Annotated in this window: 94 protein-coding genes; 63 read left to right on the top strand and 31 right to left on the bottom strand. The window is 40.3% G+C overall.

The features are described 5' to 3' along the window. Positions 1–206 precede the first annotated feature (206 nt). The 6 genes from AB1K80_RS10350 (at position 207) to AB1K80_RS10325 (ending at position 8,086) form a co-directional block, all read left to right on the top strand. Complete coding sequence (locus AB1K80_RS10350) at positions 207–1,805, top strand: ATP-binding protein (protein ID WP_412856539.1); 1,599 nt, start codon at positions 207–209, stop codon at positions 1,803–1,805. A 3-nt stretch (positions 1,806–1,808) separates the two neighbouring features. After that, entirely contained in the window at positions 1,809–2,501 is a 693-nt protein-coding gene (locus AB1K80_RS10345) for a response regulator (RefSeq protein ID WP_412856533.1), read from the top strand. 3 nt (positions 2,502–2,504) lie between these two features. Continuing rightward, complete coding sequence (locus AB1K80_RS10340) at positions 2,505–3,482, top strand: tripartite tricarboxylate transporter substrate-binding protein (RefSeq protein WP_412856532.1); 978 nt, start codon at positions 2,505–2,507, stop codon at positions 3,480–3,482. Positions 3,483–3,673: 191 nt separating this feature from the next. Next, entirely contained in the window at positions 3,674–4,972 is a 1,299-nt protein-coding gene (locus AB1K80_RS10335) for a citrate:proton symporter (RefSeq protein WP_412856531.1), read from the top strand. A gap of 182 nt (positions 4,973–5,154) precedes the next feature. Continuing rightward, positions 5,155–6,786, top strand: coding sequence for a M14 family metallopeptidase (locus AB1K80_RS10330; RefSeq protein WP_412856530.1), 1,632 nt, complete (start codon positions 5,155–5,157; stop codon positions 6,784–6,786). A gap of 199 nt (positions 6,787–6,985) precedes the next feature. Then, positions 6,986–8,086 (top strand): nitric oxide synthase oxygenase, encoded by a 1,101-nt coding sequence (locus tag AB1K80_RS10325; RefSeq protein ID WP_412856529.1) that lies wholly within the window; start codon positions 6,986–6,988, stop codon positions 8,084–8,086. A 22-nt stretch (positions 8,087–8,108) separates the two neighbouring features. Here the strand turns inward: AB1K80_RS10325 and AB1K80_RS10320 are convergent, their stop codons facing one another. Then, positions 8,109–8,384 carry an acylphosphatase gene (locus tag AB1K80_RS10320; RefSeq protein ID WP_412856528.1) on the bottom strand — a complete coding sequence of 92 codons (276 nt, stop codon included), beginning with the start codon at positions 8,382–8,384 and terminating at the stop codon, positions 8,109–8,111. Between the two features lie 121 nt (positions 8,385–8,505). Between AB1K80_RS10320 and AB1K80_RS10315 the strand changes: the two genes are divergently transcribed. Then, on the top strand, positions 8,506–9,174 hold the full coding sequence (locus tag AB1K80_RS10315; protein WP_412856527.1) for an MOSC domain-containing protein: 669 nt from the start codon (positions 8,506–8,508) through the stop codon (positions 9,172–9,174). A gap of 22 nt (positions 9,175–9,196) precedes the next feature. Here AB1K80_RS10315 and AB1K80_RS10310 read toward each other — a convergent pair whose 3' ends face one another. From AB1K80_RS10310 to map, 3 genes are all read right to left on the bottom strand, one after another. Continuing rightward, positions 9,197–9,334: a YflJ family protein gene (locus AB1K80_RS10310; protein WP_412856526.1), complete on the bottom strand. Its 138-nt coding sequence runs from the start codon at positions 9,332–9,334 to the stop codon at positions 9,197–9,199. 134 nt (positions 9,335–9,468) lie between these two features. Further along, complete coding sequence (locus AB1K80_RS10305; RefSeq protein WP_412856538.1) at positions 9,469–9,630, bottom strand: hypothetical protein; 162 nt, start codon at positions 9,628–9,630, stop codon at positions 9,469–9,471. A gap of 121 nt (positions 9,631–9,751) precedes the next feature. Further along, positions 9,752–10,501, bottom strand: coding sequence for a type I methionyl aminopeptidase (map, locus tag AB1K80_RS10300; RefSeq protein ID WP_412856525.1), 750 nt, complete (start codon positions 10,499–10,501; stop codon positions 9,752–9,754). A gap of 193 nt (positions 10,502–10,694) precedes the next feature. Between map and nagE the strand changes: the two genes are divergently transcribed. Next, positions 10,695–12,056, top strand: coding sequence for an N-acetylglucosamine-specific PTS transporter subunit IIBC (nagE, locus tag AB1K80_RS10295; protein ID WP_412856537.1), 1,362 nt, complete (start codon positions 10,695–10,697; stop codon positions 12,054–12,056). A gap of 207 nt (positions 12,057–12,263) precedes the next feature. Further along, entirely contained in the window at positions 12,264–12,770 is a 507-nt protein-coding gene (locus tag AB1K80_RS10290) for a DoxX family protein (protein WP_412856524.1), read from the top strand. Between the two features lie 47 nt (positions 12,771–12,817). On the opposite strand, the gene AB1K80_RS10285 is transcribed toward AB1K80_RS10290, so the two are convergent. Beyond that, the gene (locus tag AB1K80_RS10285; protein ID WP_412856523.1) at positions 12,818–14,782 is read right to left on the bottom strand and encodes an LTA synthase family protein; all 1,965 of its coding nucleotides are present in this window, start codon (positions 14,780–14,782) and stop codon (positions 12,818–12,820) included. A gap of 564 nt (positions 14,783–15,346) precedes the next feature. Between AB1K80_RS10285 and AB1K80_RS10280 the strand changes: the two genes are divergently transcribed. The 6 genes from AB1K80_RS10280 to AB1K80_RS10255 all read left to right on the top strand — a co-directional run bounded on the left by AB1K80_RS10280 (position 15,347) and on the right by AB1K80_RS10255 (position 23,408). Continuing rightward, positions 15,347–17,005 carry a pyridoxal phosphate-dependent decarboxylase family protein gene (locus AB1K80_RS10280; protein WP_412856522.1) on the top strand — a complete coding sequence of 553 codons (1,659 nt, stop codon included), beginning with the start codon at positions 15,347–15,349 and terminating at the stop codon, positions 17,003–17,005. 31 nt (positions 17,006–17,036) lie between these two features. Next, a complete protein-coding gene (locus tag AB1K80_RS10275) occupies positions 17,037–18,761 on the top strand; it encodes a methyl-accepting chemotaxis protein (protein WP_412856521.1) in 1,725 nt (574 codons plus the stop codon). A gap of 241 nt (positions 18,762–19,002) precedes the next feature. Beyond that, a complete protein-coding gene (gene treP / locus AB1K80_RS10270; RefSeq protein ID WP_412856520.1) occupies positions 19,003–20,427 on the top strand; it encodes a PTS system trehalose-specific EIIBC component in 1,425 nt (474 codons plus the stop codon). A 42-nt stretch (positions 20,428–20,469) separates the two neighbouring features. Continuing rightward, entirely contained in the window at positions 20,470–22,170 is a 1,701-nt protein-coding gene (gene treC, locus AB1K80_RS10265; RefSeq protein WP_412856519.1) for an alpha,alpha-phosphotrehalase, read from the top strand. Positions 22,171–22,189: 19 nt separating this feature from the next. Further along, positions 22,190–22,906: a trehalose operon repressor gene (gene treR / locus AB1K80_RS10260; RefSeq protein ID WP_412856518.1), complete on the top strand. Its 717-nt coding sequence runs from the start codon at positions 22,190–22,192 to the stop codon at positions 22,904–22,906. Between the two features lie 67 nt (positions 22,907–22,973). Further along, a complete protein-coding gene (locus AB1K80_RS10255) occupies positions 22,974–23,408 on the top strand; it encodes a terpene synthase (RefSeq protein WP_412856517.1) in 435 nt (144 codons plus the stop codon). A 63-nt stretch (positions 23,409–23,471) separates the two neighbouring features. Here the strand turns inward: AB1K80_RS10255 and AB1K80_RS10250 are convergent, their stop codons facing one another. Further along, positions 23,472–27,731 (bottom strand): multifunctional 2',3'-cyclic-nucleotide 2'-phosphodiesterase/3'-nucleotidase/5'-nucleotidase, encoded by a 4,260-nt coding sequence (locus AB1K80_RS10250; RefSeq protein WP_412856516.1) that lies wholly within the window; start codon positions 27,729–27,731, stop codon positions 23,472–23,474. Positions 27,732–27,985: 254 nt separating this feature from the next. Here AB1K80_RS10250 and AB1K80_RS10245 point away from each other — a divergent pair, with 254 nt between their 5' ends. Beyond that, positions 27,986–28,504, top strand: coding sequence for a type 1 glutamine amidotransferase domain-containing protein (locus AB1K80_RS10245; protein ID WP_412856515.1), 519 nt, complete (start codon positions 27,986–27,988; stop codon positions 28,502–28,504). Between the two features lie 73 nt (positions 28,505–28,577). Here the strand turns inward: AB1K80_RS10245 and AB1K80_RS10240 are convergent, their stop codons facing one another. Beyond that, entirely contained in the window at positions 28,578–28,793 is a 216-nt protein-coding gene (locus AB1K80_RS10240; RefSeq protein ID WP_412856514.1) for a DUF1128 domain-containing protein, read from the bottom strand. A gap of 75 nt (positions 28,794–28,868) precedes the next feature. Next, positions 28,869–30,224, bottom strand: coding sequence for an alanine/glycine:cation symporter family protein (locus tag AB1K80_RS10235; protein ID WP_412856513.1), 1,356 nt, complete (start codon positions 30,222–30,224; stop codon positions 28,869–28,871). 173 nt (positions 30,225–30,397) lie between these two features. On the opposite strand from AB1K80_RS10235, the gene AB1K80_RS10230 reads away from it, so the two are divergent. Genes AB1K80_RS10230 through AB1K80_RS10220 form a run of 3 tightly spaced genes read left to right on the top strand, consistent with a single transcriptional unit; the run spans position 30,398 to position 32,058 of the window. Continuing rightward, complete coding sequence (locus AB1K80_RS10230; protein WP_412856512.1) at positions 30,398–30,868, top strand: low molecular weight protein-tyrosine-phosphatase; 471 nt, start codon at positions 30,398–30,400, stop codon at positions 30,866–30,868. A gap of 20 nt (positions 30,869–30,888) precedes the next feature. After that, positions 30,889–31,209 carry a hypothetical protein gene (locus AB1K80_RS10225; protein WP_412856511.1) on the top strand — a complete coding sequence of 107 codons (321 nt, stop codon included), beginning with the start codon at positions 30,889–30,891 and terminating at the stop codon, positions 31,207–31,209. A 30-nt stretch (positions 31,210–31,239) separates the two neighbouring features. Next, on the top strand, positions 31,240–32,058 hold the full coding sequence (locus tag AB1K80_RS10220; RefSeq protein WP_412856510.1) for a YhjD/YihY/BrkB family envelope integrity protein: 819 nt from the start codon (positions 31,240–31,242) through the stop codon (positions 32,056–32,058). 218 nt (positions 32,059–32,276) lie between these two features. Here AB1K80_RS10220 and AB1K80_RS10215 read toward each other — a convergent pair whose 3' ends face one another. Then, on the bottom strand, positions 32,277–33,446 hold the full coding sequence (locus AB1K80_RS10215; protein WP_412856509.1) for an MFS transporter: 1,170 nt from the start codon (positions 33,444–33,446) through the stop codon (positions 32,277–32,279). Positions 33,447–33,520: 74 nt separating this feature from the next. Between AB1K80_RS10215 and AB1K80_RS10210 the strand changes: the two genes are divergently transcribed. The 3 genes from AB1K80_RS10210 (at position 33,521) to AB1K80_RS10200 (ending at position 35,877) form a co-directional block, all read left to right on the top strand. Next, positions 33,521–33,898, top strand: a complete 378-nt coding sequence (locus tag AB1K80_RS10210) for an OsmC family protein (RefSeq protein ID WP_412856508.1) — start codon at positions 33,521–33,523, stop codon at positions 33,896–33,898. Positions 33,899–33,962: 64 nt separating this feature from the next. After that, a complete protein-coding gene (cax, locus tag AB1K80_RS10205) occupies positions 33,963–35,027 on the top strand; it encodes a calcium/proton exchanger (protein ID WP_412856507.1) in 1,065 nt (354 codons plus the stop codon). A 67-nt stretch (positions 35,028–35,094) separates the two neighbouring features. Further along, positions 35,095–35,877 carry a YfkD family protein gene (locus AB1K80_RS10200; RefSeq protein WP_412856506.1) on the top strand — a complete coding sequence of 261 codons (783 nt, stop codon included), beginning with the start codon at positions 35,095–35,097 and terminating at the stop codon, positions 35,875–35,877. A 68-nt stretch (positions 35,878–35,945) separates the two neighbouring features. On the opposite strand, the gene AB1K80_RS10195 is transcribed toward AB1K80_RS10200, so the two are convergent. The 4 genes from AB1K80_RS10195 to yfkAB form a co-directional block, all read right to left on the bottom strand. Beyond that, positions 35,946–36,212: a hypothetical protein gene (locus AB1K80_RS10195; RefSeq protein ID WP_412856505.1), complete on the bottom strand. Its 267-nt coding sequence runs from the start codon at positions 36,210–36,212 to the stop codon at positions 35,946–35,948. 205 nt (positions 36,213–36,417) lie between these two features. Further along, positions 36,418–37,137 carry a YebC/PmpR family DNA-binding transcriptional regulator gene (locus AB1K80_RS10190; protein WP_412856504.1) on the bottom strand — a complete coding sequence of 240 codons (720 nt, stop codon included), beginning with the start codon at positions 37,135–37,137 and terminating at the stop codon, positions 36,418–36,420. Positions 37,138–37,309: 172 nt separating this feature from the next. Beyond that, positions 37,310–38,146, bottom strand: a complete 837-nt coding sequence (locus tag AB1K80_RS10185) for a mechanosensitive ion channel family protein (protein WP_412856503.1) — start codon at positions 38,144–38,146, stop codon at positions 37,310–37,312. A 7-nt stretch (positions 38,147–38,153) separates the two neighbouring features. After that, on the bottom strand, positions 38,154–39,275 hold the full coding sequence (gene yfkAB / locus AB1K80_RS10180) for a radical SAM/CxCxxxxC motif protein YfkAB (protein ID WP_412856502.1): 1,122 nt from the start codon (positions 39,273–39,275) through the stop codon (positions 38,154–38,156). Positions 39,276–39,425: 150 nt separating this feature from the next. On the opposite strand from yfkAB, the gene AB1K80_RS10175 reads away from it, so the two are divergent. Then, positions 39,426–39,617: an SE1561 family protein gene (locus tag AB1K80_RS10175; RefSeq protein WP_412856501.1), complete on the top strand. Its 192-nt coding sequence runs from the start codon at positions 39,426–39,428 to the stop codon at positions 39,615–39,617. Positions 39,618–39,718: 101 nt separating this feature from the next. Further along, the gene (gene pdaA, locus AB1K80_RS10170) at positions 39,719–40,510 is read left to right on the top strand and encodes a delta-lactam-biosynthetic de-N-acetylase (RefSeq protein WP_412856500.1); all 792 of its coding nucleotides are present in this window, start codon (positions 39,719–39,721) and stop codon (positions 40,508–40,510) included. 106 nt (positions 40,511–40,616) lie between these two features. On the opposite strand, the gene AB1K80_RS10165 is transcribed toward pdaA, so the two are convergent. Continuing rightward, a complete protein-coding gene (locus AB1K80_RS10165; RefSeq protein WP_412856499.1) occupies positions 40,617–41,123 on the bottom strand; it encodes a stress protein in 507 nt (168 codons plus the stop codon). Between the two features lie 429 nt (positions 41,124–41,552). Between AB1K80_RS10165 and AB1K80_RS10160 the strand changes: the two genes are divergently transcribed. Then, entirely contained in the window at positions 41,553–42,425 is an 873-nt protein-coding gene (locus tag AB1K80_RS10160) for a DNA-3-methyladenine glycosylase family protein (protein ID WP_412856536.1), read from the top strand. A gap of 99 nt (positions 42,426–42,524) precedes the next feature. Continuing rightward, positions 42,525–43,922 carry a 23S rRNA (uracil(1939)-C(5))-methyltransferase RlmD gene (gene rlmD / locus AB1K80_RS10155; protein WP_412856498.1) on the top strand — a complete coding sequence of 466 codons (1,398 nt, stop codon included), beginning with the start codon at positions 42,525–42,527 and terminating at the stop codon, positions 43,920–43,922. A 301-nt stretch (positions 43,923–44,223) separates the two neighbouring features. Here rlmD and AB1K80_RS10150 read toward each other — a convergent pair whose 3' ends face one another. After that, positions 44,224–44,811, bottom strand: coding sequence for a TetR/AcrR family transcriptional regulator (locus AB1K80_RS10150; protein WP_412856497.1), 588 nt, complete (start codon positions 44,809–44,811; stop codon positions 44,224–44,226). A gap of 165 nt (positions 44,812–44,976) precedes the next feature. Between AB1K80_RS10150 and AB1K80_RS10145 the strand changes: the two genes are divergently transcribed. The 9 genes from AB1K80_RS10145 (at position 44,977) to AB1K80_RS10105 (ending at position 52,823) form a co-directional block, all read left to right on the top strand. After that, entirely contained in the window at positions 44,977–45,930 is a 954-nt protein-coding gene (locus AB1K80_RS10145) for a zinc-binding dehydrogenase (RefSeq protein ID WP_412856496.1), read from the top strand. A 957-nt stretch (positions 45,931–46,887) separates the two neighbouring features. Then, complete coding sequence (locus AB1K80_RS10140; protein ID WP_412856540.1) at positions 46,888–47,181, top strand: hypothetical protein; 294 nt, start codon at positions 46,888–46,890, stop codon at positions 47,179–47,181. Further along, on the top strand, positions 47,102–47,341 hold the full coding sequence (locus AB1K80_RS10135; protein ID WP_412856535.1) for a CDP-glycerol glycerophosphotransferase family protein: 240 nt from the start codon (positions 47,102–47,104) through the stop codon (positions 47,339–47,341). Before AB1K80_RS10140 ends, AB1K80_RS10135 begins: the two co-directional genes overlap by 80 nt. A gap of 12 nt (positions 47,342–47,353) precedes the next feature. After that, positions 47,354–48,181, top strand: coding sequence for an acyltransferase (locus AB1K80_RS10130; protein WP_412856495.1), 828 nt, complete (start codon positions 47,354–47,356; stop codon positions 48,179–48,181). 825 nt (positions 48,182–49,006) lie between these two features. Then, entirely contained in the window at positions 49,007–49,441 is a 435-nt protein-coding gene (locus AB1K80_RS10125; protein ID WP_412856494.1) for a hypothetical protein, read from the top strand. Positions 49,442–49,642: 201 nt separating this feature from the next. Further along, positions 49,643–50,053 carry a hypothetical protein gene (locus AB1K80_RS10120; protein WP_412856493.1) on the top strand — a complete coding sequence of 137 codons (411 nt, stop codon included), beginning with the start codon at positions 49,643–49,645 and terminating at the stop codon, positions 50,051–50,053. Positions 50,054–50,283: 230 nt separating this feature from the next. Further along, complete coding sequence (locus AB1K80_RS10115; RefSeq protein ID WP_412856492.1) at positions 50,284–50,850, top strand: hypothetical protein; 567 nt, start codon at positions 50,284–50,286, stop codon at positions 50,848–50,850. 60 nt (positions 50,851–50,910) lie between these two features. After that, positions 50,911–52,164, top strand: a complete 1,254-nt coding sequence (locus AB1K80_RS10110; protein ID WP_412856491.1) for a hypothetical protein — start codon at positions 50,911–50,913, stop codon at positions 52,162–52,164. Positions 52,165–52,541: 377 nt separating this feature from the next. After that, entirely contained in the window at positions 52,542–52,823 is a 282-nt protein-coding gene (locus AB1K80_RS10105) for a hypothetical protein (RefSeq protein ID WP_412856490.1), read from the top strand. Between the two features lie 41 nt (positions 52,824–52,864). Here the strand turns inward: AB1K80_RS10105 and AB1K80_RS10100 are convergent, their stop codons facing one another. The 3 genes from AB1K80_RS10100 to AB1K80_RS10090 form a co-directional block, all read right to left on the bottom strand. Continuing rightward, positions 52,865–53,179 carry a DMT family transporter gene (locus tag AB1K80_RS10100; RefSeq protein ID WP_412856489.1) on the bottom strand — a complete coding sequence of 105 codons (315 nt, stop codon included), beginning with the start codon at positions 53,177–53,179 and terminating at the stop codon, positions 52,865–52,867. A 1-nt stretch (position 53,180) separates the two neighbouring features. Then, the gene (locus AB1K80_RS10095; RefSeq protein WP_412856488.1) at positions 53,181–53,525 is read right to left on the bottom strand and encodes a DMT family transporter; all 345 of its coding nucleotides are present in this window, start codon (positions 53,523–53,525) and stop codon (positions 53,181–53,183) included. Positions 53,526–53,598: 73 nt separating this feature from the next. Then, positions 53,599–54,177 (bottom strand): TetR family transcriptional regulator, encoded by a 579-nt coding sequence (locus tag AB1K80_RS10090; RefSeq protein WP_412856487.1) that lies wholly within the window; start codon positions 54,175–54,177, stop codon positions 53,599–53,601. Between the two features lie 164 nt (positions 54,178–54,341). On the opposite strand from AB1K80_RS10090, the gene AB1K80_RS10085 reads away from it, so the two are divergent. The 4 genes from AB1K80_RS10085 to AB1K80_RS10070 all read left to right on the top strand — a co-directional run bounded on the left by AB1K80_RS10085 (position 54,342) and on the right by AB1K80_RS10070 (position 57,321). Further along, positions 54,342–54,890 (top strand): VanZ family protein, encoded by a 549-nt coding sequence (locus AB1K80_RS10085; protein WP_412856486.1) that lies wholly within the window; start codon positions 54,342–54,344, stop codon positions 54,888–54,890. Next, entirely contained in the window at positions 54,887–55,351 is a 465-nt protein-coding gene (locus tag AB1K80_RS10080) for a DUF6884 domain-containing protein (RefSeq protein ID WP_412856485.1), read from the top strand. Before AB1K80_RS10085 ends, AB1K80_RS10080 begins: the two co-directional genes overlap by 4 nt. 150 nt (positions 55,352–55,501) lie before the next feature. Then, positions 55,502–56,131: a rhamnogalacturonan acetylesterase gene (locus tag AB1K80_RS10075; RefSeq protein WP_412856484.1), complete on the top strand. Its 630-nt coding sequence runs from the start codon at positions 55,502–55,504 to the stop codon at positions 56,129–56,131. Between the two features lie 149 nt (positions 56,132–56,280). Next, complete coding sequence (locus AB1K80_RS10070) at positions 56,281–57,321, top strand: NAD(P)/FAD-dependent oxidoreductase (protein WP_412856483.1); 1,041 nt, start codon at positions 56,281–56,283, stop codon at positions 57,319–57,321. A gap of 61 nt (positions 57,322–57,382) precedes the next feature. Here AB1K80_RS10070 and AB1K80_RS10065 read toward each other — a convergent pair whose 3' ends face one another. Then, entirely contained in the window at positions 57,383–57,712 is a 330-nt protein-coding gene (locus AB1K80_RS10065; protein WP_412856482.1) for a YnfA family protein, read from the bottom strand. A 178-nt stretch (positions 57,713–57,890) separates the two neighbouring features. Between AB1K80_RS10065 and AB1K80_RS10060 the strand changes: the two genes are divergently transcribed. Both AB1K80_RS10060 and AB1K80_RS10055 read left to right on the top strand, forming a co-directional pair. Continuing rightward, positions 57,891–58,400, top strand: coding sequence for a hypothetical protein (locus tag AB1K80_RS10060; RefSeq protein WP_412856481.1), 510 nt, complete (start codon positions 57,891–57,893; stop codon positions 58,398–58,400). A 34-nt stretch (positions 58,401–58,434) separates the two neighbouring features. Beyond that, on the top strand, positions 58,435–58,728 hold the full coding sequence (locus AB1K80_RS10055) for a hypothetical protein (protein ID WP_412856480.1): 294 nt from the start codon (positions 58,435–58,437) through the stop codon (positions 58,726–58,728). A 21-nt stretch (positions 58,729–58,749) separates the two neighbouring features. On the opposite strand, the gene AB1K80_RS10050 is transcribed toward AB1K80_RS10055, so the two are convergent. Further along, on the bottom strand, positions 58,750–59,229 hold the full coding sequence (locus AB1K80_RS10050; RefSeq protein ID WP_412856479.1) for a MarR family transcriptional regulator: 480 nt from the start codon (positions 59,227–59,229) through the stop codon (positions 58,750–58,752). Between the two features lie 254 nt (positions 59,230–59,483). Between AB1K80_RS10050 and AB1K80_RS10045 the strand changes: the two genes are divergently transcribed. Together AB1K80_RS10045 and AB1K80_RS10040 are read left to right on the top strand one after the other, a co-directional pair. After that, complete coding sequence (locus tag AB1K80_RS10045) at positions 59,484–60,032, top strand: thioredoxin family protein (RefSeq protein WP_412856478.1); 549 nt, start codon at positions 59,484–59,486, stop codon at positions 60,030–60,032. A gap of 334 nt (positions 60,033–60,366) precedes the next feature. Continuing rightward, a complete protein-coding gene (locus AB1K80_RS10040) occupies positions 60,367–60,834 on the top strand; it encodes a thiol-disulfide oxidoreductase DCC family protein (RefSeq protein WP_412856477.1) in 468 nt (155 codons plus the stop codon). 36 nt (positions 60,835–60,870) lie between these two features. Here AB1K80_RS10040 and AB1K80_RS10035 read toward each other — a convergent pair whose 3' ends face one another. After that, positions 60,871–62,127: a helix-turn-helix domain-containing protein gene (locus AB1K80_RS10035; protein ID WP_412856476.1), complete on the bottom strand. Its 1,257-nt coding sequence runs from the start codon at positions 62,125–62,127 to the stop codon at positions 60,871–60,873. A gap of 268 nt (positions 62,128–62,395) precedes the next feature. On the opposite strand from AB1K80_RS10035, the gene AB1K80_RS10030 reads away from it, so the two are divergent. Then, positions 62,396–62,974 carry a nitroreductase gene (locus AB1K80_RS10030; protein WP_412856475.1) on the top strand — a complete coding sequence of 193 codons (579 nt, stop codon included), beginning with the start codon at positions 62,396–62,398 and terminating at the stop codon, positions 62,972–62,974. Between the two features lie 39 nt (positions 62,975–63,013). Here the strand turns inward: AB1K80_RS10030 and AB1K80_RS10025 are convergent, their stop codons facing one another. The 3 genes from AB1K80_RS10025 to AB1K80_RS10015 form a co-directional block, all read right to left on the bottom strand. Then, complete coding sequence (locus AB1K80_RS10025; RefSeq protein WP_412856474.1) at positions 63,014–63,172, bottom strand: YfhD family protein; 159 nt, start codon at positions 63,170–63,172, stop codon at positions 63,014–63,016. Between the two features lie 61 nt (positions 63,173–63,233). Further along, the gene (locus AB1K80_RS10020; RefSeq protein WP_412856473.1) at positions 63,234–63,347 is read right to left on the bottom strand and encodes a YfhE family protein; all 114 of its coding nucleotides are present in this window, start codon (positions 63,345–63,347) and stop codon (positions 63,234–63,236) included. Positions 63,348–63,400: 53 nt separating this feature from the next. After that, entirely contained in the window at positions 63,401–64,297 is an 897-nt protein-coding gene (locus AB1K80_RS10015; protein ID WP_412856472.1) for a TIGR01777 family oxidoreductase, read from the bottom strand. 93 nt (positions 64,298–64,390) lie between these two features. On the opposite strand from AB1K80_RS10015, the gene recX reads away from it, so the two are divergent. Both recX and AB1K80_RS10005 read left to right on the top strand, forming a co-directional pair. Beyond that, positions 64,391–65,182, top strand: coding sequence for a recombination regulator RecX (recX, locus tag AB1K80_RS10010; protein ID WP_412856471.1), 792 nt, complete (start codon positions 64,391–64,393; stop codon positions 65,180–65,182). 3 nt (positions 65,183–65,185) lie between these two features. After that, on the top strand, positions 65,186–65,500 hold the full coding sequence (locus AB1K80_RS10005) for a YfhH family protein (protein WP_412856470.1): 315 nt from the start codon (positions 65,186–65,188) through the stop codon (positions 65,498–65,500). Between the two features lie 21 nt (positions 65,501–65,521). Here AB1K80_RS10005 and AB1K80_RS10000 read toward each other — a convergent pair whose 3' ends face one another. Together AB1K80_RS10000 and AB1K80_RS09995 are read right to left on the bottom strand one after the other, a co-directional pair. After that, positions 65,522–65,695, bottom strand: coding sequence for a YpzG family protein (locus AB1K80_RS10000; protein WP_008360604.1), 174 nt, complete (start codon positions 65,693–65,695; stop codon positions 65,522–65,524). 27 nt (positions 65,696–65,722) lie between these two features. Beyond that, the gene (locus tag AB1K80_RS09995) at positions 65,723–65,872 is read right to left on the bottom strand and encodes a small, acid-soluble spore protein K (RefSeq protein WP_412856469.1); all 150 of its coding nucleotides are present in this window, start codon (positions 65,870–65,872) and stop codon (positions 65,723–65,725) included. 116 nt (positions 65,873–65,988) lie between these two features. Here AB1K80_RS09995 and AB1K80_RS09990 point away from each other — a divergent pair, with 116 nt between their 5' ends. From AB1K80_RS09990 to AB1K80_RS09980, 3 genes are all read left to right on the top strand, one after another. After that, on the top strand, positions 65,989–66,261 hold the full coding sequence (locus AB1K80_RS09990; protein WP_412856468.1) for a YfhJ family protein: 273 nt from the start codon (positions 65,989–65,991) through the stop codon (positions 66,259–66,261). 257 nt (positions 66,262–66,518) lie between these two features. Beyond that, positions 66,519–67,502: a glycosyltransferase family 2 protein gene (locus tag AB1K80_RS09985; RefSeq protein ID WP_412856467.1), complete on the top strand. Its 984-nt coding sequence runs from the start codon at positions 66,519–66,521 to the stop codon at positions 67,500–67,502. Between the two features lie 89 nt (positions 67,503–67,591). Then, positions 67,592–70,171, top strand: a complete 2,580-nt coding sequence (locus AB1K80_RS09980; RefSeq protein WP_412856466.1) for a YfhO family protein — start codon at positions 67,592–67,594, stop codon at positions 70,169–70,171. A gap of 71 nt (positions 70,172–70,242) precedes the next feature. Here the strand turns inward: AB1K80_RS09980 and AB1K80_RS09975 are convergent, their stop codons facing one another. Continuing rightward, positions 70,243–71,223, bottom strand: a complete 981-nt coding sequence (locus AB1K80_RS09975; protein WP_412856465.1) for a metal-dependent hydrolase — start codon at positions 71,221–71,223, stop codon at positions 70,243–70,245. A gap of 191 nt (positions 71,224–71,414) precedes the next feature. Between AB1K80_RS09975 and mutY the strand changes: the two genes are divergently transcribed. Next, positions 71,415–72,515: an A/G-specific adenine glycosylase gene (mutY, locus tag AB1K80_RS09970; protein WP_412856464.1), complete on the top strand. Its 1,101-nt coding sequence runs from the start codon at positions 71,415–71,417 to the stop codon at positions 72,513–72,515. Here the strand turns inward: mutY and AB1K80_RS09965 are convergent. Beyond that, positions 72,502–72,726: a hypothetical protein gene (locus tag AB1K80_RS09965; RefSeq protein WP_412856463.1), complete on the bottom strand. Its 225-nt coding sequence runs from the start codon at positions 72,724–72,726 to the stop codon at positions 72,502–72,504. The two genes, mutY and AB1K80_RS09965, sit on opposite strands and share 14 nt — an antisense overlap. Positions 72,727–72,807: 81 nt before the next feature. On the opposite strand from AB1K80_RS09965, the gene fabL reads away from it, so the two are divergent. The 10 genes from fabL (at position 72,808) to AB1K80_RS09915 (ending at position 82,354) form a co-directional block, all read left to right on the top strand. Continuing rightward, positions 72,808–73,560 carry an enoyl-[acyl-carrier-protein] reductase FabL gene (gene fabL / locus AB1K80_RS09960; protein WP_412856462.1) on the top strand — a complete coding sequence of 251 codons (753 nt, stop codon included), beginning with the start codon at positions 72,808–72,810 and terminating at the stop codon, positions 73,558–73,560. 60 nt (positions 73,561–73,620) lie between these two features. Next, on the top strand, positions 73,621–73,782 hold the full coding sequence (locus AB1K80_RS09955) for a gamma-type small acid-soluble spore protein (protein WP_412856461.1): 162 nt from the start codon (positions 73,621–73,623) through the stop codon (positions 73,780–73,782). 173 nt (positions 73,783–73,955) lie between these two features. Then, positions 73,956–74,216 (top strand): YgaB family protein, encoded by a 261-nt coding sequence (locus AB1K80_RS09950; protein WP_412856460.1) that lies wholly within the window; start codon positions 73,956–73,958, stop codon positions 74,214–74,216. 147 nt (positions 74,217–74,363) lie between these two features. Next, a complete protein-coding gene (locus AB1K80_RS09945; protein WP_412856459.1) occupies positions 74,364–74,894 on the top strand; it encodes a DUF402 domain-containing protein in 531 nt (176 codons plus the stop codon). Positions 74,895–74,988: 94 nt separating this feature from the next. Then, complete coding sequence (locus tag AB1K80_RS09940) at positions 74,989–76,731, top strand: ABC transporter ATP-binding protein (protein WP_412856458.1); 1,743 nt, start codon at positions 74,989–74,991, stop codon at positions 76,729–76,731. A 112-nt stretch (positions 76,732–76,843) separates the two neighbouring features. Then, complete coding sequence (locus AB1K80_RS09935) at positions 76,844–77,866, top strand: ABC transporter ATP-binding protein (RefSeq protein ID WP_412856457.1); 1,023 nt, start codon at positions 76,844–76,846, stop codon at positions 77,864–77,866. Next, entirely contained in the window at positions 77,835–78,812 is a 978-nt protein-coding gene (locus AB1K80_RS09930) for an ABC transporter ATP-binding protein (RefSeq protein WP_412856534.1), read from the top strand. Before AB1K80_RS09935 ends, AB1K80_RS09930 begins: the two co-directional genes overlap by 32 nt. Further along, positions 78,787–80,373 carry an ABC transporter substrate-binding protein gene (locus tag AB1K80_RS09925; RefSeq protein WP_412856456.1) on the top strand — a complete coding sequence of 529 codons (1,587 nt, stop codon included), beginning with the start codon at positions 78,787–78,789 and terminating at the stop codon, positions 80,371–80,373. The genes AB1K80_RS09930 and AB1K80_RS09925 overlap by 26 nt, the downstream gene beginning before the upstream one ends. Positions 80,374–80,437: 64 nt before the next feature. Beyond that, entirely contained in the window at positions 80,438–81,439 is a 1,002-nt protein-coding gene (locus AB1K80_RS09920; RefSeq protein WP_412856455.1) for an ABC transporter permease, read from the top strand. Positions 81,440–81,457: 18 nt separating this feature from the next. Next, positions 81,458–82,354, top strand: coding sequence for an ABC transporter permease (locus AB1K80_RS09915; RefSeq protein WP_412856454.1), 897 nt, complete (start codon positions 81,458–81,460; stop codon positions 82,352–82,354). Positions 82,355–82,378: 24 nt separating this feature from the next. Here AB1K80_RS09915 and AB1K80_RS09910 read toward each other — a convergent pair whose 3' ends face one another. Together AB1K80_RS09910 and AB1K80_RS09905 are read right to left on the bottom strand one after the other, a co-directional pair. Further along, positions 82,379–83,452: an aromatic acid exporter family protein gene (locus AB1K80_RS09910; RefSeq protein ID WP_412856453.1), complete on the bottom strand. Its 1,074-nt coding sequence runs from the start codon at positions 83,450–83,452 to the stop codon at positions 82,379–82,381. A 248-nt stretch (positions 83,453–83,700) separates the two neighbouring features. Next, a complete protein-coding gene (locus AB1K80_RS09905; protein ID WP_412856452.1) occupies positions 83,701–84,993 on the bottom strand; it encodes a glutamate-1-semialdehyde 2,1-aminomutase in 1,293 nt (430 codons plus the stop codon). Positions 84,994–85,124: 131 nt separating this feature from the next. Here AB1K80_RS09905 and bcp point away from each other — a divergent pair, with 131 nt between their 5' ends. Continuing rightward, on the top strand, positions 85,125–85,592 hold the full coding sequence (gene bcp / locus AB1K80_RS09900) for a thioredoxin-dependent thiol peroxidase (RefSeq protein WP_412856451.1): 468 nt from the start codon (positions 85,125–85,127) through the stop codon (positions 85,590–85,592). 145 nt (positions 85,593–85,737) lie between these two features. Beyond that, on the top strand, positions 85,738–86,175 hold the full coding sequence (gene perR / locus AB1K80_RS09895; protein WP_012009347.1) for a peroxide-responsive transcriptional repressor PerR: 438 nt from the start codon (positions 85,738–85,740) through the stop codon (positions 86,173–86,175). Between the two features lie 34 nt (positions 86,176–86,209). On the opposite strand, the gene AB1K80_RS09890 is transcribed toward perR, so the two are convergent. Further along, entirely contained in the window at positions 86,210–86,557 is a 348-nt protein-coding gene (locus AB1K80_RS09890; protein ID WP_412856450.1) for a YgzB family protein, read from the bottom strand. A gap of 171 nt (positions 86,558–86,728) precedes the next feature. On the opposite strand from AB1K80_RS09890, the gene AB1K80_RS09885 reads away from it, so the two are divergent. Next, positions 86,729–87,607 carry a nucleotidyltransferase-like protein gene (locus AB1K80_RS09885; RefSeq protein WP_412856449.1) on the top strand — a complete coding sequence of 293 codons (879 nt, stop codon included), beginning with the start codon at positions 86,729–86,731 and terminating at the stop codon, positions 87,605–87,607. Positions 87,608–87,888: the final 281 nt, after the last annotated feature.

Genomic DNA, 87,888 nt, shown 5'->3' with positions numbered 1-87,888 from the left:
TTCGATACATTTCATTCAACATATATACCTTTAAAATAAAAAAGATTGTAGAAAAACATGAGTTTCTCTACAATCTGGGGATGACTCGTTTAGAGTCATCCTTTTTTGATTTCATCAATTTTTCTTCAATTTAGAAAGAAAAAAATGATATGATTTTCTAAAAGCATTTGATTGATCTGCTTGAACTAGGGGTTGTGGCGATGAGAATGGTCAAAAGAAAAGTCACTTTACAAACGAAAATATTGGGGTTAATTATCGGGCTATTGCTTTTTGTTATTGCTTTACTGACGGTTTGTTTTGGCTTTCTCCAAACGTCAGAAAGGCAGGTACAAGCTGAACAACTGGCAGTACAAACTGCTAGAACGATATCATACATGCCGCCGATTAAGACATCGGTCGTGACATCAACAGATTCTCAAAATGAAGAACAGGCTGTGCTAGAGCAAATGAAAGAGCAGGTCAGGGCTCACGCCATCTTGATCACCAATCAAAAAGGAACGGTTCTTTTTCATACGAACCATGCACAGGTTGGAAAAACAATCAGCTTATCTGCAGGAAGAAGTACGTTGCTGTTTGGAGGAACTTCCATATCTACCGGCACTTCTGACGGTGAAACCGTTGTCAGAGGTAGTGCGCCGATTATGGCGGAGAATGGACAGCATGAAGAAATTATTGGAACAGTTACGGTTGAATTTTTGAAAAGAGAAATCGATCAAGCTACAGCGCATCAGCTCTTGCTCATTAGTTACATGGCACTTTTTGTTTTACTCCTTGGTATATTCGGTGCGATTTTTCTAACGAGAAGTATTCGAAAGGATACATTAGGGCTTGAACCGCATGAGATTGCCTCATTATATCGAGAAAGAGAAGCGATGCTACTAGCCATTAAAGAGGGAATCATTGCATTTGACCGTAAAGGGACGATTTCGATGATGAATACATCTGCTGAACAAATGTTGCACGTTACGCCAGAACGCTCCCTTCACATTGACCAAGTACTACCGGAGGCCAAGCTCTTATCCTATCTATCGAAAGACACGATTGAACCGAACGTAGAAACGGTTGTGAAAGATAAAACGTTTGTATTAAATATGAAGAAAGTTGTACAAGACAATCACGTATTCGGTGGGATTGTGAGTTTTCGAGAAAAAACAGAATTGACAAAGTTGCTAGATACATTGACCGAGGTCAGTCAATATTCAGAAGACCTTAGGGCACAAACCCATGAATTCTCAAATAAACTTTATGCCATTTTAGGATTGCTTGAGCTAAAACAATTTGATGAAGCCATTCACTTAATTAAGGAAGAATATACAGTGCAAAATCGGCAGCATGATCTACTGATGAAGCAAATCCGATCACCTAACATACAAGCCATTTTGCTCGGAAAACTTGGAAAAGCATCAGAGAAAAAAATCCATTTTCATATTGACGAAAATAGTTCATTGGATCCACTTCCTTCTCATATGAGTTTATCTCACTTTATCACGATCATTGGCAATCTCGTAGACAATGCCTTTGAAGCCGTCTTAAATCAAGAAAGGCGAGAAGTTGATTTATTCATCACAGATATTGGGTTTGATATTATTATAGAAGTTTCAGATTCAGGTGATGGTGTAGAGGAAGCAAAACTGTCGCGTCTGTTTACAAGGGGTCATTCGTCTAAGGGGAAAGGACGAGGCTACGGATTAGCGAATGTCAAAGAAGTATTGGATGAGCTCGGAGGTTGGATCGAAGTCACGAACCAAAAAGAAGGCGGTGCCATCTTTACTGTTTACATACCGAAAGAAACAAAGGGGGAATAAATCGTGATGAACGTACTCATTGCGGAGGATGATTTTCGCATTGCTGCCATTCATGAATCCTATATCCAAAAGATTCAAGGCTTTCAAGTCGCTGAAAAGGCAAAGAGCGCAAAGGAATTATGGGATGCATTGCAAAGGGGAAAAATCGATCTTATTTTGCTAGATGTCTATATGCCAGACGAACTTGGCACAAACCTGTTGCCACTTCTGAGAGAGCGCTATCCTGAAGTTGATGTGATCATTATCACGGCTGCAACGGAAACAACGCTGCTACGGGAGGCCCTTCAATATGGGGTCGTGCATTATCTAATCAAACCTGTGACAGCACAGAAATTTGCAAAAGTCTTAACTGAATATAAGGAAAAGAAGCATCTGATTGACTCTCAAGAGGAAGTCAATCAAACGATGATTGATCTGTTTTTTGGTCAGATGCAGGAGGAGCAAAAAGTGGATCGGGATTTGCCAACAGGAATCAACTCACTGACTTTAGACAAAGTAAAAACATTGATGGCATCAGAAAAAAGTGGGGTGACAGCCGAAGAACTAGGAGAGAAAATGGGGGTCTCACGTACAACGGCAAGACGTTACGTTGAATATCTTGTCAGCACGGGCGAATGTCGAGCGGAGCTTGCCTACGGAATTATTGGCAGGCCAGAAAGAAGATACTATCCAGCCAAAGATCACGTGGGGTCATAACTAATGAAAAAAGTCATACTCCCTGTACTCATCATCTGTCTGTGTCTTACATTCACCTTAAATGAAAAAAAGACAAAGGAATCATCTCTTGAGCACAGCTCTTTAAATATTGTTGTATCTGGTGTGCCAGATGGTGGATTTGATCAAACGGCGCAGGTGATGAAATCAGTGCTTGAACAAGAGAAACTGGTGAAGCAGCCTGTCAATATTCTTTATCAAAGAGGCGGAACGGTCGAGAGAGGATGGGCTTACATGTTGGAACGAGAGGCCAACTATGTCAGCTTAAATTCCAGTTTGTTATTAAGTCGAAATTTGCTTGGCAGTAGCAACATGACAGTGGATGATGTAACACCACTTGCCATTCTTGCGGAAGAATGGCAAGTCGTTGCAGTGCCTATTCAATCTCCTTACTCAAATGGAAAGCAGCTGTTAAATGCACTGAAAAAGAACCCAGATTCCTTAAAAATAGGGTTTGCTCCTGATTTCGGGAATGATGATCAAATGTCATTTGCACGCGCAGCAGAAATGGCAAATGTTGATCCGTATCGAATTCAATTTCTCAAATTCGATAGTGCAGATGCCTTATTTCAAGCGTTGAGGGATCAGCAAATTGATGCAGCGACCACGACCATCACAGAGGTTCGCCACGATTATGAAAAGAAGAGACTAAACCTAATAGCGACGACAACTGAGCAACGGTTAGAAGGATTTGAGGATATTCCTACTTGGAAGGAACAGGGGATCCCGCTCGTTTTTTCTCATTGGCGCGGCGTGATGGGACCAAAGCAAATGAGTCCGCAGGACATTCGTGAATGGGATCAGCTGCTTCAAAAAATGGTTCAAACATCGGCATGGAAAAAGCAATTAAAACAAAAAGGCTGGACAAGTCGTTACATGAATAGCAAAGAGGCGAAGGTATTTATGGAAGACCAATTAACACAATATGAGCAGTTCATTCAAGGAGAAAAAGCGATCGAGTGAGATCGCTTTTTTTCATGGGGGGAAGAAAAACAATGTTTGAACAAAATGAACAAAATGCGTTTATTGAACGAAAAAAAATTAAAATTCACAATATTTACTTCAAATTCCTTGTCAGATATGATGACAGAAAGGGTTAGAAATGGGATACCAACACACAAATGAAAGCGTATACACGATAAGGGGTGATGATCATGTTAGCGATCTTAGGTTTTCTGATGATGATCGTATTTATGGTATTAATTATGACGAAACGTTTATCTGTTTTAACGGCATTGGTGTTAACACCGATTGCATTTGCTCTTATTGCAGGTTTCCATTTTACTGAAATTTCTGACATGATTGTCAAAGGCGTGCAGCAAGTTGCGCCAACGGCTGTGATGATCATGTTTGCGATTTTGTACTTCGGCATTATGATTGATGCTGGTTTATTTGATCCGATGGTTGCAAAAATCCTGAAAATCGTCAAAGGCGATCCGTTAAAAATTGTGGTTGGAACAGCTGTATTGACGATGCTTGTCGCACTTGATGGTGACGGGACAACAACATATATGATTACCACAACTGCGATGCTACCATTATTTACACTACTTGGCATTCGACCGATTATTTTAGCGGGAATTGCCGGTGTTGGCATGGGAATTATGAATACGATTCCATGGGGCGGCGCAACGCCTAGAGCAGCGAGTGCGCTTGGTGTTGATCCATCACTTTTATTCGGACCGATGATTCCAGTCATTGGTGCCGGGGTTCTGAGTATGGTGATAGTGTCGTACTTTCTTGGAAAAGCCGAAAGAAAACGTCTTGGCGTCATTGAGCTAGATCAGCCCATTCATGCGAATGAAATGGCAGCGGCACTACAAGATGATATCAAGCGACCGAAACTTTGGTGGTTTAACCTAACACTTACTTTGATATTGGTCCTGTTGCTTGTGTCTGGGAAAATCAGCTTGACTGTCTTGTTTGTTCTTGCATTCTGCGTTGCCATCATCGTGAACTATCCGAATTTGGAGCAGCAACGTGAGCGCATTGCGGCTCATTCAACAAACGTTCTAGCGATTGCTTCGATGATTTTTGCAGCGGGTGTGTTTACAGGCATTTTAACAGGGACGAAAATGGTCGATGAAATGGCGATCTCCATTGTCTCTGCCATCCCAGAACAGCTTGGCGGATTTATCCCAGTCATCGTTGCATTAACAAGCGGGATCTTTACGTTCTTTATGCCGAATGATGCATATTTTTATGGTGTACTTCCTATCCTATCAGAAACAGCGGCAGCATATGGTGTTGATAAAATTGAGATCGCTAGAGCGTCTATTATTGGTCAGCCGATTCATATGCTCAGTCCACTTGTTCCATCTACTCATTTACTCGTTGGAATTGTGGGGGTTTCACTGGATCAGCATCAGAAGTTTGGGATGAAATGGGCTGTGCTTGCAGTCGTGGCAATGACCATTATGGCTGTTCTCGTTGGAGCCATTTCGATCTGGTGATCAAAAGAGTGTCCTGCTGTATCGCAGGCACTCTTTTTTTTAGGTCGTTTTGCCGAGCAAGCTTCTTTCATTTGCCCTATGGCATGACATGTGTGTTCCGCCTAAAGATATATTTTTAAAAAATGAGGACACTTTTGCTGTTTTTTTCTTTATAATGCAAATCAACGAAGGGAGAGGATAGCATGGCCAAACGAAAAGGAACGATGCTCTTAGCTGTTAGTTGTTTTATTGCTGGAAGCTTATTGATGGTGCCCCCAGTCTCAGCAAAAACAGACACCCCTTATTACGGAAAGAGTTATGAACAACCTGCATCCGTCAAGAAACTGTACCCTGAGCCAGATGAGACATTCGATACCCCCGCCTTTCAGAAAAAAGGAAAAGCATTTACGACACAAGAAGAGCTCCAAGCATTCATACACCACATTGTCCGCAAAAGTCCTTATGCGACCCAGAAACAGATTGGAACGTCGATTGATGGCCGGTCTATTCCTGCCCTCTACTTTACAAAGGATCATCACATCTCTCCATTGTCAAAAAAACCAACGATATGGCTCCAAGCACAAATTCACGGAAACGAACCAGCGTCTGGTGAATCTGCCCTTGTCATTGCACAACGATTAGCAGGTCCTGAAGGTGAACGTATATTACAACATGTCAATATCATCATCGTTCCAAGAATCAACCCTGATGGTTCGTACGCATTTCAACGCGTGCTTGCAAACGGAATGGATGGGAACCGTGATCATATGAGATTAGAATCTTCGGAATTGATCGCCCTGCATCAAGAGTTTAACCGCTACTCACCAGAGGTTGTCATCGATGCCCATGAATATGATGTCGGTCAAAAACAGTTCGCACATATGGGTTCTTCTGGCACGCTGAAATATCATGATCTGCTCATCTTATCAGGGAAGAATATGAACATTCCTGAAAGCATTCGACTGACATCAAACGAATTATATGTAAATGGCGTTCGGGAAGCGCTCACGCAGCATGGATTTTCTCATGATCTTTATTACACAAGCACAATAGGAAACGACGGGAAAATTGATCTCTACGAAGGTGGAACCGATGCACGAATTGGCCGAAATGCCCTTGGTCTTTCTCCTGCATTGTCATTCCTAGTCGAAAGTAGAGGAATCGGAATTGGGAGAGAGGATTTTGCCCGTCGTGTGGTTGCACAAGTGACGACCCATGAAACCATCATCGATAAAACGATCAAGCATGCCAAACAGATCAAGCAGCAAGTCGTGATGGAGCGGTTAGAACTTGTGAAAAAAGGGCTTCAAACAAATGATCAAGATCAGGTGGTCATTCAGGATGCTTTTCAAGCACCTGTTCAAGATACACTTGAAATGGTGGACATTGAAAAAGGTCAGACAATCAACGTCCCAGTACGATTTCATAGTGCGAGCGAAGCTGTGCCAGTCCTCACAAGGGAAAGACCGACAGCTTACGTCATCCTCCCTGGTCATGAAGGAGTCGAACAGAAGCTGAAAACATTAGGGATAAAAAGTGTGACATTGCCTGCCGGTGTGAAAGTACCGGTAGAAGCCTATCAAGTGACAAAACGAGTAGAAAAAAGCAAAACAGACATTCAACTGGAGACAGCAGTCATCAAGAAGAAAGAGCAGCTGCCAAAGGGAACGAAGATCTATATAACAGCACAACCACAAACGAATTTGTTATCACTTGCCCTCGAACCAGAATCAAAGGATAGCTACATGTCATCAGGTATCATCGCATCGAAGGTTGGCGATGAACTGCCAGTCTATCGTTTCTTGCACAGTCAAAAGACGTTAGGCATCAAATAGAAAAGCGGCACCAAGCGTGCCGCTTTCATGATTTTTGGTTCTTAGACAACGCCAAAAGTCCCCCTAAATGCATCATTTCATCATCCGTTGTCTAAGGACAAATGTCGGAGATTTTGATAAAAAAAGGGTTGAAACAAGTGAATTTATGCATTGAAACAGCTACAATGGATGTATTCGTATTAAAGTGAGGCGAGTATGTTTGGATAACCATCAAGCGTTGTGGAATGAGGCGGAAGCTTTCATTTCCTTATGCTATGAAGAATTAAACAAATCAAATGAAGAAAAAACAGCACGGTTGCATGAAATAAAAAAAGAGATTGAGGCTGAAGGTTTTTATACACATACAACAGAAGAATTAGCCCACGGTGCGAAGATGGCGTGGCGCAATAGCAATCGTTGCATAGGCCGTCTCTTTTGGTCGATGCTGCATGTGCATGATTGCAGACATGTGACAACAGAAGATGAGATAAAGGATGCGCTTTTTCATCATATTGAATATGCGACAAATGACGGAAAAATCAAACCGTCGATCACGATCTTTCCGCCAGAGCAACATGGACGGAAACAAGTCACCATCTACAATCACCAACTTGTTCGTTATGCTGGATACGAAACAGAACAAGGGATGATCGGTGATGAGGCATCACTTGAGTTCACAAGGTTGTGTGAAGCCCATGGATGGACAGGTGAACGGACACATTTTGATATACTGCCACTCATGTTTCAGTTGAACGATCAACCACCAGTTCGTTATGATCTGCCAAAAGAAATCATCAAAGAAGTACATATCACTCATCCTGAATACGATGAATTTCGTGATTTAGGGCTCAAATGGTATGCTGTCCCGATCATTGCGGATATGAAATTAGAGATCGGCGGCATACATTACAATGCCGCACCGTTTAATGGCTGGTACATGGGCACAGAAATAGGTGCACGGAATTTAGCCGATGAAAACCGTTATAATATGTTGAAAAAAGTGGCTTCCATTTTACACTTGGATACGACGAAGAGTGCATCATTATGGAAAGATAAAGCGTTAGTTGAATTGAATGTGGCGGTCCTTCACTCATATCGTGAAGCAGGAGTAACGATTGTCGACCACCATACGGCTGCACATCAGTTTAAACAATTTGAAAAGCAAGAAGAAGCAGCAGGGCGAAGCTTAACAGGGGATTGGACATGGTTAATTCCGCCAGTATCACCTGCCGCCACTCATATTTTCCATCGCAATTATGATCATACAATGGTCAAACCGAATTATTTTTATCAGGATAAGCCGTGGACAAAAAAAGCCTAGCATGAAAGCTAGGTTTTTTTATCTAGTATCCTTGAATCCGAAATGTTGAATAATGAGCGATTTCTGTGAGTGGATTGGTCTGAAAATCTGTGACCTTTGAGAACGGACTCCCTTTTCGAACTGCCTGTAAGAAGTCGTGAATGGCTTGCTCCTCACCTTCTACTTTCAACTCGACATGACCCTCTTCTGTATTTCGTACCCAACCCTTGATCCCTCGATGGGTCGCTTCTGACTGAACAAAATAACGAAAACCAACACCTTGAACTCGTCCTTTGACAATGGCATGATAATGAATCAATGTCATCTCCCCTTTTCCCCATCGTACCATAGCCTATAATGGTTCTTCATGCATTGACTATGATTTGGCTGTTCAACCATGTAAAATAGAAAATAAGAGACAATCGAAGGGGATGGCGATCGTGCAAAAGACGAGCTACGACATTGAAGGAATCCAAGTGGGACAACCTATTCTCACCTATATCAATGGAAAAGAAATCAAAACAGCCATCAACAAAAAGCGCATTCATGAGCCTATCTATTTAAGTAAACAACATTTTGAAGGAGACGGGCAGGGGGATTTGGTTCATCACGGAGGCGATGATAAAGCAGTCTGTGTGTTTCCATATGATCACTATGCACATTTTGAACAATTTTTAGGTGTTCCGTTACAGGAAGCTGCCTTCGGTGAGAATGTGACAGTGCATCAGCTTGTCGAAACAGAGGTGTGCATTGGTGATGTTTATCAACTTGGGGAAGCTTTTGTCGAGGTGAGTCAGCCAAGACAGCCATGTGTGAAACTGTCCTTGAAACACGGCAACATGAAGCTTGTGAAAGAAGTGCAGCAAACAGGATTTACTGGCTTTTACTTGCGTGTGTTAAAAGAAGGCATGGTATCGCCTCAACAACCGCTCATCCTAGTCGAAAAGGCTTCGCATTCTATCACGGTACAAGAGGTCAACGAAGTTACATATCAACAAGTAGATCCAGCGAGAGTGAAAGCTGTTCTTGAAGTGGATGCCCTAGCAGAAACAGTGAAGAAGTCATTATTAAAGCGAATACAGCATATCAAAAAAAGCCGTACATCGTGACATGATGTACGGCTTTCATAATTTATGAGCTTACTTTCTTCAGCTCGAGCAGATTTGCAAGAAAATAGGTTTTAAAGCTTTGAAGCTTTCTTCCTTCATGCTTGGTGACACCAAGCTTCTTTAATTCCTCGACATACCAGCCTTTGCTACCATAATGCATGATAGAAAACTCCTTTCAATAGAAACTGCCTGCATTGTAACATCTCAAAAAAGGACGTGAAAAGTGTACAGGTGTTCAGAAATGAAATCTGATTCTATCTGCCTATGATCCATGTATATGCTGGAAATGATGGATTATGAATTTGGTGGATTGAGGGTGACAACGATCATGCCAATCGTCATAATCATGATGACAACGCCAAGATAAGTCAGCATCGATTGTTTTTTCTTAATACCGATGACTGTCAAGATGATACTTTCTATAAAAAAGATGATACCTATAATGATGAACCACATATGAAATAATGACCCCTTTCGCTTATCTTTGCCTATTTTACCACAGGCATTTTTGTTTAGTCGTGTCAGATTCGTGAAGGACATGAAAAATCCCCTTCAATGAGAGAGGGGATCAAATGATTTAAAGCTTTGTTAAAATGATCGGTTCGTCTTTTGTGATGACAATCGTATGCTCAATCTGTGCGACAAGACTTTTATCCGGTGTTTTAAATGTCCAGCCATCATCTGCTTGGTAAATGGCTTCAGCATTTGTTGAAATAAAAGGTTCAAAAGCGATCACTGTCCCATTCTTAAACAGCGCATTATCAAATGGATCATAATAGTTCAAGATATGATTTGGCGCTTCATGCAGGCTTTTTCCAATGCCGTGGCCAGTCAAGTTTTTAATGACCGTAAAACCTTGTTCTTTTGCTGTATTGTAGACAGCACGACCAATTTGATTTTGTCTTTTCCCGGCTTTGGCATGCTTTAATCCTTCAAGGAACGCATCCTCCGCACACTGACACAATGCTTCAAGTCGGGCATCTCCTTTACCTAACACGAATGAGATCCCTGTGTCAGAATAATATCCGTCAAGTTCTGCGGAGATATCAATATTAATGAGGTCACCCTCTTGTAATATGGTTTTTTCACTTGGGATACCATGTGCAACTTCATCATTCACACTAATACAAGTTGTCCCTGGGAAATCGTATTCCTTTTCAGGTGCAGAATTCGCGCCATGTTCGTCTAGCACCTTTTTCCCGATCAAATCCAATTCTTTCGTGGACATGCCTGGTTTCGCTTGGCTTTTCATTTCTTCTCTTGCCAAAGCGACGATTCGGCCGACTTTTTTTAGGGCTTCTAACTCATGGTCATGTTTGACAATCACTGTTCATTCCCGCTTTCTATAACTAGATTCTTTTCAATTAGCTTACCACATTTTACGTTTAAAGAGTAAATGGGACGTTGCCATTTAGGTGTGGACAAATTGGTATAGATAACTAGATGTGCGTATGATATATTTTTTATGAACATCATGTACGTTTGTTCATGATGATGACAAAGGGGGGAGAAGTCATATGGTGTTTCAGTTTTTTCAAAAGCTAGGAAAATCTTTTATGCTTCCCATCGCTGTGCTTCCAGCAGCAGGAATTATTTTGGCTATTGGGCGGGAGGATGTCTTCAATATCCCATTTATTTATGCAGCAGGAAATGCAATTTTCGCAAATTTGGCACTCATATTTGCGATGGGGGTAGCGATAGGGATTTCAAAAGATGGCAATGGGGCAGCAGCGTTATCAGGAGCCATCTCTTATTTTATTTTGTCAGCTGGAACGACTTCCATTCATTCAACGAACAACATGGGGGTATTAGGTGGTATTTTATGTGGGCTCTTGGCAGGTTTCGTTTATAATCGATTCAAGGATACGAAACTGACGGAATACTTAGGGTTTTTTAGTGGAAGACGGCTTGTACCAATTGTCACAGCACTTTTCACCATTCTAATGGCTGCCATTTTCGGGTATGTGTGGCCACCGATACAAAGTGTCATCAATGATTTGGGAGAATGGATTTTAAGTCTTGGCGCAACGGGTGCGGGCCTTTTTGGGTTTTTTAACCGATTGCTCATTCCACTTGGACTTCATCATGTCCTCAATAACTTATTCTGGTTCCAATTCGGAGAATTCAACGGGGCAACAGGCGATTTGGCTCGGTTTTTTAAGGGGGATCCGAGTGCAGGCGTCTTTATGACAGGCTTTTTCCCAGTGATGATGTTTGGTCTGCCGGCTGCATGTCTTGCGATGGTGGTCACAGCCAAACCTGAAAAGCGGAAAGCAACAGCTGGATTGATGATTGGGATGGCATTGACATCATTGATTACAGGGATTACAGAACCAATAGAATTTTCATTCATGATCTTATCCCCACTGTTATATGGTGTCCATGCTATATTAACAGGTCTATCACTCTATATCGTCAACACCATTGGAATTCATAGTGGTTTTGCTTTTTCAGCAGGTGCAATTGACTATATCTTAAGCTTTGGAATCGCTCAACGACCGATTATGTTACTTGTCGTAGGGGTCGTGTATGGTGCGATATACTTTATCGTTTTCTATTTGCTCATTAAATGGCTGAACTTAAAAACCCCTGGTAGGGAAGATGATGACATAGTAGATGTTCCAGGGAATGAAGCCGCTTCTGCCGGAGCGAGTACGCTATTAGAGGGATTAGGCGGAAGAGACAATATCCATACGATCGATCATTGTGCAACACGGCTTCGTTTAACAGTTGCAGATACGGCATTAATAGATGAAGGAATCATAAAAAAAGCAGGAGCAAAAGGCATACTCACTTCAGGAAAAACATCCGTTCAAATCATCATCGGGACGAATGTGGAGTTTGTTGCAGATGACCTTCGGAAACAAGTAGATCAAGATTGAAGAAAGCGTTCAGCCAGTTTAAATGGGCTGAACGCTTTTTTGTCTATAAAATGTGGAGTAAAAGGAAAAAAATAACTCATTCATCATAATTCATGAACAATTTGTGAATATATATGTGAAAAGAATCACAAATGAAAAAATGCGTAGTATAATGTGATCATAAAGAAAATGTGAAATACTTCACATAATTTAAAGGGAGGCATCATCATGTTTACAAAATTCTTACAAACGAATATATGGGCAGCCGTTATCCTTTTGGTAGCAAGACTTTATATCGGATGGACTTGGCTCACATCTGGTTTTGGAAAATTAACAGGCGGGTTTGACGCATCAGGGTATTTGCAATTTGCCATAGCTGAACCTGTAGTGAAAGATGGAAACCTTGTGTACCCATTCTATGTCTGGTTTTTAGAGAACGTCGCTTTGGCGAATGCAGGTTTATTTAGTACATTGGTCATGTGGGGAGAACTCTTAGTTGGTTTAGGATTAATCGTAGGATTATTCACAAGAACGGCAGCCTTTTTCGGTAGCTTGATGAATGTCTCTTTCTTACTTGCTGGCACAGTGTCAGTCAACCCACTCCTTCTTATTATTGCAATCATCATTATGGTATCTAAAGGCAATGCAGGGAAATTTGGTTTAGACTATGTGGCAGGTCCAGTTGTCAAAAGAACCATGAAAAGAAAACCGCATTTAGAAGTCGCGTCTTCATAAATAAAAGCACCCTCAGCTTAGGCGAAGGGTGCTTTTTTGAATGAAAACTACTTTGAAGAAGAGTGAGCTTCGTCTTTTTCATCCTGTACTTTTTTTGTATAGTCATAGTCATTACGGTCAATAGGTGTAAATCCTTTAGGCTGGTAGTAACGGAGTAAGTCTTCTGTGACGATCTTATCAGAAGTCTCAAGTCTCTTTTTCACCGTTTCATTTTCTTGAACCGCTTTGTCAGTTGGCTCGATTTGCTCGCCTGTTTGATTGCTGTAATAGTGATTGCCTACTTTCGTGTAGTCTTTCGACACGAAATCCCCATTTCTAAATGGGACAAGCTCTTTAAATTGTTCAGATAAAATATCAGAACCAGACATGAGGTAGTTCTTCGTTTCCTCACCAAGCAGGTGCAGAAGAGTCGGGGCAACGTCGACTTCCCCAGCGTACTTATGAATCTGTCCGCCTTTCACCCCTGGTACATGAATAAAGAGCGGCACACGCATCAGCTGGGCATTCTCATAGTCTCCGATTTCTTCACCAATCACTTTTTCCATCGCTTCATTATGGTTTTCTGAAATGCCATAATGATCTCCATACATGATAATGACAGTGTTGTCATATAAACCTGACTTTTTCAAGTCTTGGAAGAATTGTTCGATGGCTTCATCTAAATAATGAGCGGATTGAAAGTATTGATCTACAACAGGATCTCCGAAATCACCAGGCTCAAAGTCCGTATCACCTTCATCCATACCAAATGGGAAATGGTTTGATAAGGTGACGAATTTTGAATAAAACGGCTGCTGCATGTTTTCTAGTATTGGCATTGATTCTTTGAAGAATGGCTTGTCTTTCAAACCGTAATTCTTTGTATTTTGTTCGTTCATATCGTAATACTCAGAATCATAAAACCTGTCATATCCAAAAGACTTAAACATTTCATTACGGTTCCAGAACGTTTTGGTATTCCCGTGGAACTCTGCGGACATGTAATCATCTTTCTTTAAAATGCCAGGCAGTGCTTGATACGTATTTTGTGCTTTGTTAATAAAAACAGAGCCTTGTGATAATGGAAACAACCCTGTATCTATCATAAATTCAGCATCAGACGTTTTTCCTTGTCCGGTTTGATGGAAGAAGTTATCAAAGTAAAACGTTTGGTTGTCATGTGCCAAAGAATTTAAGAATGGGGTTACTTCTTGTCCATTCACTTTATAATCAATGACAAAGTTTTGGAGAGATTCAAGAGAAATGGTGATCACGTTCATGCCTTTTGCTTTCCCGAAATAGGCAGGGGTAGGATCAGCATTGTTCGCTTTTAAATAATTCTCTACATCAATCACATCTGTTGAATTTGCTAGTGCACGCTGGCTGTTTGATTTCACATTTTGAATCGCATCAAACACTGTAAAGTTATACGTACCTAAATATTTCACAAGATAATTGCGGTCAAATGATCGTGATAAAAGCTCTGGTCGATCAATCTCTGCAGCAATTAAGTTTAATACAAAGATGATGATAGAGGACGCCATCACAAGTCGAAATGACTTTGGCTTCTGTACAGAAATGGTTCCTGTACTGTTTTGTTGCTTTCTTTTCATGCGTACGGCAAGGACAATCAATAGGATGGTATCGAGAAAATAAAACACATCCGTCCAACGCATGAGTGATAATGCACTATCTCCTAATTGTCCGCCATTCGTTCCTGCCTGCATCACGACAGGCAAGGTGATAAAGTCATTGAAGAAGCGATAGTACACGATGTTTGCGTATAGTAAAAAAGACATGAAAAAATGAATCACAATGATAGCGGCAGGCTGCCATGTTTTCTTGAACAATAAAGCAAAGCCAAGAAAGAACAAGCTGGAGCTAATAGGATTCACAAAAAGCAAAATATGCTGTAATACATTTGATATACCAAGTTTAAATTCAATTAAATAAGCCGAATATGTTTTGAGCCAAAGGAAGACGGCTGCAATGAAAAAGAAGCCGAGGGCTCTCTTTTGAATAAATGTTTTCATCATAACACTCCTTTTCTCCGATTACGGAAGAGGAACGAAAGAAAACGAACCATTAGAATATACCACGAAACAGAGAATTAGAAAAGTATAACCCATGTACACCTGTCCCAAATAAATACAGACGAAGCTGGAACATATCAGATGTTCGCGCACATTTTATGAAATTCAGCTGATATATTAACAGAAAATTCAGTCCCTTTTTCTGTTGTTATATCAATAAAATAGGTGAAAAGACACAAGTCTAAAGAATTAATTTTATTTCTACAGTGCGATTTTGAATGGATGATAGAGGTTTTCCTAATGTCTATGCCAGTTATGTCAGAAAAATGAACCAAAGCATAGAAAGTCAAGATGGATAAAAATTCCTAGTATATAATATATCAGTATACTTTAATGTAATCTAAATTCATTGTTTGCAATTTAATTTGTAAGGGTTTTATTCATTTTTCTAAATAAACAAATTATCTAAATATACTTAAGTGTATATTTACAGACTATAAACTTTTGAATTGAAGTCGATATAGAGATTGACAGGAAATCTTCCATTGAAAGGATTGATAGTATATGACTGTAAAAACAGAGAACCTCGTTCAAAACTGGTTTCCGAGTGAGGACGGAAATGCAGGGGAGCGTAAAGAACTCGTTAAATTAATGGAACAGATTATTTCAGGGGTCGATGACCTGAAAGATCCAAACCGTGCACACCTAAAGGGTGAAAAGAATCGAGGAGAGGACTTTTATCAACAGCTGACGGAAACAAGTCAAATTCCGGTAAATAGCCAAAAGACAGAGCATGTGAATGAAGAATTACTCAAGCTTTTACATAACCATCCATACCATACAAAGTATTTCTTCACGAACATCTTACCAATGGCAAGTACGCCAGGAATTTTAGGCATGTTGACGGCTATGCTCGTAAATGGAAACAACTTATGGGATGTTTATGGGCCAGCAGGTGCTGAAGCTGAAGTTAGAGTCGTCTCGATGATGTCTAAGCTCATTGGATATGATCCGAATAAGAGCGGAGGATACACTACTTGGGGTGGACAAGGGGCTATTTTCTCTGGACTTCGTTTAGCGATTGCAAAAGTCGCACCGAAGTCATCAAGAAAAGGTGTTCCGCAAAATCTATATGCGTTTTGTTCTGATGCAGCCCATTACAGCTTGTTTAAGTCAATGGAAGCAACAGGAATCGGCACAGACAATCTCATCAGAATTAAAACGAATAAGGACCATTCAATGGATGTGGAAGATTTACGTTGTCAAATGGAGCGCGTTGCACAAGATGGCGGGATTCCCGTTTATATTGTGGCAACAACAGGTACAACAGATGCCATTGCGATTGATGATGTGAAAAAGGTACGTGAAACGGCAGAAGAAATTGCTGAGAAGTTTGGACTGAAAGTGCCACATATTCATGCAGATTCAGCACTGGGCGGATTTTTTGCTTTCTTTAATGAATACAATCTATCTGAAAACCCGCTGCAATTCTCAGCAGGTGTTCTTCGTATGTTAAAAGAAATAAAAGAGAAATTCCAACATCTTTCTCTTGCAGACACCATGTGCTTTGATTTTCAAAAGCTCGGTCAAACACCTTACACCTCCAGTTTATTCTTAGTGAAAAACGCGGCTGATTTAAAGCGTTTGGATCTCGAAGAACAAGAAACGCCGTATGTTGGGCATAGAGGTTATGGTGAATACCATACGGGTTATACACTCGAATGCTCAAGAATGGGAAGCTCTATCAGCATGCTAAGCGTGTTGTTAACGTTTGGAATTGAAGGCTATCAGCGCTTACTCGGTCAATTTTTAGAGGTAAACCTTGCATTTAGAGAAGCATTACGTAAGGAAATTCCGCAAGCAGAAGTCGTCAATGATGACAACGTCGGAATGGCTACCTTATTTAGAATCTATCTAGATGACTCTCCGCGATTTAAACAAGAGATTTCTGGAGAGGCGACAGCCATTGAAATTGAGCGGAACAATGAATTGAACAAAATGTTGTTCGAAAAGCTTGGAGAGAAAAGAGACGAGATGTTCTTTGGAGACACAACGAAGTTTTTACTTGTGAATTCCACAGAAGGTCAAGAATTCTATCTAAGTGTAAGTAAGTTTTTTGTCATCTCACCATATACGTTACCGGAGCATATCCCTCATATCGTATCTTATTTAAAAGATGTGATTGCATCTGTTTGTGGCCAATTTGAAAGTGTACATGCTTAAATCAAATCTGAGAGTGGAGATGTAGAAAAAAATGGCGAAACAAAAGAAATTTGGAGGATTAACGATTTCCTCCAAAATCATGTCAGTCGTTGTCGGAATATTATTCGTAACCGTTGCATTATTCGTTTTAACATTTTATCTAGTCAGCCAGGATTTATCATCCCAATTATTAAAACAATTTGATCATCGCTTAACAACAGATATTGATACAGCTAAAAATGTAGTCGATGATGTTGAAGGAAATGTCCTTAGCATTACCGGGAAAGACGATCCCCTTTATATTGAGTTAAAAAAGAATTTCACTGAGCTTCAAGAAAATCATTCACTTGAGAACTTATACTTGTTATCAAACAAGGGCGGGAAAGAAAGAATCATTGTGTTAACTAATGAAGACAATGATTTTGATCAGGATTATCCATTTTCAGATGAGATGAAACAGGCTCTATCCCAAGATCAAGTGATTAAAAGTGATATTTACCATGACTCATTTGGAACGCATAAATCAGTCTTTTTACCACTGAAAGATGCAGATGGTGAAATCACTGGTATTCTAGGAATTGATTTAGATGCGTCGGTCGTACCAGAAACGACGAAGAAACTGACCATCTATATTAGTGTTGCATCAGCTATTGTCCTAATTGGTGGATTATTATTCTCATTTATCATGGGAAGAAGAATTGCAAAGCCAGCACGCTCGCTGATGGCAACTGCGAACCAAATTGCAGATGGAGACTTAACGGGAACAGTAGAGATACAAAGCAAAGACGAGATTGGTCAATTAGCGGTGTCCTTCCAGAAGATGCAGGAACGGATCAAAGACCTGATTGGCAAAATTTCGAATTCATCGCATGAAGTGTCTAAAATGTCTTCACAGCTTCGCACTGTGACAACTGAATCGAGTCAAAGTGCACAGCAAGTGTCTGAAGCAATGGTCAATATGAGTGAAGGCATCAATGACTCTGTGTCGAATATCTCGGAATGTACAACCTCTGTTGCTGAGATCGATACACAAATCGAAGGCGTCACAAGAGAAGTAGATGAAATGAAATCTGTTTCAACGAATGTACAAGAGCAGTCAGAATCAGGTCAAAAATTGGTGCAGCAAGTGCTTGAGCATTTGAATATCTTACACGATATGATGAGCAGCTCAAAACATGCAGCAGTCGAATTACAATCACATTCAACAAAAATTGAAGATGTGATCTCGATTATTACAGACATCTCTGCACAAACGAATTTACTCGCACTGAATGCTTCTATTGAAGCGGCACGTGTTGGTGAAGCAGGAAAAGGGTTTGCGGTTGTCGCAGATGAAGTTCGGAAACTAGCTGAGCAATCGGCTGATGCGGCGAAGACGGTGTCAGACTTAGTCATTGGCACACAAGAAAACAGTCAACGTGTCCTTGAAAGCGTAGAAGAAAGCAGTCGAGCAGTAGAAGAAGGACGTATGCAAATGCAAGGAACGTCTCAGAACTTCGCTGGGATTCACGACGGAGTATCTCAATTCGCTAAGAGAACGAACAACTTGCTTGAATCCATTCAACAAGTCGAACGCGCATATCAAACGATTTCAACATCGATTGAACAAATTTCTGTTGTGTCAGAAGAACATGCAGCAAGCTCTCAAGAGGTAGCAGCAGCAACTGAACAGCAAAGTGCTGGAATCCAGCAAATTTCAAGTGCCATTGAACAGCTCTCTGTCATGTCAGAGGATCTCGCTCAAATGGTATCAACATTCAAAATCGATAAGCAATAACTGAAAAAGCTGACCCCTGTGAGAGAGGGTCAGCTTTTTTGCTATGCTAATGGACCAAATAGGCAATCGGTAATGGGAAATTTGCTGGTGAAGAAACCACTACCTCTAAACACATCGAGTCATTTTTTGTGAAAGCGCTATATTTTTATATTGACTACATGTATATACAAGTATAAAATATGATGTAAACATGTATATACAAGTTTGATTATTTTCTGAATACGATCTCGGAGGGGATAGCATGGCTGATTATCAGGCAACAGCAGATCAGATTGTGAAAGCCGTAGGCGGTAAGGAAAACATTGATCAAGCCACACATTGTGTCACAAGACTTCGTTTTGTGCTGAAGGATGAAGGGGTAGTAGATGAAAAAGCGCTTGAACAAATTGACGAGGTGAAAGGATCGTTCTCAGCAAATGGACAATATCAAGTGGTGATCGGTCAAGGAACCGTCAATCGTGTCTATGCGGAAATGGTTCGGCAAACGGGGATAGGGGAAGCAACGAAAGAGGATGTCAAACGTGCCTCTGATCAAAAATTGAATCCATTGCAACGTGCTGTGAAAACGCTTGCGGACATCTTTATTCCAATTCTCCCTGCCATTGTTACAGCTGGTTTATTGATGGGGATTTATAATATCTTAACTGCTCCTGACATTTTCTTTCATCAACAGTCCATTGTGGATGTGTATCCAGTATGGGCTGATTTAGCAAATATGATCAATTTAATTGCAGGCACAGCTTTTACGTTCTTGCCGGCATTAATTGGTTGGTCGGCTGTGAAACGGTTTGGTGGTAATCCACTTTTAGGAATGGTACTAGGACTGATGCTTGTGCATCCAGACTTATTAAATGCTTGGGGCTATGGAGCGGCTGAAAAGTCTGGTGACATTCCAGTCTGGCATTTATTTGGGCTTGACGTGCAGAAGGTGGGGTACCAAGGGCAGGTTCTCCCAATCCTTGTCGCATCCTATTTGCTTGCAAAGCTAGAATTATTTATTACAAAACGCACGCCTGAAAGCATTCAGCTGTTAGTCGTTGCTCCAATCACGTTGTTATCCATTGGCTTTTTATCTTTTATCGTCATTGGACCGGTCACATTTGCCATCGGAAACGTGCTGACATCTGGACTCGTGACAGTATTCCAACAATTCGCGGCACTTGGCGGTCTTTTATACGGGGGGCTTTATGCAGCGCTAGTCATTACAGGAATGCACCATACGTTCCTCGCGGTCGATATTCAATTAATCAACTCAACACTGCACGGCACGTTCCTATGGCCAATGCTCGCCTTATCCAATATTGCACAAGGATCTGCTGCACTTGCGATGATGTTTGTATTAAAGGAGGAAAAACAGAAAGGGCTATCGCTGACATCAAGTATTTCTGCTTATTTAGGGATTACTGAACCGGCGATGTTTGGAGTGAACCTCCGCTATCGATATCCATTTGTCTTTGCGCTCATCAGTTCAGGAATCGCAGGCATGTTTATCGCCTCTCAAGGCGTACTTGCAAGCTCAGTTGGCGTTGGGGGGATTCCAGGCATCTTCTCTATCATTCCGACATATTGGGGCGCATTTGCGATTGGAATGGTCATCGTTCTCATTGTTCCATTCATCGGGACTCTATTATATGCAAAATGGAAGAAAACAAGGGATGAGAAGTAATTCTGACTAATAAAAGAACATAACTAGTGGTGGTGAAGGAAGTTGAATCAAAAAATGAATGAACCATGGTGGAAACGAGCAATCGTCTATCAAATCTATCCAAAGAGTTTCTTAGATACAACTGGCTCTGGTACAGGTGATATCAATGGTGTGACCAAAAAGCTCGACTATATCCGAGAGCTTGGGGCGGATTGTATTTGGCTTACTCCTATGTATGAATCGCCACAGTACGATAATGGCTATGACATTAGTGATTATCAAAAAATACACGAGATGTACGGTACCATGAGCGATTTTGAGCACATGCTCCAAGAAGCGCATCAACGAGGCATTCGTGTCATTATGGATCTTGCGGTGAATCATACGTCCATTTTCCATGAATGGTTCCAAGCTTCACGTCAATCAAAAGAAAATCCTTATCGAGACTATTATATTTGGAAAGAGCCAAAACCAGACGGTTCTCCACCGAATGATTGGCAATCAAAATTTGGTGGTCCAGCTTGGGAGCGAGATGAAGCAACAGGAGATTACTATCTTCATTTATATGATGTGACCCAAGCAGATGTAAATTGGGAAAATGAAGAGGTACGCAAGCAAGTATATGACATTATGCATTTTTGGTTTGAAAAAGGAATTGATGGCTTTAGGCTAGATGTCATTAATAATATTTCAAAGGATCAACGCTTTTTAGATGATGCGGGTCAGTCTGTGCAAGGAGATGGGCGCAAGTACTATACGGATGGTCCGAGAATTCATGAGTTTCTGCAAGAGATGAACCAAGAAGTTTTTTCAAAATACGATAGTATGACGGTCGGAGAGATGTCTTCAACAAATATTGTCGATTGCATTCGATACACAAGACCTGACCGAAAAGAGCTTGATATGACCTTTAACTTTCATCATTTAAAAGTGGATTATCCAAATGGTGAAAAGTGGGCTGTTGCCCCATTTGACTTTCTTGCATTGAAGTCAATTCTGTCTGAATGGCAGGTGAAAATGCATGAAGGTGGTGGCTGGAATGCACTATTCTGGTGCAACCATGATCAGCCACGGATCGTCTCTAGGTACGGCGATGATGACACATATCATCAGCAATCAGCAAAAATGCTGGCGACAACCATTCATCTGATGCAAGGGACACCCTATATTTATCAAGGTGAGGAAATCGGCATGAAAAATCCTCGGTTTGAGGACATTTCTTCCTATCGAGATGTCGAATCACTGAATATGTATGAAGTGATGCTTCAAAAGGGAAGGTCAAAAGAAGAAGCACTGGAGATTTTACAAGTCAAATCAAGAGATAATGCCCGGACACCGATGCAATGGACATCGGGGGAAAACGCAGGATTCTCAACAGGGACGCCTTGGATTGCGCCTGCAAAGAACAAAATTTCAGTGGAATCATCCTTAAAAGACCCAACATCCATTTTTTATCATTATCAAGCCCTTTGCAGACTCCGTAAAGAGTACGATGTGATCACATATGGCAGCTTCACTTTGATCATGCCAGACGATCCAAAGATCTTTGCTTATGTCAGAGAAGGAAAAGATGAGAAAATCCTCGTCATTAACCACTTTTATGGTGGAGAGGCGGATTTTTCACTTCCGGATGATTGGTTAGAGGAAATAGATGAGATGAATAGCCAAGTGCTGTTATCCAATTATGAAGATGTGCCAAAAGAGATAAAGGGCTTTACGTTGCGTCCATACGAGTCAATCGTTTATCATTTAACCAAACGCTAGAAAATGGGGCGGACGGAAAATGAAAGAAAATAAGTTTCGAGCGATTTATGAACAACTTGCTAGACGGATTGAACAAGGTGAATGGCAGGAGAAAGGCATTCTCCCATCAGAGCACGAACTATCGATCATGTATGACACGTCGCGGGAAACCGTAAGAAAGGCGCTCAACATCCTTGTCCAAAATGGATATATCCAAAAGATTCGCGGAAAAGGATCGGTTCTGCTCAATCGGGAGAAAATGCAGTTTCCCGTATCAGGTCTTGTTAGCTTTAAAGAGCTTTCCCAGACGCTTGGCCGAAAGACGGTCACAACTGTACATGAATTCGGATTAAAGAAACCGGAGCCTTATATTCAGTCTCAACTGAAAATCAATGAACAGGAAGATGTCTGGGAAGTCATTCGTTCTCGTAATATTAGTGGAGAAGAGGTCATTTTAGACAAAGATTACTTTTTGCAAAAACATGTGCCTTCACTGACGAAGGACATTTGTGAAGGATCGATCTACGAGTATATCGAAGGAGAGCTCGGTGTATCCATTAGTTATGCACAAAAGGAATTTGTGGTTGAACCATGTACAGAAAAGGATGCCAAATATCTGGATTTAAAGGGGTTTGACCATGTGGTTGTCGTGAAGAATTATGTGTTCCTAGAGGATACGAGTCTTTTCCAATACACAGAAAGTCGTCACCGGTTAGATCGTTTCAGGTTTGTTGACTTTGCAAGGAGAGAGAAGTAGACAGAGCGTAGGCTCTGTCTATTTCAGGTTAGGTATAGAGATAACGAAATACTTCTCAGGAGGAAAGATGATTAGTCTGAATAGAGTTTTAAATTGTCGTGATTTAGAAATTTTTCGTGTGTTGAAACATCATCAAACTTTATGTTATGTCATCATTGAAGATACACGAAAACCATTTACGGAAGAAGACAGGAAACTAGACCCGTTATGTCATATGGACGAAGAAGATATTCGTGCGATTTTGAATGTGCTCCATATTTCAATTCTGAATGATGAACCATTAAGTGAAGAGGATTCCACTCTAGTCAAATCGTACTTTGCTGATTTTGTGAATCATACAAACTTAACGAATTTTATGACGAGAGAATATGTGTTTAAGGATTTATACGATGCCGATGATGAAGAAGAGATGACTTTCTTTAATCGAATGTTACGTCATATAGGCTCAGATGATGTGAAAGAATTTGACGATGAAAATTGGATTTATTTATCTCAAGATTGATGTTGCCTTTTGAAGGATTTCTTTCATGAAAAATGGACAGAGCGTAGGCTCTGTCCATTTGTATTAAGAAGACACATCTTTTCTAGTTCGTTTGCGTTGGTAGTAATACAGAATACCACCTAAGGTCACCATAAGTAAGCCAATGAATACAGCTGTATACATCATTGTTGCTGTATTTGGCAGTGTACCGCCTGGCAGATTCGATCCGTTTTGATTTGGATCTGTTCCGCCTTCTCCTGGTTGATTTGGTACAGTGCCACCTGCTTCATTTTCATTGAGCACAGTATACTCACTAAAGTGGGTGGTTTCACCTGTCACGACCCCGTTTTGAAAAGATCCGTTTTTCGTTTGAGTGAAACGGTTTTTCTCTCGATCAACGTAATACACAGCTGGCTTTTTCGCCTGCTCCGGCGCATCAAGTGTAAAGGAGAGTGTAACAGGGTCTTTAAAGGTCGAGATGTTTTTCTGATCTTGTTTGATTTGGAAATCAAATGTATTTGTCAGCGCGTTTTTCACTTTGTTTGTTTCTTTCATCCATATAGCTGCTTGTTTCTCGTCTAGGTTGGAAAGCGGTAATTCTAGTCCTACTTTGTCATGATAGATGCTGACATTAGGGTCTTGTTCTCTTTTCTTCAGTTCAGCTACTTGCGCTTTGGATAGCGACAATTGGACATTTTTCTCTTTGCTTGCATTGTCTAGATAGAGCAGTGCTTTATTTGAATGCTGTACATAACTTTTGAAACTTTCGTCATCTTGAATGTCATAGGCTCCTTTTCCTTTTGCATGAGGAAGGAACACTTCTCTTACTCGATGATCAATGACAGGAGAAATATGGCCGTCCGCTTTTTCAATTTGTTCTTTGAATATTTCATAATCGACATAGCCTAAGTCTTCTCCATAAGAGGCTTCTGTAAAGACACTATAGCCGTCACCACCTGTGCCAACAAATGCGTTTGTCGCCACTCGGTATGTTTTTTGGTCATCAATGTCAGACAGGTTGCCATCTTGATCTTTGAGTTTGACATCAATCAGCCGATTGCCTGCCGGTTTATTGAGTGTAAACGTATATTCTATGCCAGCCACATGAGGAAACGCGCCTCCGCCTTCCTCGATACCTGACAATCCTTGTTCGAGCGCTTTTTTAATTTGGCTCCCTTTTAAATCTGCGACATATAACGTGTTTCCGAATGGCATGACCGTTAAAATATCCCCTAATGTCACATCGCCTTTTTCAATGCTTCCTCGGATACCACCGCCATTTGTGATCGCAAGGTCCGCACCAGCAGATTCTCGCGCTTTCTGTAGCATTCCATCGGCAATAAAGTTCCCAAGATTGGTTTCCTTTGAACGGACGTGTTCACGTTGTCCATCAAGCAGGACATCGGTGTAACCGACCTTTTCTGTTTTTAAATCTTGGATATCTGCTTTGTATTGATCAAGGATTGCTTTTGCCTCGGCATCTTCTTTTACAGAGTCATCAATGGTGATGAGGTCAAAAGCAGATTCTTTTGGTTGTACGACACCTTTTTGATTAAAAGCGACGTCTACTTTTCCTAAAAATTGTCCATGATCTTTCACTTGTGCCACAATGGTCGGCTCTTTTTTATTGATGACCTTTAATTTTTCTACAAGGGTATGGGTGTGACCACCAACAATTAAATCAATGCCATCTACTTGTTTGGCAAGCTCAAGGTCTCGGTTGTAGCCAATGTGTGTGAGCGCAATGATTTTATTGACTTTTTCTTCAGATTGAATGGTGTTGACTGTTTCTTTTGCTTTCTTGTAAGCATCTTGAAATTGAATATTTGGCCCACTGCTTGATGTAATGGCGGTGTCTTCAGTTGTTAAACCGAACACGGCTACTTTTTCACCATTGACATCAAGTAGGATGTAAGGGTAAATCCCGGCTTCTTTTTTCTTGCCAGCTTTCAAGGTCGTCGGTTTCTTCACTAAATCGTTTAGCTGCTTCTCCTTTGAGACATCCACATTCGAGGAGACGACTGGAAAGTTAGGCTTTTCAAAGTGATGACGGTTGTTGGCATCTACGTTTGAAGCATCTCCTGTGAGGAATTGACGAAGAACGGTTGGTCCTTTATCAAATTCATGATTACCAAATGTCATCGCATCATACTTCATCAAATTCATCAATTTCAGATCAGCGAGTCCATGCCATTTCGTGAAGTATAGGTTACCAGAGAAAACATCCCCAGCATCTAATAAAATGTTGTTTTCATGTTGTGCGCGAACTTCTTTGATCTTCGTGGCACGTCTTGCGGCATCATCAAGGTGTGCATGCGTATCGTTCGTATGCATGACAGTTAAATTCCAGTGGTCTGATGTAGGTGGTTCTGTTGTCCCATCATCATTGAAGGATAACTTGTACACACCCAGTCCATCTGTACTTGCATCACGCACAAAATTCACGTTCTTCGATGTGTCAGCAAACGGTTTGGCGAGCAAGGAAGATTCAAAGGTTAAAGTAGCGCCCTTGACTGGTGCGATCGACCAGTTTTGATCCGCACTAGGGTTGATGGTTTTTTGTTCAATAATATAATCCATCAGTACTTGACGGTTTTCATCTGCGGATGCAAAGACGACTTTATCTTGGGTCAAATGCGGGAAACCTCCACCGCCTGATGCTCGATAGTTGTTCGTTACGACTAAAAATTCTTGATTGAGAGAGACAGGTTTTCCGTTATATGACAGGTTCTTGATGCGGTTCGCATTGGCATTTACCAGTGTACCTGTCGTACTGTATTTAGCAGGTTGTGTCACATCTATTTGATACGTCACACCATCAATGACATCAAAGTTATACGAGCGATATTCTTCGTTTAGAATAGGTTGTTCAGACGCTTTGTTTGGTTTGATTTGGTTGAATTGTCCGGCAGTCATCTCTAACCAATCTTTTACTTCACTGCCTTTGAGTTTTACGATTTGCACGGTGTTATCGTAAAGGTAAAGATCACCGATATGTTTAATCGCTAAATTTCCTTTTGCGATATTTGTATAATAATTCACACCATTTCGGCCACCCGCTTTGAATGGTGCACCCGCAGATAGAATGGGCAAGTTTTTGTATGCGGTATCCTTCATTTTATCTTGTGCATACCATTTTTGTGCATCTGTCACGATTTGAATCGAAGGGTCATCCATCACTTGGGCAAAAAAGCTGTTAATGTTTGCTTCTGTTTTTCCAACAGGCTTTCTGACGTAATCTAGCGTGTGTTGGTGGGTCGTTTGGATGGAATCTTTCACTGTACTGTTTTGGGATGTCACCCCGGCAATAGATTCAATTTTGCCTGTTCCGTTTGTGACCTTCCAGTTGCTGCCGTCTGGCTCTAATGTTAAATCAATGACTCCGAGGTAGCTTCCCCAGTTTTTTGACATGACGACTGGAATGCCATTGATCGTCCCTTTTGACACATCAAATTTGTCTACACCGCTGTATTCAGCGCTCGGGAATGAGCCATGCTGGTGGCCAGACACGATCGCATCAATGCCTTTTGTTTTCGTGGCAAGGTCAAAGATCATATTTTCTGATCCTTTAGGTGAAGCGGTCTTTTCAATTCCTGTATGGGCAAGAGCGATGATGATATCCGCACCTTTCTTCTTCATTTCAGGAATCGTTTCATTGGCAGACTCGACAATATCTTGCACCTTGACTTGTCCATCTAAATGTTTCTTATCCCACGTCATAATTTGAGGAGGGACAAATCCTATGTAACCAACTTTTACAGTTTGAGATTGTCCATTTGTATCTTTGAAGGTTTTATCTTTGATGACATAAGGAGTAAAACGATGTTCTCCGTTTAACTTTTTGACGTTCGCATTTACAATCGGGAAGTTTGCTCCAGCGATGGTCCCGTCTAGGAAAGATAATCCGTAGTTAAATTCATGATTGCCAAGTGTTCCGGCATCGTATTTTAGTTGATTCAGTGTGTGAATAATGGGATGAATTTTTGTTTGATTTGTGATGCTCTCTTGATCATGTTTGTAAACGTATTCACCGAGAGGGTTTCCTTGAATCAAATCTCCATTGTCAACAAGGAGAGTGTTTGGATTTTGGGAACGGTGTTTTTCGATCAGCTCAGCCGTTTTCGCCAGCCCAAATTCATTTGTTTCTTTGTCACTGTAGTAATCGTAATTCATCATATTGGCATGGATATCTGTTGTCGCTAAGATACTTACTTGAACGGCACTGCCGCTTTTTGTTTCTGCATGAACGGGTATTGCTGGGAGAATGAGACTAATCATCATCATGGAAGTGAGCAGAATAGACAGGTTTTTCTTTTGGTTAAAACGATGTACTTGCTTCTTCACCTGATCTCCGCCTTTCTAATTATTTTGGCCACAATACCTATTGTAGGAATGTTTCGTGAACTTTTGTAGTGATTTTTTGAATAATATTGTAAAGATGACATAAATCATACAAATGACCTTAATGAGGGAATTCAAATGAGTCTAATTGCTTATTTTTGTTGTAAGCGGTTTTCAGATAGGGTAGGCATGTTTGTTTTCAATCCGTAAGGGTATAGTGTGTAATGTAAATAAACATGATGCAGGAGGGTTTTTACATGGGTAAGAAAATTGCCGTTGTACTAACAGATTACTTTGAGGATGTAGAATTCACTGAGCCTGCGAAAGCCTTTCAAGAAGCAGGACATGAAATCACAGTCATTGAAAATGAAAAAGGAAAAACGGTGAAAGGGAAGCAAGGAGAGGCAGAAGTCAAAGTTGATGCGTCTATTGATCAGGTGAAGCCAGAAGACTTCGATGCACTTCTCATCCCTGGCGGATTTTCCCCAGACATATTGCGTGCTGATGATCGTTATGTCCAATTTGCAAAAGCATTTATGGATGAGAAAAAACCAGTCTTCGCTATTTGTCACGGTCCGCAATTGCTCATTACAGCTAAGACGCTAGAGGGTAGAGGTGCTACCGGTTATACCTCTATTCAAGTGGATATGGAAAATGCAGGGGCGAAGTTCAAAGATGAAGAAGTTGTTGTGTGTCAGGATCAGCTCGTGACAAGCCGTACACCAGACGACATCCCAGCATTTAACCGTGAATCATTAAAATTACTTGCGAAATAAGCAACACCAATAGTAGAAAAAAGCCAGCCCTTGATCAGGTGCTGGCTTTTTAATGTGACATCGATGTAAGAAGTTATTTTCTTAACTGTTTCAGTTCACTTGCGATGGCTTGCATTTCACTAGGGCTGAAGGAAGATTTTTTCATCACCATTTGGTGAAGGAATTCAATATCTTCGAACTTGTCTGGACTGAAGTCCTCGGCTCTGATGACTCCAATGTTCAGCATGTTTAACTTCTGTGAAATCTCTTCAATTAGCTGATTGACTTCAGCCGCTTTTTGCTCTGACAAGGGCGGCACGTCCTTTCCTGCATGTATCGAATAATATGTCTATTCTAACAGAATTGCGAAAGAATAAAAGGGCTATTAAGACGAGATCGAAATGTTTTTCTCTTTTTTCTCTTGCTTCATCTTTTCAAGAATCCGTTTCGTTTCAAACACAACGACTCCAGATAAACCAATGAGCCCAATTAAGTTAGGGATCGCCATAAGGCCATTCAGCATATCCGCGACACCCCAGACAAAGTCATTTTTAAACACTGCCCCGAAAAAGACAGCAATGACAAACAAAATGCGGTAGATCATGACGTACGAATCTTTGGCCAAATAGGTAAAGCATTTTTCCCCATAATATGACCAGCCAATAATGGTTGAATAGGCGAACAAGAGTAAACCGATGGCGACAATCGTAGAACCGATCGGACCAAGGAAGTAAGCAAAAGATAATGAGGTGAGGGCATCACTTTTCTCACTGACATACATATCAGCCATCACGATGGTAATGCCAGTGATTGAACAAACAATGATGGTATCAATAAATACTTGCGTCATAGATACGAGTGCTTGTCTAGCAGGCATATCCGTTTTGGCAGCAGCTGCGGCGATGGGAGCTGAACCAAGTCCAGCTTCATTTGAAAATACGCCACGCGCTACGCCCCAGCGAATGACCGTTCCGATGGCACCCCCTGCGACGGCTTGACCAGTAAATGCATCCGAGAAAATAAGCCCAAGTGCGCCCGGCACAAGGTGGGCATTCATCACAAGAATGATTAGGCCACAAATGACGTAGAATAAAGCCATGACTGGTACAAAGATAGACGTCACCCGTCCGATGCTTTTAATGCCACCTAAAATGACGAGTGCTGTAAAGGCTGTAATGACGATGCCTGTGATCCAGGTCGGAATATGGAAGGTTGACTGCATGACACCAGAGATGGAATTAGATTGTACAAGGTTTCCAATCCCGAAGGCGGCACAGGCTCCAAAAATCGCAAACAGCACCCCTAGCCATTTTTGCTTTAAGCCATGCTCTAAATAATACATAGGCCCGCCAGACATTTCTCCTTTTTCATTTTTGATCCGGTATTTGACAGCAAGAACGGCTTCAGCAAATTTAGTCGCCATTCCAAAAAATGCAGCAAACCACATCCAAAATACAGCACCAGGACCGCCGGCGATGACTGCTGAAGCAACACCAACAATATTACCTGTCCCAACAGTTGCGGCAAGAGCCGTCATTAATGCTTGAAAATGAGAGATATCGCCTTCTGACGTTTTGTCTTGTTTGGAAAATGCAAGCTTTAAAGAATAAGGAAGTAGTCTGATTTGAATGAAGAGAATGCGGAAGGTGAGATAGATTCCAGTACCAACAATTAATAACAACAGGGGAGGCCCCCACAAAACATTGTTCATATGCGTGACAAATTGTTCAATAACTCCCATCTAATATCCCCCTTTTTTGTGTGATTCTCCTAAAGTTTCCCCTTTTATCAAGTCATTTGTCAATATGCTTGGTGACAATTTTTAAAACGTTTCCAAAAAGAAAAAAGACTTGATATGATAGAGATTATGTTTTTGAAAAGGATTCTTAGGGAAAAGATAGGAGGAGATGAAACATGATACATGTATTATTCGTGTGTCTTGGGAATATTTGTAGATCGCCAATGGCAGAGGCAATGTTTAGAAAGCGAGTAGCAGAGGATGGGCTGAGTGAACACTTTTCTATTGATTCAGCAGGCATTGGTGGCTGGCATCATGGCAGTCCTCCGCATGAAGGAACAAGAAAGCTGCTAGATGAAAAAGGCATTGGCTATGAGGGAATGACTGCAAGACAAATCAAGGATGACGATATCACCTCATATGACTATATTCTGGCAATGGATGCTGAAAATGTCGGAGCACTTCGTCGTCTAGCCGGTTATGGAAAACATCACTTTATTGGTCGCCTCCTCGATTTTGTAGAAGACGATGATCGAGATGATGTACCAGATCCTTATTACACGGGGAACTTTGAAGAAGTCCATGATTTAATTGAAACAGGAATTGACCGCTTTTTGACGTATGTAAAGAAAGAGCAAAACCTTTAACAGAAAGGAGATCAGATAAGATGGAAGAGAAACATCCAATCATGCTGCAAGGAGCTGTCATTGGAGCAGCCTGCGGTCTATTGCTGACCTTATTTCATCGACCAACAAGAAGGGCATTACAAGAGAAGTGGAATAACTGCCAACAAAAGCTGAATGATTACCGCCACGAGCCAGGTAAGGTGTCCGCTTGCGTGAAAGAAAAAATGGAAGAAACGAAGCAGCTGATGCGAACGGTCTCAGATGATTTGTCATTTTTAAATGAACAGGTCAATCAGTTAAAGGAAACAACCCCAAAAGTCATCGAGATTATTGAAGAAACGAAGGATCATTTTCGAACGTAACAGACAGATTGATCATTGGAGCTGAGGCGTATGAGTTTTATGAAAGCGTTGATTAAACGCTTCTTACTTCATGAAGGACCGGCAAAATCTGCAGAGCTTGCGTATTTCTTTTTGCTATCATTATTTCCGTTTCTCATCTTCGTGTTGACGCTGGTTGGTTATTTACCGCTCACATCAAATGATGTACTGAGCGTGATTTCAAGTTATGCGCCGGAGGGAGCACTCGCGATGATCGAATCCATTGCGGACGAGACACTGAATAATCGTAATGGTGGATTATTGTCATTCGGGATTATTGCCGCTCTTTGGTCGGCTTCGAACGGAATTAATGCAGTCGTTAGAGCGTTTAATCATGCTTACGAAGTTGAAGAAAATCGATCCTTCATACTTGTACGTTTAACATCCATCATCTTAACCATTGCAATGGTTCTAACGATTATCTTTGCCTTGATGCTACCTGTCTTTGGAAAAGAGATTGGCTTATTTGTGGCTGATTTAGTCGGACAATCTGATGCCTTTCTCACAATGTGGGCGGCCATTAGATGGATCATCAGCCCCCTGATTTTATTGATTGTGTTTACAGCCTTATATTATTTTGCACCAAACGTTCGGCAAAAATTGACATTTGTTCTACCAGGGGCGATTTTTGCGTCTATTGGATGGATTCTAGTCAGCATGCTGTTTTCATTTTACGTCGGTGAGTTTGCCAACTATAGTGCGATGTACGGGAGTATCGGGGGGATCATTATTTTGATGATTTGGTTTTATTTAACCGGCATCATGATCATTCTCGGTGGTGAGCTCAATGCGCTTTTACATAAACGTAAAATCGTACCAGGTAAGCTGTAAAGAAAACGGGGCATCCTAAAGAAGAACAACAACTTGTTCAATCTAATGGATGGGGGAATCACATATGTCCAAACAGTCGAAAAAAGGCGGAAGCAACAATAAACAAAACAAAGGCCATCAGCCAAAGCAAAAAACAAGCGGAAGTGCAAACGGTCAAAATGGCTATCACTAGATAAAAAAACTCCTCTGCCAAACGTGCAGAGGAGTTTTTTTCATGTTTACACACGTGTACTTTCCGGTACAGCCGCCGTCCGGCCAAACCGAACGCAACAAAATACGAAGAAAACCATCATGCTAACGAGATAGAGTAAATTCACGTCCTTAAACGTTTGGACAAAAAATCCTCCTAGAACTGGTCCGAGAATACTCCCCGCGCTAAACGCCATCCCGCACATCAAATTCCCTGCAGGGAGAAGGTGTTTAGGCAACAGATCTGTCATATAACTAATGCCAAGTGAAAACGTAGAGCCGACAGCCATTCCTGCCAAGAAGAAGCAAGTCGCAACGGCAATGACAGAATGAATGAAGATCCCCGCCAATAAGAAAAAGAAGGACCCAGCAAGTGTGACACATAAAATGAGCCGGCGTCTGCCAAAGCGGTCGCTAAGCATGCCAAGAGGAAGTTGAAATACAATACTTCCAATCGCAAATGCAGGTAAAATAAACGCAACAGCATCTACCGTCACTCCGCTTCTGAGTGCATATACAGGGAAGTTACTATTGAGCGTCGTTTCGAGGAAGCCGTAGCAAAAAGGCATCATAAATGCGACCCATCCAAATTGGCTTGCTTTCTTAAAGCGTTTCAAGCTGTTCGTGTGCTCTGTCGTCTGTACATCGTCTGACTCTGGATACGTATTTTTCAAAGCGAAGACAAGGAGCCAAATACATAAACTAACAGCACCTGAAACAATAAAAGGTAAAGATGGATTGATTTTAATTAACGGTGTTAAAAATGGGCCAGCTGCAAAACCGAGTCCAAAGGACAACCCATACAATGAAATATTCCGCCCACGATTTTTAGAAGACGACGCATACGTCACCCACGTCTGTGTCGAAAAATGTAACATATGATCACCAATGCCGATGATCAGTCGTAGGAAGAACCAAACGATATAAGATTCAAAAAACACAAAGCTGAATAAGCTGCAAAAAACCGCTGCGCCCCCAATGACAATTAAAGGCTTAAAACCGAAACGACGAAGCGGCGCTTCCATAAATGGTGACGCAAGCAGGACGCCGAGATATAAGCCTGTCGCATGTAAACCGTTTAACGTAGGAGACGTGCCCGCTTGTTCAAAAATAATCGAAATCACGGGAAGTAATGCCCCCTGTGAAAAACCAGAGACGGATACAAGTAAAATTAACAACATAAAATGAATTCTCGTCATAAGAAGCTCCTTACAAGTTCATGCTTTCATCGTACAATGGAACAATCAAGCATTCAATAGAAAGGTGGGAAACAATGAAACTGACATACGAAAATGATCGTTGGACGGTAGATGCCGAATTTGGTCAATTCCAACTATCAAAAGATGAACAAGCGGGTTATAGACCCTATGAATTGTTTGTATCAGCGATTGCTGGATGTTTAGGGGAGATGCTTGTTCATGTACTTCAAAAAAAGCGAATAAGTTTAGAAGGATTCACGATAACACCCAAAGTCACAAGAGAAGGGATGGCGAACCGAATCACGCGCATCCATCTACATATGATGTTCGAAAGAATCGACGTGTCAGATGACAAAATGGATCACGTCATAAAGCTTGCGATGAAGCATTGTTCGATGGTGCAATCTGTGAAAGACAGTATCGACATCACTTGTTCACACGAACGAATCTAAATGTATATGATAACGGCACTCACGACAGAATAACAGTCAGATCTGTGTAAAGGAGTAGGACTGTATGAACCGTTTGTTTCTTGTGATTGTCGCAATTGGTGTTCCTCTTTCTATAGCAGGAAGCTACCTTCACTTCCCGCAGGCCATCATGTTTGCGATTTATTGTGTCGCCATTATTGGTCTAGCTAGTTTTATGGGAAGAGCAACAGAAAGCCTCTCTATCATTGCAGGCCCAAGAATCGGTGGGCTTTTAAACGCCACATTTGGAAATGCAGTAGAATTCATTATTTCAATCTTTGCATTAAAACAAGGGCTGACTGCGATCGTACTGGCTTCGTTAACAGGATCAGTGATTGGGAATTTGCTATTAGTAGCAGGTCTTTCTTTTTTTGTTGGCGGGTTAAAGTATAAACGTCAAACGTTTAATGTCCATGACGCAAGGCACAATTCTGGATTACTCATGTTCGCTATCATTGTGGCGTTTGTTATTCCAGAAGTCTTTTCTATGGAAATGGCAGAAGACCGACAATTTGTATTAAGTATGGGCATTAGTATTGTGATGATTTTGCTTTATGTCGCCGCCTTATATTTCAAACTGGTCAGTCACCGAGGTGTCTATGTAGCGAATCAGGAGAGGGGAAATGAGAAGCCAGAAGAGGATGAAACGCCAGAATGGTCCGGCAAATGGGCCACTGTAATTTTGCTACTGGCGACTCTGGCAGTTGCGTATATTTCAGAGCGACTTGTACATACATTTGACACCGTAGGAGAACAGTTTGGCTGGAGTGAGTTGTTTATTGGGGTCATTATTGTAGCCATCGTCGGCAATGCAGCAGAACATGCCTCTGCTGTCATCATGGCGTATAAAAATAAAATGGATGTGGCAGTCGAGATCGCCTTCGGCTCCACGCTGCAAGTCGCCATGATGGTGGCACCAATTCTTGTCATCAGCTCTCTTTTTTTCGACAAGCAGATGGCGCTCGTTTTCTCTTTGCCAGAACTGATTGCCATGGCATCTTCCGTCTTACTGACAGTCATTTTATCAAATGATGGTGATACGAACTGGTTTGAGGGTGCCACATTACTGGCTGCTTACTTTATTATGGCTATTGGTTTTTTCCTTTTATAATCTTTTGTGGATAAGGGACGTCTTTAGGGAAAATACTATGGAAAAATGAATGAGAAAGAGTGATGATATGAAAAAGATGCCTCGCATCATGGTTGTTGTTCTTTTATCCATTAGTTTTCTATACAGCCTTCCAGCACAGGCGGCAAAGCCATTTAAAGTGCCATCTTCTGTCGCTAGTATATCGAAGGAAAATACGTATCCGAATGCCTCGCAAGATCAGCCACTTCTCCAGCCGAGCGAGCTGACAACCGAATTATTTAAAACAACCAATGTCCCAATTGAAAATACGCATCTGATTAAAATGCTAAATGAATCGAGTATTTCAGGGACTCCGCTAGCGGTCGGGTACCGAGCTACCATTTTTCTCGGCAGATGGGCACTGAGCTACGATTCAAATGAAACAGTCGCCAACTGGGAATATAAAAAAGTAAATACGAATCACATTGACAACAGAGGCGGCAACAAAACCGCTGTAGGAAAATATGTACAGAAACAGCAGGTGAAAGTAAGCGGAGGGCTCACAGCAAAAGTACCTAACCCAGATGACGTCAAAACATTGATGATGCAAAAAGCCATCCAAAAAACAAAATTGCCGCTTGCCTTTGACACGGTGATTGGTGCAGGGACAAAACGTGATCAGTCCTACAACGTACCCCCGAAAAAATCAGCATCTCTTCATGCTTATGCTCCTGCGATTAATGAAAAAGGGAAGGTCACATACGGTGAAGTATACCTTGTTCTAAAAGGGAACAAACGCAAATTGATTGTGAAAAACGTGACATCTCAAGGAATCGGCGCATGGATCCCTGTTCAGGATCATTTAACGTTTGGATTTCAAGGGATGAACTAAAATAAGAAAAGACCTCTTTCAACTTGAAAGAGGCTTTTGTATTTTCCCAATGGAATGATCAATTTCTTTTATTTATCTTTATCTAATGGGGAGTCTTTTTCCCAATTTACCGGGCCTTCGTTACTATCAAAAAACTTTTTCCAGTATTCCCCTGTATCCTTGTCAAATAAAATCACATTACTTCCGGTTGTTATTAATTCATATCTATATTCGTTGTTTGTATTGACCTCATTTGATGAATCCTTACCAAACGTAAACATTAGAAATAAACCTAATATTGCGACACTTATTATCATTGCAAAACCAATAATCAATGAAGAACTATTACTTTTCATTTTTTCACCTCCATTTCCAAATTAGTATGCTTCATTATATAACTTTTCTCAAATTATTCAATTACTTCTAAAACAACAAACCTTATGAAACCAGCTTGTAAAATAATCGATATGATGTACCTGATTCATCATTCAATATACATTCATTCCTTTTTTTATTTAATGCAAAAAAAACAGACCTTCATTAGGCCTGTTTAAAATTATATTACTCCCCTAAATCCACATTATGATAAACCTGTTGCACGTCTTCAAGATCTTCTAAGACATCAATTAATTTCTCGAATTGTGCTTGAGATTCTTCATCTAATGACACTTCATTTTGCGGGAGCATGGTAATTTCTGCGACTGTGAATTCTTCAACACCGGCTTGTTTAAATGCCTCTTGCACTTGATGGAATTGATCAGGTTCGGCATAGACAATGACCGCTTGATCTTCTTCCATGATGTCACGTACATCAATGTCTGCTTCCATTAAAAGCTCAAGGGTTTCTTCTTCGCTTTTCCCTTCGACACCGATGACAGCGATTTGATCAAACATGTAAGCAACTGACCCGCTGACCCCCATGTTTCCGCCGTTTTTCCCAAATGCCGCGCGCACATCTGAAGCGGTACGATTCACGTTATTGGTCAGGGCATCCACAATGACCATCGAGCCATTAGGGCCAAATCCTTCATACCGCAGTTCATCGAAGTTTTCCTCTGAACCACCTTTGGCTTTTTCAATGGCACGGTCCACAATGTGTTTTGGGACACTATATGTTTTGGCACGTTCTAATACAAAGCGTAGTGCTTGGTTGGATTCTGGGTTTGGCTCTCCTTGTTTGGCTGCCACATAGATTTCACGCCCGAATTTTGCGTAAATACGACTTGTATTTGCGTCTTTTGATGCTTTCTTTTCCTTAATGTTATTCCATTTACGACCCATCTTATTCACTCTCTTTCACTTAGTAAATACACAGTATGAGGGTCCCCATGCTGCAATGAAATCAATCCGTTTTCTATTATACATGAATCAGTCAAGAGGGGAGAAGCACGAGGTTCAAAAAAGTGGTCGGTTGCTGTCTAAAGTAAAAAATAACCTCACACGATAGGTGAGGTTATTTGCTTGTTTGTGGATAAACAAAATCTTCAAGTAACTGGACGTTATGAAGATAAAGATGTTTCATCATTTCTTTACGAACAGCGAGGGCTGCGTCGAAATAGAATTCATCAGCGACCATTCCCTTTACGGTGATTTCAATCCCGCGATTCATCTTGTTCAGTCCCATAATCCCGTGAACTTGAAAGGGTTCTATCGCATGTTGAAATTCATCTTTTTTTAGGAAATCATGATGATGTTGATTCAACTGTTCACAAGCTGCTTCGAGTGCCCGAAATGCAATGTCGGGATCTTGATTGCTGCGAATTAACACAGACTCCGTCACACGCATAAATTGCATGTTGTAGTTTTGAATTTGGCGGATGTCTCCATTCGAAATGGTTAACAATTTACCGCTCCATTCTCTGATTTGTAAAGAGCGGAGGCCAATCTCTTCAATGGTTCCATTAAAGAGATTATTGACCGTCACATAGTCGCCTTTATGTATCTGCCGTTCATAGATCAAAAAGATGCCTGCTAAAATATCTCGAATGAGCGTTTGGGCACCAAAACCGATCACAATCCCTGCTACACCAGCACCAGCAAGAATTTTCCCAAAGTCATGAAAGAAGAGGGAAATGACATATAGCACAAAGCAGATCGTGGCCGTGTACTTTGTGACAGATCTCACCAAACTCTCAATTGTTTTCTTCTTCTTCTCTTCCATAAACTCGGTGCGTTTAAAGAAAATTTGAAGCGCTTTGTTGATCAAAAAGACGGCAAGCCAAAGGACAAATCCTACAAGTAAAATTTCAATGTATTTGTTTTTGACCACTGTCAAAAATGTTTCTTCCATCTATAGGTTACCCCCTGGCGATACGAGAAGTGAAATCAACATCTTGATAATAGCTGTTTTTCACGAGAACATTGGGTCCAAGACACTGGACACTTGGACAATGACAATTGAGTTCTTTTGCTAATTTGGTGTTCATCCAGCGAGTATAGGCGGATTGCAGGGTATCCGTTTCAATATTCCCAAGCGGCGGTGTGTCACCAAAGTCTGTGACTATAATGTTCCCATCAAAAATATTCACATTCAACCTTGAACGGCCATCAGGATCATTTCGGACAGTCACATTTTTCGCTTGACGCAATCGATCAAGAAGCTGCTGGTCTTTTTCGTCATTGTTACATGAGTAAAATGGCAAGGTACCAAATAGCATCCATGTGTCCTCATCCCGAATATCGAGTAGCTGATGAATGGCATCGCGCATTTCTGAAAGCGACAACGATTCAAGCGCACTGGCGAAGTCACTTGGGTACATCGGGTGAATTTCATGACGCTGGCATTTCATTTCATCCACAATTTGACGATGGATGTGTTCAATATATGGGAGTGTGCGTTTGTTCAGCATCGTTTCGGCTGATACTGTGACTCCAGCTTTCACGAGTGCCTGACTATTTTCAATCATGCGATCAAAATATTTTACGCGCTGTTCAAAGGTTGGTTTTCTGTCCATCATTGCAAAGCCAACTGTCGCAAATTCTTCAATCGTACCCCAGTTGTGCGAAATATGAAGAACATCCAAGTATGGAATGATCTCCTCATAACGCGCCAAATCAAGTGTTAAATTTGAATTGATTTGTGTACGGACACCGCGTTCATGGGCATACTTTAATAAAGGAACAACATATTCCCGCACAGATTTGAGGGAAAGCATTGGTTCTCCGCCTGTTATGCTCAAAGAGCGAAGGAGTGGAACTTCATCCAAACGGCGAATTAGCAAATCAAGTGGCAGGGCATTCGGATCTTTTGGCTGTAATGTATAGCCAACTGCACAGTGCTCACATCTCATGTTGCATAAATGAGTCGTTGTAAATTCAATATTTGTCAGCTTCATCTCGCCGTAATCCTGCACATCGAGATAGGCCTCCCAAGGGTCATATGCAGGTGTAATCGGACGAAGGGCTGTTTTTTGATTCATGGTATCTATCTCCTTTTCATTCGGGTAAACATAGACCCGCCAACAGTTAATTTTAAGCCCCTTGATCGTTATACGCAAGGGGGGAGACAGAATTGAATTTGAACGTAAGAAACGATAAGCTATGAACAAAAGCAAAAAGGGAGTGTAGCGATGGGCAAGGCAGCAGGAAGTAAAGAACAGCAAGTTGACTATTTAAAGAATCGGTTAGATATGTTTATGAATGTGATTGATTCATTAGATCCGGAATCAACAGACGTTGAGGATATAGACAGACTGATTCAGATGATTGATGATTTAGAAGCGAAATACGAACGCTTCAAAAGTGATTGGCAAGAAGACTAGCTCGCTTATGGCGGGCTTTTTTCTTAAAATTGGCATATGAATGCATGTATGAGTCCAGGTTCAATTCTGCACAATAGAAGTAAAACCAGGAAGTGACAACGATGAAAAAATATATGCTGATTTGTTTATGTGCCCTGTTTCTGATGATGCCTCTTTCAGAAGCAACAGCCGTGTCCAACAAGTCCATTCACTGGGGATTTGCAAAAAGTAAGCAGCACAAACCAGCAGATGCGGGAAAAGAACTGACGACGCTCCTTCAACAATACGGTGCATTCTACTTAGGAAATACGAAAAAGAAAGAGATTTACTTTACGTTCGACAACGGTTACGAAAATGGGTACACACCACAGATTTTAGATGTATTGAAAAAACATCAAGTACCAGGAACATTTTTTGTAACGGGTCATTTCGTAAAGGATCAGCCGCAGCTTGTGAAACGCATGGCAGAGGAAGGGCATATCATTGGTAACCATTCGTACCATCATCCAGATTTAACGAAGAAGAATATGAAGGAAATCAAAGAAGAACTAGACCGTGTAAATGAAGCGGTATACAAGATAACAGGAAAACAAGACAATCTGTATCTTCGTCCGCCACGTGGTGTTTTTAGTGAAAGGGTATTGAAAGAAACAAAACAGCTTGGCTACCAAACGGTTTTCTGGTCAGCTGCTTTCGTGGATTGGCACATCCACCATCAAAAAGGAAAACAATATGCGTACGATCAAATCATGAAACAATCACATCCAGGCGCCATTTATTTACTACACACTGTGTCCAAAGATAATGCCGAGGCACTAGATGATGCCATCATTGCTTTAAAAAAGGAGGGGTATTCCTTTAAAAGTTTAGATGATCTTATGCTCGAAAAAGTATGGCACCTCCCCCAGCTCTAGTCAAAAGGCTTGCAGAAACCCTGCAAGCCTTTTGTCTTGAATCAAAAAAGCCGATCTCATGACTGAGATCGGTCAAATGTGCGTGTATGATTGATAAAATAAAGAATTAAGGACGACGGAAGTTGACGTAACCACCGTTACGGTCGAACCATCCTCTGAATGCCCAGTTGATGTAGCCACCGTCACCTTTGTTTGTGAAAGATCCATTTTCAAATACCCAAACTCCGTAAGTAATACTTCCGTATTTTACAGTAGCAAACGTTTTGACACCATTGAAACGAGTCTCATAGCCTTGGCTTAAGTTAAATACCATGACATTGTATCTTGCGCCAGCAGCATAGAAAGCAGACTCCATTAAACCTTTTACAAAGCCTTCACGGTTTGTGTTTGCATTCGCAGCATTAATCAATGCGTTTGCGATACCAAGAACGTCAAAGTTGATGTTTACATTCGTTGCATTTGTAGATGCTTTACCTTCAACTGCTTTGTTTAAAACAGTTTGTTGTAAAGCTGTTGAAACTGGAGCAGATTTTTGCTCAGCAGCATCAGCAAATACTGGTAGTGTCGAAGAAACAGCAGTGGCAAGGGCGATAGAAAGAATTGTTTTTTTCATTGGTCGGATCTCCTTTGTTTTTAAAATTTTGGGTCTTCTTGTAAAACGTGAAACTAGGTGAAGCCGGTAATCAATGAGGTAAATAAGTTCCTGCAAGATAAAACGAACGATTGCCTAATCCGCTAATTCCTTTGCTCACCTCCTTGATATGTCATAATTATACAAAAATTTTGTAAATGGAAGATATCACCCAGATGTTCTATTTCTAATTTAAGGAAAATGAGCCTAGGATATTGAGGAATCGTGTCGAATTTTAGTTGTATTTGCTCAAAACTTTTGTCAATGAAACAGGAGATTCCTCAAAAATAAGGAAGATATAACTGATAAATTCTTGTACTGTTTCTATTTAAAAGTATTCAATATACAGAATGATTCACATGGAATGAACAAAATGTGTCAGCGTTTATTTTTAGAAGGGAGAGGGCCATGATGTGGGAGAGAAAGCTAGTCGTTGAACCACCGTATCACTTTGATCAAGTATTAAGACGTTTATCAAATGACCCATTAAAAGCAGTAGATATAAAGAAAAGGGAAATCAAAGTACCGTTACGAATTGATCAAAAACCGTATGTGGTTGTCGTTCAAGCTACTGGCACAACAGAGGAGCCTTCATTTCGTGTGCGTGCACATGGCCCAGTGGAACCAACCATCTTTGAAATCAAGCGGATTTTTGGGATGAATCATCCACTAAAGGTGATCGATGACCATTTTTCTCAAACGAATCTAGCATCTATATTTCACCATCACATCGGTACACCACTGATGCTGGACTTCCATTTGTATCACTGTTTCATGAAATGCATCATTCATCAACAGCTCAACCTGTCGTTTGCTTATGAGCTAATGAAACGATTTGTTCATACGTACGGCGAACAAATCGAAGGTGTATGGTTTGACCCTTTACCAGAAACCATTGCCTCCCTTGAAACAGACGACCTGAGGCAACTGCAATTCAGTCAGCGAAAGGCGGAATATGTCATTGATATCTCGAAACGGATTGCGAGCGGCACTCTTCGTTTAGATGAATTACACCATTTGCCGGATCACGACATCGAAGAACGTCTACTTCCAATAAGAGGCATCGGACCGTGGACGGTTCAAAATATCCTCATGAATGGACTGGGAAGACCGAATCTTTTTCCAATGGCAGATATCGGCATTCAAAACGCCATCAAACAGCATTTTCATCTACCTGAAAAACCGACAAAAGAGGAAATGGAAGCATTAAGTAAGGAGTGGGCACCGTATTTAAGCTATGCGTCCCTTTATTTATGGAGAAGCATTGAGACAAATAAAGATTGAAGCACATTTTCTCACATGGCCCCAGTCGTGATATACTAATGAGATGAAATCAAATGAGGACAACCTATCATAGGTTTTAATAGAACGGAGAGAAATGAAGTGAAAGAAAAACAGCAAGGTGCCTTTTTACAAAAAGGACAACAGTTCCCGCTCACGATTAAACGCCTTGGCATTAATGGTGAAGGGGTCGGATATTTTAAAAAGCAAGTGGTCTTTGTACCAGGCGCGCTACCAGGTGAGGAAGTCGTCGTAGAAGCAACAAATGTACAGCCGAAATACGCAGAAGGAACCATTAGAAAAGTGCGAAAGCGTTCAGAGCATCGTGTGAAACCACCATGCCCAGTATACGAGCAGTGCGGCGGTTGCCAGCTTCAGCATTTAGCGTACGAGCAGCAGCTAAAGGAAAAACGTGATATTGTCATTCAATCAATGGAACGTCATACAAAGCTGTCGGTTGAAAAGATAGAGATTAGACCAACGATTGGCATGGAAGATCCATGGCACTATCGCAATAAAAGCCAATTCCAAGTCGGACGATCTCATAGTGGAGATATCATTGCAGGACTGTATGGCCTGAACTCTCATAAGCTTGTGCCGATTAAGGAATGTATCGTTCAGCACCCACAAACGAACAAAACAACAGGCGTCGTCCGCAAAATTTTAGAGAAATTCGGCGTATCAGTCTACAACGAACGGACAAGAAAAGGAGACGTCAGGTCGATTGTTGTGCGCGTCGGCTTTGAGACAGGTGAAGTACAAGTCGTTCTTGTCACATCAAAACCTGAATTTCCAAAGAAAAAAGAAATTGCAGAAGCCATCCAAAAACGACTCCCAGAAGTGACATCCATCATGCACAATATCAATGGAGAAAAAACATCTGTCATCTTCGGTCATAAAACATCGCTCCTGGCTGGCAATATGGTCATTCAAGAGTTTCTAGGCGATGTCTCATTTGAATTGAGCGCACGCGCGTTCTTCCAATTGAATCCAAAGCAGACATTGAAGTTGTACGATGAAGCCAAAAAAGCGGCTAAACTAACAGGAAAAGAAAAAATCGTTGACGCATATTGCGGCGTTGGCACCATCGGCATGTGGCTATCAGACGGCGCAAAAGAAGTAAGAGGAATGGATGTCATCAAAGAATCGATTGATGATGCCAAAAAAAATGCCAAAAAACATGGCATGAAAAATACGACCTATGTGACAGGAACAGCCGAACACTGGCTCCCAAAATGGGCCAAAGAAGGCTTCCGACCTGACGTGATTGTCGTCGATCCACCAAGAACAGGATGCGAACGCACCTTCCTAGACACCGTCAAACAGATCAAACCAAAACGCTTTGTCTACGTCTCATGCAATCCATCTACACTAGCAAAAGACCTGCAATACATGTCAACGGACTATCAGATTGAATACATGCAGCCGGTGGATATGTTTCCGCATACGGCGCATGTGGAAGTGATCGTGAAGCTTGTGTTGAAAGGCACAGCCAAGTAAACTGTGCTTCATAGTTTTTTTACTACTCTTTTGAAGGCTTGGGCATCATTGTCCAAGCCTTTTTTCGTCTCGTTTGGAAGAAGTTTTATTTAACAGAAAATTTGCTGATACAGTCATTTAGGATGATTAGATGATTTAAGGTGTTTCAGCAGTGTTAGTACTATTAAATCGGACTTTGAATAAAATCATCATTCTAAATAAACCAATATTTTAACAAAGTGTGAAAAACCTTGGTATGAAAAGGGAAGTTGTATAGAGGGGAATTTCGTAATGAATAACGATCTATTCACACAAAAATTTGTTAAGTTTCTTTTATCACAAACGCTCTTGCAAAGGTATTAAAAATAACGATGAGCCGATCTGTCATTTCAGCGGGTGTCACATCAAAATCCTGTGCAATCCAGTCCATAATTAACCCCGCCGTACCATGTGCCATATAACGCTTTTGGGCATAATCATCAACAGAAGACACACCGTATTGAATATCAAATTTATTTTTCAATAAATGAAAAATCGCTTCAGGTAGTTGCTGGTGAATGTGTGGCAAGGTATCTTCTAAAAGGGATAATGTAAAGTAATCACGGTGATCGTAAATATAATACAACAATTCGAAGGAGTTCGTTGTTAACTCGTTTATTTTTACCCGATGATCGTTTTGATATTTAGACATGCTGTAATACTGAATGGCCTCAAACATTTCATCCATTAACTCTTCAACAAGCTCATGTATGTTTTGATAATATACATAATAGGTTGTTCGATTATATTGGGCATAATCAACAATGTCCTTCACCGTCACAGCACTAAATCCCTTTTTATGTACCATTTCAATGAATGCCTTTTTTAAGAAATTTTTTGTCCGTATGGCTTGGTTTGAATGGGGTTTCATCATATTCCTCTCCTATTAGACAGATTTGATGAATATGTTGGTTTCTCCAACATTATATCAAATTTTAAGGATGGTTTATAGGAAGAGAAACCTATTAAACTATAAGTGTAGCTAGAATTTTAAGTAGTTGCAAAAATAAGATATGAACCATTTGGAGGAGATCGTATGAGAGGTTGGCTATTTTCAGGTACAAATAAACCACTAGAATTGATTGAAAAAGAAGATCCAAAAGCGATTCCAGGTCACGTTGTAATCGACGTGAAAGCTGCTGGTCTATGCCATTCAGACGTTGCAGCATTACAAGATCCGGGTTGGATGCCACTTTTCCCAAATGGTCCTGTTATTATGGGGCATGAGTTTGCTGGGGTTGTGATTGAAGTGGGTGAAGGTGTCGAAGGGATTAAGGTTGGCGACCGCGTTGGGGCGAACCCAATGGATCGAGCAACGAAAATCACTGCTGGGTACAACTATGATGGAGGATATGCTGAAAAAGTGCGTGTTCCTGCACATCAATGTGTGATCATCCCTGAAAGCGTTTCCTTTGAAGAAGGTGCAGCTTCAACAGATGCAGGAATTACATCATACCGTGCTCTTTTCACGATTGGACAAGCAAAAGAAGGTACAAAAGTAGGAATTATCGGTATCGGTGGACTTGGTCAATTTGCGTTGCAAATGGCTTTAATTAAAGGGTGCGAAGTGTACGCGACAGATGTTTCTCCAGAAGCGCGTAAACTTGCTGAAGAACTAGGAGCTACAAAAGTTTTTGACACTGTTTTAGATATGAAAGAAGCCGAATGTGATGTGATTGTTGACTTTGCTGGATTTGGACAAACAACGTCTGATGCATTAGAAGCCGTAAAAGTTCAAGGAACAGTTGTCATTGTTGGTATGGGTAAATTAGAATCTAATGTTAATACTTACTTAATGATTACAAAAGAAATTAAGCTTTTAGGAAGTAATGGTGGATCAGTAGAAGACTTAAAAGGTGTTTATGATTGCTTTGCTACTGGAAAAATGAGCCCAAATCTAATCACCATCCCATTTGAAGAAATCGACAAAGGGATAGAAAAACTGAAAAATCATGAAGTGAAAGGACGCTTAGTAGCCGTATTTGAATGAATGTAAGTTTCCTTTATTAGGATAGATATTGTGATATGAAAAAGCCTGTGAAATTTTGTCATGAAATTTCACAGGCTTTTATACTTTTATAGAAAACACGACCTTTAAAATGATAAGGGAACAATTCCTTATCTTTTTAAAGGTCCTTTTTCTATGTAAATATCTTTTGCAAATCTGAGACCAAAGAGGATAGGTGGACGTTGTCCACCCCGCACAAGTTATTTAAGATATACGGGTAGTGACGTTAAATAAAGATAAACTTTCAAGTATCCACAATGCCCCAAAAATCGGCGTTTGTAGGAGATTGGGCGTGACGCAAAACGACGCTTGACTTATGCGTAGCTATACACGGCACATGTGGAAACGGTTGTGCTTTTAAGTGACAAAAAGGCCGATGGACATGTAAACATTGATTTAGATATAGAAAAACGCGAAAAATCGTAGACAACTTAACTTATGCAGAAGAGCAAATGCAGAACAAAAGTGCTTCGCAAGCTTTATTAGATATTTCTTAAAGGTTGAGATTGGAAAACTTGAAAGAGCAGCAGTCTCAGCATCATATGTACCGGGAGAACCGTCAAGAGGTACAAGCTTTTCGTATATCATATCAACGTTATACCTGCCATTGATATGATAGTTTAAAAGAATTATTCTTGATAAATCAAATGAACAACTGCATCTACCGCTAATTCTTCCTATAGAAAGTATGGAGGGAATAGCAGAATGAGACTCTTAGCAATACTTAGCCCTACAGAAAAATGGGGAACAAAGACAGAAGTAGTCAGATTGATAAGGCCTACAGAAAAGCAATATAATAATATTTATATGGTAATAGGACACGCTGATAAAAACAGTTGGAACAAATTACTACATAATGATATAATCAAAGTGTGTGTAGAAAAAATCATACAAAAAAACCATATATTGTATTAGATAATTTAGGGGAAATAAAATGTAATGCTTGAACGCCCACCCCAAATGGTGTACCATTCAACTACTTTGAGAAAGAGCCTTGCTGTAAGTAATAAAGTAACAAATATAGTAATTGATACATTCAATACAAGTGAATACTTCCAGTTCTTCAATGGTCTTCTGAATAATGAAAAATTACTTGTAGCTGCCGAAAAAAATGAATATAAAATCTGTTATATGGCACATCCTAACCTCAGAAGTGGGAACAAATACTTTAAGAAAAATTCAAATATTATTGTCTTTGAAGAAAATAAACCTTACCAGAGAAGTATTTGCTGAATCAAATCTTATTGTTACAGACTATTCTTCTTCATCACTTGATTTTTCTAATATGAGAAAACCTGTTGTATACTGCCAGTTTGATAAAGAAGAATTCTTCTCTGCATTCAATGATACTAATAACTGTGAAAGAGTTTATAAAAAGGTAAAAAAATTATAAAAGAGGGATACAATGTTAGAAATTACTAATGTAGCTGATTTTAATAAAGCAGGAAATGGCAATACTATAATATCATCAGGCAATAATGTGGTATTCAATAAATCAAGAATAAAGTTTAATGGAAAGAATAATGTTGTAATCATTGAGGATGGAGTTAATATTGAAAACTCTACTATACTTTTGAATGGCTCAGGCTCAGTTTGCTATATTTGTAAAAATAGACATAAGATATACCTCAATCTTACAATTTATAATAATCAGTTTTTCTTTGTTGGAGAAAATACTTATTTTAATGGAATTCTTACAGTAATTATGTCTGAAGAAAAAAGTGTATTTATTGGTGACAACTGTATGTTTTCATACGGAATTACAATGAGAAATGCAGATCCACATTTAATATATGATTGTGATTCGCATGAGAGAATTAATTATAGTAAATCAATATTTTTAGGTGACCATGTATGGATTGGGCAGAGCGCGTTAATATTGAAAGGTGCCAAAATTCATTCCGGTTCAATAATAGGGGCTGCCAGTGTTGTTGCCGGTAAAGATTACTTTTCAAATAATGTTTATGGAGGGAATCCAAGTCGTCTGATAAGAGAAAATGTTTTTTGGGATGGAAGTTGTGTTCATGCATGGACACAAACTCACACTAAACAGTATGCGAAAAAAGATTGTGATGATTATATATATAATTACAATGCAGATGAATACTTGGATTTTGAAGAAATTGAGAAAAAATTTAATGGTCTAAATGATATGGATTCAAAAGTTGAATTTTTAAAATCAATAAGAAACAATAAGAATAAAAATAGATTTTCAAAGATGGTTTCTCTGTAATACATATTTCTTTGATTATAATAAACAATATAGAGAAGGTAGTGTTTGCTGAATAAATTCTTATTGTTACAGACTATTATTCTCTGTTTATACTGTAAATTTTTGATATTTCGACTACGAAAGAGACAAGTTCGGCAAAATGACATGTGAAGAATAATGACATGAAAGGGATGGCTTTAAGCCATCCCTTTTTAGTAGGGGTAATGTCCACGCTGATTGGCAGGTGTTTTATAGTTCTGCTAGATGTTAATAAATGTTTCGGTTTCCGTAAAAACCTTGATAAATCAAGGTTTTTACGTGCTATTAAATGTTTTTAAATGATGCTATCATCTTAGGCGTTTATAAACTACGCATGTGGAAGTGATCGTGAAGCTTGTGTTGAAAGTGTAAATTAAAATATATTGTTCTAATATGCCTTTGAAGAACGTGTGGACAAGGGAAGGCAGGGAAAAAAGAAGAAAAAAGAGGGTGGGAACAGGATCCCATCCTTTTTCTTTTTTAATTTGTATGTCGCTTCAGAACGAAGAATTTGATACGATCATTCAATTAAGAAAAAGGTTAGATGGGTTCGGAGCACTTCAAAAGCAGTAGTCTAAAATCCAATCATAATTTTATACTGAAGTAGGAGAAATTTAGAAAAATAAACCGATAAAGAGATAAAAGTGAAAATCTTTAATTACAAACCGGATTCGTCAGAATATAAGGCACTTTGATTGAAGACATTGAGGTTGATTATGTAATTGATACCGACACTGATAGAATAGATAAACCGTCTTATTAAGTGGGCAATTCTGCTCGCTTGGATGGTAAAGGAGAGGAAATAGCTTGAAGATTATATTTTCGATATTAATCATTTTAATTATGGCAATCGCTTTAATAGGTTGCCAATTACAACAAGGAGAAACGATGGTTCTTTTAGATGAAAATATATCAGAAATTAAAATTTCAGAGTCGAATGGAACAGGAGAAATAAATGAAGAGATTATTTTATCGATTAAAGAAGAGGAATCATTAGATGTTTTTGAAAAGGCGATTACGACTGCTGTCAAACAACCAGGAGAGGTTAAGATGCCTAAACCTGATTATGATGTAATGGTAGAATACGAGTCAGAAGAAGGGGGACTGCCTGTACATGGAATACATTTATGGTTAGGAAAGGACAATGAGAAGAGTACGTTTATGTATCTTATCGATGATTCGATTTATCTTACATCACCACAAATGACAAAAGAGTTAAAAAGATTGATCTTATCAAAATGATTTTCACTTAACGTTACAGGAAATAATGAGGAAGATATGCAACGAGGATTGCAAAAATCTAGCTTTGATCTCTGCGATATCATGAATTTATTTACAAGTAGTTATCAAATATAAGACTGAAAAAATATGAAACATAAAAACTTTATACGTTCATAAGAGGCCCATCGACTAAAGCAATTGATTGATCAAGGTGTTTTTGATATGAAGGGCAAACGAACTTCCATGCGTCATTACGCCATTAAACTGACAGCGTTTGGTCGACAATTCAAAAAATGGGTGTGCTGTCGTGAGTTTGAGGAACAACCTCATGTGAAAATAGAAGGAACTTATGGTGGTGAACCTTTTCAATGCGGACATTGTCAATGTCATTTAGAAAGAGAGGATGTACCTGTCAGTGATACACTCTTCTCAGACATCTGGAATTGGTGCATACAGTATGGTCGTTGGTTTGATGAAGAGACAGGAGACTTGCGACCAGGTGGGAAAGAGATGGAGAGGAAATTCAATCAAGAAGGGGAGCATATGACGGCTGTTGTGAGACGGGCGTTATCGCCTTCGTTTTATGTTGAGTATAGCCCAAGTGAAACGACTACATATGATGTTGAAGAATGAAGAAGGACCTTCACAACAAAAATTGATTGAGGAATTATTGGTTCAACAAACCTACAAACGAACAATGTAAGGATTGAAGGATTAGATATTCATCGAGCTGGTGGGTGTTTAATCCTTCTTTTTATTTACACTCCTCAAAACACGATAGGGAAAATCTTGAAACATTTTGCGCTTCAACTCGTAATAAAGATATAACGTTTCGTCAGAGCATTCTAAAGTGAGGGGATTTTATGGAACGAACAGCGTTAAGAAAGATGCGATTAAAGCAAGTGGCTGTGTCAAATTTACTTACCGTCATCGCGGCTATTCTTTTTTATGGATTGATCTATCTTCTATCCATTCAATTATCACATTTTTTCTTAGGTTTAGGCATTGTCATTTTCATTCAAAGTATGATCGGTTTACTTAAAAAAGGGTCCACAAAATCTCTATTTCCTATTTTCGAAGAGGTGGCCATCTATGAAAAAGGTAAATTGGGAGACGAGTGGCTAAAGGAACAAAGAACAGAGCATTTATGGAGACTGGTATTAAGTGCACTGTTGTTTTTTCAATCATATACCTTTCAGCACTTAAATAATCAATTCTTACCCGAAGATGCGTTTTTTCTATTGATCATCGTTGTCATTATGTTAATTTTTTTAAATATTAGTTTGCTGCTTCGCTTTAAAAAAATTGACAACGCTACGAACACATTAGATTTAAAAGGATATACGACGGAATCGTATATGGTTGGATTTGTCATGAGTCTATTGATTTTATTAGTAACGAGTATCGTTAGTTACATGTATCTGTTTTAACCATTTTTTTAGAAAGATCTGTTTGTGTACAGAACAACTAAAAACTCTCGAGGTGAAACAATGAATACAAAGATACAAGAGCTGATTGATCGGACAAGAAAAACATTTGGCTTGGCGCAATACCATTTAAAAAGGAAAGGTTTTTACCGTTCCATCAATATGTTCAATGAAACGGTCTATCGATTTAATATGGAATGGTTTCCACCACACCAAACGGAACCTTGTGACGATGATACGAATCCAGAAGGAACAGCAGTGATTGAGGTGAACTTGAATACGGGTCAATTTGAGTCTGCTATATTTGTCATGGGGAAGACATATGCGAGGAATGGTGTCACGTTTAACAGTCAAAATCCAAATGACATCATTCCATGGGTGGAACAAGTCACAGCATTAACGTATGGGGATCATTTTCAACTACATAAAAAAGAAGAAGGGGAACTTCTTTTCGGTGAAGGAATAGACGGCTATTCCGTGACGCCTTCTGGAACGATTGAAGTGAAATGGAATCAAGATGGACAGCTCATATACTTTGTGCAACATGGTCCATTTTTAGCGAAACAAAAGTTCAAACATGAAGAATATACACTTTCCATTGAGATGGTTGAGCATATCGCAAAGCAACAAGTGAAGCGTTTTGAATGGCCTTCTTTTGAACAACAAAAGATGCGATCTATTTATGCGGTAGAAGAGATCTATATTAAAAATGATGGGAAAGAAACCATTCCGTATGGAGGAAGAGATAAAGGGCGTCTCAAGGTCAATCAAATCATTGAATGGAATGAACCGATCAACGAGTCCTTTGTCAGAAAAGAATTGGATATGCATGAAGAAGTGTCAGCCGAACAAGCCTTTTCGTTGGAGCCATCACCAGATACCATTCCGATATCGGAAAAAGAGAAATACGAGTGTGTAAAGGCAGTACGCATCTTTTTGCAAAAGGAATACCCGCAGGATACAAGAAAATGGCTACTCGACACACTTTACCGCGAGCATGGTTATATACACGCGATCTTGAAAACAACTGATGAGGATAGCGGAAGTCAAGATAAAATGTTGGTGTTCATTGATGCCAATACATTTGAAGTGCTCAATTATATCGACAAGAAACAAATGTTCAATGAGTTTCAGAAACCAAAAAACATCACCGTCTCCAAAGAACAAGCCTTTCATCAAATGAAAGAAAATCTAAAGCTCACGCCAATCTATGTATATGACTTCTCGCAAGAACAGTACGTGCTGTGCGGAAAATTGGATGGTCATGATGCGGTCGATGCAGCAACAGGCGAAATGTTCCCATTGGAAGACCTTTGAAATATGGCGCGTGTAAACTAGAAAATCACTATGCAACGTTGAAAAGAACAGTGAGAACTGTTCTTTTTTATGGGAAAACCTCATTATTTGAAGAAAAATGGAATTTTGTAGAAGGGAATTGTCATTTTATCACGAATGAGAAAGATACGAATTTAATCATAGGTCCATCGTTTGGATTCGTGGTTGAGTCAATAGAAGAAATAGCAAACGTCATACATATAGTGCATTCAAGACAGTACAGTGGATCTACAATTGGTCATTCTAAATGAGGGAGTACGTGTCTCAAGTATGGTACGAAAAGGTCTTATGATGAATTCAAAACGATTGTTGCAAGGGAAGTTTGACGTCATGAATAGAAGAAAGTGAGGATATTCACCTTGAGTACATTGGAAGTGTTTCGTCAGTTTATCGTTGACCATTATCCTGCGTTACAAGATGAGCATTGGTTACAAGATGTTGATACCCTTCGAATCTCCCCCATTCTTCACCCCTTTCTTAAAAGTAAGCTGCCAGAAGGGATCGAAAAATTCACTTGTGTGTTATTCACACAACAGACGGTTCAAGCAGTTGCACCGCTCAAAATTTACGTTCTTTTGGATGAGCATGAGCAATCACTGTACGCCATTGATTTGATGAATGAACAGCCGGTGCTTCATTAAAGTGGAAGGCAGGATGAGGTTCTCCTGCCTTTATTGTGACATCAAGCATACAACTTCAGCCCGACCACTCCAATCACAATCAGCAGCAAACTCATCATTCGAATCACGTTTTTCGGTTCTTTAAATAGAATCATATTGAAAAGGACGGAGCCAGCTGTTCCCAGTCCAATCCACACTGTATAAGCGACGGATACTTGAACAGAAGTGAAAGATGCATATAAAAATAGAAAGGATAAGGCGAAGCCACCGACAAATAATAGCCCAGATGCCCATTGTTTTTTCTTACTAAACATATTTAAACCGATGGTCCCACCAATTTCACAGGCAGAAGCCAATATCACAAAAAACCAGCCCATCTTATATCGCTTCTCCCTTCTGATCGTGTGTATCTCTATCAGATACTTTTAGTCCAATAATGCCTATGATCAATATCCCCATGAATAATAGTTTGCCTAATGAAAAGGTTCCACCGAACAGTGTGTAATCCATAATGGACGTCCCAATCGTGCCGACTCCGGCAAACACGGCATAAACCGTTCCTGTCGGCAGCTTCTCGCAAGCTTTCATTAAGAAATAAAAGTCGATCGGGATGAGACAAATGATGATCGCCCATTCCCACACGGCCTCCGCTTTATTTAAACCAAACACCCAAAGCAACTCGAACAAACATGTGAGTGCGACATACATCCAACTTTTTTTCATATCCTTTCCTCCTAAAACTGACGATTCGTCATTTTGAAACCAAAAAAGAGCGTACAGCATACGCTGTACTTTTCTACGTTGTCTCTATGCCAAGTGCGTAAAGGAGAAATTGTTTCACCTCTTGCTTTTGGATAAGGACTTCTTCTGTATCTGTTTCTGTAAATAAGTACATTTGTTCAGCTGAAGATTCGAGTAAACCAATGATGAATTTTGCGGCGTAATGACAGTTTAAATTGGCTCGAACCCTCTCTTCCTGTTGTGCTTTTTCTAAAAAGTCCGCCACCCATTTATAAAGGGGTTCATAAATGTCTTCCCATTCTTTTAAATGCTCGGTTGCGGCTAAACCTGAATAGGTAAGGGCGAGCACATCGCGGTATTGTCTCGTAAACGAGAAAATAAATTCAACGAGCGCATCTGCTTGGTCGAGTACATCGGCATGTTGGGTTAATTCTTTCTCTATTGCCGGAACCATCTGTGAGATGAGATGTTCGGCGATGGCAGGCATGACAGACAGCTTCGACGGGAAATATAAATAAAATGTCCCTTGGGCGACTCCTGCTGATTTCACAATATCTGAGATGGTTGTTTTTTCAATTCCTTTTTCTTTAAACGCATCAATTGCAGCAAGCATGATCTTTTCTCGCTTTGACATACCATCACCGTCCTAAAATGAATGAATGTCAGTCATTTTAGTGCAAAAATGACGATTTGTCAATCTTTCATGAGTGCGTGAAAAGACGAGACGAATAGATGCAAACAGGCTTGAATAAGCTGTAATATGGTCAAGCATCTCGTAAGAAAGGGGCAGCTTATCGCATGACATCAAGCGCAATGGTTTCAAGTGCTTACTTCCTTCTGCTCGTCCCGCTATTTATTTATATGAGATACAGACAGGCAAAAAAGCACAATCGATTCGTCTATTTACGTACGGAAATGAGTCTTGCTTGTTTATTTTTTTATACAAACCTGCTGTTATATTTGACGGTATTCCCGAATCGTTTTTCCGCAGCGAGGGATCAGGTCAGTGTCAATCTCATGCCATTTCACTCAATCTATCAAAACCTCCACGCCTATCATCATGGCTATCCGAATCTCGTTTTTTTAAATTTGGCAGGAAATATTCTATTATTTATACCACTCGGCTTTTTTCTTTACCACACCTTTCGAACAATGCGCTGGCAAAAAGCGGTACTTGCTGGATTTCTGTTTTCTGTTTTGATCGAAGTGCTTCAATGGGTTTTCTCGCAATCTGGTATCATTACAAGAAGCAGCGATATTGATGACATTATTCTCAATACACTTGGCACAGCGCTAGGTTGTATCGGATATCAGATGTATCGAAGAAGGAAGGAGAATACTAGTTGAAACGAGTTTGTATCATTCCATGTGGCGCGAAGAAAATATGGGACGTGAACCCAGAGGCAGGAAGCCAGCCAGCAGATCTTGTCTACTTAAGCCCGCTACATCAGCGTACGAAAATCTATGCACAAACATTCTTTTCAGACTGGCTGATTTTATCAGCAAAGCACGGGTTTTTAAAGGCAGATGATATCATCCATGAACATTATGATGTCGCATTTGGTACACCGCATGCTGAGCAGATGACACAAGAGGAATTGAGATGTCAATTTCATGAAAAAAATCTCTCCGCCTATGATGAGTTGGTCATTCTAGGGGGAAAGAAATATCGTAAAGTGATAGATCCATTATTACTTCCTCATCAAAGAGCAAATTATCCACTGGCTCCATATCAAGGTATTGGCTACATGCTTCAGGCACTAAAGACCGCAGCTGAGAAAAAAATAGAACTTCCGCCGCATATTTAAACAAGACCTCAACTCCTAGTAAGCAGGGTTTTCATCATGAAAAAGAGAATGATTGAAGGAGTGGTGCAGATCGTTTCATCTTTTCAGTAGCCACTCAGATGACTGCATCGCTTATGAAGATGTGGCGAAATGAGCAAAGGGGGTATGAACATGACAACCATCTATTTAGCTGGTGATTCAACTGTTTCATCTTACCCAGATCGTCCTGTTCAAGGAGGATGGGGGGAGTTTTTACATCGTTATACGGCGAAGAATGTGAAGGTCGAGAACCGGGCGATCGGTGGGAGAAGCTCAAAGACATTCATCGAAGAAGGACGACTTGACGACATATTGGCTGTGATTCAGCCAGGGGATTGGCTTTTCACACAAATGGGACATAATGATGCTTCCAAGGAGAAGCCTGAGCGGCATACAGAGCCTTTTACGACGTACAAAAAGTATCTGTCTCAATATATTCATGGGGCAAGAGCGAAAGGGGCCACCCCGCTTTTGTTAACACCTGTCGGCCGTTTTCATGAAAAAGACGGGGAATATATCAATGATTTCCCTGAATACTGCGCTGCTATGAAAGAATTAGCTGATGAAGAAGAGGTTCTTCTCGTTGATTTAAATACCGCAAGTCTTCAGTTTTATCAGATTTCTGGCATAGAGAAAACGACGTCTTTCTTTATGATATCAACAGGAATTGAGGATCGTACTCATTTTACAAAAGAAGGGGCAGATGCAATCGCAAGACTGGTTTCTCTGGAATTAAAGGACCTTGGGTTAACCATAGTGTAAGGGTGACAGGACGAGTAAGCGCTCGTCCTGTTCTTTTTTTGATCATGCTATTGATTCTTATCACAAGAGTAGACTACAATATACATATATGATAATGAGAATCAATATCACCTTTACATAGAGTAACAAAGAAAAATGGAGGGACTCAAATGACAGATCAGCTTGAATTGTTTGACGTCACCATTATCGGCGGCGGTCCAGCAGGCATGTACACCGCCTTTTATAGTGGGATGCGAGATTTAAAGACGAAGGTGCTTGAGTACAACGAAACACTCGGCGGAAAGATTCTTCTCTATCCGGAAAAAGTCATTTGGGATGTAGGCGGTCTCCCGCCAACAAGAGGGGAAAAGCTGATTGAACAGCTCGAGGCGCAGGCAAAGACATTTAAACCAGAGATTGCGCTAAATCAAAAGATTACGCAATTTGATCGTGTCGAGAATGGGCATATCTTACTGACCGCTGAAAATGGTGACCGCCATTTGACCAAGACCCTCATATTAGCGATGGGACACGGCATCCCTGTGCAACGAAAACTTGAAATTGAAGATGCAAACCGTTATGAGGTGACGAACCTTTATTATACAGTGCAGGAGCTGAAGACATTTTCAGGAAAACGTGTCGTCATATCTGGTGGCGGCGATTCAGCTGTTGATTGGGCAAATGCGCTAGCCCCGATTGCAGAAAGTGTCACCGTCGTGCATCGCCGTGACGCATTTGGCGGACATGAGAAAAACGTAGCCAACATGAAAGCATCTTGTGCACGCATCCTAACACCACATGAACTGACAGAGCTTCACGGCGAGGGAGATAAAATTGCGGCGGTCACGGTTCAGCATTTAGAGACAGGTGAAATGGAACGGATTGAAACAGATGCTGTCATCGTGAATCATGGAATGAAAGGTGATTTAAGTGTTCTAGCAGAATGGGGACTAAAGCAAGGCGAATGGGGATTGATTGAAGTCAATGAAAAAATGGAAACGAATATACCAGGCGTATATGCAGTAGGCGACTTATGTACACATAAGAGCAAAGTTCGTTTAATTGCTGGGACATTTGTTGACGGAGTGAATGCCCTTAATAGCGCAAAGCTCTACATCGAACCAGAAGCCGAAAAAGTGGCTTACGTCTCATCACACAATGAGCGTTTTAAAGAGAAAAACAAAGAATTACAAACAGCTAGTGCTCGTTAAACCACATGACATTGCAAGTGCTGCCGCAAATGGCAGCACTTTTTATGTATAGGCATTGAAGTTATGAACTCCGAGGCGCGAACAACATCACACTGACGCCAATCAAACAAATGATAGCACCAATCCAGTCATATAAATCAGGTGCTCTACGATCAACCCACCAGCCCCAAAACACAGCAAGAATCACAAAAACACCGCCATAGGCCGCATACACCCGTCCAAATGTCGGGAATTGCTGGAAGGTGGGAAGCACACCATACGCAACTAAGATGAGGCTGCCTACGATGCCATAGCTGACTGGCTTGGCTTCACGTAGCCAAAGCCAAACAAGATATCCGCCACCAATTTCAGCTAACCCAGCTAATAAAAAAAGAATCATCGTTATGATCATGTAAGCCACTCCAGTTTCATCTATTTCCCTTCTATTGTACACGATCAAAGAATACTATTTTTAAAAATGTGATGGAAAGGAAAGGAAGAGTTTGCTAAAATAAACGGCATGCAGATGGAAGTACATGGTTAGGGAACCTTTTGGGAAATAAGACGTAGTATAGATTGAGGTGAAATCCATGCAAAATCATGTTGAAAAAGAACTCTTTCTCTTATCTTGGAAACACGCATTTACAGCGCTTTATTTTATGGTGATTCCACTCATCATCCAAACAGTCGTTGTGTCATCATCCTTTTCTATTATGATCACGTTATATATTTTACATAATCTATTAGAAAGTGTTATTTGGTTTTATAAGTCTAGAAAAGTAAGAAATCGTCAAATTGGGGATCTATCTCAATTAGGACAGACATTTGTGCAAATCGCCCAAAGGATAGAACAGCTAATGATGATCAGTGGTGTGATTTTCTTTATCACTGAAATCGTGAGAGGAGGGGTGGATTTATATTTCCTTATATTTCCAGTTGTTCTTTTTGTTGTCGTCCTTTTACAGCATCTTCAGTTTTACTACGTTCAATTCTTTTTTAAATCAAAGAGTTGGTTCGCCTACACTCTTTCTTTGCGAAAATTGCGTCCCTCTCGAATGGTAAGAGAGCGCAGGGCGATGAAGCGGTCTGTGGGTATGTAAGACTATTTGGAAATAAAAAGAGGGGGGTGAACACATGATTGGAAGGAAAATTGTCGGTGCCATGTTCATATGTATGGCCGCATTATTTTATATCGCAAAATATGTTCTGTTCGAGATTCATTATTTTAGAATGAATGTTGAAGTCGATATGTATACATTTCAGAGGCTTGAAGATTTGCTGCCTGGCGGTACGTGGATCAGCATCTTTTTCCTTATCATCGGTTTAGGCTATTTGTTATGGGATGACAGAGAAGTCATTCGGCGAACGTTGTTTACTGCTACAAATCAACAAGTCGAAGAAGAAATCAAAAAGACGGATCTCAAGTGACCGTCTTTTTTCTTTTGGAGCTCACCCGCGTTCAGGACGAAGTGCTTTTTCTAAGATTTCTAGCCCTTCATTTACTTTTTTCTTTTCCTCATCATTAAGGCGTTGAAGGGTGTTTTTGATTTTTTCGTGTCCTTTTTGATAAATACTTCTAAAGATATTTTTGGCTTCTTCTGTTAGTTCTACGACAATGATTCGCCGATCGCGTTCAGAATGCTTTCGTTCAACAAAGTTCGCCTGCTCTAAACGATCTAGCAGACCTGTCATGTTAGACAAAGAAGCCCCCATTTTTTCAGCAATTTCGGATACTTTGAGAGAGCCATGATTGTTAAGCAGCATGAGCACCTTCATCTGAGGCATACTCATATCAAGCTTCATCCATTCTGACACATCTCCTAGCCCTGCTGCTGTGAGGACTTTCATATAAAGCACCCAAGTCTTTTTCTCCTCTGGCGATAGAATTTCCTCATTCAGTACGGTGGTATCATGAATATTATATTCCACGCTTGTTCACTTCCTTTAAGCGGCTCTTCTCTTTATATTACTGATTTTCACTTGTAATTGAAAGCATCATCAAGCTTTTGCATGTCAAAAGGGATGAATCACAGAGTATAGCATTAAAAAACCAGCTCTCCCGACCAAAAATAATGGGAAGTATCGATTTTTATCGCAATGACTCCCTCAAGAAACGCGGCCTTTCATTAGGTGACAAAAGAATAGAGAAAGTGGTAAAGTTGAGGGGTAAGGGGGATGATAGTATGACATTAAATGAATGGTTTACAAAGGGACTAGCTGAACGTACATATGTACACAATATGGGGAAAAACCGTGAAAACTTACTAACGGTTTACAACCAGTATGCCATTCACCAAAAAGAAAAAGAGACGCTCCAACGTCTGCAAAAGAAAAAGCTAAGAGCACTCGTCATCACCGCTGATTGGTGCGGAGATGCCATGGTGAATGTGCCGATTTTTATGCGAATTGCCAACGAAGCCCTAATTGATGTGCGTTATTTCATTCGGGACGAAAATCTAGATCTGATGGATCAGTATTTAACGAACGGAACCGCAAGATCGATCCCGATTATCGTCTTCATCGATCAGGATGGGAACGAGGTAGGGAAATGGGGACCACGCTCAAAAGAAGCCCAGCGCTTTGTAGACGAGAAAAAACCGGACAAAGGTTCTACTAACTTCGAAGCAGCGTTTGAGGCATTTGCGAAAGAAGCCGCACATCACTATACGACTGATCGTTACTTATGGAAAGACATCGAGAAAGAAATTGTAGAAGTTTTGGAAAAAATATAAACCAAAGGACTACTTCACCGCAATGGGAAGTAGTCTTTTTATATCTTGTTTTTGCGTTTTACCTACAAAACACCGCATAAAGATGCAGAAATACCGCAGAAATCTATCGAAATCCGCAGAAAACCGCAAGGCACCACGATTTTCCCAACCAGTTTTAGTTGAAAAACCTCATATAAGCCGTGAAATCATCAATTTCGCCCTAATCTAAAGGCTCATATAACGCACGTCGGTTTGCTTTTTCCCAATACAAGAGGCCCAGCAACTATAGTAATCTAGTTGTAATCTCCTTTGAACGAACTAAAACAAATGACTGAAAAGGACTGGCGATCACTCTATGAAAAAAATCATTTATCTCGATCAAGAAAAAAAGAAGCTCGCTGAATCAAAAAAAAGAGAACAGCGTTCCATCAAATCACTTAGGTTGCTTGTATTTTACGACGGACAGAGCCCTGCATGTGCAAAGACGATTGATTTGTTGAAAACACTTGATTGGAAGAACCGAATTCACTTTGAGTCATTTAGAAATTCTCAGCTACTAAGGCTGAATAAAATCAGTGAAGAAAAAGCTGAAAAACGAATCGTGTCGATTACGTTAGCCAAAAATCAAAAAAACTCAGGGATCTATACTTGGTTTCGGATTGCTTGCAACATCCCTGCTTTATGGGGAGCGGTCCCATTTCTCATGATGAGCATTTGGCTTGGCTTCGGGCAGCATGCATATGATTTTTTTGCGAAAAAGCGATATATTCAATCTGTCGAACAAGTCACCTGTCCTGAAAGAGATCAGCAAAAGACCATCTAATGAATAGAAAAAGCATGACCTTCGATCGGAAGAAGGTCATGCTTTTTTGTAATATGGCACATATGATGATAACAGGTGGAGCAGCTTTTCGGTATAGAAGGTGAACTCGGTTCGATCAAGCTGAGAAGCCGAATACGATAGCAAGGTTCTAAGAGCGAAAAGATATTCACTGTGTAATTGATTATGTTCAAAGTAAGGAATCGCTGCCTCGATCAAGTACGTTTTCAAATCATGAGGATTCTCCTCAATCATCAATTTATAAATTTTGATCATATACAAACAATTCGGCTGAATACGTGGCTGTTTTAACAGCTCGTGTATGTAGGGAAGTGCTTTTTTTGGGTCATATTCAGCATACAATGTTGCAATTTCATATAGTGTTTCACAATATCGATCTTCTAGCTGTTCTTGATTAAAGTAATTGAGTGAATCTAGTAAATAAGGCACAGCTGATGAATAATCTTCTTCACGCTTTAATAGGACTCCGTAATAAAAATAGGCACTCATTTTGATATAGGCATCAGGTTGAAGCGATGTGTGCAAAATCACTTCTTTTAAATATTTTTTAGCTGTTTGGAACGCTTTTAATTCTAGTGATATTACACCGTGAATGAGCGTACAGTGTAAGATCCGCTTGAAGTTGTTTTTTTGTCTATATAAGTCCATCGCTTGATGTGTTGCCTCCAATGCATCACCAAGACGTCCTATCGTGCCAAGCGCTTTTGCATAGTGATAAAAGAGGTCACTCTGTTCCACAGAAGCGTAAGAAAAACAGCTTTCGAGCTTTTTCAGCCCATCCTCTATCTGTCCATTCTTGATTTGATGGATCCCATCTAGATATTCAAATATTTCTTTTTCTGTTTCAATAAAGGTTTTTTCAAATTTTTTAAGCACTCGGTGTGTTTTTAAGGCGAGTGGCTGTTTTTCAGTTAATAAATAAAATTGAAATAAGGACAAATGATATTGAATCCCTAAATCTAGTGAAAAGAACTGTTCCTCGTGATGAATGATCATTTCTGCATTTTGTTTCGCCTGTTCCAGTGCATAAAAGTACATATTCATTTGAAACTCATCAAGTAATGACAGTAAATGACGCGCTTTTTGGGAGAGCGTCTCTTGACTGATGCCTAGTTTTTCAAGCAGTAGATTGATCGTATCTTGATTCGCCTCTTTAGAGCCATTTTCAATTTTACTTAAATGAGAGACAGAACAAATCCCTTCAGCCAATTCGGCTTGTGTCATACTTTGTTTATAACGATAGAGCTTAATGATTTGTCCAATATTCATATTCATTGCATTAAGGAGCCTCCCTTCCAATCATGGGCGAAAGCCTTTGAAAAAATAGCTGATCATGTAAAAGGAAATACCTGAAAACCTTACATCATCTTGGTTTTTTTATCAAAAAATGTTTAAAACGTAATATGATTGTAACATTAGTTGAAAAAGTCAAACAACTATTTAACAAAAGGGGGGAGATTCTCTATTTGCACCAAAGTGAAATGATGTTTATAATATGATTGAGAATCAATTTCAATTAAAGTTGATTGAAAGGATGACATACATGAATAAACAAGTAGAGGCGTTGACTGTTCGAGACGCTGTGAGATATAGAAGATCGATTCGTCAATTCAAAGAGAAGGCTGTCACAGTAGAGCAGCTTGAGCCATTATTAGAAGATGCCGTTTATGCACCTAATCATAAACTAACTGAGCCATGGCGCTTCCTTTATGCGACAACGGATGAAGCAAAAGCCATTTTTATCGAAAGGTTCATTGCGTACTTTCTACGACACAACCCTGAGGCAAAAGAAGAAAAAATCAATCAATACAGAGAATACTTTTCAAAAGTACCAGCTCTTTTATTTGTCATCTTGAAGGAAGATGAGAACCCAGTGGTGAGGAATGATGATTTTGCCGCAGTGAGTGCTTTGATTCAAAACTTCCAGCTTCTTGCTTGGGATCAAGGGATTGGCATGGTGTGGAAGAGTGGGCGCATTCTGTATGATCAAGAATTTCAACAGGAAATGGGATTAAAGGAAAACGAGCGTTTTGCAGCCATTCTGCATATCGGCTACCCTAAAGAAGTGCCAATGGAAAAGTCACGTCAAAAGGTGTCAACCTTACTAAAAGAGCTACAGTAAAAGGAAAAAAGCAGACCCGTCAGAGGATCTGCTTCTTTTTTAATGTTTGTTTTTGGCCCGTTGATCGGCTTCTTTCATACGTGCCATGGCTTTTACGTCATTTGGATCTGCAAGTTCTTTGGAAAATTCAACAAATTCGCCATCCGTCTCTTGTAATGCCATGTGTTGAGCGGATTTTTTGTTTTGGTCTTTTTTCAAAGCCATCTCCTCCTTTACAAGATCATGTTAGTTATGTGCTTGTTCGAGGAGAATATCCGTGTTATTTACTTTTTGTTTGTGCTGCTGCTCTTTCCGCTCTTTTGAATTCTTGCTGATAAAGAACTTCCTGTGTTTTCTTCAGCTTAGAAGTTGGTTGTTGTTCTTTCTTTTTCATTCAAAACAGTCCCTTCACATCATTTCTATTAGCATGGGTGTTTTGTGTGGTTTTTATTCCTTTCTTTGTAAAATGGCTTCTTTTAGCTCAGGGTATAAAAAAGGATACGATGATAGCAACGCCTTTTTCGGCAAAGCACGCTGTCCTTCTAATACAAGCAATGACATCTCACCAAGTGCTGTTTTGATGACAAAGGACGGGACCTTTAGCCAATGGGGGCGCCCAAGTGCTTTCGCAATGGTTTGCCCAAGCTGCCGCATTTGAACAGGGTGAGGGGACGTCACGTTGAGTGGACCGGTGATGTGGTCATGTTTCATCGCAAAAGCAATTAGCTGCGCCACATCCTCGACATGAACCCATGATACCCATTGTGAACCAGAACCAATTGTCCCGCCTGCAAACAGCTTATATGGGAGAGTCATGAGAGGGAGAGTCCCTTTTTCTCCTAATACGACCCCGAACCTTGTATACACTGTCCGGATGCCAAGTGCCTCGATTTTTTGTCCTTCTTCTTCCCAACGCTTTGATGTATAACTGAGGAAATCTGTTTCTGCTGGAGATGCGTCTTCAGTGAAATCTTTCACATCTGAAGTTCCGTAAATGCCAACAGCACTCGCTTGAATGTGCACAGATGGTTTGGTATCCTGCGCTTCTATGATACGTCTCACTTCTTTTGTCGCTTCGATTCGACTTGAAAGGATGTCCCGTTTAGCCTGCTGCGTCCAGCGTGTAAAAATAGATTGACCGGCTAGGTTAACCCATGCATCAATCGCAGGTAGTTCATGTTCGGGTGTAGCCCCTTCAGTGAGCCATTGTACGTAATGTAAATGATTTTGTTCGGATTTCTTCGGTTTTCTTGTTAGAATATATAGATGATGTCCTTCAGCTTCAAGCACTTTTGTGACGTGCTGTCCGATAAATCCGGTTCCTCCGGTAATGGCGATATTCAATTGACATCTCTCCTCTCAATACATACTTATATCTTTCACGATTTTGAACGAGAAGAAACATCCTGACTGTTTTGGAAAAGGAGTGATGACAGGATGCCTTTTATTACGAAAATTTCTGCACAAAAAAACAATACAGAACGCGTGAACATCTTTCTTGATGAGAAATATGCCTTTAGTGTTGATCTAGATGTCTTAGTCCAATACGACTTGAAGAAGGGCAAAGAATTAGATGAATCAGACATCATTGAGATTCAATTTGGTGATGCCGTAAAAAAAGGATTCCAGCAGGCAGTTGATTATTTATCCTATCGCATGAGATCAGTCAAAGAAGTGACGGATTACTTAGCAAAAAAGGAAATACCCGCACCTGCTATCAGTGAAATTATACACAAATTAAAGCATTACAAGTACGTAAATGATCTGGAATTTGCAGAAGCATACGTGAGTACACACCGAAAAACGAATAGCAAAGGACCATCTGTTTTAAAAAATGAATTAAAGCGAAAAGGGATCGATGATGACACGATCGAACAAGCTCTCGCACAATACCCAAATGATTTGCAGCTTGAGGAAGCCGTCAAACAAGTTCACAAGCTTGTGAAAAAAGAGAAGAATCGTTCTGCAAAAGAGATCGAACAACGCATCAAGCTACAATTGCAAAGAAAAGGCTTTTCGTTTGAGGTCATTGATAAAGCGCTTCAAGAAGCATATGATGGACAAGAAGAGGAAAAAGAAGAAGAAGCCCTTCATTATATGTTGGAAAAGGCAAAACGCAAGGTAGGATATGATGGGTCTTTTGAAAAAAAGATGAAGGTAAAGCAATTTTTATATCGAAAAGGCTTCGATCTAGATACAATTGATCATGTTTTAAACAAAGGGGAATAACACATGGACAAACGCTATAGTGAGATGACGGAATACGAACTAAAGCAAGAGATTGCGGTACTTTCTGAAAAAGCTAGGAAGGCTGAACAGCTAGGGATTGTGAATGAATATGCAGTATTAGAACGGAAAATTGATATGGCCAAAGCGTATTTAATTGATCCAGCTACAATCCAAACGAATCAAACCTACCACATCAAAGATACAGATGAGGAATTTTATGTTCAATATTTGAATGGGGTATTTGCGTGGGGATATAGGCTGTCAGCTCCTGAGAAGGAAGATGCTTTGCCGATTTCAATGCTTACACAAAAGGACTGATCCAAAGATCAGTCCCTTTCTTTACTTCGAACGCTGTTTACGGACGTTGTTCTGAAGTACGATGTCGTGCTGCGTTTGCTGCGTTTCTCCATTGACCTGAGAGGCAGAATGCTTTGCATTTGCCCATGGTTGAGGGTAAGCGGTTGTTCTTAATTGAACGAAGTCTGCCATATACGATTTCCCATTTGAACTCATATCTCAAGCACTCCCTTTGGAAAAAAATTAACGTTTCCCTGATGCCCTCATACGTTCTTGTGGACGTGTATTTGTCTCACCATTTGGCCTTTTAGAAGCAAAAGCATCTGTGGCGCCTGGTTCGCCTTCAAACTTGTGATTCACTTGATTTGGAAACCCCTTTACTTTATTACGCATATCGATCCCCCCAAAACAATACAAATCATTTGCGTCTTTTGAAGACGTAAGGGTAGTATATGAAAAAAGAGGTTTTTTTAATAAGGAACTTTCTGCTAGACAAAGGAGGAACCACCATGGAACAATACTTTGAACGATTAACCGAACAACTAATGAATAAAAACAATATGCTCACATATGAAGAAGCACGTACATGGGTAGAGCTACTATGGAGTGATTTTGAAACGACTTATGCAAAAGCCGGTCGCAAGTATAAAGGGCAGGAAACAACGGAACGCATCGTTTACGAATGGATTGAAAGCTACGGTGCACAGCTGCATTTATTTCAAAATAAACGCTCAAAGGCACATGAGCATTTACAACAGCAGAACAAAGGACTTCTGCACTAAGAATGCCTATCCATCATGAAGAGCACTTTATGAAACATGACCCAGTCTGTGATAAGAATTACAGGCTTTTTACATTGGATAAACTTAAAATTACATTAAATTCATCTACGGTAAAATCTTTGGAAATAAAACTCTGATATAATGGAACGATTGAAGAGTCAAGAAATTTATGGATAATAAAAAGTGTTTCGTTTTCTGGTAAATAAGGAATAATGAACATATTAGGCTCTATGAATAAAGTGAAGAGAAGGTGCGATATGAAACGGGAATTGCTCTCTGTTATAATTCCTTCTTACAATGAAGGTGAGAACATTAGGCGAATCTATGAGGCACTAGTAGAAGAGTTTCATGATTTTCATTATGATTTTGAAATCATCTTTGTGAATGATGGAAGCAAAGACAACACCCTTCAATATATGAGAGAGCTATCTCACAAAAGTGCAAAGGTGAAATATCTGGCCTTTTCACGAAACTTTGGGAAGGAAGCTGCTATTTTGGCAGGCCTTGAACATGCAAAGGGAGAAGCTGCTATCATCATGGATGCCGATTTACAACATCCTACATATTTGATCCAAGAATTTGTGAGAGGCTATGAAGAAGGGTACGATCAAGTCATTGCCCAGCGAAATCGAAAAGGTGACAGTAAGATTCGTTCTTATCTTTCATCCATGTACTATAAAATCATGAACAAGGTCGTGGAAGTCGATCTGCGTGATGGCGTTGGAGACTTCCGCTTAATATCACGCAAAGCAATTGATGCTTTGTTGCAATTGAAAGAAGGAAACCGCTTTTCGAAAGGGCTTTTTAGTTGGATTGGATTTGAAGAAAAAGTCATTTATTATGAAAATGTTGAAAGACAGCATGGTGATACAAAATGGTCACTAAAGAAATTATTTAACTATGGTATTGATGGAGTGGTCTCCTTTAACAACCGCCCGCTACGTATTTGTTTTTACACGGGCATACTGATCTTATTTCTATCTTTGTTTTACATTGGGGCCACATTTATTCAAATCGTCAGAACTGGCGTCATGGTACCGGGTTATTTCACCTTAATTTCAGCTGTCCTTTTCCTCGGAGGAATTCAGCTATTGAGTCTAGGTGTAATTGGTGAATATATTGGTCGTATTTACTACGAAACGAAAAAGAGGCCGCATTATTTAATTCAAGAATCAAATGTGACAGAACAAGAGACGAGCTCAACGGAACAATCCCGAGTTTTAACACAGTTATTTAAATAATCTGTCGTCGAATAACCGGCAAGCACGAATCGCTTGCTGGGTTGTTTTGTTTCAAAGACATATAGGAATTTTTTGGGGAAAGGATTTAGATGATGAAACGTAGATGGATCATTGGAATGTGTCTCATTCTCGCTATTTTAGGACACTCCTTTTTTTTATATGAATATGCCAATGGCAGGTTTATGACAGGGAGTGGTGATGGCATTTCGCAAATGCTCCCATTTAAAAAGCTGCTATATGATGAGTATGTAAAAGGGAATTTCTTTTATTCTTATCAATTTGGATTAGGCGGCGGTATCTATACGCAATTAGGTTATTATTTTACAACGTCGACGGTCTTTATGGTCACAGTCTTTGTCGTGTGGTTGATGAATGTGCTTCACCTCATTCAATCACCTGACATTCATTTTTGGGCGAATGCGATTATTTGGCTGAGTGTGATCAAGCTCACGCTGATCCTCTTTATCGCTTATCGTGTGTTGTATTCAATGGTTCAACATCGACTTGGTGCCATGACAGGTGCTGCTCTCTATGGGTTATCCATTGTCTATTTTCGACATCAAACGTTTTGGGAGTTTTTTGCTGATAGTATGATGTGGCTTCCGCTACTCATACTTGGGGTTGAACGTATTTTTAAATCGGGCAAGCCTGCTTGGTTTATCGTGGCGTGCAGCCTTATGCTGATCAACAATTTTTACTTTGCCTATATTCATTTTATCTTTTTAGCGATTTATGTCTTATTCAGATGGTTGATCAAGCTGAGAAGTGAAGAACGAAGCTGGAGGATTTTTTGGACTCTTGCCATCTCAACGGTATTATCCTTTGGGATCAGTGCGACCTTTTTCATCCCTTCTGTTTATGGCTTTCTGCAAAATTTAAGACCACCGTATGATCAGGTCATCCCTTGGTTTCAGTTGCATGATCATTTGCTCTTTACAAGTAGAGTGTATTTATTGCCTGTCATTTTTCTTATTTGTTTATTTCTAATTCCGCTTTATCGGAATCGCTGGTTTTTTATGTTCTCGTCCATTAGTGTTTTGTTAATGATGTTTCACTATAGTCCGAAAATGGCGAGTGTGTTTAATGGATTTTCTGCTCCGCAATACCGATTTGAATACATTCTAGCGTTTACAGTCGGTGCAGTTGTCGCCATTACCATGAAACATTTTTCACACATAGAATGGAAATGGAAGAAGCGGGCGGTGTTAGGGGCATGGATCGTATTGATTCTGTCGGTCGTTTTGTCAGAGCGGGCGCTTCGCAATTTAGACATTGTCATTTTTACGGGCTTGGGATTAGTTGTCGTTAGTTTTCTATTCCTTTGTATACATGCTGAAAAACGTCAACACCTCCGGTTATTTTCAGCCGCTTTAATTGCGATCAGTTTATTGACAGCAGGTGTTTACCAAAAGGGCTATTTATCAGAGGGAAGCAATATTAAGGAAGTATCCGATTCGTATTTGAGAAGCGAAGCGTATGCTGGTTCGGAACAAACGGAGCTTATTCAACAAATTCAAAACCGATCGAAAGACCCGCTTGCCCGAATTGATTGGATGAACGGTGTGCGAAACAATACGCCATTGTTTATAGGGTTTTCAGGGATGAGTGTGTATTCAAGCATATTGAATGAGCATTTGCTAAACTTTTATTGGAATGACTTACAAATTGATATGGGACGAGAAAGTGTCAGTCGTTATGCGACAATGGGTGATCGGAACAATTTATATAGTCTCACTTATGGCAAGTACTATATGAGAGACAAGATGTTATCTTACTCACCACCTGCTTTCTTTGAGCCAATCATGGAGAGCGAGCATTATCAAGTGTATGAAAATACACGTCTCCTTCCGTTCGCGCGAACAACGAGTACCGTCTATTCAGAATCATCACTCGAGCATGCCTCGGCCCTTGATAAGGAACACGCTATGCTACAAGGTGTGATTTTGGACAAAAAAGGGAATGACCAAATTGAGCCTACACCTGATCGAATACAAGAGGCAAACATTCATACAGAACAAGCGCTGTACGAAGATGGTCAGCTCGATGTATTTGGGGAAATAGGCGGACTGAATATGACTCTTCCAGATGATATGGTACGAACTGGGGATGTGTACGTTCGCTTTTATGTGAAACGGATCGATCGGAATGAAGGCTTCCAGCTTTCTGTGGATCAATATGTCACATCACGTAAAAGCAATACATCTGTTTACAAAACAGGTGTAAATGACGTCATCATCCGCGTACCAGCTGAGAAAATCCTGTCTATTCGATTACCAAAAGGAACGTATGAATTAAAGGACTTAAAGCTGTATCATGAGCCATACCGAATCTTGCAAGAAGCATATGAAAAACAAAAACAGGATGATGGGAACCAGCAAGTCAATCACCAACATAACCGCTTTGATATTTCATATGATAACAAGCGTGGAGACGACTATATGGTGATTCCAGTTCCATATGAAAAGGGCTGGGAGCTTACTGTCAACGGGCAACAAACAACGATTGAAAAAGCCAATTACGCATTTATTGGTTTCCCGATTGAAAAAGGGAAAAACGAGATCGTGCTCACCTATTATCCACCATATATTCGGATTCTAGCTCTCATCTCACTCATAAGTTTCCTTCTGGCTGTCGTCTATGCTTGGAGAAAACATAAAAAACAACCTTAAACACCACTTTCTTTTGAAGTGGTGTTTTTTATAGAGGAGAGACATTTTCCTCACAACATAAAAAGACTCGCTCACACGGAGCCGAGTCTTAATTTTTTTTGCAGTTTTTCTTCACTGAAAATCCAGCCGGTATATGAGTTTTTAATTTGATGATTCATATCGATGTGGCAGATGGCGACAAAGGGGTAATGACCTTTACTTCGGTAGCGCAAATCAATGAATCGCACTTCATAATGGTCCTTGTACTTATCCACTTCCCAGCGATACACAGGGGAGAACGACAGAAAGGCTGAAATGTTTTCATCTTGCTTCGCAATTTTCATGATCTCCGTATCTGGCACAGGCACACGGTTAAAGGTGTCTAGAATGACAAGATCACCATTCATGCTTCGACCGACATGAAAAGAGGATTTGCATTTCACTGCAATACGCCATTGTCTGAATTTCATCGTTGGAGAAATAATGATTTCTTCAATTTCATCAAAACGTTCTCGTAGTTGACGTTTGATTCGAAGTTGCATGATGATCCTCACAACGTAATAGCAGAATATTACGGCATAAAGTGTGATAAAAGTATAGCCAGGCGCTCCTCCAATCGCCCAGACGACAATCGCGATCAGATGTGTAGCAAAGATAAACGGATCAAATGTGTTAATGATCCCGAGTGCCACCCACTTTTTTGAAAATGGACGGATGGCTTGTGTGCCATATGCATTGAAAATATCAACAAACACATGGAGTACAACAGCTAACAGTGTCCACAACCAAAGATGAAGGACATTCACCTCAGGGACAAACGGGAAAATCACAGCTGGAATAAGCAGTGACCAAAATAGGACAGCGGGAATCGAATGCGTAAACCCCCGGTGATTTCGTATATAAACTGCATTATTTTTTAGTTTTAGCACAGTATCAATATCTGGTGCTTGGGAGCCGACTATTGTAGCAAACATGACGGCATGTGCCATGTGTGGGTCTGAGCTGACGACTGGATCTAAAAGTGCAAGTCCCCCAAGAGAAATGCCCATTACTACATGAGTACCAGTATCCAATTGATTACCTCCTAGTTGTCAAGCTTAGGAACAATCATACAAAGTATACGTCTTTCATCAACACTATGTGCAAAATTCCTTTTGCTTTGTCTTGATTTAATGTAACATGTTAACGTATCTACAAACAGTATACAACAAATAAGGTTCTTTTCAGAACGTTAGCCCTTGGTTCGATGATAAGGAGTTTAAACATGAAAGACATTCAAGAAAAGCTGGATCGTAAAGACATTACGGGTTTTCAGCGTGATTTAATTGATTGGTATGAAAAAGAAAAAAGAACATTGCCATGGCGTGAAAATCAAGATCCATACCGCGTTTGGGTATCAGAAGTGATGCTTCAGCAAACGAGGGTGGATACGGTCATTCCTTATTTTCTTCGGTTTATGGAGCAATTCCCAACGGTCAAAGATCTTGCTTTAGCTGATGAAGAAAAGGTCATGAAAGCATGGGAAGGTCTTGGTTACTACTCAAGAGTGCGTAATTTACAGTCAGCTGTGAAAGAAGTATATGAATCCTACGGGGGTGTTGTCCCTGATACAAAAGAACAGTTCTCAAAGCTTAAAGGTGTAGGCCCTTATACAAGTGGTGCAGTATTGAGCATCGCCTATAACAAGCCGTACCCTGCGGTAGATGGCAACGTCATGAGGGTCATTTCTCGTATCTTATCCATTTGGGATGACATTGCAAAACCAAAAACAAGACATATTTTCGAATTTGCAGTTGATCAGCTCATTTCCCGGGAAAAGCCTTCTGAATTTAACCAAGGATTAATGGAATTAGGGGCACTCATTTGTACTCCGACATCACCTGCCTGTCTCATCTGTCCTGTGAACATGCACTGTTCGGCTTTAGAGGAAGGGGTTCAGCATGAGCTGCCAGTGAAAAGCAAAAAGAAAAAGCCTACGGCCAAATCAATGGCAGCAGCGGTCTTATTTGACGATGAAGGTCACCTTTATATTCATAAGCGACCAAATACAGGTTTGCTCGCGAACCTATGGGAATTTCCAAACATGGAAACAATAAAGGGAAGAAAGACAGAGAAGGAGCAACTGCTTCAATTTTTAGAAGAGGAGGCAGGGATACAGGCTGAAATTGGTGACTTAGAAGGAACCATTCAGCACATCTTTACCCACCTCATCTGGAATATTTCTGTATTCATTGGTCGTGTCACCACTGTAGAACATGACACGACATTGAAACGAGTAACAAAAGAAGAGCTTGAGGCTTACGCATTACCAGTTTCTCACCAAAAAATATGGAAGATGGCAAACGAACAGACTAGTCGTATTTAACCGTTGTTCCGTGGGTGTAATCTGCTTCATTTCGGTGTAGTCCTCCACGGTTTTCAATTTCAATGACGATTTCTCGATACTTTGATTGCCCTTCTTCGTTTAAATAAGGTAAAATTTGTTGGAAAGCATGATGGAAAAATGCAAGCTCAGTATCTTTCCATTGGTCCTTGGACATCATGCCAAGCTGGCTTAAATCACGTCCGACATACATGAATCTAACCTCCTAATAGGAACTTTTCTATTAGTGTGAAACGAATGGACGAAAACTATTCAAATCAGGAGATGAACCATAATGAGTCAACGTAAATGTGCTTTAATTACAGGTAGTAGTAGAGGGGTTGGAAAGGCAGTAGCCCTTCGCTTGGCTGAAAAAGGATACGACATTGTCATCAACTATGCCAGAAGCAAAAAGGCTGCACTCGAAACAGCAGAAGAAATTGAAGCATTAGGTGTAAAAACACTTGTCGTCAAAGCCAATGTTGGTCAACCAGAAAAAATCAAAGACATGTTCCAGCAAATAGAGGAAACATTTGGCCGTTTAGATGTGTTCATTAACAATGCGGCATCTGGTGTACAACGTCCAATTATGGATCTTGAAGAAAATCATTGGGATTGGACAATGAATATCAATGCGAAAGCCTTATTATTCTGTGGACAAGAAGCGGCTAAGCTGATGGAGAAAAATGGTGGTGGGCACATCGTCAGCATCAGCTCATTAGGATCGATTCGCTATCTTGAAAATTACACAGTGGTTGGTGTCTCAAAGGCAGCCCTTGAAGCATTAACGCGCTACTTGTCTGTGGAATTGTCACAAAAAAATATCGTGGTCAATGCAGTTTCAGGCGGTGCCATTGATACAGACGCATTAAAACATTTTCCAAACAGAGAAGAATTATTGGAAGATGCAAAGAAAAATACACCAGCAGGCCGTATGGTGGAAATCAAAGACATGGTCGACAGTGTAGAATTCCTTGTTTCAGGCAAGGCAGATATGATTAGAGGACAAACCATTATTGTGGATGGCGGACGTTCTTTACTCGTTTAAAAAAATAATGAATAGGATTTACACCTTCTGCACAAATTAATGTGCGTGGAGGTGATAATAATGAATAATCAACAAAACAAAACAAACGCACAACATGTGAAAAAACAAAACCAAGCTGCTGCACAAGGTCAATATGGCACTGAATTTGCTAGCGAGACTGATGCACAGCACGTCAAAAAATACAACCAACAAGCTGAGCAAAACAAACAACAAAACAGCTAATCAATGTAACAGAGGAAAGCACTTCATAATCGAATGGAGTGCTTTCTTTTTTGATGAAAACCAATATCCGACAAAACCTGTAAAACCTCTACATAAACAGTCAAAGGACTTCCGCAACCTTTCAAGAAATGGTATAGAAACAAAAGTGGATGAACATGAAAAGGAGGAGTTGGATGTCTGATTTTGATCAGCTTGTGAAAGAACAACTTCAGCTTATGGATCAGTTGCTCAACGTTCAAGGAGAGCTTGATATGTGTTTAGAAACAGAAAAACAATTGCTGCTGAATGAAAAAAAAGACGAATGGCATAAGCTTCACGATGAGATCAAACAAAAACGGCTAGAACTGAAGCAAGTTCAAACTTTATTTACAAAACAAACAGAACAAGTGATCAATTCGTACAAAGAAATGGAGAAAAGCTCTACCGTGATGTAATTTAGTGTGCCGTTCAATTGAGTTGAATGGCTTTTTTATTTCATTTTTTACCTATGTAACTGTATAATATAATAGAGACATGTTTAGTTGGGAATTTAGGTCTTTGGACTGTTAGGTTTGTTTGTTATAGAAAGTAGGGGAGAAAATATGGGCTATCCCAAGGAAGGAGAAAACATCCAAATTCAAAGCTATAAACACAATGGCTTGATCCACAGAATTTGGAATGAAACCACCATTCTAAAAGCAACGGAATTGTGCATCATTGGTGCAAACGACCGTACAATGGTGACCGAATCCGATGGCCGTACATGGATGACGAGAGAACCGGCTATTTGCTATTTTCATGCGAAACAATGGTTTAATGTAATTGGGATGCTTAGAGATGATGGGGTTTATTATTATTGCAACATTAGCTCTCCTTTTGCGACCGATGAAGAGGCCATTAAGTATATTGATTACGATTTAGACGTCAAAGTCTTCCCAGACATGACGTATAATATTTTGGATGAGGACGAATATGCAGATCATAAGAGAGAAATGAATTATCCAAAAGAAATCGACAGTATCTTAAGAGAGCATCTGAATACATTATTGTATTGGATTCACCAGCGAAAAGGCCCGTTTGCTCCAGAATTTGTAGATATGTGGTATGAACGTTTTTTACATTATACAAAATAAGTAATAGCAAAAACCTGTTTGGCTTTCATATGAGCTAACAGGTTTTTGACTGCATAGGGATATGATGCGCTGATAGATTGGGAAGGAGATTTACATGGGGATCATTAAACGCTACATGGCTTTTGTTACACCATATAAAAAACAGATTGCTTTGACAATGGTCATCGGGATGATTAAATTCTCGATTCCTTTAACCTTGCCTCTGCTATTAAAGTATGTCATTGATGATGTCATTCAAGGTTCTGGTACGGCGGATGAAAAGACTTCAACTTTACTGATTATCATGGGAATCATGCTCGTTTTATTTTTAGTGATGAGACCGCCTGTTGAATATTACAGACAATATTTTGCACAATGGACAGGCAGTAAGGTGCTGTTTGATATTCGAGAAAAGTTATTCTCTCATATTCAAAAATTAAGCCTGCGTTACTATGCGAATACGAGAACGGGTGAGATCATATCAAGGGTGATCAACGATGTAGAGCAGACGAAGGAATTTGTGATTACAGGATTGATGAACATTTGGCTTGATTTAATGACAGTCCTCATTGTCATTGCGATCATGTGTACACTCGATATTAAGCTCACCATCGTGTCCGTCATTATTTTCCCGCTTTATGCGTTTGCTGTGAAGTATTTTTATGGACGGCTTCGCAAGCTGACAAAGGAGCGGTCACAGGCACTAGCAGAAGTACAAGGACATCTTCATGAGCGGGTACAAGGAATGCCAGTCATTCGCAGCTTTGCGATTGAGGAATATGAGCAAGAACATTTTCACGATGAAAACAAGAATTTCTTAAACAAAGCATTGAACCATACGAATTGGAATGCCAAAACATTTGCAGTCGTCAATACGATCACAGATATTGCACCGCTTCTGATCATCGCATTTGCAGGATATACGGTCATAAACGGATCGCTTTCGATTGGAACCATGATTGCGTTTGTCGGCTATATTGACCGGATGTACAACCCGATTCGTCGTCTGATTAACTCATCAACGACACTCACCCAGTCCGTGGCATCGATGGATCGTATTTTTGAATTTATCGATGAGCCATATGAGGTGACGGATCGTCCAAACGCAAAAGAAGCCGATCACTTAAAAGGAGAAGTAGAATTTAAGAATGTATCGTTTCGTTATGAACAGACACAGGGAGAGATTTTGCACAATATCTCCTTAAAAGTAGAGAAGGGTCAGACGATTGCGCTTGTAGGAATGAGTGGTGGAGGAAAGTCCACACTCGTGAGTCTCATTCCGAGATTCTATGATGTGACAAATGGTTCACTGGAAATTGATGGCGTTGATATTAAAGCATACAAAGCGAGAAGTTTACGGAATCAAGTAGGTATGGTTCTACAAGATACGTTCCTATTCAGTGATACCATTAAAGAAAATATTTCGATCGGAAACCCAGAGGCATCTTTTGAAGACATTGTGGCGGCGGCAAAAGCGGCAAATGCCCATGAGTTTATCATGTCACTTCCAGAGGGATATGACACAAAGGTAGGAGAACGGGGCGTCAAACTTTCGGGTGGTCAAAAACAACGGGTTTCAATTGCTAGGGTTTTTCTCAAAAATCCACCGCTGCTCATTTTGGATGAAGCGACATCTGCACTTGATTTAGAAAGTGAACATTATATTCAAGAAGCCATGCAAAAGCTGGCAAAGGACAGAACAACCTTTATAGTCGCTCACCGCTTATCCACCATTACACATGCCGACCAAATTGTGGTCATGGAACAAGGTGAGATTGTGGAAAAAGGAACACACGAAGAATTAATGAACAGAGACAGTCACTATCGACATCTATTTACCATTCAAACATTAAATTAGTAAAAGCCTATCCGATTCTAGCGGATAGGCTTTTTTATGCTTGTCAAAAACATGACATATTTCCCAGCTTGTCTCAATACAATTTTAAAAAGTATGACGGGGTGGTGAACATGTGAAAGAACACGAAGTATTGCTAGATGTGAAGCAGCTATCCATTGCCTTTCAACAAAAGAAGCAAAGAGTTCCTATCGTCCATCACATTTCTTTTGCGATTCAAAAAGGAGAAACTTTAGGCATTGTTGGAGAATCGGGGTGTGGGAAAAGTATTACGTCGATGTCGTTAATGGGACTGAATCACCAAACAGAAACAACAGGTGACATTCTCTTTGAAGGTCAAAACCTCTTATCACTATCAGAAAAACAGTGGCGTGACATCAGAGGAAATGACATTTCGATGATTTTCCAAGAACCGATGACATCCTTAAATCCACTCATGACCATTGGTAAGCAAATGACAGAAGCCCTTTTCACCCATCAATCTATCAGCCAAAAAGAAGCCAAAACAAAAGCGGTCCATCTTCTGGAGACAGTTGGACTCAAACAAGCAGAAGCGTTACTCAAAAAGTACCCTCATGAACTATCAGGCGGGATGCGTCAGCGTGTGATGATTGCGATGGCGATGCTTTGTCATCCGAAACTCATGATCGCGGATGAACCAACAACGGCACTCGATGTCACCATTCAGGCCCAAATCCTTCGCTTACTGAAAAAACTAAATGAAGAGATGAACACAGCGGTTTTATTTATTACTCACGATCTAGGTGTTGTGAGACAAATATGCAAGCGTGTCATGATTATGTACGCCGGTCGAATCGTAGAAGAAGGTACCGTTGACCGTATTTTCCAAAAACCTCAACATCCCTACACGAAAGGTCTTTTCGCCTCTGTACCATCATTTAAAGAGAAAAAGGAAAAACTGCTCTCAATCGCTGGTCATGTGCCAAAGCCTGGAGCCATCCAATCAGGTTGTCCGTTTGCCCCACGATGTCCATATCAAATGCCACAATGTATCGAAAAAGAACCAACTTTACAGTCTATTGTCCACGATCACCGCGTTGCATGCTTTCTCATGGAAGGAGGAGAAGAAACTGAGTCAACCACTACTGCAAGTGCAACAACTGACAAAGCGCTATGACACCACATCATTTTTTTCTAAAAAAAAGCAGGCGGCGATGGCTTTAAATCAAGTGTCCTTTCATGTCAATGAAGGAGAGACGCTTGGCATTGTGGGTGAATCCGGCTGCGGCAAATCGACCCTTGGCAAAAGCTTGATGAGGTTGGTTGAACCGACTTCTGGCTCTATTCACATGAAGGGGAAAGAAGTGACACAGCTGAATGAGAAAGAAATGCGTTCATTAAGAAAAGACATTCAGATGATTTTTCAAGATCCATATGCTTCTTTAAATCCACGCATGAAAATCAAAGATATATTAGAGGAACCGTTGATCGTTCATAAGCACGGGACGAAAAAAGAGCGACAGAAACGGGTAAACGATCTGTTGCACATCGTTGGCTTTGACCCTTCTTATGGAGAACGGTATGCCCATCAATTTAGCGGTGGACAGAGGCAGCGAATTGGCATTGCCAGAGCCCTTATCACACATCCAAGTCTAGTCATTGCCGATGAACCTGTGTCAGCTTTAGATGTGTCCGTTCAAGCGCAAATTCTGAACTTGATGCTTGAATTGCAGAAGACGCTCTCTTTGACGTATTTATTTATCTCACATGACTTGGGCGTTGTGAGATATATGAGCGATCGAATTGCGGTGATGTATGCTGGTCGAATTGTCGAAATGGGACCTGCGGAAGAAGTATTTGGCAAACCGCTTCACCCTTATACTTTGCTGCTTCTGTCATCGATTCCACAAATGGACCAAGTGTTAGAAGCACAAGATGCAGCCGTAGAAGAAATTGCGATGATAGGAGAAGGTGGATGTCCTTTTTATCATAGGTGTCCAAAAAGATGGGATCAATGCTTAAAGGCAGTTCCATCTTTGTATGAAACAAAGGAAGGCCATGCAGCTGCATGTTATTTATATCAAAAGGAGGAACACGATGAAGAAGACTTGGTTGTTCAGTAGCTTCATGTTTGTACTAGCACTCTCGTTATTTCTAGGTGGATGTTCATCTGCGTCGACATCGGAAGAAAAGGCCACAAAAGACACCCTCGTATTTGGCAGAGGGGGAGACTCTACTTCACTTGATCCGATTACAACGACAGAAGGTGAGACTTTTAAAGTCACAGAAAATATGTTTGAAAAACTCCTGAACTATGGTGAAAAAGATACAACCATCCATCCAGGTTTAGCAACAGACTGGGATGTTGCCAAGGATGGGAAGTCGTACACGTTCTATTTGAGAAAAGGTGTGACATTTCATGATGGAACGGACTTTAACGCAGAAGCAGTGAAGTTTAATTTTGAACGATGGATGAACGGAGACGCAGAGAAATTCCCTTATTACGGGATGTTCGGCGGCTACAAAAAAGATAAAGGTCATGTGATACAAGACATCATCGTCAAAGGTGAACATGAAGTTGAATTTAAATTAAAACGCCCACAAGCTACGTTCCTTAAAAACATCGCCATGTCTCCATTTGGTATCGCAAGCCCGACTGCGATTGAAAAAAGTGGCGATGCGTTTAGAGAAAATCCAGTTGGAACTGGTCCATTTAAGTTTAAAGAGTGGAAGCAAAATGACCGCATTGTATTAGAGAAGAATGAAGATTATTGGCAAGAGAATCAGCCGAAGCTAAATCAAATCATCTTCCGCTCAATTCCAGAAAACTCAGCCCGTCTCAATGCCTTAAAAACAGGAGAGATTGACTTAATGGATGGCGTAAACCCATCAGATTTAGATGGGATAAAATCAGACAATACGCTACAGCTCATTGAACGACCTTCGATGAATGTCGGTTATATTGGCATGACAGTGACGAGAAAACCGCTAGATAACAAACTGGTTCGACAGGCGCTCAATTATGCAGTCGATAAGAAATCAATCATTGAGTCATTTTACGGAGGCCTTGCCGAACCTGCGAAAAGCCCACTTCCACCAGCCTTAGAAGGCTACAATGACGACATTGAGCCATACCCATATGACCCCAAAAAAGCAAAAGAACTATTAAAAGAGGCAGGGTATGCTGATGGTTTTCGCATAAAACTATGGGCGATGCCAGTACCACGTCCATATATGCCTGATGGGATGAAAGTGGCAGAAGTGATTCAATCAAACTTTGAAAAGATTGGCGTCAAAGCAGAGATTCTCACATATGATTGGGCCACTTATTTAGATAAAGTCAGCAAAGGAGAAGCAGATGTGTTCCTGTTAGGCTGGACGGGAGACAACGGAGATCCTGATAACTTCCTTTACACACTATTGGACGAAGACAGCATCGGTGGGAATAACTATACATTCTTTCAAAATGACAAAATGCATGACATATTAATTGAGGCACAAACAGACACCGATCAAAAGAAACGAAATGAACTGTATCAAGAAGCACAAGAAATTATTCATGAGGAAGCGCCTTGGATTCCTTTGGTGCATTCGATCCCAATGCTAGCAGCATCTAGTGATGTAAAGGGGTATCAGCCGCACCCAACCGGTTCAGAAGCTTTAACGAACGTGTATTTCGAATAAGCACATAAGGGAGGTGAATGTTCATCTCCCTTATTCAAACAAATGAGAAGGCGGTGAAAGCTATTTGTTTGCTTATTGTTTGAAACGAGCAGGAATGCTGATTCCAGTACTAATTGGCATGACATTGGTGGTGTTCTCGATTATCCGGTTTATTCCGGGGAATCCAGCTCAGGTGATTTTAGGGCAGAGGGCAACAAAAGAAGCGGTCGCGCAATTAACGATCCAGCTGGGCCTAGACCAGCCTTGGTACATTCAATATGGCCACTACATGCTCGGCCTTTTAAAAGGTGATTTAGGTACTTCCATTCGAACCGGGGCGGAGATTGCCCAAGAAATGAAGCCTTATTTGTTTGCCACGTTAGAACTAACTTTTTTTGCGATGGTACTGGCGATTATTGTTGGAGTCAATGCAGGGATCATTAGTGCGTGGTTTAAGCATTCTGTCTTTGACTATATGGCCATGTTTATTGCCTTGATTGGGGTGTCTATGCCGATTTTTTGGCTAGGGTTAATGGGGCAATGGCTATTTTCAATCGAATGGGGTCTTTTGCCAACAACGGGGCGAGAAAACGTAAGAAATCCTGTTGAATCCATTACCTATATTCATACACTGGATACACTTTTGCAGGGCCGATTTGATCAATTCCTCGACAGCATCAAGCATTTGATTTTGCCAAGTACGGCACTGGCGACAATCCCAGCTGCGATTATTGCGAGAATTACAAGGGCAAGTATGCTGGAAGTGCTCCATTCAGATTTTATTCGCACAGCAAAAGCAAAAGGGGTCCGTTCATTTTTCGTCATTTATCAGCATGGACTGAAAAATGCCCTTATTCCAATCTTGACGATTATTGGTCTTCAGACAGGGCTCTTGCTAGGAGGGGCAATTTTAACAGAAACGATTTTTGCTTGGCCTGGCATTGGACGATATATATATGATGCCATCAGCTATCGTGATTACCCCGTCATTCAAACAGGCATTCTGATGGTTGCGCTTATTTTTGTCATGATCAATTTCATTGTGGATATATTGTATGCAGTCATTGACCCGAGGATTAAATATTAGAGAAGGGAGAGTGACAACATGGAAGTGCATAAAGAACTTCAATCACCTCAGCTAAAAAAAGAGCGCTCTCAATCACTGATGCATGAAGCAGTCAAACAGTTTTTTCAGCACAAGTTAGCGGTCATCGGCAGTGTGATTGTCTTTTTGTTTCTCATGCTAGCGATCTTTGCACCGCTCATTGCTCCTTATGGCATCAATGAACAATCACTTGGTGAACGGTTTAGCGCACCATCAGCCGCACACTGGTTTGGTACGGATGATTTCGGTAGAGATATTTTTTCACGAGTGGTGCATGGGGCGCGGATATCGTTATGGGTTGGTTTCTTCTCAGTTCTCGGATCAGTTGTTCTTGGCACACTGCTCGGGTTAATGGCAGGCTATGGGGGAAGGCTACTGGATGCAGTCATCTCTAGACTCTTTGATATTTTACTTGCCTTTCCTAGCATTCTATTAGCCATAGCTGTTGTCTCTATATTAGGTCCTTCCTTGCAAAATGCGCTAATTGCCATCGCGATCATTAACGTTCCGACGTTTGGGCGATTGGTGCGCTCGAAGGTACTAAGTATTAAACAAGAAGAATACGTCCTTGCAGCAAAGGCTGTTGGGATGTCAAACCGGCGTATTGTCCTGCGTCACATCCTGCCAAATAGTATGGTGCCGGTCATTGTACAGGCGACGCTCGCTATTGGCACTGCGATTATTGAAGCTGCAGCGCTGGGGTTTTTAGGGCTGGGGGCGCAGGCGCCAAGTCCAGAATGGGGCAAAATGCTCGCTGATGCAAGACCGTATCTCGTTCAAGCGCCGTGGACCTTGATCTTCCCAGGCATTGCGATCATGCTCACAGTCCTTGGTTTTAACCTCATGGGAGATGGCTTAAGAGATACGCTTGATCCTAAAATGAAGAAAATAAAATAAGACCGGTTCTCCGGTCTTATTTGTTTAGGCTTCTTTTTCTTCCGTTTCAATTTCACTATCTTTTGGATGATATGTTTGGAAGCTTGTAATTAAAGTATCTAAGTGCTGCAACTCATCACGATATTCAATGATGCTAGACATCACATTTAACATATTATAATCCAGTATTTCATTTTCTTGGTTTTGTTGATGTTTGATAAATGATTTCGTTAATGTTTCAAGACGTTGAGAACGTTCGTCCTGTAAGTCATCGTCCTGAAGCTTCATTTTTCCAACAAACTTCATCAAGGTCCGTTCATGCCAATAGAGTAAATAATCAATTTCATCTATTAAACTTTCCCGGAAATGATCTGGCATTAAATAAATTTCATTTTCTAATCTATGAAGCTTTTTGAGCAGGTACAGGGCACGATTAGATGTCACGATGGCCTGCCTGAACAAAACCAGCTTTCTTGATTTCACATACGTTGTTTTCTTTAAATAGCTTCGTTCTTCTTTGTATAACAAGTAAATGTGATCTAATTTGATCAAACGTTCTTTTATTTGATCGATGTCATCCTTTAAAGTGGAATGATCAGTAGACTGTCTGGAGCTCAGACGGATCCATTTGAGAATCTCCTCCGTATTTTCCATAATATGATGCACGAGCTTTGTTTCATACTTCGGTGGCAGGAAAATTAAATTCACTAAACATGAAGATAGTACACCTAATACCACAGTAGCTGTTCGAATTAATGCAAAGGAAAGGAAATGATCCCCTGCACTTTCTAAAATAGCGATGACAGTTACAAGTGCAATCGGAATTGTGTGTTCAATCTTCAGCTTTAAATTAATGGCAATGACCATAACGGCTGTTAAACCGATAATGACTGGTCCTGTGCCAAAAAGCAGACCGAACGTAATGGCAAGTGCTGCTCCAATAATATTGGCTTGCACTTGATCAACAATCGTCAAAAATGAACGATAGATAGATGGCTGGATAGCAAATACTGCTGCAATTCCCGCAAAGACGGGCGTTGGCAACCCAAGCCAAGTTGCCAGGTAAAGCGCGAGTACAATAGCAATACCAGTTTTTAAAATACGGGCTCCAAGTTTCATTGGTTTTGTCCCTGCATTCCTTTCTTTTTGATATGAGATGACGCTTGTCATATAACATCAATATTTTCATGAAACAACTAAGTAATATACAGCGGTCTTCCGAAATATTCAAGTGATTTCTGAAAGTTTATGAAAACTTAAAAGAAGGGTGTGTGATGAAATGTATCAGATTTACACACATTTGACAATGAAGAGCTGATATATACAAAAGCAGACGTAGATTTTCACGTCTGCTTTTTGGGTGATTTCTATTTTTTTAGTTGTTCAAATGCATAATCTACCGCTTTTAACGTATCAGAAATATCTTTTTCGGTATGTGCAATTGTTAAGAACCAAGCTTCATATTTAGAAGGGGCAAGATTGATCCCTTGCGTGAGCATCAATTTGAAGAAGCGGGCGAACATCTCGCCATCCGTATTTTCAGCCTGCTCGTAGTTCACAATCGTTTCTTTTGTAAAATAAATCGTCAGAGCACCTTTTAAGCGATTCACTGTAATATCTACTTGGTGTTTTTTCGCATGGGCTAAAATCCCTTCTTCTAACATAGCACCGAGATGATCGAGCTGCTCGTAGACGCCATCTTCCTTTAATACTTCTAAGCATGCAATACCAGAAAGGATGGACGCAGGGTTCCCTGCCATCGTGCCAGCTTGGTAGGCTGGTCCAAGCGGAGCGACTTGCTCCATAATTTCCTTTTTACCGCCGTAAGCCCCAATTGGAAGGCCGCCCCCAATAATTTTCCCTAATGCGGTCAGGTCAGGTTTTACTTGAAGTAAGTCCTGGGCACCGCCATACATAAAGCGGAAGGCTGTGATTACTTCGTCGTAGATCACGAGTGCGCCCTTTTCATGAGTGAGGTCATTCACCTGTTGCAAAAACCCTTCTTTCGGTTCTACGATACCAAAGTTACCGACAATTGGCTCAACAAGGACAGCTGCAATTTCATCACCCCATTGATCTAAAGCGGCTTTATAGCTCTCAATATCATTAAATGGGACAGTGATGACTTCATTCGCAATACTTTTAGGTACACCAGCTGAATCAGGAGTTCCCAAAGTAGATGGACCGGATCCAGCTGCGACAAGCACAAGGTCAGAATGGCCGTGATAGCATCCAGCAAATTTGATGATTTTCGTTCTTCCTGTATAAGCACGTGCCACACGAATTGTGGTCATGACCGCTTCAGTACCTGAATTGACAAAACGTACTTTATCCATTGCAGGCATCGCTTCTTTTAGCATTTTAGCAAATTTCACTTCATGCTTCGTTGGTGTTCCATAAAGGACACCTGTTTGAGCTGCTTTCGTGATGGCTTTTGTAATATGAGGATGTGCATGACCTGTAATGATTGGGCCATATGCTGCCAAATAATCGATGTAGCGGTTTCCGTCAACATCCCAAAAATAAGCGCCTTCTCCTCTTTCCATGGCTACAGGTGATCCACCGCCTACTGCTTTATATGAACGAGATGGGCTATTCACCCCTCCGACAATATGCTCCAGCGCCTCTTGATGTAATTTTTCTGATTCTGTTAATTTCATAAAAAATAGCCTCCTATCTCAACGTATCACGTCGTCTATCCCTATTCTAACATGATGATGCAAGCGTCCTTAGTTGAATATCAATTCAAAATTGGATAGGCTAATGAAAAAGAGGTTGGAGGGATTGTGACATGACAATTGAAGTGGGTCAGCAAGTACCTGATATTGAATTAACCGGTGATCAAGGGGAGAAAGTAAAGCTATCTGATTTTAAAGGAAAACACATCGTGCTTTATTTTTATCCAAAAGATATGACACCAGGCTGTACAACAGAGGCATGTGATTTCCGTGATCGTCATCAGAGCTTTGCAGACTTGGATGCAGTCATTATTGGTGTAAGTCCAGATAGCCAAGATAAACATCAAAAGTTTAAAGAAAAACATGACTTACCGTTCTTACTCCTCGTAGATGATGAACAAAAGCTTTCTGAAGCATTCGGGGTATGGAAGCTGAAGAAAAACTTTGGCAAAGAATACATGGGCATTGAACGATCAACGTTTCTTATTAATAAAGAAGGAACACTTGTGAAAGAATGGCGTAAAGTAAAGGTGAAAGACCACGTAGAAGAAGCGCTAGAAGAGTTAAAATCTCACGTTTAAGCAAGATCGGCTACCAAGCCGGTCTTTTTTATAAAGAAGAATAGGTAAAATAGAGGATTGTAATTGACAAAGTTTCGGTTGGGGAGGTACACTAATTATAAAGATTACAATGTAAGAATATTTTTGAAGAGAGGTGCATGATGAAATGGCTGCTCACGAACTAAAAGACGCTTTAGATGCTTTAAAAGAAACCGGTGTTCGAATTACTCCGCAGCGCCATGCCATCTTGGAGTTTCTCGTAAATTCTATGACACACCCAACCGCGGACGATATATATAAAGCACTTGAAGGAAAATTTCCAAATATGAGTGTAGCAACGGTTTACAACAATTTACGAGTTTTCCGGGAATCTGGATTGGTAAAAGAATTAACATATGGTGACTCTTCAAGTCGCTTTGATTTTGCCACATCTGACCATTACCATGCGATCTGTGAAAATTGTGGGAAAATCGTTGATTTTCACTATCCTGGGCTTGATGAAGTCGAACAGCTTGCATCCCATGTGACAGGCTTTAAAGTAAGTCATCATCGCTTAGAGATCTATGGAACTTGTCAAGAATGTGCAAAAAAAGAAAACCATTAATTAAAAGCTGACCCGTTAATTGGTCAGCTTATTTTCATGATTTCTTTCGATTGTACGATTCATCAAACTCTTTACCCTCTAAAGATGGATCAAGTGTGAGAGGCTCTCTACAGTGCATGCACATGTCCACTCGCCCAAGTACTTTCGTTTCCTTTTCACAACCTGGACAAATGACTCGGATTGCTTTTGTTGAAAGCATGCCAATCCAAAAGTAAACAGCTGTACTTAATCCAATCGATAAGACCCCTAATAGCATAAAGAAAGTCGACAACCAGATTGATTCTTTAAAGAACACACCGATATACATGATCAAAAAACCGACAAAAACCAAACTAAGTGCAAATGTTCTGATTTTATTAATCTTACTGGAGTATTTCGCCATCCCTAGTCCCCCTTGTATTCAATATAGCACATTTTCCCACTCTATTTGAATTGGGAATAGCGAATTGCTTATCATCATCTTTTTTTATGTATTGAAGGAATTTTGATTCTATGGGGAGAAATACATAGCATTAGAGAAGAATTTTACACCCGAGTATTGGAGGAAATCACTATGGAAAATCTTCTCCGTCCTATTTATCAAGAAAGAGCAAGTCATCCAGATACATTAGCTGTGATTATAGTAGAAAGAAGACATAAAGTATCTTCTGAGACGGATAACTTTGATGCAGCACTTCTCGTCATTGTAAAAGAAGCAAAAGATCCACTTTTTATCAAACACTATGAATCTGATCATCAGACTGCTTCTTTAAATGTTGTCACTGATGATCAATTGAAAGAATGGATTACGCTTGGAACAAACCGCCGAATCATTGACTGGATTTTAAATGGAAAGATCTTGTTTGATCGAAATGAATATATTTTCAACTTAATTGATGAGCTGAGTACATTTCCGTTTTCAAACCGGAAGCTGAAGATTGGCTTAGAGTATGGCAAGCTGATTCGTAGATATATAGAAGGAAAAGCATTTTTTGAGTCAAATCAATTTCTTGATGCATATAATTCCATTGTGCATGCACTGCATCACCTTGCAAGGATCGAAGTGATTGACAAAGGCTTTCATCCAGAAGTGACGGTTTGGAATCAAGTTCGTCATATGGAGCCAGAAGTATACAAACTGTATTCCGAACTAATTGAAAGTCATGAAAGCTTGCATAAACGGTTGGAACTCTTATTCTTAGCGAATGATTTTCTCATCCATTCAAAAGCAGAAATTGGGGCTGCACATTTGCGGCATGTGATGGAGCAACAGGACATTTGGCTCTTCGGAGAGCTTTTGGCGCACCCTGAACTCAAGCATTTCACACCTGACCTTAGCGTAATGATCGACTTCTTTGTAGAAAAAGGGATCGTGCAAGTAGAGGCAATTGAGACAAAAGGACAAAAAATCTATCATAGAGGATATTTTGTGAAAAAAAATATTGACGTATGATTATTATGATGCTATATTATTATACGTCGCTAATGAGTGATTGACATTGCTTTGAAAGAAAAGCAGATAAAAAGAATTTCTGAAAAACACTTGACGCACACAGTGCACAAATGTTATATTGAGAAAGTCGCCTCTGAGCGATGAGGAATATGATCTTTGAAAACTAAACAAGACAAAACGTACCTGTTAATTCGAGTTTTTATAAAAAAATCCTATGATGATTCATAGGTAGTCAGTCAAACTGACGAGGCAGGAATGTTCACATGCTAAGTTCGCTACGT

It is taken from the genome of Bacillus sp. 179-C3.3 HS, assembly GCF_047229225.1.
In the GTDB taxonomy this organism is placed as follows: domain Bacteria; phylum Bacillota; class Bacilli; order Bacillales; family Bacillaceae; genus Bacillus.
Note: the sequence above shows the minus strand (reverse complement) of the source record. Positions and strands in the feature narration are given on the sequence as shown.

What these genes read in the sequence shown, in the direction of transcription:
- AB1K80_RS10175 (WP_412856501.1), top strand. Translation starts at nt 39,426, where the DNA reads ATGGGCAAGGCAGCAGGAAGTAAAGAACAGCAAGTTGACTATTTAAAG.
- AB1K80_RS10030 (WP_412856475.1), top strand. Translation starts at nt 62,396, where the DNA reads ATGAATAAACAAGTAGAGGCGTTGACTGTTCGAGACGCTGTGAGATAT.
- cax (WP_412856507.1), top strand. Translation starts at nt 33,963, where the DNA reads ATGAACCGTTTGTTTCTTGTGATTGTCGCAATTGGTGTTCCTCTTTCT.
- AB1K80_RS10035 (WP_412856476.1), bottom strand. Translation starts at nt 62,127, where the DNA reads ATGAATATGAATATTGGACAAATCATTAAGCTCTATCGTTATAAACAA.
- AB1K80_RS10220 (WP_412856510.1), top strand. Translation starts at nt 31,240, where the DNA reads ATGAGTTTTATGAAAGCGTTGATTAAACGCTTCTTACTTCATGAAGGA.
- AB1K80_RS10100 (WP_412856489.1), bottom strand. Translation starts at nt 53,179, where the DNA reads ATGGGCTGGTTTTTTGTGATATTGGCTTCTGCCTGTGAAATTGGTGGG.
- AB1K80_RS09985 (WP_412856467.1), top strand. Translation starts at nt 66,519, where the DNA reads ATGAAACGGGAATTGCTCTCTGTTATAATTCCTTCTTACAATGAAGGT.
- AB1K80_RS10305 (WP_412856538.1), bottom strand. Translation starts at nt 9,630, where the DNA reads ATGTGGTTCATCATTATAGGTATCATCTTTTTTATAGAAAGTATCATC.
- AB1K80_RS09910 (WP_412856453.1), bottom strand. Translation starts at nt 83,452, where the DNA reads ATGAAACTTGGAGCCCGTATTTTAAAAACTGGTATTGCTATTGTACTC.
- AB1K80_RS10195 (WP_412856505.1), bottom strand. Translation starts at nt 36,212, where the DNA reads ATGAAAAGTAATAGTTCTTCATTGATTATTGGTTTTGCAATGATAATA.
- AB1K80_RS10020 (WP_412856473.1), bottom strand. Translation starts at nt 63,347, where the DNA reads ATGAAAAAGAAAGAACAACAACCAACTTCTAAGCTGAAGAAAACACAG.
- AB1K80_RS10350 (WP_412856539.1), top strand. Translation starts at nt 207, where the DNA reads ATGGTCAAAAGAAAAGTCACTTTACAAACGAAAATATTGGGGTTAATT.
- AB1K80_RS10280 (WP_412856522.1), top strand. Translation starts at nt 15,347, where the DNA reads ATGACTGTAAAAACAGAGAACCTCGTTCAAAACTGGTTTCCGAGTGAG.
- AB1K80_RS09925 (WP_412856456.1), top strand. Translation starts at nt 78,787, where the DNA reads ATGAAGAAGACTTGGTTGTTCAGTAGCTTCATGTTTGTACTAGCACTC.
- fabL (WP_412856462.1), top strand. Translation starts at nt 72,808, where the DNA reads ATGAGTCAACGTAAATGTGCTTTAATTACAGGTAGTAGTAGAGGGGTT.
- AB1K80_RS10130 (WP_412856495.1), top strand. Translation starts at nt 47,354, where the DNA reads ATGTTAGAAATTACTAATGTAGCTGATTTTAATAAAGCAGGAAATGGC.
- AB1K80_RS10040 (WP_412856477.1), top strand. Translation starts at nt 60,367, where the DNA reads ATGAAAAAAATCATTTATCTCGATCAAGAAAAAAAGAAGCTCGCTGAA.
- AB1K80_RS09945 (WP_412856459.1), top strand. Translation starts at nt 74,364, where the DNA reads ATGGGCTATCCCAAGGAAGGAGAAAACATCCAAATTCAAAGCTATAAA.
- AB1K80_RS10085 (WP_412856486.1), top strand. Translation starts at nt 54,342, where the DNA reads ATGACATCAAGCGCAATGGTTTCAAGTGCTTACTTCCTTCTGCTCGTC.
- bcp (WP_412856451.1), top strand. Translation starts at nt 85,125, where the DNA reads ATGACAATTGAAGTGGGTCAGCAAGTACCTGATATTGAATTAACCGGT.
- AB1K80_RS09980 (WP_412856466.1), top strand. Translation starts at nt 67,592, where the DNA reads ATGATGAAACGTAGATGGATCATTGGAATGTGTCTCATTCTCGCTATT.
- AB1K80_RS10120 (WP_412856493.1), top strand. Translation starts at nt 49,643, where the DNA reads ATGAAGGGCAAACGAACTTCCATGCGTCATTACGCCATTAAACTGACA.
- treR (WP_412856518.1), top strand. Translation starts at nt 22,190, where the DNA reads ATGAAAGAAAATAAGTTTCGAGCGATTTATGAACAACTTGCTAGACGG.
- AB1K80_RS10145 (WP_412856496.1), top strand. Translation starts at nt 44,977, where the DNA reads ATGAGAGGTTGGCTATTTTCAGGTACAAATAAACCACTAGAATTGATT.
- AB1K80_RS10045 (WP_412856478.1), top strand. Translation starts at nt 59,484, where the DNA reads ATGACATTAAATGAATGGTTTACAAAGGGACTAGCTGAACGTACATAT.
- AB1K80_RS10235 (WP_412856513.1), bottom strand. Translation starts at nt 30,224, where the DNA reads ATGGGAGTTATTGAACAATTTGTCACGCATATGAACAATGTTTTGTGG.
- treP (WP_412856520.1), top strand. Translation starts at nt 19,003, where the DNA reads ATGGCTGATTATCAGGCAACAGCAGATCAGATTGTGAAAGCCGTAGGC.
- AB1K80_RS09905 (WP_412856452.1), bottom strand. Translation starts at nt 84,993, where the DNA reads ATGAAATTAACAGAATCAGAAAAATTACATCAAGAGGCGCTGGAGCAT.
- AB1K80_RS09890 (WP_412856450.1), bottom strand. Translation starts at nt 86,557, where the DNA reads ATGGCGAAATACTCCAGTAAGATTAATAAAATCAGAACATTTGCACTT.
- AB1K80_RS10110 (WP_412856491.1), top strand. Translation starts at nt 50,911, where the DNA reads ATGAATACAAAGATACAAGAGCTGATTGATCGGACAAGAAAAACATTT.
- AB1K80_RS09950 (WP_412856460.1), top strand. Translation starts at nt 73,956, where the DNA reads ATGTCTGATTTTGATCAGCTTGTGAAAGAACAACTTCAGCTTATGGAT.
- AB1K80_RS10095 (WP_412856488.1), bottom strand. Translation starts at nt 53,525, where the DNA reads ATGAAAAAAAGTTGGATGTATGTCGCACTCACATGTTTGTTCGAGTTG.
- AB1K80_RS10140 (WP_412856540.1), top strand. Translation starts at nt 46,888, where the DNA reads ATGCTTGAACGCCCACCCCAAATGGTGTACCATTCAACTACTTTGAGA.
- AB1K80_RS10230 (WP_412856512.1), top strand. Translation starts at nt 30,398, where the DNA reads ATGATACATGTATTATTCGTGTGTCTTGGGAATATTTGTAGATCGCCA.
- AB1K80_RS10215 (WP_412856509.1), bottom strand. Translation starts at nt 33,446, where the DNA reads ATGACGAGAATTCATTTTATGTTGTTAATTTTACTTGTATCCGTCTCT.
- AB1K80_RS10165 (WP_412856499.1), bottom strand. Translation starts at nt 41,123, where the DNA reads ATGAAAAAAACAATTCTTTCTATCGCCCTTGCCACTGCTGTTTCTTCG.
- AB1K80_RS09940 (WP_412856458.1), top strand. Translation starts at nt 74,989, where the DNA reads ATGGGGATCATTAAACGCTACATGGCTTTTGTTACACCATATAAAAAA.
- AB1K80_RS10335 (WP_412856531.1), top strand. Translation starts at nt 3,674, where the DNA reads ATGTTAGCGATCTTAGGTTTTCTGATGATGATCGTATTTATGGTATTA.
- AB1K80_RS10200 (WP_412856506.1), top strand. Translation starts at nt 35,095, where the DNA reads ATGAAAAAGATGCCTCGCATCATGGTTGTTGTTCTTTTATCCATTAGT.
- pdaA (WP_412856500.1), top strand. Translation starts at nt 39,719, where the DNA reads ATGAAAAAATATATGCTGATTTGTTTATGTGCCCTGTTTCTGATGATG.
- mutY (WP_412856464.1), top strand. Translation starts at nt 71,415, where the DNA reads ATGAAAGACATTCAAGAAAAGCTGGATCGTAAAGACATTACGGGTTTT.
- AB1K80_RS10340 (WP_412856532.1), top strand. Translation starts at nt 2,505, where the DNA reads ATGAAAAAAGTCATACTCCCTGTACTCATCATCTGTCTGTGTCTTACA.
- yfkAB (WP_412856502.1), bottom strand. Translation starts at nt 39,275, where the DNA reads ATGAATCAAAAAACAGCCCTTCGTCCGATTACACCTGCATATGACCCT.
- AB1K80_RS09965 (WP_412856463.1), bottom strand. Translation starts at nt 72,726, where the DNA reads ATGTATGTCGGACGTGATTTAAGCCAGCTTGGCATGATGTCCAAGGAC.
- AB1K80_RS09915 (WP_412856454.1), top strand. Translation starts at nt 81,458, where the DNA reads ATGGAAGTGCATAAAGAACTTCAATCACCTCAGCTAAAAAAAGAGCGC.
- AB1K80_RS10160 (WP_412856536.1), top strand. Translation starts at nt 41,553, where the DNA reads ATGTGGGAGAGAAAGCTAGTCGTTGAACCACCGTATCACTTTGATCAA.
- AB1K80_RS10115 (WP_412856492.1), top strand. Translation starts at nt 50,284, where the DNA reads ATGGAACGAACAGCGTTAAGAAAGATGCGATTAAAGCAAGTGGCTGTG.
- AB1K80_RS10190 (WP_412856504.1), bottom strand. Translation starts at nt 37,137, where the DNA reads ATGGGTCGTAAATGGAATAACATTAAGGAAAAGAAAGCATCAAAAGAC.
- AB1K80_RS10185 (WP_412856503.1), bottom strand. Translation starts at nt 38,146, where the DNA reads ATGGAAGAAACATTTTTGACAGTGGTCAAAAACAAATACATTGAAATT.
- AB1K80_RS09955 (WP_412856461.1), top strand. Translation starts at nt 73,621, where the DNA reads ATGAATAATCAACAAAACAAAACAAACGCACAACATGTGAAAAAACAA.
- AB1K80_RS10000 (WP_008360604.1), bottom strand. Translation starts at nt 65,695, where the DNA reads ATGAGTTCAAATGGGAAATCGTATATGGCAGACTTCGTTCAATTAAGA.
- perR (WP_012009347.1), top strand. Translation starts at nt 85,738, where the DNA reads ATGGCTGCTCACGAACTAAAAGACGCTTTAGATGCTTTAAAAGAAACC.
- AB1K80_RS10055 (WP_412856480.1), top strand. Translation starts at nt 58,435, where the DNA reads ATGATTGGAAGGAAAATTGTCGGTGCCATGTTCATATGTATGGCCGCA.
- AB1K80_RS09885 (WP_412856449.1), top strand. Translation starts at nt 86,729, where the DNA reads ATGGAAAATCTTCTCCGTCCTATTTATCAAGAAAGAGCAAGTCATCCA.
- AB1K80_RS09995 (WP_412856469.1), bottom strand. Translation starts at nt 65,872, where the DNA reads ATGCGTAATAAAGTAAAGGGGTTTCCAAATCAAGTGAATCACAAGTTT.
- AB1K80_RS10150 (WP_412856497.1), bottom strand. Translation starts at nt 44,811, where the DNA reads ATGAAACCCCATTCAAACCAAGCCATACGGACAAAAAATTTCTTAAAA.
- AB1K80_RS10285 (WP_412856523.1), bottom strand. Translation starts at nt 14,782, where the DNA reads ATGAAAACATTTATTCAAAAGAGAGCCCTCGGCTTCTTTTTCATTGCA.
- AB1K80_RS10225 (WP_412856511.1), top strand. Translation starts at nt 30,889, where the DNA reads ATGGAAGAGAAACATCCAATCATGCTGCAAGGAGCTGTCATTGGAGCA.
- AB1K80_RS10005 (WP_412856470.1), top strand. Translation starts at nt 65,186, where the DNA reads ATGGACAAACGCTATAGTGAGATGACGGAATACGAACTAAAGCAAGAG.
- AB1K80_RS10310 (WP_412856526.1), bottom strand. Translation starts at nt 9,334, where the DNA reads ATGCATTATGGTAGCAAAGGCTGGTATGTCGAGGAATTAAAGAAGCTT.
- AB1K80_RS09990 (WP_412856468.1), top strand. Translation starts at nt 65,989, where the DNA reads ATGGAACAATACTTTGAACGATTAACCGAACAACTAATGAATAAAAAC.
- AB1K80_RS10090 (WP_412856487.1), bottom strand. Translation starts at nt 54,177, where the DNA reads ATGTCAAAGCGAGAAAAGATCATGCTTGCTGCAATTGATGCGTTTAAA.
- AB1K80_RS10070 (WP_412856483.1), top strand. Translation starts at nt 56,281, where the DNA reads ATGACAGATCAGCTTGAATTGTTTGACGTCACCATTATCGGCGGCGGT.
- recX (WP_412856471.1), top strand. Translation starts at nt 64,391, where the DNA reads ATGCCTTTTATTACGAAAATTTCTGCACAAAAAAACAATACAGAACGC.
- AB1K80_RS10330 (WP_412856530.1), top strand. Translation starts at nt 5,155, where the DNA reads ATGGCCAAACGAAAAGGAACGATGCTCTTAGCTGTTAGTTGTTTTATT.
- AB1K80_RS10210 (WP_412856508.1), top strand. Translation starts at nt 33,521, where the DNA reads ATGAAACTGACATACGAAAATGATCGTTGGACGGTAGATGCCGAATTT.
- AB1K80_RS10245 (WP_412856515.1), top strand. Translation starts at nt 27,986, where the DNA reads ATGGGTAAGAAAATTGCCGTTGTACTAACAGATTACTTTGAGGATGTA.
- AB1K80_RS10060 (WP_412856481.1), top strand. Translation starts at nt 57,891, where the DNA reads ATGCAAAATCATGTTGAAAAAGAACTCTTTCTCTTATCTTGGAAACAC.
- AB1K80_RS10255 (WP_412856517.1), top strand. Translation starts at nt 22,974, where the DNA reads ATGATTAGTCTGAATAGAGTTTTAAATTGTCGTGATTTAGAAATTTTT.
- AB1K80_RS10275 (WP_412856521.1), top strand. Translation starts at nt 17,037, where the DNA reads ATGGCGAAACAAAAGAAATTTGGAGGATTAACGATTTCCTCCAAAATC.
- AB1K80_RS10065 (WP_412856482.1), bottom strand. Translation starts at nt 57,712, where the DNA reads ATGATCATAACGATGATTCTTTTTTTATTAGCTGGGTTAGCTGAAATT.
- AB1K80_RS10290 (WP_412856524.1), top strand. Translation starts at nt 12,264, where the DNA reads ATGTTTACAAAATTCTTACAAACGAATATATGGGCAGCCGTTATCCTT.
- AB1K80_RS10075 (WP_412856484.1), top strand. Translation starts at nt 55,502, where the DNA reads ATGACAACCATCTATTTAGCTGGTGATTCAACTGTTTCATCTTACCCA.